This window comes from Acinetobacter sp. NigerLNRRAM0016 (genome assembly GCF_054112845.1).
Map to the genome: position 1 here is coordinate 1 of NZ_JBSYVT010000011.1, position 112,069 is coordinate 112,069.

At 41.8% G+C, this 112,069-nt stretch carries 106 protein-coding genes, 1 tRNA gene and 1 pseudogene; 52 read left to right on the top strand and 56 right to left on the bottom strand.

The features are described from left to right. Window positions 1–656: 656 nt before the first annotated feature. From glnA to cysN, 8 genes are all read left to right on the top strand, one after another. The gene (gene glnA / locus ACWQ4X_RS08855) at window positions 657–2,072 is read left to right on the top strand and encodes a type I glutamate--ammonia ligase (RefSeq protein WP_171334036.1); all 1,416 of its coding nucleotides are present in this window, start codon (window positions 657–659) and stop codon (window positions 2,070–2,072) included. Between the two features lie 90 nt (window positions 2,073–2,162). Then, complete coding sequence (locus ACWQ4X_RS08860) at window positions 2,163–2,438, top strand: hypothetical protein (RefSeq protein WP_100241076.1); 276 nt, start codon at window positions 2,163–2,165, stop codon at window positions 2,436–2,438. A gap of 68 nt (window positions 2,439–2,506) precedes the next feature. Next, window positions 2,507–2,974, top strand: coding sequence for a chorismate--pyruvate lyase family protein (locus ACWQ4X_RS08865; RefSeq protein WP_457903377.1), 468 nt, complete (start codon window positions 2,507–2,509; stop codon window positions 2,972–2,974). An 18-nt stretch (window positions 2,975–2,992) separates the two neighbouring features. Continuing rightward, the gene (gene ubiA / locus ACWQ4X_RS08870) at window positions 2,993–3,874 is read left to right on the top strand and encodes a 4-hydroxybenzoate octaprenyltransferase (protein WP_457903378.1); all 882 of its coding nucleotides are present in this window, start codon (window positions 2,993–2,995) and stop codon (window positions 3,872–3,874) included. Between the two features lie 107 nt (window positions 3,875–3,981). Further along, a complete protein-coding gene (locus tag ACWQ4X_RS08875; RefSeq protein WP_457903379.1) occupies window positions 3,982–5,313 on the top strand; it encodes a lipase family protein in 1,332 nt (443 codons plus the stop codon). Between the two features lie 103 nt (window positions 5,314–5,416). Then, window positions 5,417–5,629, top strand: a complete 213-nt coding sequence (locus ACWQ4X_RS08880) for a hypothetical protein (RefSeq protein ID WP_100241077.1) — start codon at window positions 5,417–5,419, stop codon at window positions 5,627–5,629. 214 nt (window positions 5,630–5,843) lie between these two features. Next, window positions 5,844–6,752 carry a sulfate adenylyltransferase subunit CysD gene (cysD, locus tag ACWQ4X_RS08885; protein ID WP_026441297.1) on the top strand — a complete coding sequence of 303 codons (909 nt, stop codon included), beginning with the start codon at window positions 5,844–5,846 and terminating at the stop codon, window positions 6,750–6,752. Window positions 6,753–6,797: 45 nt separating this feature from the next. Continuing rightward, window positions 6,798–8,408, top strand: coding sequence for a sulfate adenylyltransferase subunit CysN (cysN, locus tag ACWQ4X_RS08890; protein WP_457903380.1), 1,611 nt, complete (start codon window positions 6,798–6,800; stop codon window positions 8,406–8,408). Window positions 8,409–8,473: 65 nt separating this feature from the next. Here the strand turns inward: cysN and tehB are convergent, their stop codons facing one another. The 3 genes from tehB to radA all read right to left on the bottom strand — a co-directional run bounded on the left by tehB (window position 8,474) and on the right by radA (window position 11,951). Then, window positions 8,474–9,337 carry an SAM-dependent methyltransferase TehB gene (gene tehB / locus ACWQ4X_RS08895; protein WP_457903381.1) on the bottom strand — a complete coding sequence of 288 codons (864 nt, stop codon included), beginning with the start codon at window positions 9,335–9,337 and terminating at the stop codon, window positions 8,474–8,476. Window positions 9,338–9,470: 133 nt separating this feature from the next. Then, complete coding sequence (locus ACWQ4X_RS08900) at window positions 9,471–10,445, bottom strand: Tim44 domain-containing protein (RefSeq protein ID WP_457903382.1); 975 nt, start codon at window positions 10,443–10,445, stop codon at window positions 9,471–9,473. Window positions 10,446–10,568: 123 nt separating this feature from the next. After that, window positions 10,569–11,951 (bottom strand): DNA repair protein RadA, encoded by a 1,383-nt coding sequence (gene radA, locus ACWQ4X_RS08905; RefSeq protein WP_161932518.1) that lies wholly within the window; start codon window positions 11,949–11,951, stop codon window positions 10,569–10,571. Window positions 11,952–12,301: 350 nt separating this feature from the next. Between radA and ACWQ4X_RS08910 the strand changes: the two genes are divergently transcribed. The 8 genes from ACWQ4X_RS08910 (at window position 12,302) to ACWQ4X_RS08945 (ending at window position 20,244) form a co-directional block, all read left to right on the top strand. Then, window positions 12,302–13,801: an alanine/glycine:cation symporter family protein gene (locus tag ACWQ4X_RS08910; RefSeq protein ID WP_100240968.1), complete on the top strand. Its 1,500-nt coding sequence runs from the start codon at window positions 12,302–12,304 to the stop codon at window positions 13,799–13,801. Window positions 13,802–14,108: 307 nt separating this feature from the next. Beyond that, window positions 14,109–15,512 carry an amino acid permease gene (locus ACWQ4X_RS08915; RefSeq protein ID WP_457903383.1) on the top strand — a complete coding sequence of 468 codons (1,404 nt, stop codon included), beginning with the start codon at window positions 14,109–14,111 and terminating at the stop codon, window positions 15,510–15,512. Between the two features lie 133 nt (window positions 15,513–15,645). Then, window positions 15,646–15,870: an LPS translocon maturation chaperone LptM gene (gene lptM / locus ACWQ4X_RS08920; protein WP_457903384.1), complete on the top strand. Its 225-nt coding sequence runs from the start codon at window positions 15,646–15,648 to the stop codon at window positions 15,868–15,870. A gap of 23 nt (window positions 15,871–15,893) precedes the next feature. Then, window positions 15,894–17,138, top strand: coding sequence for a diaminopimelate decarboxylase (gene lysA / locus ACWQ4X_RS08925; protein ID WP_457903385.1), 1,245 nt, complete (start codon window positions 15,894–15,896; stop codon window positions 17,136–17,138). Window positions 17,139–17,151: 13 nt separating this feature from the next. Continuing rightward, window positions 17,152–17,997, top strand: a complete 846-nt coding sequence (gene dapF / locus ACWQ4X_RS08930) for a diaminopimelate epimerase (protein ID WP_142769202.1) — start codon at window positions 17,152–17,154, stop codon at window positions 17,995–17,997. A gap of 102 nt (window positions 17,998–18,099) precedes the next feature. After that, a complete protein-coding gene (locus ACWQ4X_RS08935; protein ID WP_457903386.1) occupies window positions 18,100–18,720 on the top strand; it encodes an alpha/beta fold hydrolase in 621 nt (206 codons plus the stop codon). Between the two features lie 10 nt (window positions 18,721–18,730). Further along, entirely contained in the window at window positions 18,731–19,654 is a 924-nt protein-coding gene (gene xerA / locus ACWQ4X_RS08940; protein WP_457903387.1) for a site-specific tyrosine recombinase/integron integrase, read from the top strand. A 221-nt stretch (window positions 19,655–19,875) separates the two neighbouring features. Continuing rightward, window positions 19,876–20,244: a hypothetical protein gene (locus ACWQ4X_RS08945; RefSeq protein ID WP_457903444.1), complete on the top strand. Its 369-nt coding sequence runs from the start codon at window positions 19,876–19,878 to the stop codon at window positions 20,242–20,244. On the opposite strand, the gene ACWQ4X_RS08950 is transcribed toward ACWQ4X_RS08945, so the two are convergent. Together ACWQ4X_RS08950 and ACWQ4X_RS08955 are read right to left on the bottom strand one after the other, a co-directional pair. Beyond that, window positions 20,224–20,784, bottom strand: coding sequence for a GNAT family N-acetyltransferase (locus ACWQ4X_RS08950; protein ID WP_457903388.1), 561 nt, complete (start codon window positions 20,782–20,784; stop codon window positions 20,224–20,226). The two genes, ACWQ4X_RS08945 and ACWQ4X_RS08950, sit on opposite strands and share 21 nt — an antisense overlap. Window positions 20,785–20,791: 7 nt before the next feature. Then, on the bottom strand, window positions 20,792–21,286 hold the full coding sequence (locus ACWQ4X_RS08955; RefSeq protein WP_100240975.1) for an Lrp/AsnC family transcriptional regulator: 495 nt from the start codon (window positions 21,284–21,286) through the stop codon (window positions 20,792–20,794). A 114-nt stretch (window positions 21,287–21,400) separates the two neighbouring features. Here ACWQ4X_RS08955 and ACWQ4X_RS08960 point away from each other — a divergent pair, with 114 nt between their 5' ends. From ACWQ4X_RS08960 to ACWQ4X_RS08980, 5 genes are all read left to right on the top strand, one after another. Further along, window positions 21,401–22,006 carry a LysE family translocator gene (locus ACWQ4X_RS08960; protein WP_100240976.1) on the top strand — a complete coding sequence of 202 codons (606 nt, stop codon included), beginning with the start codon at window positions 21,401–21,403 and terminating at the stop codon, window positions 22,004–22,006. A gap of 506 nt (window positions 22,007–22,512) precedes the next feature. Further along, window positions 22,513–23,265, top strand: a complete 753-nt coding sequence (locus ACWQ4X_RS08965; RefSeq protein ID WP_100240977.1) for an electron transfer flavoprotein subunit beta/FixA family protein — start codon at window positions 22,513–22,515, stop codon at window positions 23,263–23,265. 17 nt (window positions 23,266–23,282) lie between these two features. After that, window positions 23,283–24,218 (top strand): FAD-binding protein, encoded by a 936-nt coding sequence (locus ACWQ4X_RS08970; RefSeq protein WP_457903389.1) that lies wholly within the window; start codon window positions 23,283–23,285, stop codon window positions 24,216–24,218. A gap of 466 nt (window positions 24,219–24,684) precedes the next feature. Continuing rightward, window positions 24,685–27,666, top strand: coding sequence for a DNA gyrase subunit A (gene gyrA, locus ACWQ4X_RS08975; RefSeq protein ID WP_457903390.1), 2,982 nt, complete (start codon window positions 24,685–24,687; stop codon window positions 27,664–27,666). Between the two features lie 182 nt (window positions 27,667–27,848). Next, complete coding sequence (locus tag ACWQ4X_RS08980) at window positions 27,849–28,292, top strand: DUF3887 domain-containing protein (RefSeq protein WP_457903391.1); 444 nt, start codon at window positions 27,849–27,851, stop codon at window positions 28,290–28,292. 88 nt (window positions 28,293–28,380) lie between these two features. Here ACWQ4X_RS08980 and ACWQ4X_RS08985 read toward each other — a convergent pair whose 3' ends face one another. The 4 genes from ACWQ4X_RS08985 to ACWQ4X_RS09000 are packed head-to-tail and all read right to left on the bottom strand — an operon-like array spanning window position 28,381 to window position 33,283. Further along, the gene (locus ACWQ4X_RS08985; RefSeq protein ID WP_457903392.1) at window positions 28,381–29,475 is read right to left on the bottom strand and encodes an ABC transporter permease; all 1,095 of its coding nucleotides are present in this window, start codon (window positions 29,473–29,475) and stop codon (window positions 28,381–28,383) included. Further along, entirely contained in the window at window positions 29,472–30,602 is a 1,131-nt protein-coding gene (locus ACWQ4X_RS08990; RefSeq protein WP_457903393.1) for an ABC transporter permease, read from the bottom strand. Before ACWQ4X_RS08990 ends, ACWQ4X_RS08985 begins: the two co-directional genes overlap by 4 nt. Beyond that, on the bottom strand, window positions 30,602–31,759 hold the full coding sequence (locus ACWQ4X_RS08995; RefSeq protein ID WP_457903394.1) for an HlyD family secretion protein: 1,158 nt from the start codon (window positions 31,757–31,759) through the stop codon (window positions 30,602–30,604). The genes ACWQ4X_RS08990 and ACWQ4X_RS08995 overlap by 1 nt, the downstream gene beginning before the upstream one ends. Before the next feature lie 18 nt (window positions 31,760–31,777). Beyond that, complete coding sequence (locus ACWQ4X_RS09000; protein ID WP_457903395.1) at window positions 31,778–33,283, bottom strand: TolC family protein; 1,506 nt, start codon at window positions 33,281–33,283, stop codon at window positions 31,778–31,780. Window positions 33,284–33,479: 196 nt separating this feature from the next. On the opposite strand from ACWQ4X_RS09000, the gene ACWQ4X_RS09005 reads away from it, so the two are divergent. Together ACWQ4X_RS09005 and serC are read left to right on the top strand one after the other, a co-directional pair. Beyond that, entirely contained in the window at window positions 33,480–34,124 is a 645-nt protein-coding gene (locus ACWQ4X_RS09005; RefSeq protein ID WP_457903396.1) for a hypothetical protein, read from the top strand. 121 nt (window positions 34,125–34,245) lie between these two features. Next, window positions 34,246–35,325, top strand: a complete 1,080-nt coding sequence (gene serC / locus ACWQ4X_RS09010) for a 3-phosphoserine/phosphohydroxythreonine transaminase (RefSeq protein ID WP_457903397.1) — start codon at window positions 34,246–34,248, stop codon at window positions 35,323–35,325. Between the two features lie 56 nt (window positions 35,326–35,381). On the opposite strand, the gene ACWQ4X_RS09015 is transcribed toward serC, so the two are convergent. Next, window positions 35,382–35,522, bottom strand: coding sequence for a hypothetical protein (locus ACWQ4X_RS09015; RefSeq protein WP_171334037.1), 141 nt, complete (start codon window positions 35,520–35,522; stop codon window positions 35,382–35,384). Between the two features lie 420 nt (window positions 35,523–35,942). Beyond that, window positions 35,943–36,872 carry a hypothetical protein gene (locus ACWQ4X_RS09020; RefSeq protein WP_100240986.1) on the bottom strand — a complete coding sequence of 310 codons (930 nt, stop codon included), beginning with the start codon at window positions 36,870–36,872 and terminating at the stop codon, window positions 35,943–35,945. A gap of 295 nt (window positions 36,873–37,167) precedes the next feature. On the opposite strand from ACWQ4X_RS09020, the gene ACWQ4X_RS09025 reads away from it, so the two are divergent. Next, window positions 37,168–37,638, top strand: a complete 471-nt coding sequence (locus ACWQ4X_RS09025) for a YaiI/YqxD family protein (protein ID WP_100241081.1) — start codon at window positions 37,168–37,170, stop codon at window positions 37,636–37,638. Window positions 37,639–37,650: 12 nt separating this feature from the next. Then, window positions 37,651–38,562, top strand: a complete 912-nt coding sequence (locus ACWQ4X_RS09030; RefSeq protein ID WP_457903398.1) for a DMT family transporter — start codon at window positions 37,651–37,653, stop codon at window positions 38,560–38,562. A gap of 9 nt (window positions 38,563–38,571) precedes the next feature. On the opposite strand, the gene ACWQ4X_RS09035 is transcribed toward ACWQ4X_RS09030, so the two are convergent. Next, a complete protein-coding gene (locus ACWQ4X_RS09035) occupies window positions 38,572–39,141 on the bottom strand; it encodes a PilZ domain-containing protein (RefSeq protein WP_457903399.1) in 570 nt (189 codons plus the stop codon). A gap of 25 nt (window positions 39,142–39,166) precedes the next feature. Here ACWQ4X_RS09035 and ACWQ4X_RS09040 point away from each other — a divergent pair, with 25 nt between their 5' ends. The 3 genes from ACWQ4X_RS09040 (at window position 39,167) to ACWQ4X_RS09050 (ending at window position 43,570) form a co-directional block, all read left to right on the top strand. Then, the gene (locus ACWQ4X_RS09040) at window positions 39,167–40,402 is read left to right on the top strand and encodes a lipoprotein-releasing ABC transporter permease subunit (RefSeq protein WP_142769185.1); all 1,236 of its coding nucleotides are present in this window, start codon (window positions 39,167–39,169) and stop codon (window positions 40,400–40,402) included. Continuing rightward, complete coding sequence (gene lolD / locus ACWQ4X_RS09045) at window positions 40,395–41,081, top strand: lipoprotein-releasing ABC transporter ATP-binding protein LolD (RefSeq protein ID WP_457903400.1); 687 nt, start codon at window positions 40,395–40,397, stop codon at window positions 41,079–41,081. Before ACWQ4X_RS09040 ends, lolD begins: the two co-directional genes overlap by 8 nt. Before the next feature lie 83 nt (window positions 41,082–41,164). Next, complete coding sequence (locus tag ACWQ4X_RS09050) at window positions 41,165–43,570, top strand: DNA internalization-related competence protein ComEC/Rec2 (protein WP_457903401.1); 2,406 nt, start codon at window positions 41,165–41,167, stop codon at window positions 43,568–43,570. On the opposite strand, the gene ACWQ4X_RS09055 is transcribed toward ACWQ4X_RS09050, so the two are convergent. Continuing rightward, on the bottom strand, window positions 43,560–44,513 hold the full coding sequence (locus tag ACWQ4X_RS09055) for a lysophospholipid acyltransferase family protein (protein WP_457903402.1): 954 nt from the start codon (window positions 44,511–44,513) through the stop codon (window positions 43,560–43,562). The two genes, ACWQ4X_RS09050 and ACWQ4X_RS09055, sit on opposite strands and share 11 nt — an antisense overlap. 130 nt (window positions 44,514–44,643) lie before the next feature. Between ACWQ4X_RS09055 and sppA the strand changes: the two genes are divergently transcribed. Beyond that, window positions 44,644–45,669, top strand: a complete 1,026-nt coding sequence (gene sppA / locus ACWQ4X_RS09060; protein ID WP_374528218.1) for a signal peptide peptidase SppA — start codon at window positions 44,644–44,646, stop codon at window positions 45,667–45,669. After that, a complete protein-coding gene (locus ACWQ4X_RS09065) occupies window positions 45,666–46,463 on the top strand; it encodes an alpha/beta fold hydrolase (protein WP_457903403.1) in 798 nt (265 codons plus the stop codon). The genes sppA and ACWQ4X_RS09065 overlap by 4 nt, the downstream gene beginning before the upstream one ends. A 48-nt stretch (window positions 46,464–46,511) precedes the next feature. On the opposite strand, the gene purN is transcribed toward ACWQ4X_RS09065, so the two are convergent. Both purN and purM read right to left on the bottom strand, forming a co-directional pair. Further along, on the bottom strand, window positions 46,512–47,144 hold the full coding sequence (purN, locus tag ACWQ4X_RS09070; protein ID WP_457903445.1) for a phosphoribosylglycinamide formyltransferase: 633 nt from the start codon (window positions 47,142–47,144) through the stop codon (window positions 46,512–46,514). Continuing rightward, window positions 47,141–48,211 (bottom strand): phosphoribosylformylglycinamidine cyclo-ligase, encoded by a 1,071-nt coding sequence (gene purM, locus ACWQ4X_RS09075; RefSeq protein ID WP_457903404.1) that lies wholly within the window; start codon window positions 48,209–48,211, stop codon window positions 47,141–47,143. The genes purN and purM overlap by 4 nt, the downstream gene beginning before the upstream one ends. A gap of 134 nt (window positions 48,212–48,345) precedes the next feature. Here purM and cxpE point away from each other — a divergent pair, with 134 nt between their 5' ends. The 4 genes from cxpE to ACWQ4X_RS09095 all read left to right on the top strand — a co-directional run bounded on the left by cxpE (window position 48,346) and on the right by ACWQ4X_RS09095 (window position 54,896). Continuing rightward, on the top strand, window positions 48,346–49,554 hold the full coding sequence (gene cxpE / locus ACWQ4X_RS09080; protein ID WP_457903405.1) for a chloramphenicol efflux transporter CxpE: 1,209 nt from the start codon (window positions 48,346–48,348) through the stop codon (window positions 49,552–49,554). 24 nt (window positions 49,555–49,578) lie between these two features. Beyond that, window positions 49,579–50,283, top strand: a complete 705-nt coding sequence (hda, locus tag ACWQ4X_RS09085) for a DnaA regulatory inactivator Hda (protein ID WP_100240997.1) — start codon at window positions 49,579–49,581, stop codon at window positions 50,281–50,283. A gap of 362 nt (window positions 50,284–50,645) precedes the next feature. Beyond that, on the top strand, window positions 50,646–52,466 hold the full coding sequence (gene rbtA / locus ACWQ4X_RS09090) for a rhombotarget A (protein WP_457903406.1): 1,821 nt from the start codon (window positions 50,646–50,648) through the stop codon (window positions 52,464–52,466). Window positions 52,467–52,481: 15 nt separating this feature from the next. After that, window positions 52,482–54,896 carry a CSLREA domain-containing protein gene (locus ACWQ4X_RS09095; RefSeq protein WP_457903407.1) on the top strand — a complete coding sequence of 805 codons (2,415 nt, stop codon included), beginning with the start codon at window positions 52,482–52,484 and terminating at the stop codon, window positions 54,894–54,896. Window positions 54,897–55,019: 123 nt separating this feature from the next. Here the strand turns inward: ACWQ4X_RS09095 and ACWQ4X_RS09100 are convergent, their stop codons facing one another. The 5 genes from ACWQ4X_RS09100 to ACWQ4X_RS09120 form a co-directional block, all read right to left on the bottom strand. Next, window positions 55,020–55,424, bottom strand: coding sequence for a DUF3106 domain-containing protein (locus ACWQ4X_RS09100; protein ID WP_457903408.1), 405 nt, complete (start codon window positions 55,422–55,424; stop codon window positions 55,020–55,022). Next, a complete protein-coding gene (locus ACWQ4X_RS09105) occupies window positions 55,414–55,734 on the bottom strand; it encodes a hypothetical protein (protein WP_100241001.1) in 321 nt (106 codons plus the stop codon). Before ACWQ4X_RS09105 ends, ACWQ4X_RS09100 begins: the two co-directional genes overlap by 11 nt. Continuing rightward, on the bottom strand, window positions 55,731–56,345 hold the full coding sequence (locus ACWQ4X_RS09110; RefSeq protein WP_374528285.1) for an RNA polymerase sigma factor: 615 nt from the start codon (window positions 56,343–56,345) through the stop codon (window positions 55,731–55,733). The genes ACWQ4X_RS09105 and ACWQ4X_RS09110 overlap by 4 nt, the downstream gene beginning before the upstream one ends. Before the next feature lie 158 nt (window positions 56,346–56,503). After that, complete coding sequence (locus ACWQ4X_RS09115; RefSeq protein WP_457903409.1) at window positions 56,504–57,280, bottom strand: TrmH family RNA methyltransferase; 777 nt, start codon at window positions 57,278–57,280, stop codon at window positions 56,504–56,506. 51 nt (window positions 57,281–57,331) lie between these two features. After that, complete coding sequence (locus ACWQ4X_RS09120) at window positions 57,332–58,306, bottom strand: class 1 fructose-bisphosphatase (protein WP_142769174.1); 975 nt, start codon at window positions 58,304–58,306, stop codon at window positions 57,332–57,334. A gap of 182 nt (window positions 58,307–58,488) precedes the next feature. Here ACWQ4X_RS09120 and ACWQ4X_RS09125 point away from each other — a divergent pair, with 182 nt between their 5' ends. Then, window positions 58,489–58,680, top strand: a complete 192-nt coding sequence (locus ACWQ4X_RS09125) for an NF038105 family protein (protein ID WP_142769173.1) — start codon at window positions 58,489–58,491, stop codon at window positions 58,678–58,680. A 55-nt stretch (window positions 58,681–58,735) separates the two neighbouring features. On the opposite strand, the gene pal is transcribed toward ACWQ4X_RS09125, so the two are convergent. The 6 genes from pal to ybgC form a co-directional block, all read right to left on the bottom strand. Beyond that, a complete protein-coding gene (pal, locus tag ACWQ4X_RS09130) occupies window positions 58,736–59,308 on the bottom strand; it encodes a peptidoglycan-associated lipoprotein Pal (protein WP_142769172.1) in 573 nt (190 codons plus the stop codon). Between the two features lie 32 nt (window positions 59,309–59,340). Beyond that, complete coding sequence (gene tolB, locus ACWQ4X_RS09135) at window positions 59,341–60,624, bottom strand: Tol-Pal system beta propeller repeat protein TolB (protein WP_457903446.1); 1,284 nt, start codon at window positions 60,622–60,624, stop codon at window positions 59,341–59,343. Between the two features lie 159 nt (window positions 60,625–60,783). Beyond that, window positions 60,784–62,157, bottom strand: coding sequence for a cell envelope integrity protein TolA (gene tolA / locus ACWQ4X_RS09140; protein WP_457903410.1), 1,374 nt, complete (start codon window positions 62,155–62,157; stop codon window positions 60,784–60,786). A 1-nt stretch (window position 62,158) separates the two neighbouring features. Continuing rightward, window positions 62,159–62,608 carry a protein TolR gene (tolR, locus tag ACWQ4X_RS09145; protein WP_457903411.1) on the bottom strand — a complete coding sequence of 150 codons (450 nt, stop codon included), beginning with the start codon at window positions 62,606–62,608 and terminating at the stop codon, window positions 62,159–62,161. After that, window positions 62,608–63,306: a protein TolQ gene (gene tolQ, locus ACWQ4X_RS09150; protein WP_457903412.1), complete on the bottom strand. Its 699-nt coding sequence runs from the start codon at window positions 63,304–63,306 to the stop codon at window positions 62,608–62,610. Before tolQ ends, tolR begins: the two co-directional genes overlap by 1 nt. 22 nt (window positions 63,307–63,328) lie before the next feature. Beyond that, window positions 63,329–63,736, bottom strand: coding sequence for a tol-pal system-associated acyl-CoA thioesterase (gene ybgC / locus ACWQ4X_RS09155; RefSeq protein WP_100241011.1), 408 nt, complete (start codon window positions 63,734–63,736; stop codon window positions 63,329–63,331). Window positions 63,737–63,966: 230 nt separating this feature from the next. Here ybgC and ACWQ4X_RS09160 point away from each other — a divergent pair, with 230 nt between their 5' ends. Next, window positions 63,967–64,539, top strand: a complete 573-nt coding sequence (locus ACWQ4X_RS09160; RefSeq protein WP_374528201.1) for a hypothetical protein — start codon at window positions 63,967–63,969, stop codon at window positions 64,537–64,539. Between the two features lie 114 nt (window positions 64,540–64,653). Here ACWQ4X_RS09160 and ACWQ4X_RS09165 read toward each other — a convergent pair whose 3' ends face one another. From ACWQ4X_RS09165 to ACWQ4X_RS09180, 4 genes are all read right to left on the bottom strand, one after another. Continuing rightward, window positions 64,654–66,006, bottom strand: coding sequence for an amidohydrolase (locus tag ACWQ4X_RS09165; protein ID WP_457903413.1), 1,353 nt, complete (start codon window positions 66,004–66,006; stop codon window positions 64,654–64,656). Window positions 66,007–66,202: 196 nt separating this feature from the next. After that, a complete protein-coding gene (gene ruvB, locus ACWQ4X_RS09170) occupies window positions 66,203–67,210 on the bottom strand; it encodes a Holliday junction branch migration DNA helicase RuvB (protein ID WP_457903414.1) in 1,008 nt (335 codons plus the stop codon). Between the two features lie 285 nt (window positions 67,211–67,495). After that, the gene (gene ruvA, locus ACWQ4X_RS09175) at window positions 67,496–68,098 is read right to left on the bottom strand and encodes a Holliday junction branch migration protein RuvA (RefSeq protein ID WP_016167371.1); all 603 of its coding nucleotides are present in this window, start codon (window positions 68,096–68,098) and stop codon (window positions 67,496–67,498) included. A gap of 114 nt (window positions 68,099–68,212) precedes the next feature. Further along, window positions 68,213–69,550, bottom strand: a complete 1,338-nt coding sequence (locus ACWQ4X_RS09180) for a deoxyguanosinetriphosphate triphosphohydrolase (RefSeq protein WP_100241016.1) — start codon at window positions 69,548–69,550, stop codon at window positions 68,213–68,215. Between the two features lie 426 nt (window positions 69,551–69,976). Here ACWQ4X_RS09180 and purL point away from each other — a divergent pair, with 426 nt between their 5' ends. Further along, window positions 69,977–73,810, top strand: coding sequence for a phosphoribosylformylglycinamidine synthase (purL, locus tag ACWQ4X_RS09185; RefSeq protein ID WP_457903415.1), 3,834 nt, complete (start codon window positions 69,977–69,979; stop codon window positions 73,808–73,810). A 50-nt stretch (window positions 73,811–73,860) separates the two neighbouring features. On the opposite strand, the gene ACWQ4X_RS09190 is transcribed toward purL, so the two are convergent. After that, the gene (locus ACWQ4X_RS09190) at window positions 73,861–74,697 is read right to left on the bottom strand and encodes an alpha/beta hydrolase (RefSeq protein WP_457903416.1); all 837 of its coding nucleotides are present in this window, start codon (window positions 74,695–74,697) and stop codon (window positions 73,861–73,863) included. A gap of 245 nt (window positions 74,698–74,942) precedes the next feature. On the opposite strand from ACWQ4X_RS09190, the gene ACWQ4X_RS09195 reads away from it, so the two are divergent. Continuing rightward, window positions 74,943–75,068 (top strand): KGW motif small protein, encoded by a 126-nt coding sequence (locus ACWQ4X_RS09195; protein WP_267285525.1) that lies wholly within the window; start codon window positions 74,943–74,945, stop codon window positions 75,066–75,068. Window positions 75,069–75,122: 54 nt separating this feature from the next. Here ACWQ4X_RS09195 and ACWQ4X_RS09200 read toward each other — a convergent pair whose 3' ends face one another. From ACWQ4X_RS09200 to ACWQ4X_RS09220, 5 genes are all read right to left on the bottom strand, one after another. After that, on the bottom strand, window positions 75,123–75,512 hold the full coding sequence (locus tag ACWQ4X_RS09200) for a carboxymuconolactone decarboxylase family protein (RefSeq protein ID WP_457903417.1): 390 nt from the start codon (window positions 75,510–75,512) through the stop codon (window positions 75,123–75,125). 84 nt (window positions 75,513–75,596) lie between these two features. Then, a complete protein-coding gene (locus ACWQ4X_RS09205; RefSeq protein ID WP_457903418.1) occupies window positions 75,597–76,778 on the bottom strand; it encodes a thiolase family protein in 1,182 nt (393 codons plus the stop codon). Window positions 76,779–76,861: 83 nt separating this feature from the next. Further along, entirely contained in the window at window positions 76,862–77,518 is a 657-nt protein-coding gene (locus ACWQ4X_RS09210; RefSeq protein WP_457903419.1) for a CoA transferase subunit B, read from the bottom strand. Between the two features lie 2 nt (window positions 77,519–77,520). Beyond that, window positions 77,521–78,222, bottom strand: coding sequence for a CoA transferase subunit A (locus ACWQ4X_RS09215; RefSeq protein WP_457903420.1), 702 nt, complete (start codon window positions 78,220–78,222; stop codon window positions 77,521–77,523). 211 nt (window positions 78,223–78,433) lie between these two features. After that, complete coding sequence (locus ACWQ4X_RS09220; RefSeq protein WP_457903421.1) at window positions 78,434–79,327, bottom strand: LysR family transcriptional regulator; 894 nt, start codon at window positions 79,325–79,327, stop codon at window positions 78,434–78,436. Between the two features lie 503 nt (window positions 79,328–79,830). On the opposite strand from ACWQ4X_RS09220, the gene ACWQ4X_RS09225 reads away from it, so the two are divergent. Then, a complete protein-coding gene (locus ACWQ4X_RS09225) occupies window positions 79,831–81,258 on the top strand; it encodes a GntP family permease (RefSeq protein WP_457903422.1) in 1,428 nt (475 codons plus the stop codon). Window positions 81,259–81,316: 58 nt separating this feature from the next. After that, window positions 81,317–82,102 (top strand): 3-hydroxybutyrate dehydrogenase, encoded by a 786-nt coding sequence (locus tag ACWQ4X_RS09230; protein WP_457903423.1) that lies wholly within the window; start codon window positions 81,317–81,319, stop codon window positions 82,100–82,102. A gap of 127 nt (window positions 82,103–82,229) precedes the next feature. Here ACWQ4X_RS09230 and ACWQ4X_RS09235 read toward each other — a convergent pair whose 3' ends face one another. Continuing rightward, window positions 82,230–82,517 (bottom strand): hypothetical protein, encoded by a 288-nt coding sequence (locus tag ACWQ4X_RS09235; protein ID WP_142769160.1) that lies wholly within the window; start codon window positions 82,515–82,517, stop codon window positions 82,230–82,232. A gap of 21 nt (window positions 82,518–82,538) precedes the next feature. Next, the gene (locus tag ACWQ4X_RS09240; RefSeq protein WP_457903424.1) at window positions 82,539–83,225 is read right to left on the bottom strand and encodes a hypothetical protein; all 687 of its coding nucleotides are present in this window, start codon (window positions 83,223–83,225) and stop codon (window positions 82,539–82,541) included. Window positions 83,226–83,533: 308 nt separating this feature from the next. Between ACWQ4X_RS09240 and ACWQ4X_RS09245 the strand changes: the two genes are divergently transcribed. Next, window positions 83,534–83,791: a hypothetical protein gene (locus ACWQ4X_RS09245; RefSeq protein WP_142769159.1), complete on the top strand. Its 258-nt coding sequence runs from the start codon at window positions 83,534–83,536 to the stop codon at window positions 83,789–83,791. A gap of 84 nt (window positions 83,792–83,875) precedes the next feature. Here ACWQ4X_RS09245 and lipA read toward each other — a convergent pair whose 3' ends face one another. Next, complete coding sequence (gene lipA, locus ACWQ4X_RS09250) at window positions 83,876–84,889, bottom strand: lipoyl synthase (protein ID WP_100241027.1); 1,014 nt, start codon at window positions 84,887–84,889, stop codon at window positions 83,876–83,878. 195 nt (window positions 84,890–85,084) lie between these two features. Between lipA and sthA the strand changes: the two genes are divergently transcribed. Further along, window positions 85,085–86,500: a Si-specific NAD(P)(+) transhydrogenase gene (gene sthA, locus ACWQ4X_RS09255; RefSeq protein ID WP_100241028.1), complete on the top strand. Its 1,416-nt coding sequence runs from the start codon at window positions 85,085–85,087 to the stop codon at window positions 86,498–86,500. 71 nt (window positions 86,501–86,571) lie between these two features. Here sthA and ACWQ4X_RS09260 read toward each other — a convergent pair whose 3' ends face one another. The 7 genes from ACWQ4X_RS09260 to map form a co-directional block, all read right to left on the bottom strand. Next, window positions 86,572–87,531, bottom strand: coding sequence for a TauD/TfdA dioxygenase family protein (locus ACWQ4X_RS09260; RefSeq protein ID WP_457903425.1), 960 nt, complete (start codon window positions 87,529–87,531; stop codon window positions 86,572–86,574). 108 nt (window positions 87,532–87,639) lie between these two features. Next, window positions 87,640–87,777 carry a hypothetical protein gene (locus ACWQ4X_RS09265; protein ID WP_457903426.1) on the bottom strand — a complete coding sequence of 46 codons (138 nt, stop codon included), beginning with the start codon at window positions 87,775–87,777 and terminating at the stop codon, window positions 87,640–87,642. Continuing rightward, window positions 87,770–88,981, bottom strand: a complete 1,212-nt coding sequence (locus tag ACWQ4X_RS09270; protein WP_457903427.1) for an MFS transporter — start codon at window positions 88,979–88,981, stop codon at window positions 87,770–87,772. Before ACWQ4X_RS09270 ends, ACWQ4X_RS09265 begins: the two co-directional genes overlap by 8 nt. Window positions 88,982–89,124: 143 nt before the next feature. After that, window positions 89,125–90,339, bottom strand: coding sequence for an alginate export family protein (locus ACWQ4X_RS09275; protein WP_457903428.1), 1,215 nt, complete (start codon window positions 90,337–90,339; stop codon window positions 89,125–89,127). A gap of 92 nt (window positions 90,340–90,431) precedes the next feature. Further along, a complete protein-coding gene (locus ACWQ4X_RS09280) occupies window positions 90,432–91,778 on the bottom strand; it encodes an MFS transporter (protein WP_457903429.1) in 1,347 nt (448 codons plus the stop codon). A 428-nt stretch (window positions 91,779–92,206) separates the two neighbouring features. Beyond that, window positions 92,207–93,277, bottom strand: a complete 1,071-nt coding sequence (locus ACWQ4X_RS09285; protein ID WP_457903430.1) for an OmpW/AlkL family protein — start codon at window positions 93,275–93,277, stop codon at window positions 92,207–92,209. A gap of 307 nt (window positions 93,278–93,584) precedes the next feature. Then, window positions 93,585–94,430: a type I methionyl aminopeptidase gene (gene map, locus ACWQ4X_RS09290; RefSeq protein ID WP_457903431.1), complete on the bottom strand. Its 846-nt coding sequence runs from the start codon at window positions 94,428–94,430 to the stop codon at window positions 93,585–93,587. Between the two features lie 208 nt (window positions 94,431–94,638). On the opposite strand from map, the gene rpsB reads away from it, so the two are divergent. From rpsB to ACWQ4X_RS09320, 6 genes are all read left to right on the top strand, one after another. Continuing rightward, window positions 94,639–95,391: a 30S ribosomal protein S2 gene (rpsB, locus tag ACWQ4X_RS09295; RefSeq protein ID WP_100241034.1), complete on the top strand. Its 753-nt coding sequence runs from the start codon at window positions 94,639–94,641 to the stop codon at window positions 95,389–95,391. A 144-nt stretch (window positions 95,392–95,535) separates the two neighbouring features. Next, complete coding sequence (gene tsf, locus ACWQ4X_RS09300) at window positions 95,536–96,411, top strand: translation elongation factor Ts (protein ID WP_100241035.1); 876 nt, start codon at window positions 95,536–95,538, stop codon at window positions 96,409–96,411. Between the two features lie 65 nt (window positions 96,412–96,476). Continuing rightward, window positions 96,477–96,956 carry a DUF3465 domain-containing protein gene (locus ACWQ4X_RS09305; RefSeq protein WP_457903432.1) on the top strand — a complete coding sequence of 160 codons (480 nt, stop codon included), beginning with the start codon at window positions 96,477–96,479 and terminating at the stop codon, window positions 96,954–96,956. Between the two features lie 95 nt (window positions 96,957–97,051). Then, a complete protein-coding gene (locus ACWQ4X_RS09310) occupies window positions 97,052–97,882 on the top strand; it encodes an AraC family transcriptional regulator (RefSeq protein ID WP_457903433.1) in 831 nt (276 codons plus the stop codon). Between the two features lie 161 nt (window positions 97,883–98,043). Continuing rightward, the gene (locus ACWQ4X_RS09315) at window positions 98,044–98,757 is read left to right on the top strand and encodes an AzlC family ABC transporter permease (protein WP_457903434.1); all 714 of its coding nucleotides are present in this window, start codon (window positions 98,044–98,046) and stop codon (window positions 98,755–98,757) included. Then, window positions 98,754–99,068 carry an AzlD domain-containing protein gene (locus ACWQ4X_RS09320; protein WP_457903435.1) on the top strand — a complete coding sequence of 105 codons (315 nt, stop codon included), beginning with the start codon at window positions 98,754–98,756 and terminating at the stop codon, window positions 99,066–99,068. Before ACWQ4X_RS09315 ends, ACWQ4X_RS09320 begins: the two co-directional genes overlap by 4 nt. 62 nt (window positions 99,069–99,130) lie before the next feature. Here the strand turns inward: ACWQ4X_RS09320 and ACWQ4X_RS09325 are convergent, their stop codons facing one another. From ACWQ4X_RS09325 to ACWQ4X_RS09365, 9 genes are all read right to left on the bottom strand, one after another. Next, a complete protein-coding gene (locus tag ACWQ4X_RS09325) occupies window positions 99,131–99,586 on the bottom strand; it encodes an Mpo1 family 2-hydroxy fatty acid dioxygenase (RefSeq protein ID WP_457903436.1) in 456 nt (151 codons plus the stop codon). Window positions 99,587–99,779: 193 nt separating this feature from the next. Beyond that, window positions 99,780–101,558, bottom strand: coding sequence for an amidohydrolase (locus ACWQ4X_RS09330; RefSeq protein WP_457903437.1), 1,779 nt, complete (start codon window positions 101,556–101,558; stop codon window positions 99,780–99,782). A 126-nt stretch (window positions 101,559–101,684) separates the two neighbouring features. Next, a complete protein-coding gene (locus tag ACWQ4X_RS09335) occupies window positions 101,685–102,296 on the bottom strand; it encodes a septal ring lytic transglycosylase RlpA family protein (protein WP_100241042.1) in 612 nt (203 codons plus the stop codon). Window positions 102,297–102,588: 292 nt separating this feature from the next. After that, window positions 102,589–103,590 carry a lytic murein transglycosylase B gene (gene mltB / locus ACWQ4X_RS09340; RefSeq protein ID WP_457903438.1) on the bottom strand — a complete coding sequence of 334 codons (1,002 nt, stop codon included), beginning with the start codon at window positions 103,588–103,590 and terminating at the stop codon, window positions 102,589–102,591. A 19-nt stretch (window positions 103,591–103,609) separates the two neighbouring features. After that, a complete protein-coding gene (gene rodA / locus ACWQ4X_RS09345; RefSeq protein WP_457903439.1) occupies window positions 103,610–104,752 on the bottom strand; it encodes a rod shape-determining protein RodA in 1,143 nt (380 codons plus the stop codon). Window positions 104,753–104,888: 136 nt separating this feature from the next. Further along, a complete protein-coding gene (locus ACWQ4X_RS09350; RefSeq protein WP_374531760.1) occupies window positions 104,889–105,539 on the bottom strand; it encodes a hypothetical protein in 651 nt (216 codons plus the stop codon). A 28-nt stretch (window positions 105,540–105,567) separates the two neighbouring features. Continuing rightward, window positions 105,568–106,383 carry an NADPH-dependent 7-cyano-7-deazaguanine reductase QueF gene (gene queF, locus ACWQ4X_RS09355; protein ID WP_457903440.1) on the bottom strand — a complete coding sequence of 272 codons (816 nt, stop codon included), beginning with the start codon at window positions 106,381–106,383 and terminating at the stop codon, window positions 105,568–105,570. Next, window positions 106,383–107,156, bottom strand: a complete 774-nt coding sequence (locus ACWQ4X_RS09360) for an ABC transporter permease (RefSeq protein ID WP_457903441.1) — start codon at window positions 107,154–107,156, stop codon at window positions 106,383–106,385. Before ACWQ4X_RS09360 ends, queF begins: the two co-directional genes overlap by 1 nt. Then, complete coding sequence (locus ACWQ4X_RS09365) at window positions 107,153–108,088, bottom strand: ABC transporter ATP-binding protein (RefSeq protein ID WP_457903442.1); 936 nt, start codon at window positions 108,086–108,088, stop codon at window positions 107,153–107,155. Before ACWQ4X_RS09365 ends, ACWQ4X_RS09360 begins: the two co-directional genes overlap by 4 nt. A gap of 179 nt (window positions 108,089–108,267) precedes the next feature. Here ACWQ4X_RS09365 and ACWQ4X_RS09370 point away from each other — a divergent pair. Beyond that, a tRNA-Arg gene (locus ACWQ4X_RS09370) sits at window positions 108,268–108,344 on the top strand. 165 nt (window positions 108,345–108,509) lie between these two features. Next, window positions 108,510–109,736: an integrase arm-type DNA-binding domain-containing protein gene (locus ACWQ4X_RS09375; RefSeq protein ID WP_178928189.1), complete on the top strand. Its 1,227-nt coding sequence runs from the start codon at window positions 108,510–108,512 to the stop codon at window positions 109,734–109,736. Between the two features lie 195 nt (window positions 109,737–109,931). Here the strand turns inward: ACWQ4X_RS09375 and ACWQ4X_RS09380 are convergent, their stop codons facing one another. Next, a complete protein-coding gene (locus ACWQ4X_RS09380; RefSeq protein ID WP_457903443.1) occupies window positions 109,932–111,278 on the bottom strand; it encodes a hypothetical protein in 1,347 nt (448 codons plus the stop codon). A gap of 110 nt (window positions 111,279–111,388) precedes the next feature. Here ACWQ4X_RS09380 and ACWQ4X_RS09385 point away from each other — a divergent pair, with 110 nt between their 5' ends. Both ACWQ4X_RS09385 and ACWQ4X_RS09390 read left to right on the top strand, forming a co-directional pair. Further along, window positions 111,389–111,601 carry an AlpA family phage regulatory protein gene (locus ACWQ4X_RS09385; protein ID WP_178929009.1) on the top strand — a complete coding sequence of 71 codons (213 nt, stop codon included), beginning with the start codon at window positions 111,389–111,391 and terminating at the stop codon, window positions 111,599–111,601. A 204-nt stretch (window positions 111,602–111,805) separates the two neighbouring features. Then, window positions 111,806–112,069: pseudogene (locus ACWQ4X_RS09390) on the top strand (hypothetical protein); the annotation flags it as partial.

Here is a 112,069-nt window from a genome sequence, read left to right on the forward strand (position 1 = left end):
CTGTGTTGTATTTTTATACACCTTGATTGATCAAAGTTTGTTGTAGTATTGGTCAAAATAATCCGCTTGTCTATAAATGTAACGAATTTTTAGGGATTTAAGATTATTGGCTTTATTGGTGATGATGTCTTTCGAGATCACACTTTTACAGTAAATAAATAAGCCATCAGAGAAGTACCAGTGTATAGCAATAAAGTGGTGCAAGTTTTCACGATGGTTACTGCTTTTAAATGGGGATTTTTGCCTAAGACGGTGTGAATTGCATCAAAAGTCTTGAGCAGAAGCAGGAAAAAAATCAAATTTGATATAATGGATAAGTTTTATTGATAAATGATGAAAATGATCATCATAAAACCAATATAAAAAGTTAAAACTTCCCTGAAAAAATGCACTGCATTATATCATTTACCTAAAAATGCACTCTTTTGGATCTTTTTGTGTGATAGTTTTAAACGTGAAAATGAAAATGTTTGAATATGGTGCATTTCAATTTTCTAACAGTATAATAGGTTCAAAGCAAAGTTTATAAATCTTGCATTCTGATAAATAATTCAATGTTTTAGCTTTGCTTTTACAAAGTTGGTATGAGAATTGCTTTATAACTGCCAACTACTAACACGCACTTCACAGGTGCAACAAAAAATCATCGGAGCAAAATGAGCATGGCGAACAAGGTCCTTCAACTCATCCAAGAAAGTGGCGCAAAATGGGTCGATTTCCGCTTTACTGATACTAAAGGTAAGGAACAGCACGTAACTTACCCAGCAGATACAATTGATGAAGATACATTTGAAGACGGTAAAATGTTTGACGGTTCTTCAATTGCTGGTTGGAAAGGTATCGAAGCGTCTGACATGATTTTACGCCCAGATGCTGAAACTGGTTTTCTCGACCCGTTCTTCGCTGAGCCTACAGTAGTTGTTACTTGTGACGTTATTGAGCCATCAACTGGTCAAGGTTATGACCGTGACCCACGTTCTATCGCTCGCCGTGCAGAAGAATACCTAAAATCTACAGGTATTGGTGATACTGCATTCTTTGGTCCAGAACCAGAATTCTTTGTATTTGACGAAGTGAAGTGGGACATCGATATGTCTGGCGCTCGTCATACATTAATCGCTGAAGAAGCTGCTTGGTCTACAGGCAAAGATTACGAAGCTGGTAACTCTGGTCACCGTCCACGTGTTAAAGGCGGTTACTTCCCAGTTCCTCCAGTTGACTCTTCTCAAGACATGCGTGCTGAGATGTGTAACAAGATCGAAGACATCATGGGTCCAGGTCGTGTAGAAGTACATCACCACGAAGTTGCATCTTGCCAATTAGAAATTGGTGTAAGCTTCAACACGATGGTTCGTAAAGCTGACGAAGTACAACAGTTCAAATATGCAGTTTGGAACGTTGCGCACCAATATGCTAAAACTGCAACGTTTATGCCTAAACCAATGGTAGGTGACAACGGTTCAGGTATGCACGTTCACATGTCGATCTCTAAAGATGGCAAGAACTTGTTTGCTGGTGATGAATACGCTGGTCTTTCTGAAATGGCGCTTTACTTCATCGGTGGTGTGATCAAGCACGCTCGTGCATTGAATGCAATTACTAACCCTTCTACAAACTCGTACAAGCGTTTAGTACCACACTTCGAAGCACCAATTATGCTTGCTTACTCAGCACGTAACCGTTCTGCTTCTATCCGTATTCCTTACGTTTCTAGCCCTAAAGGCAAGCGTATCGAAGCTCGTTTCCCAGATCCAATGATGAACCCGTACTTAGGTTTCGCTGCATTATTAATGGCGGGTATCGACGGTATTCAAAACAAGATTCACCCAGGTGAAGCTGCTGACAAGAACTTGTATGACCTTCCTCCTGAAGAAGAAGCAAAAATCCCTACAGTTGCTCATAGCCTAGACATGGCGCTTGAAGCACTTCAAGCGGACCACGAGTTCTTGTTGAAAGGCGGTGTATTCACTAAAGAAATGCTTGATGCCTACATCGAACTTAAAACTGAAGATGTACGTCGTCTTAACACGACTACTCACCCAGTTGAATTTGACATGTACTACAGCTTGTAATTCTTTCGAGAAGAATGACTGTAAAAAAACCCGCCTTGTGCGGGTTTTTTTTGTATCATGGCTGCACATAGAAATTTAGTCTTTAAAATTATGGCACAGCGGAAAAAACAAACAGGCTTTTATCCTTGGGTCGATGCAAAAGATCATAGCAAAGGATTTAAATTAAATTTTTCACCTGTGGTCTATGTCGAAGTCGCAAGGACACCTGAAGGTTATAAGCAGGTTGAGTTTTTAGGTCTTAAAAGTCCTGAAATGGCTTTGGACTATGCTTATCCCCAAAGCTTTTATATCAGTGCGGAAGGATTTATTTTGCAAAAACTGCCCAATGGTCAATTCGAAATTATTGCAAAAACAGATAATGGTTAAAGCATCATTCTTAAAATCAGTTAGATCAATGCTCACAGATTTGACAGAGCGATTGCGTAGGTAAATTTATGCAGCAAATTCCAGCGGAACTGAAAACATGGCTGCATGCATCGGGTTCATTGACCCAACAGTTAACCGGTGTTGCGGATGGGCAGTTTAGCGTTAAGCCAGTTAAAGAACATTTTCAACGATTGAATTTTATCGATGCGACATGGATGCAAGTGCCATTGCATCACACTTCATGGGTGCGTGAAAGCTATCTATATGGATGTGAAAAGCAGCCGTGGGTCAAAGCTAAAAGTATTTTTCCGATTCAAAGTTTGCAGGGGCGTGCCAGAATATTTAAGCATATTGGCACGAAACCAATTGGTTGGTTCTTGTTTGATCGAACCGAGCCAAAATGTGAGCGTCGCGTGATCTGGCTTGATGAGGGGTGGACACGACAAAGTTGTTATACTTGGCATGGTTGCAAATTTATTGTGCAAGAAACATTTTTACCTGCATTTCAGCAGTATCTTCGCAAAACCAAATTGTGAAATTTTTGAAGGATTTTCATGGCTACGGTGCAACAGATTACTTGGCGTGAACGCTTAGAAGCTTATTATTATTTATGTCGCTTTGATAAACCCATTGGTACGGAATTGGTGTTCTGGCCAACCATGTGGGCAATGTGGATTGCCAATAAGGGCATACCGAGTTTGGGGATTTTAATTCCCATGATTTTGGGCACCATATTTATGCGTGCGGCAGGTTGTGCGATTAATGATTTTGCTGACCGTAAAGTCGATGCGCATGTCGAACGTACCAAGACGCGCCCTTTAGCGACTGGTATCATCAGTGCCAAAGAAGCAGTTTATGTGTTTTTGGTCTTGGTTTTAGCCAGTGCTTGTATGTTGTTCTTTTTACCGATTGAGACCTTTTACTGGTCTTTTGGTGCCTTGTTTCTCGCCTTTATTTACCCATTCATGAAACGTTACACTCATTTACCACAGGTATTTTTGGGTGCAGCATTTTCTTGGTCAATTCCAATGGGTTATACCGCAGTTGGGGTAACACCAGATTTAACTTGTTGGTTACTGTATTTTGGTAATTTGGCGTGGACCGTGGCGTATGATACTCAATATGCGATTACTGACCGTGAATATGATTTAAAAATCGGGGTGAAATCCACGGCAATCTTATTCGGACGATATGATATTCAGATCATCGGGTTATTGCAGGTATTAAGCTTGGTGCTAATTGGCGGTGCTTTGTATTTGGAGCAGCTATTGATGCCATTTGGTTTGTTGGCATTGCTACTTGTTGCTGCTGATTTTATTTACCAAGCGATCAAAACCAAAGATCGTAATCCGCAAATTTGTTTTTGGGCATTTCGTCACAATCGCTGGGTGGGAATGCTGATTTTTGCAGGAATCTTTTTAGAATTAATTGTTTAAAATGACTGCAAGGTTAAAGAGTGTCCTATACAGGGCACTTTTTTTATGCCTTAATGAATTGGCATGTAGTTTCGTGCATACAACAACAAACATAAAAAGGACATTTTATGAAGCGCACAAAAATAGCGTTGGCACTGACATTTGCATTTTCTAGTCTATTTTTAACAGCCTGTCATGACGATGATGATACCCCAACAGCTCAGCAGCAAACTTATGTTTCTGAAAGTGTATATTCCAAAGATACTGTAGATGCTGCTGCCTCAATAAAAGTCATGACCTATAACATGCAAAATGTACATGGGCAGACAGCACAAGCAACAGCGATGGTTTTATTTCCTAAAGTTACTCAACCTGCAGATGGTTATCGGATGGTTGTTTGGGAACATGGAACGGTGGGTGTTGGAGATAGTTGTGCCCCAAGTAATAACTTAATTCATCCGCGTTTCAAAATTTTAGCAGAAAGTTTGTTGGCTGCAGGATATGTGATTGTGGCACCAGACTATGAGGGACTAGGAACACCAGGGATTCACCCATATCTCAATTTATCCAGTGCAGCTAAATCAGCTTTATCTGCCGTACAGGCTGCCAAGGACCATTATGGAAAACAACTGAATGGTGATTGGATGTCAGTCGGACAATCACAAGGCGGACATGCTTCTTTGGGGACGGCAGAATATGCAAATACGGATACAAGCTATAAAGGCGCAGTTGCAGGAGCGCCTGCTTCAAGTTTAGGTAAAATTATTTTAGAAGTTGCACCTGCTGCCTTGGCGAACATCGAGGCACAAGAAATTGCTGCAAATGTTCCTTTGGCATACCGTACATCGGTTGATACCTATGCCACCTTGTTGGCATATGCGGCTTTAACTGGCGTTGGTATTAAAGCGTATGAGCCGCGTTTCAATTATCAGGATATTTTCCAATCTCGGGCAAAATCACTTTCTGAATATGCAGAAGGTACAACAGGGGATAATGGACTATGTCTGGATAATGAAAATGATGCCAGCCTTAGCTTAATTGAAAAGTTCAAAGCAGATATCATTCAGTATTTGACTGATAATCCTGATCAAAAAGTCATGGATTATCCAGGTTTAGACAGTACGGTTTTTGCGACAAATGAAACAGTACAAAAGTTCTTGGTTAATAACCAGCCTGCAACGAAACGCATTGATAAACCTGTATATGTCGTGCAAGGTACAGCCGATACCAATGTTCCTTATCCTATTACCAAGGCATTGGTTGAGAATTTACAGGCATTGGGTTCGCCAAGCGTCACTCTCGATCCAGTGATCGGTGCTTCTCATACGCAAGCGATTGTCTGCCGCAATCAAGAAGTATATAGTTTTATTCAAGCGAATATGCCTGCCAAAACCAATGTGACACCAGATTCATCAATATTGGATGCAAGCTCAAACCCTCAATGTACGGGTAATTTTTAAGTTCTTTTAAGAAATTACTTGGTTGAAAAAGAGTCTCATCATTGAGGCTCTTTTTTGTTATATTGTTGCGCGTTTAAAAGATATTAGATTTGAGTTATTGCGTATGAACCAACCTGAAGTGAATAAAAAACCGATGCCTTGGAAACTCATGGCATTTGGGCTGCTCATTCCAGTGTTTATTCTCGGAATGGCACTTTTAGCGGCTAAAAGTGATGCAGAGAATAAAAAGCAATATGATCTCGAGCGTGCAGAAATTCAAAAGCGAGTTGAATTAAGGCAACAGCGCGAAGCTGCCTCGCAAGCAAAAAGTGAATAGGCTAAAATCTTCCCAGATTTTGCAATCCATTTGAACGGGTAGAGATTCACTATAGCTTGAAAACTAATACTTATTATTAGTTATGCTTTATATGATAATTTTGCATATCAATATAATAAAACAAGCAATAACTGTGAATAGTAAATCTCTATAATGAATATCAATTGTTGAATGTGTAATAAGCACGAATTAGTAATCGGTGTTGTCGATGTCAATAAATGAGGAAAGACTTACTCATCTTAAACAGCTTGAAGCTGAGAGTATTCACATTATTCGTGAAGTAGCTGCCGAATTCGAAAATCCGGTAATGTTATATTCTATTGGTAAAGACTCAGCTGTAATGCTGCATCTTGCCTTGAAAGCGTTCTATCCTGCCAAGCTTCCATTCCCGCTACTGCATGTAGATACAGGTTGGAAATTCAAGGAAATGATCCAATTCCGTGACAACATGGCGAAAACCCATGGCTTTGATTTGATCGTACATCAAAACAAAGAAGGTCGAGATGCGGGCATTAATCCATTCGACCACGGTAGCTCAAAATATACGGATATCATGAAAACTCAGGGCTTAAAACAAGCACTGGATAAGTATGGTTTTGATGCTGCTTTTGGTGGCGCACGTCGTGACGAAGAAAAATCTCGTGCCAAAGAGCGTGTGTATTCTTTCCGTGATAATAAACACCGTTGGGATCCTAAAAACCAACGTCCAGAATTATGGAATTTATACAACGGTAAAGTGAACAAAGGCGAAAGTATTCGTGTGTTCCCATTATCAAACTGGACAGAATTGGACATCTGGCAGTACATCTATTTGGAGCAGATTCCAATTGTTCCATTGTACTTTGCTGCTGAACGTCCAGTGGTTGAACGTAGCGGTACACTCATCATGGTTGATGATGAACGTATGCGTTTGCACGAAGGTGAAGTTCCACAAATGAAATCGGTACGTTTCCGTACTTTAGGCTGTTACCCATTAACAGGTGCAGTGGAGTCAGAAGCGAATACCTTACCTGAAATTATTCAAGAAATGTTGCTCGCGACAAGCTCAGAGCGTCAAGGTCGTATGATTGACCATGATGAAGCTGGCTCTATGGAAAAGAAAAAGCAAGAAGGCTATTTCTAAGCGTTACTCAGCATTCGGTTTCAAAGCATTTGTGGAGTTTGAGCAATGTCTCATCAATCAGAATTAATTAGCCAAGATATTTTGGCTTACTTAAAACAGCATGAACAAAAAGACTTATTACGCTTTTTGACGTGCGGTAACGTCGATGATGGTAAAAGTACTTTAATCGGACGTTTACTCTATGATTCAAAATTGATCTATGAAGATCAATTACAAGCGGTAACCCGCGACAGTAAAAAAGTCGGCACAACGGGTGATGCACCTGACCTTGCGTTATTGGTGGATGGTCTGCAAGCAGAACGTGAGCAGGGCATTACCATTGATGTGGCTTACCGTTATTTCTCTACAGAAAAACGTAAGTTCATCATCGCGGATACGCCAGGGCATGAGCAATATACGCGTAACATGGCAACAGGCGCGTCTACCGCTGACCTTGCAATCATCTTGATTGATGCACGTTATGGTGTACAAACTCAAACACGTCGTCATACGTATATCGCGAGCTTGTTGGGCATTAAGAACATTGTTGTTGCGATTAACAAAATGGACTTGGTGGAATTCTCTGAAACTCGTTTTGGCGAAATTCAAGAAGAATACCAGCAGTTTGTGAGCCAGTTAGATCGTAAGCCAAGCAATATTCTGTTTGTGCCAATTTCTGCTTTGAATGGCGATAACGTGGTCAACGCTTCTGCAAATACACCATGGTATCAAGGTCAAACCTTGATGAGCATCTTGGAATCTGTAGAAATTACTCGTGATTCAAGCAAGAGCGAATTCCGTTTCCCTGTGCAATACGTCAACCGTCCAAACCTTGATTTCCGTGGTTTCTGCGGAACAATCGCATTGGGTGAAGTGCACGTTGGCGATGAAATTGTGGCATTACCTTCAGGTAAAAAGTCGACTGTTAAAGAAATCGTGACTTATGACGGTAACTTGGAGCACGCGATTGCTGGTCAGGCAGTTACTTTAACGTTAAACGATGAAATTGATATTTCTCGTGGTAACGTGCTAGTAAAAGCGGGTGAAGAGCCATCTTTATCACGTAGTGTACGTGCAACCGTGGTTTGGATGAATGACCAACCGCTGGTAAAAGGCAAGTTGTACAACGTTAAAATTGGTACGCAAACGGTTCCTGCAAAAGTCACGGCAATTAATTTCCGTGTGAATGTGAATACGCTTGAGCATACCCAAGTTGAACAGTTAGAGTTAAATGCGATTGCAGACTTAACCGTTGAATTTGATGCACCAGTGGTGTTTGACTGCTACCAAGACAGCCGCTATACAGGTTCATTTATCTTTATTGACCGTTTAAGCAATGTGACGGTTGGTGCAGGTATGGTTGAAGCTGCGGTTGAATGGACTGCACATGCAAACCCTGTTTCTGCTGAAGACCGTGCTGCACGTTTAGGTCAAAAACCTGCGACAGTAACGGTAACTGTAAAAGCACTTGAACAAGCACAAGTCCTAGAAAGCTTGTTGATTCAACAAGGTGTGGTTGCAATTGCGAAAGCAGGTTTAACCGCTGAGCAAGTGGCATTGTTGCGTGAAACTGGTGTGGTGGTGATTACTGACCTTGCGGATGCAACGGATGTAAGCTTAACAGCAGAACAAGCTGAAGAGCTTGCAGAACAAATCGTAAAATTGGTTCGTTTATAAGATCCAATATTAAAAAACCCGCCAGATGGCGGGTTTTTTTATGGGCTAAAATTCATATTTAAGCCTCATTTCTTTTGTGCAAACAGCGTGGCAAAGCGTTGTTTAATACGTTGTCCATGTTCATCGGTACGGTGCAGCTCACCGACATTTTCATTATATTTGAGGATCGTCCAGTCTTGATAAAGTGCATTTAACTCGCCCGCTTTGAAGCTGAAAGGGAAGTCGGGCTGGACAGGATAATCTTCACTGTCCATCGCACAGACAATCAAGTTAAATCCGCCTGATTTGGTGGCTTGTTGCATCTGTGCAATCAGCGGTGAGACAGTATTTGCTTGTAAGAACATCATCACGACGGTGCAATAGATGAAATCGTATTGATCTTCAATCTGTTGATTTAGATTCAAATCCCGCAGTTGGGTATGAATATGGGTGATTTGCTCAGCCTGAATAATTTGTTCTAAGCGTTGCAGGCTTTGCGCATTCACATCCCATGCATCCACTTCAAAGCCATGTTGACTTAAGAATAGGGCATTCCGCCCTGAACCACAGCCCACATCCAGTGCATTTCCACCCTGCAAATACGGTTGAGCGGCTAAAATTTCTGAATGGGTCGGAGTGAGTTGATATTTCTGGGTGAACAATTGATCGGCTTGGCAATAGAAGCTGAGCTGGCATTCAATATCATCACTAAATGCCACGATACGATGCCAAGCTTGAGGTTCAATTAAAGGGGGCTGCTCGACCACGTTAAAATGATGATTTGATATGACCTTACCCTGTTCACTTAGCATGGCAAAGTCGAGTTCACCTTTCAAAATATGGAGTTTTGCCCAAGTTCCTTGTTTGGTATTGTGAGCTTGCTGAAAGGTGGTGGGAATGCTGTCGTACTTCCAAACGGGAAGGGTTTTATAACAAACGAGAGATTGCATATAGAGATCCTGTAATTTGTTGCTTTATCTCAGCGAGAAAGAGCTTTTATTCATATTCTTGATTTGATATTAGCCTGATTCGATGACAAATAAAAACAGCGACCGAAGTCGCTGTTTTTATGAAATTTAATGATTAAGCTTGTTGAATACCTGCAACCAACCAGTCTTGGTTAGGACCTGCAGGTTTAACAAAATGCCAAATTTCAGCAAATGGCTGCGGCAAACTGTTCAGGTCTTCACTCACTGTACCTGTAAAGCGCACACTCACCACATATTGACCATTTTCAGTCGCAGAATCTATCACCATGGCATTCAAGTTAGAAAACTCAGCAACATCTTGATCGCGGTTCGCCATAATGTCGTTATACATCGACTGGTATAAGTCTGGGGTTAAATAACGACGAATTTCTTCAATATTGCTCGCAGTATTCATTGATTGAATATGATTAAAGCGTTGACGTGCAATACGTAAGAAAGCGGCTGGCTCAGTACCATCAGGCAGTTGATTGCCACTGTTGGTATAGGCAGCACCGAATGGCGCGTTATTCACAGGTGCTTGAGTTGCGGCACCGCCACCTACAGATTGACCAAAAATATTGGTATTGTCTGTTGATGCACGCGGTGCTGCAGGTGCTTGACCAAATGGCGATGCTGCTTGACCACCATGATTTGGTGCATACGGGTTAGTGGATGTTAGTTTTTTTTTTGCGCCCATCTTGCGGAAAATGAAGAAGGCAACAGCAGCAGCGAGAAGAATCCAGATCCAGCCTGGAATTCCGCCTTTTTCTTCTTGGACGGCTTCAGCTCGGCTCGCTGGGCGGTCATCTGCAAGCGCATTTGCAGCAACTGCACCTACGGCAGCACCTGCAACACCCGCAGCAACCATACTACCTACACCTGGACCAGATTTTTGTGGTGCAGTTGCAGGGGCAACAGGTTGTTGAGCAGGTGTAGCTTGACGAGGTTGTTGATAAGACTGTGTTGGTGTCGCTGAACGGCTCATGCCATGACTTTTACCACCACCTGCACGTTTAGCTTCGGCCAAAGGTGCAACCAATAACATCGCTGCTAAAATACCTGCAACTAAACTACGCTGTCGAACTTCCATTCAATTTTCCTATAAAAATGATAAATAGCCCTGTATTTATGCAGGCATTTGTCACTTTTTTCAATAAGAAAAAGCAATTTTTTTGTTTAATTTTGCACAGTTAAATTTGAACAGCCAGTTAAATTACTCTGCAAGATTCATGGCTTCGGTAAGAGCTTCATGTAATCGGGCAACCGCAATAATTTGTACGCCTGCAATTGCTTTTTGTGGTGCATTGGCACGCGGCACAATAATGTATTTAAAACCATGTTTAATGGCTTCTTTTAAGCGTTCTTGACCATTTGGCACAGGACGAATTTCACCTGACAGACCAACTTCACCAAAAACCGCCAATTGTTGTGGTAAGGCTTTGCCCCTTAAACTGGAAGCACAAGCCAAAAGGACAGCCAAGTCAGAGCCTGTTTCGGTAATTTTTAAACCACCCACCACGTTTACATAGACGTCTTGTCCAGAGGTTTGCACCCCACCATGGCGATGCATCACGGCGAGTAGCATGTTTAAACGATTTTGTTCTAAGCCTAATGCAACGCGGCGCGGTTGTCCATGTGCATCATCCACCAAGGCTTGGACTTCGACTAACAATGGTCGTGTGCCTTCACGGCTAATCATCACGATAGAACCTGGTATGGCTTCATCATAACGACTCAGGAAAATGGCAGAAGGATTCGCTACTTCACGTAAGCCTTTATCGGTCATGCCAAACACACCGAGTTCATTGACTGCACCAAAACGGTTTTTGACTGCACGAATCATGCGATAACGCGAGTCAGATTGACCTTCAAAATACAGTACGCAGTCGACCATGTGTTCAAGCACACGTGGTCCTGCAAGTGCACCTTCTTTAGTGACATGACCTACAATAAACAGTGCAGTCCCGCTGTTTTTTGCAAAACGAGTCAGTAAGGCGGCAGATTCACGAATTTGTGAGACACCGCCTGGGGCAGATTGCAGAGTTTCCGTGTACAGGGTTTGAATGGAGTCGAGAATGGCAACGGCTGGGCGTTCATGTGCCAATACCTCACAAATTCGCTCTACACAGGTTTCAGCCATGACTTTAAGTTGATCGGTTGGCAAATCTAGGCGCTGTGCACGGAGTGCGACCTGAGATAAGGATTCTTCACCGGTTACATAGAGGGCTGAACTTTTGGCAGCCGCCATATAGGTTGCGGTTTGTAAAAGGATGGTCGATTTACCAATCCCAGGGTCACCCCCAATCAAGACGACAGAGCCTGTCACTAAACCGCCACCCAGTACACGGTCAAATTCACCAATACCTGTGGCGAGGCGAGTTTCATGTGAAACAGATACTTGATTTAAGGTGGTTACACTCGCGGCTTGTCCTGCATAACCGCCGCCCATTTTCGGTTGAGCGCGGTGCGTGATGGCAGGTTCCATTCGTACTTCAACCAGACTATTCCATTCTCCGCATTCGGAACATTGTCCAGCCCATTTGGAATGGTCAGCGCCACATTGTTCGCAGCGATATACAGTTTTAATTTTTGCCATAAATAAAATTGAAAATAATCTGTAAATTAGATAAAAATAGTGATTACGAAAACTACTTAATACAGTTGGTGTAATTCTTAAGGAATAAGAAGCAAAGCTGTTTGTCGTAATTTACTGGTTAAAGGGAAGTGCTCAGAAAAATAACATGATCTAAGACTTTTACAAGTAAGAAACAGTGTGTTTTTGAGTCAAGATATTCGTTCAGTTCACTTTTTCCAAGGAAGGTGTTTGAGCATTTGTACATTTCTTGTCATGACACAGATCTTGAATGGCATAGATATTGCTCATGCTCAGACAAATGAAAATAAAGCGGTTGCTACATTTTCAAATTATATAAAAGGTTGATGTCTATGAGTGCAGCAGAAATTGTTGATTGGGTAAATGGTATTATTTGGAGCAAGGCTCTAATTTATCTATGTTTGGGGGCAGGTTTATTCTTCTCTATTTTGACGCGCTTTGTGCAAGTGCGCCAAATGAAAGAGATGGCAAGATTATTATTTAGTGGTTCATCCTCAGAGCAAGGGATTTCATCGTTCCAAGCGTTAGCAGTTTCCCTTTCAGGTCGTGTTGGTGTAGGTAACATTGCGGGTGTTGCTGCTGCAATTGGTTTTGGTGGTCCTGGTGCAGTATTTTGGATGTGGGTAGTGGCATTTTTGGGTGCCAGTACTGCATATGTTGAATCTACCCTAGGTCAAATTTATAAAGTTGAATATCAAGGTCAATACCGCGGTGGACCCGCATTCTATTTCGATAGAGGTTTAGGTCAACGTTGGTTAGGTATTCTATTTGCGATTGCGGCAATTATCTCTTGTGGTTTATTCCTACCGGGGATTCAAGCCAATGCCGTGGGTAATGCATTTACCCAAATCACAGGTGAAGGTACCATTATTTTTGGTAACTTAGGTGCATACAAGTTACTCGCTTTAGTGGTGATTCTGACTTTATTGGCCATCATTATTTTTGGTGGTATTAAGCGTATTGCGCGCTTTGCTGAATTTGTCGTTCCATTTATGGCGGCAGGTTATATCCTCATGTCGATTGTAATCGTTGTGATTAACATTCATGAGCTTCCTGGTGTAATTAAACTGATCTTTGCTGATGCGTTCACGCCAATGGCAGGTATTGGTGCGGCAATTGGTTGGGGGGTAAAACGTGGTGTTTACTCTAACGAAGCGGGTCAGGGTACAGGTCCGCATGCAGCAGCAGCAGCAGAAGTAGAACATCCTGCTCAACAAGGTTTTGTTCAAGCATTCTCGGTTTATGTAGATACCTTATTCGTCTGCTCTGCTACAGCATTCATGATTCTTATCACAGGCATGTATAACGTTCAGGGTACTTTAGAAGCGGGTCAATTTATTGTTCAAAACGTGGCAGCAACGGTTGAAATTGGTTCTCCTGCATTTACTCAAATGGCAGTCAGCACGGTGTTTGGTGGCTTTGGTCAAATCTTCGTGGCTTTAGCGGTCTTCTTCTTCGCTTTCACCACGATTGTTGCCTACTACTACATTGCTGAAACCAATATTGCGTATTTAAGCTATATCACCAAAACACCGTCATTATTGTTCATCACTAAATGTTTCATCATGATTTCAGTAGCATACGGTGTAATCAGTGCAACGGGTTATATCTGGGGCGTGGGTGATATTGGCGTGGGCTTAATGGCTTGGATCAACATTATCGGTATTATCTTGACCTACTTTGTTTGGAAGCCAACCATGAAGGCATTGAAAGATTATGAACGTCAACAAAAAGAAGGTGTTAAGCAGTTTACCTTTGATCCTGTTAAATTGGGCATTCGTAATGCGACTTACTGGGAAGAACGTTTAAAGAAACAACAGAACAAACAATAGAAAGTTTCCATACTAGCATTTAGTAAAACTTAAGAAAGCAGCCGAAATGGCTGCTTTCTTTATTTTAATGCTTGGGATTTATAAGAACTGGTGTGTCAAAAAAGTGCATTGTATTGCTCCAATCTTGTGCGTATTATCGGCGCTAATTGTATGAGGCGTGAATGCTGAACGATACAGATAAAGTTGTTTAGCTTAGATTGACCCAAAAACTTACATAGCGAAGGCATGCTTAAAAATAGTGCAAATGTGTAATTTGGATTAATTTGGTTAAAAAATCTTAAAGGATTAATAGAGAGTTTCTATCACGATGTTAAATCAAAACTCGAATGAGTCAGCCGCACAGGGCGAACTTCATCGTAGTTTGTCGAATCGACATCTACAACTGATTGCCATTGGTGGGGCAATTGGTACAGGTTTATTTATGGGCTCGGGGAAAACCATTAGTTTGGCGGGTCCCTCGATCTTATTCATCTACATGATCATTGGTTTAATGGTGTTCTTCGTCATGCGTGCATTGGGCGAATTACTATTATCCAACCTGAAATATAAGTCATTTATTGATTTTTCCACGGACCTGATTGGTCCTTGGGCGGGCTATTTTGTGGGTTGGACCTACTGGTTGTGTTGGATCACCATTGGTATTGCGGACTTGTCTGCCATTATCTACTACTTACAGTTCTTCAATAATGGACTGCCGTTTAGCCCTATTGAAGGGGCAATGATCAGTGTTGCTGCTATTGTGTTCATCATGGGTTTGAACCTCATGACGGTAAAACTGTTTGGTGAGCTTGAATTCTGGTTTGCGCTGGTCAAAATCATTGCAATTGTGGTGTTGATTGTGGTTGGTCTGTGGATGATTTTCACAGGCTTTACCTCGACATCGGGCGAAGTTGCATCATTTACCCATTTATGGGCAAATGGCGGTATGTTCCCGACGGGCATGGAAGGCTTCTTGGCAGGCTTCCAGATTGCCATTTTTGCCTTTGTTGGGGTGGAATTGGTAGGAACAACGGCTGCTGAAACCAAAGACCCTGAGCGTAACTTACCCAAAGCCGTCAATTCGATTCCAATCCGGATCATCATTTTCTATGTGTTCGCACTCATCATCGTGATGTCAGTTACACCATGGAATAAGATTAATCCAGACGTGAGCCCATTCGTAAACTTGTTCAGCCAAGCGGGTATTGCGGCAGCAGCGATTATCATGAACTTGGTGGTGCTGTCTTCGGTCATGTCTTCCATGAACAGTGGTGTATTCTCGACCAGCCGTATGTTGTTCGGTTTGTCACGTGAGAAACAAGGTCCACAAGCGTTTGGTCATTTGAACAAGCGTGCTGTTCCAGCAAATGCCTTGTATTTCTCAGCAATCTGTTTACTGGCAGGCGCGGCATTACAATATTTTGTACCGAATACGGTAGAAGCTTTTACTTTAGCGACCACGCTTTCCACCATTCTATTTATCTTGGTTTGGTTGATCATTTTGTGGAGCTATTTGGTGTATTACAAAACTCGCCCAGAGTTACATGCCAAATCGACCTTTAAATTACCAGGTGGACCTTTTACCTGTTGGGTCGGGATTATCTTCTTTGTCGGTATGATTTACGTATTGTCATTAGAGCCGGATACCATGAAGGCATTAATGGTCAGCCCAATCTGGTTGATTATTCTTGCGATTGGTTATTTTGGTTTCTACAAGCCGAAATATAAATAATCTTTTGTTGTATGTTAAAACGTCAGTTCAATACTGGCGTTTTTTTATGTCTGGCGATAATCTCTAGCGTTTAATGCTTTGGTCAACGCGTTGATCGGGTTATACTTCGTTAAAATTTGAGATAGGTGGTCAGATGCGTCGCGTCATTTGCTGCATAAGTGTATTGGTATTGGGATCTTCATTAATCGGTTGTGGTCAATCGGGAGCATTACAATTACCAAGCGATCCAAATTATGACAAACGTGCAAAATATTTGTTATATCCAAACGTAGAGTCTGGTCAAAAAACTGAACGAGTCCAAACGACTGAACCAGCCGACCAACAGGCGACTACCGAATCGAAAACCTCTACACCTTAACTTGTCACTGAAAGGACATCTTCATGAGTTTTACCCGCATTAATGGGGTATTGCACGCAGAGCAGTGTTCCCTAGAACAGCTTGCAGAGCAATATGGCACGCCACTGTATGTGTATTCAAAAGCAACTTTTGAAAAGCATTTTTTAGATATGGATCGTGCGTTTGATTTTATCGATCATCAAATTTGTTTTGCGGTAAAGTCGAACTCAAATATCGCGGTACTCAATGTGTTAGCCAAGTTAGGTTGCGGTTTTGATATCGTCAGCGGTGGTGAATTGGCACGTGTTCTGGCTGCTGGCGGTGATGCGTCTAAAGTGGTGTTTTCAGGTTTAGGCAAAACTGAAGCGGATATTCAAAAGTCTTTAGAAGTCGGTATTGCTTGCTTCAATGTTGAATCTCATGCGGAATTAGATCGGATTCAGAAAGTGGCAGCGGCTTTAGATAAAAAAGCGCCGATTTCTTTACGCGTGAATCCAGATGTGGATGCGAAAACACATCCTTATATTTCGACAGGCTTAAAAGAAAACAAATTTGGTATTCCGTCGGACACTGTATTTGAAACTTATCAATATGCAGCGAGTTTGCCGAATTTAGAGATTGTCGGGATAGACTGTCATATCGGTTCACAATTGACCGAAACCAAACCTTTTGTCGATGCTTTAGATCGCGTCATGCTGATGATCGAACAGTTAAAAGATTTAGGTATCCAACTCAAGCACATCGATATTGGTGGCGGTTTGGGAGTGACCTATAAAGATGAAGTCCCACCGACTGTAGAAGAATATGCCAATGCAATGAAACCTGCTTTAGAAAAGTTAGGTTTAAAAGTGTATATGGAACCAGGTCGTAGTATTTCTGCCAATGCAGGTGTACTGGTGACCAAAGTCGATTTATTAAAACCGACCAATCACCGTAACTTTGCCATTATCGATGCGGCAATGAATGATTTGATTCGTCCTGCTTTGTATGAAGCGTGGATGGATATTCAACCTGTGACGCCGCGTACAGATGTAGAAACTTTACAGTGGGATGTGGTCGGTGCCATTTGCGAAACTGGCGATTTCTTAGGTAAAGAACGTGATTTAGCGTTACGTGAAAATGACACCTTGGCCGTCTTGGGTGCGGGTGCCTACGGTTTTGTCATGAGTTCAAACTACAACACGCGTGGACGTGCCGCTGAAGTGATGGTGGATGCTGCTGAGTCACATCTGATTCGTGAGCGTGAAACTGTAGAATCCCTGTGGGAAAAAGAGCGTTTGTTACCTTAAGGAGTCACTCAGAATGTTTTTAGAATTTACTAAAATGCATGGTCTAGGCAATGACTTCATGGTAATTGATTTGATTAGTCAGCGTGCTTATTTAGATGCGCTGACGATTCAACGTCTTGCTGACCGTCATTTTGGTATTGGTTTCGACCAGTTACTGATTGTTGAACCACCTGATGTGCCTGAAGCAGATTTTAAATATCGTATTTTTAATGCCGACGGTTCTGAAGTTGAGCAATGTGGTAATGGAGTGCGTTGTTTTGCACGCTTTGTACATGAGCGCCAACTGACGACTAAAACCAAAATTAAAGTGCAAACCAAAGCGGGTATTGTTGAACCTGAACTGGGTCCGAATGGCTGGGTACGCGTTAATATGGGTTATCCGAAGTTTTTGCCACAAGAAATTCCTTTCTTGGCAGACGAGCCGGAAAACTTGTATGACCTCGAATTAGCCAATCAACAGCAGCTTACAATTGATGTGGTGAATATGGGTAATCCGCATGCGGTGACCATTGTACCTGACGTGATCACTGCGGATGTCGCTACGATAGGACCTCAAGTTGAATCACACGCGCGTTTCCCTGCACGAGTCAATGCGGGTTTCATGCAAATCATTGATGAAAAGCATGCGCGTTTACGCGTGTTTGAGCGTGGTGTGGGTGAAACTTTGGCTTGTGGTACAGGAGCATGTGCTGCTGCTGTGTCAGGTATGCGCCGTGGCTTATTGGCCAATCAGGTTGAAATTGAGCTTGCGGGCGGAAAATTGCAAATTGAATGGCGAGATGGTGATGTGGTGTGGATGACAGGTCCAACGGCCAATGTCTATGAAGGACGCATTGATCTCCGTTATTTCCAAGGCTAAGTCTTCGCTCATATAAAAAAGCACTGTCTGAAAGATGGTGCTTTTTTATGGCTAAAAATCAGCTATGCTGCATAAAAAGATCAAAACCATGAATTGAAATACATGCCAACACTTATTTTTCTGCCTGGTGCTTCGGGCAATACAGCATTCTGGAATCCCTTGATTCAACTTCTGCCTGACTATACAGATAAACACGTGATTGCTTACCCTGATTTTGGCGATGAACCCAGTCAGCCATCGGTTGTCGATTTTGCCAGTATGTCCGATTATGTTTTGCAGCAGATCCAGTTGGAATGTATTTTGATTGCCCAGTCGATGGGTGGAATTTTTGCAGTACAAGCTGCTTTAGCACGTCCAGATTTGGTCAAAGGGTTGGTCTTATTGGCGACTTCAGGTGGAATCGATTTATCTGGGTTTCAGGTACAGGATTGGCGTAGTGCTTATCAACAACAGTATTTACATTATCCAGACTGGTTTGTGAGTGCTCAAATCGATCTAGCTCCGCAACTTGAAAAAATTAACATGCCAGTGATGTTGTTATGGGGAGATCAGGATCCGATTAGCCCTGTTGCAGTCGGTCAAGCTTTGCAGCACAAACTTTCGCAAGCTGAACTACATATCATACAAGGTGGTGATCATGCTTTTGCAGAACAATATGCTAAAGACGTTGCAGTCCACATTCAGCAGTATTTAACCCAGTTCAATGGATTGGTGAAGATTTAGGATGGGTATTATGTCTGCGGAACCCCAACAATTATTGGTCATGTGGCTGAAAGCACGAGAAATACAAAATCAGTCCAAACTCACCTTATTGGCTTATGAGCGTGATGTGGGGGATTTTTTACAGTTTTGCGAACAGAAAAAGTTACTTTTGCAGGATGTAGAAACAGCGGATCTACGTGAATATTTAGCAGTCAAAGTCGAACAGCAGCAACTCAGTTCCAGTAGTTTGCAGCGGCTATTGTCCGCCATACGCCAATTTATGAAATGGGCACAAGAAGGGCAGTATCTTGAATTTAACCCTTCCGATGATTTTCAGTTAAAACGTCAACCACGACCATTGCCTGGTATGGTCGATATTGAAACCATCCAGCAGATTTTAGATCAAGCAGAGCCCGAAAAGGAATCGGATCAGGAATTATGGCTGCGTGATAAAGCCATTCTGGAATTGCTGTATTCCAGTGGCTTGCGACTTGCAGAAGTAAAAAGCCTAAAAATTAAGGACATTGATTTTAATCGTCAATTATTACGCATTACAGGTAAGGGTAATAAAACCCGTGTTGTGCCTTTTGGTTCCAAAGCCAAATTGGCATTAATGCAGTGGCTTAAGTTATATCCGCTATGGAATGGCGATTTTGTGCCTGATGCACAGGTGTTTATTAGCCGTAAAGGTAATCCCCTCGGGGCGCGACAAATTGAAAATCGGGTCAAGTTTCAGGCACAACGTGCAGGTGTCAGTGTAGATTTGCATCCGCACTTGCTCAGACATTGTTTTGCCAGTCATATGCTGTCGAATAGTGGTGATTTAAGAGCGGTGCAGGAGATGTTGGGACATAGCAATTTAACCACGACCCAGATTTATACCCATGTCGATTTTGATCGACTGGCCAATGTCTATGATCAAGCGCATCCACGTGCCCAATTCAAGAAACAGTAACAATTTCCGTGTAGATATAAGCCCATCATTCCGATGAATGTTTTTTATTTGGTACGGAACTTGCTCCACTCAAGGGTAACAGCTATGAAAGGAACATATTTGTACTATTGTAGAATAATAAAAAAGTCAAAGATGCAGTATAAGTGTCGCTTAGTATGTGGTACAGGAAGGTCAGTACCCAATGCGATTTGGACAGCGAAATGGAAAGAGGATTGCAAACCATGATTTTAAACATACAAGAAAAATATGATCAGCTAAATAAAGTGCAAAAGGATATTTTTGCAGGCTATGGTTTGCGCCAGATTAAACATTTTATTGAGTATTGCTTACCTGAGGTGCAACCTTTGTTGCCTGAAAACTCGGTGATTGAAGGCATTAATACTTCTGGTATGGTACAAGCGATGCAGCAGGATACGCGTAAGTGTTATGTCTGGGATGGCACCACGTGGAATGTCTCTGCAAGCTATATTCCAATTATGGATACGACGGATGACTTTCAATCGGTGTGGGAAATTTTTGATTTATCAGATTATGAACTGATTGAATTGAGTCATGTACATCGAGACTTTTTAGGCAATGCGCATATTTGAGAGAAATTCGGCTTGCTGAATGGCATACAGCACATGCTTTTGCAAAATACTGTCCACTGTAAGTGCAGGGTGCAGAAATTCTTGTCGATACAACATACCTAGACGTTGCATGACTGCTACTGAAGCATGGTTAATCGCCGCTGTAAAAGCCACAACTTCTTTAAGCTGCAAAGTTTGAAACGCAAGATTCAAAGCCAATTGTGCTGCTTCTGTCGCATAGCCTTGTCCCCAATAGTTTTTGTCAAAACGCCAACCTATTTCAGTACAAGGTGAAAAGTTAAATTGATCGGGCTGATGATGCAATCCCGTCATACCGATCAAACGCTGTTCATTTTTTAATTCGACCGCCCAAAATCCCCAACCTTGCAGTTCAATCAATGCTTGAAACTTATCCAGCAATTGATCGCTTTCGGTTTGCGACAAACAATTTGGAAAATAGCGCATCACAGCAGGATCAGCATTGAGTTGATAAAAGGGCAAGCGATCCGTTTCTTGCCACGGTCTTAAGATCAAGCGCTTACTTTCGAGTTGTATTGGCATAAAATTTTTATAAATCTTCCAGCGGCAGTTGAAAACTTTGTTTAATAATTTGACTGGGTAAATCGGTTTTGACACTGGTGATACCATTTTTCTTGGTCAAATGCGTTGACTGAAATTTGCGGTAACTTTCTAGGTCGGGCACGACCACTTTTAGCATGGCATCGCATTCACCCAAAATAATATAGCACTCCATCACTTGCGGTAGTTCTTTCATGGCTTCAATGAAACGATCAATGGTTTCGGCATCTTGTCCAACCAACCAAATGCGTGAGAATAAAATCAGTTGGAAACCAATTTTCTGTGGATCAACCACAGTAGTGTAATTCTGAATCACACCCGCTTCTTCCAGCAATTTGACTCGACGTAGGCAGGAAGATGGCGATAGACCAACTTCTTTGGCTAAATCATTATTTTGAATCCGGCCATTCTGTTGCAAAGCACGAATGATACTTTTATCAATACGATCAAGCTTGATTAAAATATTCTTGGAAGATGATTTCATAAAATAGAATTAAATTCGAAAATTAAATCTAATTATAGAATATTTGCAATCCTATTTTGTATAAATTCGCAGATACTAATTTTCACTTTCAGTCTATTCGGAAGGGAAAAGGATATGTCTGTTTATTTATTGTTTGCGCTGACTGTTTTACCTCTGGTGTTTACCCCAGGGCCCGACATGTTGTTTATATTTTCGCAAGTGATGGCGAAAGGCGTAAAAGCAGGCATGATGGCGACGCTTGGTGTATGCATGGGCTATGTGGTGCATTCGGTTTTGGTTGCCGTTGGTATTGCCGCCATTCTTGTTTCTTTTCCCGTGCTGTTTGAAACTATACGTTGGTTGGGGATTGCCTATCTTCTGTATCTGGCGTTTAGCTTGTTAAAGTCGGTATTGAATACCAAAACTTTGCATGTACCTAAAGCAGCTGCGGGTAGTCCAATTACGAAAGGCTTTTTAACGGCTTTACTGAACCCAAAAGGCATGCTGATTTATTTTGCTATTTTGCCTCAATTTATTCGACAGGCCGAAAACACGGTCACTCAAGGTCTGATTTTATCGTCTATTTTTATTGGCTTATGTTTGGTGGTGTATAGTGGATTAAGTATGGTCATTGCTAAAATTACCGCAAATGCACAGCTAGATGCCAAAAAACAAAAATGGATTGATGCTGGTTCGGGTGGTTTACTGATGCTGGCTGCCACTTGGCTGATTGCCAATTAATTGAAATTAAAAAGCATGCTCTTGATTGGCATGCTTTTTTTGTATTCTCTAAAGTAGATATTTACCCTAATGGTGCAATCAGTTGGAATGATCTGCTACTTTGATATAGCAGGGGGATAAAATTTTAATCAGGAATAAGTTTCTGTCAAAACTGACAAGTCATTTGTTTCATTGTGCAGTCCTTCTGGCTGGCTTGAGTCAACAGATCAAGCCGAATTTCCAGCAATTGATCAGAAAAAATTATGTAGTAAATAAAGTAAAAAAATAATAAAAATCAATGTTTAAAATTAATACACTTGTCAGGCTATTTTAGAATTGAAATGTATGCAAATAAAACTTTGAACGCGACGTTCAGCCATTTTTACGCATTTTTACAGCCGATTCGGCAATTGTGACTTGACCGAAATGCCATACGCATTGCAAGATAGGACACCTAAAAAATTTTAAGTGAAGAGTTAATCTAACTTTTCTCAACATTTACTTTTGCTAAAACAGCCGAGGATTACATGAAGGCTCTTGTTGCTGTAAAACGTGTGGTTGATGCCAACGTTAAAGTTCGCGTTAAACCGGACAATAGTGGGGTAGACCTTACTAACGTTAAGATGTCAATTAACCCATTCTGTGAAATCGCAGTGGAAGAAGCGGTTCGCTTAAAAGAAAAAGGAACTGTTTCAGAAATCGTTGTTGTTTCTATTGGTCCTAAAGAAGCTCAAGAACAAATTCGTTCTGCAATGGCACTTGGCGCTGACCGCGGTATCTTGGTTGAAGCTGATGACAGCCAACTTGGTGCTTTGGAAGTTGCTAAAATCCTGAAAGGTGTTGTTGAAGCTGAACAACCACAATTAATCCTTCTTGGTAAACAAGCCATTGATGACGACTCTAACCAAGTTGGTCAAATGCTTGGTGCACTTCTCGGTGCAGGTCAAGGTACTTTCGCATCAGAAGTTAAAGTTGATGGCGACAAAGTACAAGTGACGCGTGAAGTTGATGGCGGTTTACAAACTGTTGAATTGTCACTTCCAGCAATCATCACCACTGACTTACGTTTGAACGAGCCACGTTATGCTGCTCTTCCAAACATCATGAAAGCGCGTAAAAAACCGCTTGATACTAAGTCACCTGCTGATTTCGGTGTTACTGCAGCAACTAAACTTAAAACAGTTAAAGTTGAACCACCTGCTGACCGTAAAGCTGGCGTACAAGTGAAATCTGTTGATGAGCTTGTTGAAAAATTGAAAAACGAAGCGAAAGTGATCTAATACAGAAGGATAAAATCATGAGTATTTTAGTAATCGCTGAGCACGACAACAAGACACTTAACGGTGCAACTTTAAACGTTGTTGCTGCGGCACAAAAAATCGGTGGTGATATCACTGTATTGGTAGCAGGTTCAGGCGCGCAAGCAGTGGCTGACGCTGCGGCTAAAGTTGCTGGTGTAAGCAAAGTATTACTTGCTGACAATGCTGCTTATGCAAACCAATTGGCTGAAAACGTTGCAGCTTTAGTTGCTGACGTTGCTAAAGGTGGCTTCAAGCACGTATTGGCTGCTTCTACAACTACGGGTAAGAACATTCTTCCACGTGTTGCTGCACTTCTTGATGTCAGCATGATCACAGACATCATTGCTGTTGAATCTGCAAACACATTCAAGCGTCCAATCTATGCAGGTAACGCGATTGCTACTGTTCAATCTGAAGAAGCAATTGTCGTAGCTACAGTACGTGGTACAGCGTTTGACCCTGTTGCTGCTGAAGGCGGTGCTGCTGCGGTTGAAGCGGTAAGCGAAGCAAAAGATGCAGGTATCTCTAAGTTTGTTGCTGAAGAGATCGTGAAATCTGAACGTCCTGAATTAACAGCTGCACGTATTGTTGTTTCTGGTGGTCGTGGTGTAGGTTCTGGTGAGAACTATCACAAAGTACTTGATCCATTAGCAGACAAGCTTGGTGCTGCTCAAGGTGCTTCGCGTGCTGCGGTAGATGCTGGCTTCGTTCCTAACGACATGCAAGTTGGTCAAACAGGTAAAATCGTTGCGCCTGACCTTTATATCGCTGTAGGTATCTCTGGTGCGATTCAGCACTTGGCGGGTATGAAAGATTCTAAAGTGATCGTTGCGATCAACAAAGACGAAGAAGCGCCAATCAATGCAGTTGCTGACTACTGGTTAGTGGGTGACTTGAACACTGTTGTTCCTGAATTAGTGTCTAAAATCTAATTTCTGAACAATTGTTCTAAAAACGCCCCGAAAAGGGCGTTTTTTTTGCCTCAATTTTATTGGATACATGTGAATTAGAGGATGAAAGGATGGAAACAGGACGAAAGTTACGCATATGTTTTGTTAACTAGAAAGGCTAAGCTATATCTGTAGAAGCTTGAAATTGTAAATAATATAATAAAAACAAGAGTTTAATTTGAGTTTGGTGTGTGATTGAACGACGTTGGAAAAAGCACATATTTCAACTTAAATATTGTGCAGAAAGTGTTTAAAAAAAAGCCGATAAATAAAGGAAAACAAACGAAATTAACTCATCTAAATCCGCACCTAAAAGGCATAAAATATGCTAAAATTCGCGGCTGTATTTTAGTTTTTTAGCTCAGTTTTCTGGGTTAAATTTTTGCAAGATTTAAGATATATAAATGCGGGCAGAATTCCTGCTTTGCTTGTATAACAAGGAGTATGCATGAGCGTATCGGAAATTAGACCGATTGCCATTGAGGATGAACTCAAGCACTCGTATTTGGATTATGCAATGAGCGTGATTGTATCGCGCGCTTTACCGGATGTACGAGATGGTCTAAAACCTGTTCATCGTCGTGTGCTTTATGCAATGCACGAATTGGGTAATGACTACAACAAAGCATACAAAAAGTCTGCCCGTGTTGTCGGTGACGTAATCGGTAAATATCACCCACATGGTGATTTTGCTGTTTATGAAACGATTGTTCGTATGGCGCAGGATTTTAGTTTGCGTTATATGCTTGTAGATGGTCAAGGTAACTTCGGTTCTGTCGATGGCGATAGCGCGGCAGCAATGCGTTATACCGAAGTCCGTATGCAAAAGCTGACCCATGAAATTTTAGCGGATCTAGAAAAAGATACCGTGGATTGGGAAGACAACTACGACGGTTCTGAACGCATTCCGCAAGTGATGCCGACGCGTATTCCAAACTTGTTGATTAACGGCACCACGGGTATTGCTGTGGGTATGGCGACCAACATGGCGCCGCACAACATGACCGAAGTTGTGAATGCCTGCTTGGCTTATGCTGAAAACCCGAACATCACGATTGAAGGTTTAATGCAGCATATTTCGGGCCCAGACTTCCCGACAGGCGGCATTATTTACGGTAAATCAGGCATTGTAGATGCTTACCGTACCGGTAAAGGTCGTTTACATCTTCGTGGTAAATACCATTTTGAAGAAGATGAAAAAACCGGTCGTACCACGATTGTCTTCACTGAAATTCCATATCAAGTCAACAAAGCGAAAACCATTGAGCGTATCGCTGAATTGGTGAAAGAAAAGAAACTTGAAGGTATTTCTGAACTACGCGACGAATCTGATAAAGAAGGGATGCGTATCGCCATTGATTTAAAACGTGGTGAAAATGCAGAAGTTGTGGTCAACAACCTGTTCTTGAATACACAGCTTGAGAACTCTTTCAGCATTAACATGGTGTGTCTGGACAACGGACAGCCGAAGTTAATGAATCTAAAAGATATCATTGCGGCATTTATTCGTCACCGTCAAGAAGTGGTAACACGCCGTACCATGTTCGAATTGCGCAAAGCACGTGAACGTGGTCATATCTTGGAAGGTTTAACCGTTGCCTTAGCCAATATCGATGCCATCATCGAAACCATCAAAACTTCTGCCAATCCAGCTGAAGCGCGTGAACGTTTACAAGCAGGTGAATGGTCAGCGGGTGGTGTGGTTGCATTGTTGGAAAAAGCAGGCTCAGTTTCTGTACGTCCAGAAGTCATTGAAGGCGAAGATCCAAATCGTCCATTTGGTTTAGATGGTTCAGTTTACCGTTTGTCTCCGACACAAGTGGGTGCGATTTTAGAATTACGTTTGCACCGCTTAACAGGCCTAGAGCAAGACAAGCTTCACGCTGAATATACCGAAATTCTAGGTCAAATTGCTGAGTTAACGGCAATTCTGAATGATTTCAATTTATTGATGAATGTCATTAAAGAAGAGCTGGCTTTAATTCTTCAGCAATATGGCGATGCACGACGTACTGAAATTGTAGAATCACGTATTGATTTCTGCCGTGAAGATTTAATTCCTGAAGAGCAAGTAGTATTAACAGTTTCGCAAACGGGTTATGCAAAAACGCAACCATTGTCTGACTATGCGGCGCAGCGTCGTGGTGGACGTGGTAAATCTGCAACATCGATGAAAGAAGATGACTACATTCAGCATCTGATTGTGACGTCGAACCATGCGACCGTTTTATGCTTTACCAATGTGGGTAAAGTGTATCGCTTAAAAGTGTTTGAAGTACCACAAGCGTCACGTGGTGCGAAAGGTCGCCCAATGGTGAACTTGTTGCCACTCGAAGCAGATGAAACCATCACCGCAATTTTACCTGTGATTGATGCACCGAAGAAATTTAAAGACCGTTTAGCGGACTTTAAAGCTTTTGTACGTGCCAATGTGGTGAAATTGCGTGAAAACAGCGTGATCGAAGCCCACTATGAGCCTTTAAAAGCGTCGTTTGATGGTTTGGCAGAAGATGCTGATGAATTATCAGATGCATTGCGTAAGCAGCTGAAAGAGTTAGGTGTAGAACTTTCTGCAATTGATTTGGACGATGAAATTGTCGCTGAATTTGCAGAAATGACTGAAAACCTACGTAAGAATTTCTTTGTGTTTATGGCAACGGCTTCAGGTACTGTGAAACGTGTCGAACTAGAACAGTTCAGTAATGTCCGTTCTAACGGTTTACGTGCGATTGAGCTGAACGAAGAAGATACCTTGATTGGTGTTGCGATTACCGATGGCGAACAGCAAATTATGTTGTTCTCGAATGAAGGTAAGGCGATTCGTTTTGCTGAAACTGATGTGCGTGCAATGGGTCGTTCAGCCAAAGGTGTGCGTGGTATGCGTGTCACTATGGGCTCGGCTCAAGATGAAGCAGAAGAAGTTGAGTCAGATGAAGACGATGCAACTGATGCAAACTTCATTAGCCGTATAGTCTCTTTAGTTGTTGTACCTGAAACAGGTGAAGTGCTGTGTGCTTCTGCGAATGGTTATGGTAAACGTACTCCAGTAGATGACTTCCCAACCAAGAAACGTGGTGGTAAAGGCGTGATTGCCATTAAGACCTCGGAGCGTAATGGTGAGTTGGTGGGTGCAGTTGCGATTGATGAAACCAAAGAGCTCATGTTGATTTCTGATGGTGGTACTTTAGTGCGCACACGTGCTTCAGAAGTTGCACAAACAGGTCGTAATGCTCAAGGTGTGCGTCTGATCCGTTTAGGTGATGATGAAACATTGGTGGGTGTAGAAGCGATTGATGCTGTCGAAGAAGATGAAATCGAAACTGTTGAGTCTGTTGAATCAGCAATGGAGAATGAAACCTTAGTTGATGAAGAAACGATTGTAGATGACACTGAAAATGAATCAGATTTGAACGAGTCTGAAGAAGAATAAGTGTAAATCCAAATCGAAAAAGGACGCTTAGGCGTCCTTTTCTTTATTTTGAAAATGAAGAGGTGCTGATTACTTGCATATTCGACTATGAAGTGAAGATCTCATTGAGCTTTGTAACGAACTTAATATATTCAGCTTATTTTTTATATACTGTGGCAATGAACTGAGAGTAAAGGTTGAAAATGAAAGTAAAAGCTCTGATTTTAAGCAGTGTGCTTGCTTTAGCGGGTTGCGATAAAATGGGTCAGAATGCACAAGATGCACTACCAAATCCGAGTGCAGCACAGGAGCAAGCGGCAGAACAAGCTTATGCTGCGTTTAAATCTACAGATTTTGAACGGCTTTATACTTATTTTGAACCAGAATTAAAAGCAGATTTTATTGTGCATGAACATGAGATGCGGAAATTTGCTAAATCGATTCCACAGCAAGAAATCACTAACAAGAAAATTGCAGCGAAATACATTGAAAAATCAAGCGACAAACCCAGCCTGTATTTGGTGAGTTATGAATATGCTTATGGTAATAAGAACTTAGTTCAATACGATGTTGGCTTTGATCAGGCTGGAGGCAGCGACAAAATTCGTAAATTTGATGTCAAAGTTTTCGGTGCCTCAACCAATTAAGCAGAGGTATTAGAGTTTACTGATGCCACGTGATGATTTTAAGTTGAATCGCAATTATAGATATAAAATTTGGATTAATTTTATATCTTTAATTTTTTAAGCGTCTATAACCCCACATCAAAAAAACAGAAGCGAAGGTCGTCAAATAAATGAGTTTCGGTACGACCATGGAGGTCGGTACTCCCATTTGATTGAGTTGAATAAACATTTGAATCCCTTGGGTGGAGGGTAACGCTAAACCTAAGTACTGCATCCATTCAGGCATTGCGGCATGTGGCCATGCAGCACCTGAAAGTAAAAACAGCGGAATCGAGGTAAAAACAATCAGATGTCCTGCACGTTCAGGAAGATCCAAATAGGAGGCTAAAACCAGACTAAACCCGATTACACAGCTGATATAGATTGGCACCGCAAGGAGCATTCCAGTGAAGTTTCCTCCACGAGGATAATCATAAAGCCAGAAAGTAAAACCGAATAAATAGAAGCAGCCTAAGCAACCAATGCTCAGCACTGCAGCAAATAAGCCCCAAAATTCAGTTTTTTGCGTTCGCCAACCTGTATTACGATAACCTGCGACCAACATGCACAAGCCCAAAACAATGGTTTGATGAATAATTAATGGTGCAATAGCAGGGAAAATATAACTGCCATAACCTGAAAGGGTATTAAATAAAGGAATTTGATGAATCGAAAGCACAGGTGAAAAATGTGAGACCTGTCCAAATTTCTCAGCACGTTCTGCTAATGTATTTTCGATGGAGGTCGCTAAGCCTAATCCAATCTGCTTGGTTCTTAAAAAATAGGCTGCACTTAAGTATAAGCCAACACCACCCACTTCGCCGCGATGAAGACTATTGGATAGATTTTCAGGCAAGAGCAAAATACCATCAGCGCGTTGTTGTTTGACTAATGCTTCTGCTTCAGCAAAATTTCCCGTGACGGCACGCACTTGAATGTTTGGGCTGTTGCTCGTCGCGTTGATAATACTGGCCGTCAGTGTGCTTTGTTCTTCATCCACAATCACAATCGGGAGTGCTTCGGCATGTTGGGCTTTGTAGGCTGTCGGATAGAAAAAGCTATAAAACAATACCGACAAAATCATCGTGGTTAAAATCGAGCTATTTTTGGCAATGTCACGAAAGGTTTTGGCATAATAGTATAAAAATTCTTGAAATCTTTTCATGCTGGTACCTCTCGGGCACGTCGCTTCAGCATGGCATAAGCAGTCAGCCCATACAGCACACAATAGACGAATAAAATCAGTAGGGGAGTCAGCGATTGTTGTATAGGAGTACCTACCACCCATTGTTCAGTTTGCAGTTTGGCATAAGGCGTGTAGGGAATAATATTTGCCCAGAATTTGGTAAAGACGGGGGCATTATTTAACGGTAAAGTCACTCCTGCAAAACTTAAAGATGAGCCGCCATATACCGCCAAAAAGCCAAATGTTTTGGCTAAACTTTGGGTAGCCAAAACAACAGTGGCACTGAGCAGTGCGTAGGCAAGATAAAAAAGAAATTGCGCGAATAGCAGCAACCACAGTTGACCTGCGACGAACCAGCCTCTCACCTCAATAAGCCAGGACATCCACAGCCATGTCCAGACACTAAAAATCAGGACATAAAGCAAAATTTTACTGAGTAATGCAGCCCAAATTTTTTGCTCACCCAGCCAGTTCTGTACCTGATGAAATTGAAACTCCTGACCGACTGCAAATGCGACGCAACAACACAACAGCAAATGCAAAACTGCGGGAACCACAAAAGGCTCTAAATAAAATTCATAACTTAAACTGGGGTTATAGAGCGGTGAAATTTTCACATTCGGTGTGGGGAGTTCTAAATAAGGCAGATTATTTTCTAAATAATTTTGTCCTAAATAATCTGCCATAGCTTGTAAGGTACTGCTGAGCATTGCAGAGGAAATCGAATTGCCGACACTAAAATAGCTTTGATTATATGAAAGAGCGATTTCAGCATCTTTGGCTTGTACCAGTCGCTGTTCCGCACCTGCTGGAATCAGGACATAGCCCCAAATTTTGGTTTCATTGAGCAGTCGTTCGGCATGATTAACATCAGGTGTGATGGTGTAAATCGACAAGCTTTGATTGTTGGCTAAATATTTCTCGATATTACTACTCAGGCTACTTTGATCCTGATCAATAATCGCAATGGGTAAATGTTCAGGTTTACCTTGAGCAAACATGCAGCTAAACAGCACAATTACGAATAGCGGGGCGAGTGTCACCAAGCACAAGTCCCACTTATGCGTCGTTAAATAGCGCAGCTCACGCCAAAGACCAGCCCTCATCAGGATTGCTCTTTGACTTTAAATAACACGCTCATTCCGACTTTCAGGTCAGCAATTGGCGCGCTTGGAGTCAAATGCAATTTGAAACTACGAATATCATATCCACCTGTTTGACGAGTGGTTTTGATGGTGGCAAATTCACCTTCAGCATCAATGCTTTTAATTTTAAATTGCGCCGTTTTATTTAAGGCAGGAATAAAACCTTCAAGGGTTTTGGCTTGATACACTTGAGCATATTGGTCTTCACGCACATTCAGGCTGACCCACATCTCATCATCTAAAATAATACTCATCACTGGAACGCCCATCGCGACCAGTTCCGAGACTTTGCCGTAGGTTTTAGAAATGGTACCATCGACCGGTGAAAATAATTTGGTTTCGGCCTCTAGAGCATTGGCTTCGGCAACTGCGGCTTTGGCAATTTCAACTTGCGCATCCGCAGTCGATTTTTGTTCGGCGGTGCTGCCACGTTTGCTGCGTGCATATTGTTGGTAAGCCGCTTCCGTCAGTTGAGCAGCGGATTGCGCTGCTGCCTGCATTTCATCGCGGCGCTGGCGAGAAATGACACCCTCTTGAAACAGTTTTGCTCCACGTTGATAGGTGGTTTCAGCCAAAACTTGTTGGGCTTTCATGGCTTGCCAGTTGGCATATAAGGTATCAATGTTCTCTTGCTGTGAGCCCCGATCTGCAGTTGACTGCAAAGCGAGAGCAGATTGTAAACTGGCAAGGGTTTGTTGTTTTTTCGCATCAATTTCTGGGCTATATAGGCGAATCAGCGGCTGACCTTTTTTAACTTTTTGTCCGTCATGCACATACAATTCTTCTATTCGGCTTGGAATTTTGGTACTGACATGAATGGTTTCGGCTTCCACGCGTCCTTGGATTTCGACCAGCTTCGGTTGATAGCTTTTCCATAAGCCAAAAGCAATCAATCCCAGTAGCAGAATGATCAAAATCGTCACCAGTATTTTCACGATTTTAGGCTTTGATGTTTCAGGTTCGGAGGGTGGTAAACCATTTACTGATTCTGTGCTCTCAGTTTCTGGTGCGATTGTACTTCCAACGTCCGAAGTCTCGGGTGTAGCTTGTTCTGTATGTGGCTCCTCTAATGAGGAGGCTTTTGGTTCTTGATCAGGTGGTGTTTGATCTTGAGTCATGTGATTTCCCCATTAAAGTTAACGAATATATTGCGTATTTTTTTGATTGACGTAGCTTTGAAACTCGGCAATGCTGCCGTGACTTTGCAACAAGGTGGCTAAGGACATCACATATTTATAGGCATTCAGTGCCATTTCAGATCTGAGTGCAGTCATGGTATTTTGCGCATCAATCACTTGGGTGGCGGTGCCCATATCCTCTTTAAAGGACAGGGTTTGAATGCGTAAGTTTTCCTGTGCTGCTTGCATGTTTTGTTGCAGTAAAACATGACTTTGCTGCGCAGTTTCAAGTTCGCTATATGATTTATAAATCACATTTTCAATTTCTTGTTTAGTGCGTTGCGTGGTTAATTCTAAGGCGTAGCGCTGTAGTTCCGCAGCTTGCACATTTTTCTGTTTGTCGATGCCAGAAAATAGATTGTACCGTGCAGCAACGCCGACAATCCAATTTTGATGTTCATCTAAACTGTATTCACCAAAGGCAAAGACTGTGGGTTTTTCCGCAGCGGATTCTGCTTTGACTTTGACCTTGGCTAGTTCAGTATCTTTTTGCAGTTTTTGCACTAAAGAGGATTGCTCAGGATAACTGGCTAATAATTGATTAATTGATTGGCTGTGCGCGGTATTCACAAAAAGTGGCGTGCTTAATTCGGTGACTTGGCTGCTTTGCAATAAATTATTCAATTGGAACAAGCTGGCGCGTAAATTGGCTTGAGCATTTTGCATAACGCGATCTGCATTGTTTTTTGCAACCTCAAACTGCATGCGTTGTCCTTTGCTAATAAAACCTTGTTGTTCCAGTTTGAGCGCATTTTGATAATGGTTTTGCATCGCCTGAAAATTAAAACGGCTTGATGCTAATAATTGCTGTTGCAGTTGGGTATTGAAATAGGCTTGAATAATTTCAAAGCGTTGTAGATCTTGTTGTTGTTTATTATTAATGACACTACGTTCCGACTGTATCTGTGCCATTTGTTTGGCACTTGAGGTCAGTCCGCCAGTATAAATTGGCATGAAGACCGAAACGGTAGGACGCACCACCTGATCATCCAAATTTAAAGTCGCTTCATTGGGAATCAGCCCAATCCCACGATCAATGACGTTGCCGACACCATCTTTTAAACTGTCAGTCACACCACTGGGGATGCCACTCGTATTTTGCCATTGATCAATTTGGTTATTTACGCCTTGAGTCAAGGTATTATCCAAATTGTTTTTGAGTGAATTAAGCGGTACATCGATTTCATTATGAAAGGCATAGGCACGCACATTCAAATCCACGCGTGGTAGACCTAGCCCTTTGACGGCCTCGGCTTGCAATTGTGCTGATTGCTGCAAAGCTTGGGCGGCTTGTGTGCTATAAGATTGTGTCAGGATGCTTTGTTCAGCTTCACTGTAGCTGATCGATTGAGCATAACAGGGCAATATCAAGCCCACACTCGAACATAAAGAAATAAGACTCGGGAAAATAGGTTTCATAGTAAGCGTTAATTTTCTTGGTTTTAATTGAAAACGCTGTGACATTCATCAAGCTCGCATTATCGTTGTCATGAATTATACAGATCTTCATTTTATCGGTGTAAACGAGTGCGTTTACATTTCGCATTTTTCCGAGGCTGGACTCGTTTTTCTGTAAAGTTATAATACGATAAATTTATACTTTTAAATAATTACACAGATAAAAATACTGATGACTCAATATGTCCCCCAAATCACATCCATGTCTTCAATTCCATCCGATCAGATGAGTATTCATCAGGCATTAGATTTATTTTATCAACAGAATGGTTTTACACCCATTCAAATCGAGCAAGAGCCATGCACGGTGAATGTTTATAATGGTTGTTTGCTGGTGCCTTTACCGAATATTCAGGTTCGGCATAAGTATCTTAAATATCATGACTTACATCATATTTTAACGGGTTATAGCGTTGGAAGAATTGGTGAAGGCGAAGTCAGTGCTTGGGAGCTAGGTACAGGTTCCATGTTCAATCATCCCATACTGGGCATCATGAACTTAATTGCGCTTTCTACAGGATTTTTCTTAAAACCTAAACGTATGTGGATGGCTTTTCAACGTGGCGTGTATAGTCGTAATTTATATGCGCTGACAACACGACAGTGGATTCAAGCGCATGGCGAGAGCAATCTTAATGATTTGAAGCAGCGACATCTTGGCGATGATTCCATAAAAACAATTCATTTGTACCGTTATCTCGAATTTGTTATTTATGTACTTTTGGCATTATTGATTCATGCCATTGTAGTAATTCCTGCTTTAATTGTACGCATAGTCAGTTACTTAGTCGCAGGTGAATCATTCATTAAAGCCATTCAACCCAAAAAACGAACCGATCTTTATTGATGTTTTGACTTTAAATACCCGATAGCATTGAAATATTTTCAGGATAATTTACTGCAAGCCTGAGCAAGATATGATTAAATGCCATCATTTTATTGTGTTTCACCTCTGAAAGGAAAAAAACATGCGCGCGTACAATTTCTGTGCTGGTCCTGCTGCATTACCTACTGCCGTTTTAGAAAAAGCTCAACAAGAGCTGTTGGATTGGCATGGCAAAGGGCTGTCCATTATGGAAATGAGCCACCGTAGCAAAGACTATGTTGCGGTTGCAGAAAAGGCAGAAGCTGACTTACGTAAGCTCATGAATATTCCTGAAAACTACAAAGTGTTATTTTTACAGGGTGGGGCATCATTACAATTTTCTGCAATTCCGTTAAACCTGTTAGGCAAAAACAACAAAGCAGACTATATCCATACGGGGATTTGGTCTGAAAAAGCGTTGCAAGAAGCGCAGCGCTATGGCGACATTAATGTCATCGAAGCGGGTACTAAAATTGATGGCAAACTCGCGATTACTGCACAAAGCGAGTGGAATTTATCTGCCGATGCAGCGTATGTCCATTATGCAGACAATGAAACCATTGGTGGTTTACAGTTTGCCGGTATTCCTGAAACAGATAAACCTTTGGTCTGTGACTTTTCATCAAGCATTTTATCTGCGCCATTAGATGTTTCTAAATTTGGTTTAATTTATGCGGGTGCGCAAAAGAATATTGGTCCAGCAGGTTTAACCTTGGTCATTATTCGTGATGATTTATTGGATCAAGCGAAACCAGAAATTCCAAGTTTGTTGAAATATTCTGCTCAAGCTAAAAATGATTCGATGGTCAACACGCCGTCAACTTATGCATGGTATTTGTCAGGTTTAGTATTTGAATGGTTACTTGAAAATGGTGGTGTAGATGCCATGCATCAAGTGAACTTGCAAAAAGCCAAGTTGCTTTATGGTTATATTGATTCAAGTGACTTCTATACAAACCCGATTGCTGAAGCGAATCGCTCAATTATGAATGTCCCATTCACTTTGGCAAATCCAGATCTTGAAAAATTGTTCTTGAAAGAAGCTGAAGAGAACCATTTGTTGAATTTAGCGGGTCACCGTTCTGTGGGTGGTATGCGTGCAAGTATTTATAACGCTGTACCATTAGAAGGTGTGCAAGCATTGGTTCACTTTATGGATGACTTTGCTAAACGCAATGGATAATTCCAAAATGCAAAAACCCATCTGAATAAGATGGGTTTTTTCTTTTTAGGGTGAAATTAAAGAATAAACTGGTGCAGGATATACGCTGAGGTCATCATGCCGAATACAAAGAAAAGGCACGACATGACGTCTAATTGAAAGCGCTGTTCAAGTTGAGTTTCAACCCGCTGTAAATTTTCTTCTTGTACGATTTTCATAGATATTTCATTCCGATCTATATTATCGTTAAATCCTATTGCTTGCTCATATTATAAGCATAAAAAATTGACTAAATAAAGTACTAATTGATTTTGATTAAAAAATAATCATAAATCTATTTTTAATCCTCAAAACAGAATATCAATAAGTATTCAATATTCGCGATATTATAATAAAGTTATGTTTATATTCATGTTTTTATAGATTATGGATTTTTGTCTTAAATAAATTTAAAACTGTGGATAAGCTATTTTAATTTGAATTTAAAAATCGTATTAATATAAAAATCTGTGGATAAAATATACACAATAATATGGTCGCATTGATTTTTAAATCCTTCTCAAGCAGAAACGGGATGTAAGACACACCTCTAAAGTGTGCTACATCCCGTTATCAGTGCCGAATAAATCTAGAAGGATTTAATTTTTGGAATGGATACTGGCTTGAACCCAAATGTTGCCGCGAATGTATTGACCAATATTAAAGTGCTTATATTGTTCATCTTTGGTGGCAATGCGAATCAGGGTTGCTTCCTGATTTTCATCATGAATGAGCGTCACATCATAAAGCGTATATTCCTGTCCCATAAATTCTAGGCTGGTTTTGCCGACAATATTGCCTTGGAACCAGGCTTCGTCTTCTTGTCCCATTTTTTCGCCATACAGATAGGCAACCATCTTGGAAAAATCGACGGTGACAGGGGCTTTATCATCTTCACACTTGGGTTCCCAAGCATCAATTTGTTCTTGCAAGTTCGCGGGTGCAATCCCATCATTCGCCGCCAGAATATCATTCAAGGCACGGTGATGTTTGATAGAAGCAGGATCATCTACCACCAATTGTTCGTGTTCTGAAACTGCTTCAAGTTCATATGCCCATGCATTCAATTGAACTAGATAGGTTTGATCTTTTTGATATTGATCATGATTGACGCTATATAAGCTATCAAATGCATAAACAATACTGTTTTCACCCAAATTTAAGCGCAGTACGGCTTGGGTGTTGGATTTACAGGAAATAATCCGTTCAATTGAGGCTTTGACTTTATACGGGCTTTCAAAACTCGGAAAGGCCGTTTTTACGGCTTTGGGCTTATTGTTTTCAACAGCAATTACTTGGCAAAGTTGGACTTTTTCTTTGCTCGGACCTTGAATGAGCCATACAGAGGCATCCATTTCACATTCTTCACGGCAAAGTCCCATTGGCATAATGGGTGCATCAAGTGCCAGACCTAACCATTTGGGAACTTCAGAAGTTGGATTTTCTGTCAGCAGATTCCAATGCTCAATATGGCTGCCGAAATTTTGATCTTCAATCGTGATCATTTCAGGTCTGTTTTGATTTTTCATAAGCACAATTTTGAATGTTCAGTGGCTTTAATCTATTAAATCGAGGGTGATTTTAATATTTCAAGTCTATCTGAATGAAATTAAGGATAAAAATTTAAACTACACTGAGATTGAGGATTCAACTTGCAAGGCGTGTTATAGATTTGTGAGGATAAAAGTGGGGGATTGGGTGCATTCAATGATGATGCTTGAATTGGAATAAAACTATACTTTTCAAGTATATTTCAAATCAACAGCAGAGTAATGCTTGAGTTTTTGCTACACTGCTAGCACTTTTTTCATGCCGTAGGTGCGTGTGCTGCCATTTAAACTTTGGGTAGATGCCGATGCATTACCAAAAATTTTACGTGAAGTGATTTTACGTGCTTCAGATCGTTATCAGTTAGAAGTCACTTTTGTTGCCAATCAAAACGTGGGAATCACACCTTCAGTCCGCATTAATTCAATTCAAGTCATGAGTGGTGCAGATGCTGCCGATCAGGAAATTGTCACGCGTATGCAAGCCAATGACATTGTGGTGACACAGGATATTCCTTTAGCAGCTCAAGTGATTGAGAAAGGTGGGATTGCGATTCATCCGCGCGGTGAAATTTATACCACTGCCAATGTCAAAGCCCGTCTACATTTGCGTGATTTTATGGATACCTTGCGTGGAGCAGGGGTACAGACTGGCGGTCCGCCGCCGATTTCTGAACGTGATAAGCGTGAATTTTCGAGCAGCCTCGATCAGACTATTCAAAAACAGAAACGTAAAACCAGTGTTTAATTGGAATTGACTATGCCTTCCCAAGCCAATTTGATGTCCACCTATGCCTTATTGGTGTTCATTTGGGCAACCACGCCTTTAGCGATTGTGTGGAGTGTTTCAGATATTCATTTAATGTGGGCGTTGGTATTGCGATTTTTTATCGCCTTGCCTTTGGCTTTGGGGCTCGTTTATTTGCTGAAAGTCCGTTTGCCATTTGATCGGATCAGTTTACAAAGTTATCTGGCAGGGGCTGCAAGTTTTATTGGCTCGCAAATCTTTACCTATTTGGCAACGCGATATTTATCTTCAGGCATGATTGCCCTGATGTTTGGTCTAGCACCGATTATGGCGGGATTAATTGGACGTTTTGCTTTTCAGCAGCATTTGCATCGCTTGCAATGGCTTGGCATGTCTATTTCAGTCACGGGGTTAGCGATTATCTGTTTCACAGGCAGTCAACAACACGTACATCCTACGGGCATTCTGTTGATGCTGCTCAGTGTATTTATTTATGCCTTGTCGATGTTTTGGGTGAAAAAAGTCAATGCACCGATTAATCCGATTGCGCAAGCCACGGGTTCGATCATGATTTCAAGTATTGTGGCTGCCTGTCTCATTCCCTTTATTTGGCAGTATGCCCCAACACAGATGCCACAAATGAAATCGATATTGGCATTGCTGTATACCGTGGTAATGGCATCGCTGATCGCCATGTTCTGCTACTTTAAACTGGTGCAAAACTTACAACCGACCACCATCTCTTTAACTACAGTGATGACACCGATTTTAGCCATGTTAATTGGGGCGGTGCTGAATCAGGAAATGCTGTCTTTGATGGTCTTTGTCGGGGCAGGCATTTTATTGTTTGGCTTATTTGTCTATTTTTATCGAGATTTAAAAGCGAGCCGAGCACTCGCTTTAAAATTAAAGTATTCCAAATAGTTTTTAAAATTAGTCCTTCGCTTGTTCGAAGCTGACACACTCTGCCAGTTTGACGCGATCTTGTGGATGCAGGGTGATGAAATAGGCACCTGTACGGAATTTCCCTTTACCTTCAGTGCGGCTATACACCACCTGTGCAGTTGCAGCAATATGGAAGAAGTTCTCAGGATGGCTCAAGGTCACATGAATATAGGTACCTTCTTGAATTTCACGATCGCTGTGAAAACTGAACCCACTCTCAGAAAAATTGACATGTTCAGGTACAGGTAACATGGATTGTACAATTGCGTCGTATAATGAACCGGTAATCAGGTTTAATTTTTGGTTGAATAAGGATAATATTCGAGCAATTTGTTGATCTTTTTCAGTTAATTGTTCTAATTCGTAGTTTAAAGCCAGATCAAATTGATCTAATTCTGCGAGTAGTAGAAAATAGCGGGGCAAGACAAAATTTGGATCGTAAGGATCATTAAGAGCAACATCATCAGAAATAATCTGATAATTAATTCGCAAGGCAGCATCGATACGTGACATAACGCGACGTTCCGCTGAGGCGCTTTGATGCTGTAAATTTTCCATAATGTATTACCTCGGACTAGATGGTATGTTTAAACCAATCTCGCTGTACATCGGGTTAAGATATACTCGCGCACGGCGTAGCAACCACTTTATTTCTTTTATTGCTCTGGTTTCCATGATCGGTCTCACCTTGGGTGTCGCTGTGCTCATTACAGTATTATCTGTGATGAACGGATTCGATCGCGAACTGAAAAACCGAGTTTTGGGCATGATACCTCAAGCCACTGTTTCATCAACACAAATTTTAACAGATTGGCCTGAACTTGCAAAAAAAGTTGAACAGCATGAGCATGTTAAAGGTGTCGCGCCATTTACTCAATTACAAGGCATGATTACTGCGCATGGCCAAGTTTCTGGTGTTATGGTGACAGGTATTGAACCAGAATACGAGAAAAAAGTCTCGATTATTCAAGACCACATGGTCGAAGGTAACATTGATCAGTTAAAGAAAGGTGAATTTGGCATTGTTTTAGGGAAACAGTTAACAGATGCATTGGGCTTAGGTCTAAATGATAATGTGACTTTGGTCTTACCTGAAGCAACACCGTCACCTGCGGGTGTGGTGCCGCGTTTCAAGCGCTTTAAAATTGTCGGTATTTTCAGTATTGGTGCGGAAGTTGACTCCATGATGGGTTATATCGCCCTAAACGATGCTTCGACCTTGCTTCGCTTACCTGATGGTGCACAAGGGATCCGCTTAAAACTGGATAATATTTTTGCTGCACCGCAAGTGAGTAATGATATTGTGCGCGAATTGCCGGGTAACTATTACGCTTCTGACTGGACCTACACGCATGGTAATTTGTTCAGTGCCATTCAGATGGAAAAGGCAATGGTGAGTCTATTACTGTTCCTGATTGTCTTGGTTGCAGCGTTTAATATCGTATCTTCACTGGTGATGGTGGTGACCGATAAAAAGGCAGACATTGCAATTCTAAGAACCTTGGGAGCTTCACCAGCCACAATTACCAAAATTTTTATGGTACAGGGTACCGTGATTGGGGTGATTGGTACGGTTGCGGGTGCGGTATTGGGTATTATTTTCGCGACGGGGATTAGTGGTTTTATTGACTGGGTGAATACGGCCTTAGGTCTGCATTTATTTGATGCCTATTTTATTAACTACTTACCTTCTTATTTAAGATGGCAAGATGTGGTGATTATTGTCAGCTTATCTTTAATCTTAAGTTTCTTGGCGACCATTTACCCAGCATTGCGTGCTGCCAAAATTCAACCTGCGGAGGCTTTGCGTTATGAGTAACGTGGTATTAGAAGCCAAAAATGTGGTGAAATATTTTACTGATGGTAAATCTACGGTTGAAGTGATTAAGGGGTTGTCCTTAAAAGTTCATGCGGGTGAGTTCGTTTCAATTGTCGGTTCGAGTGGTTCAGGTAAAAGTACTTTGTTGCATGTGTTGGGCGGCTTGGATCGTCCAACTGAAGGGCAAGTCTGGCTGAATGGTCAGCGCTTCGATCATATGGGCGAAGCCGAGCGCGGCTATTTACGCAATCAACATTTAGGTTTTGTTTACCAGTTTCATCATCTTCTGCCTGAGTTTACAGCTCTGGAAAATGTAGCAATGCCACTTATGTTACGTGAAGGCACTAACTATAAGGATGTCAAAGCGCAGGCGGAGTATTTGCTGAATCGCGTTGGGTTGTCACATCGTTTAACGCATAAACCAGGTGAATTGTCTGGTGGTGAGCGTCAGCGCGTGGCGCTCGCACGTGCTTTAGTGGCTAAACCTGCCTTAATGATGGCAGATGAGCCGACAGGAAATTTGGATCGTAAAACAGCAGTTAAAATTTTTGAATTACTGAGTGATTTACGTCAAGAATTTAACATGGCGATGTTGATCGTCACGCATGACGAGCAACTGGCTCAAACGGCAGATTCAGTCTTACATATGCAGGATGGTATTTGGGCTGAGTCCGAATAAAAAACGAATTATCTAGTTTCTCTTGAAGCCCACTTCGGTGGGCTTTATGATGTGCGGCACTTATAAAAATAATATGAATCATAATGATGCAATATGTACTACTCGCTTGGATCCTCGGCATGACTGGCATGGGCAAGGTCTGGTCACTCACCACTGTTACGTGTGGCATGTTTGGTATTTTCTGGGTGATGATTCAACTACTGGTGGTTAAATGTCCGAATTTTAAACCTCAGCTTTTTAGATTTTTCAGCATCATTGTTTTATGTTTATTTAGCTTCAATCTGGCTTATTTATATGCCGATGCTGCACTCACTCAGCGTATAGATTTACGAGAATCGACTACAAAGCAAGCTGAAGTCATTGTGCATGTCAAATCAATGAACCAGATTCAGTCGAATCGTATCAAGCAACCTATCACCGTACTGAATTATAAAAAGCAACCCGCGAAATGGTTAGCGTATCTTCAACCCTCTTCTGATCAGTCACTGGAGCTGGGAAAGTACTACCGTTTGCGCGGGCAGATTTTACCTGCACATAGCTATGCAATTGCAGGGGCATTTGATCAGGAAAAATGGTTCTTACAGCAGAACATTATGGCAGCTTTTCAAGTCCAAGCAGTGGAAGAGCTGACAGAACAAGAGCTTTATGCAGCAGGACAAATGCCCTATGTACGGCAACAGCAGGGGCTTATTGCTAAAACGTTATTGGCAATTGAGCAGCAACGGTTGAGTTTACGAAATACACTCCAACAGCAATCACTGCATCATGCAGGTTTACTGTTGGCTTTGTTAACGGGTGATCAAAGCTTATTAAGCCCCGACGTTGAAGATTTGTTTAAACGACTGGGGTTGAGTCATTTATTGGCAATTTCTGGACCACACGTGTTGATCTTTGCGGCATTACTCTGTTGGAGTTTACACCGTCTGATTATCCGTTTCGCACCCACTTGGTATTTGCGTTATCCCAAGCCTTATCTTTTGGTGTTTCCTTTTTGTATGGGCGTACTGCTGTATTCAGCTTTTGTCGGCTTTGAAATTCCTGCATTGCGGACCTTGTTAACCAGTTTGATTATCGCTGTCCTGATTTTATGTAAATTCAAACTGCAACCTGTACAAGTACTGCTGTTTAGTGCTGCAATTTTATTATTTCTCGATCCTTTTAGCATCCTATCGGCTGCATTTTGGTTGTCCTATGGGGCTTGTTTGGTACTTCTGAGAATTTATCAGACGGTACAACAGCAACCTACTCAAATCGCAGACACTCGTCTAGGTCAATTAAAGTTATATGTTGCGCTGTTATTTGAGTCGCAATGGAAAATTTTTATCGCATTACTGCCATTGATGCTGATTTTCTTTCAACAAGTCGTGTGGATTGCGCCATTCAGTAATCTTGTGGCATTACCGTGGCTGAGTATTTTGGTGGTGCCTCTTAGCATTATTGCGACCTTGTGTTTATGGATCTTCCAACCTTTAGGTGTATTGCTGTTTCAACTGAATGATTTATGTGTGTCATGGTTACTGTCAATCCTCAATGGTGCGGATCAAATACTGGGTTCAACCGTACACAATGTTGCGTTGAGCTGGGGGATGCTAGGCGGGCTGATAATAGGGCTTTGTATTTTGTTTTTACCACGCGGTGTGGTTCCAAAAAGTTGGGCGATGGTTTGTATGTTGCCGATTTTTATTGTGGATGAATCCAAGCAGCCGTTTGAATTGCACATTCTCGATGTGGGGCAAGGGCAAGCCATCTTTTTACAAAAGCAAGATCAGCAGATGATGATTGATATGGGCGGTAATTATGATGAACAGAAATTCAGTGTTGGCAAGCAACTCATTCGTCCCTTTCTGAATAGTAAAGGGATTTCCAGTCTGGATCAGCTCATTCTAACCCATTTAGATCAAGATCATAGTGGTGCGTATTTTTCCTTACGCACAACTTTACCTGTTCAAACCATTTACAGTAATGAAAGGGTTGAAGTCATGCCCAGTACTCAATTTCACTATTGCTATGCTGGGCAGGTATGGCAACTGGAGGGTGTCAAGATTCAGGTCTTATCACCACGACAGGAGCAATTAGCTGCAGTTGCGAATCATCAGAATGAATTGTCTTGCGTTCTCTATGTTCAAGTTGAACATGCTCAGCCATATGCCAACTTTTTACTTATGGGAGATGCAGGCTGGGAAGCCGAATATCAGATTCTAAAAGCCTACCCAGATTTAAAAGTAGATGTATTGGTCTTGGGACATCATGGCAGTAAGCATAGTTCGGCTTATGATTTTTTGCAGCGGCTCAAGCCTAAAATTGCGATTGCATCAGCAGGAATCAACAATCGCTATGGGCATCCGAGCATTTTAACTCAACAACGCTTGCAGGCATTAGGGATTCCGCTATATACCACAATCGACAAGGGTAGCATTCAGTTTATTCAGAATGGGAAGCAGATAGAAATGCAGTTTTACTGTGATCAGCAACGTTGGCTTAATCGTTAGGGTCTAATTGTTGTGTTCTAACTTTCGTCACAAGTTGCATTGCTTGTTCATGTGGCAAGTTATACAGATTACGCAGTTCAGGGTTGGCTTTAAAGCGCTTATAGCTCCAATGGTAATGCTCAGGAAAACGATGAATTAGGTTTTCAATTTCCTGATGAATCACATGGGTACCGTCATTGGCTGTACCTTGATAAATGCTTTCAGGCATCGGTTCGATATACATATCAAAACCATGTGTATCATTACGAATTGCATATAAAAAAAGTGCCTTTGCCTTGGTTTTTTGAATCAGCTTGGCACTTAAGTTACTGGATTCTAAAGGTAAACCAAACATTGGTACTAATTCACCCGCAGCATGCGGGGTATGATCTGGCAAAATGACCGTAGTGCCACCTTGTTTCAAGGCTTTAAAAATCTGTCGTACACCAGTTTCATCGGTGGGAACTAAATGTGCTTGTTCACGGCTGCGCGCGCTACGTACAAAATTATCGGCTGCTGGATTTTTTACAGGTTTATACAGAATTGTCATTTCAGTAAATTGAGCAACCCAAGCATTCATCACTTCCCAAGTCCCAAAATGTGGAACAATCAAGACAACGCCTTTTTTCTCGGCAAGCGCATCATGTAAATACTGTTCGCCAGTAATCGAATGAATACGGGAAATATTTTTTTGATTTTCAGAACCCCAAATACTGAAAAATTCAAAATAGGAGGTGAGTTCGTTACGTATCGCGTGTTGAGTAATTTGTTCTCGTTGTTGATTACTTAGTTCAGGTAAGGCAATTTCAAGGTTAAGACGAATGGTTTGAGATGTTTTAGATATTTTTAACAGGTTCACTAAGCCAGCCAGTGAACGGGCAATCATGCGAGAAATTTGAATAGGTTGTCGACTTACAAATTGAAGTACGCGATCAGTCATTGTTTTTGGAGTTTTATCAGTCATTGCCTAATGGGTATGGGGATAAGAAATATAAAACAGCAATTATTATAGGCGAAAATACAGGGTTTAAATAGTTTATTGCGTCTGCATGTATATAATGAGGTTAATTTTCTTCATTATTGGATCATCTTATATGTCCGATTGGCCACCTAAACCACAAAACGAAAGTCATATTACACAACAAAATTTAGAAAAGCAGTCAGGAAAAGAATGGCAGATTCTTGAGAAAGCCGTATTAGCTTCAGTGGAAGAACAGCGCCGTGCTCGTCGTTGGAGTATCTTCTTTAAATTACTGACCTTTGCTTATATTCTTTTTATTTTAGTGATTTTAGGCAAGGGATGTAGTACGGCTACGACTGATGTCAGTTCGACTACAAGTGCTCATATCGCGGTTGTTGATATTATTGGGACGATTGCCGCAGATAAACAAAGCGTGAACAGTGAAGATACCATCAAATCGTTGAAGAAAGCATTTGAGAGTAGCAATAGTAAAGCTGTAGTTTTGAATATCAATTCACCAGGTGGCTCACCTGTACAATCCGATGAAATTTGGCAGGAAATTCAGTATCTGAAGCAACAGCATAAAGATAAAAAACTGTATGCCATTATTGGTGATACAGGGGCATCAGGGGCTTATTATATCGCTTCGGCAGCGGATGAAATTATTGTCAATCCATCCAGTTTGGTTGGCTCGATTGGCGTGATAATGCCGAATTATGGTGTCAATGGACTGATGCAAAAGTTGGGTGTAGAAGATCGCACCATGACTTCGGGCGAAAACAAAGCGATTTTATCGATGACACAACCCGTTGATGCCGCTCAGAAAGCGCATGTACAAGCTTTATTAGACAATGTTCATGATCACTTTATTGAGGCTGTAAAAAAAGGTCGTGGGGCAAAACTAAAATCTCAGGATCCAGCAATCTTCTCAGGATTATTCTGGACCGGTGAGCAAGCAGTTAAACTCGGAATTGCTGACCGTACAGGTAGCCTAAATAGCTTGAAACGTGAACTTAAAATCGATAAAACAGTGGACTATACCGTTCAATATAATCCATTGGATTCTGTTCTCGGGCGTATGGGTAGCTCAATCGGGAAAGGTTTTGCTACTTCACTCGCTGAACAGGTTCAAGCAGAGCAAACGACAAAACTACAATGAAACCACTGATCCACTTTGCGCATGCCAATGGTGTGCCATCCAAAGTTTATGAAAAACTCTTTCATTTACTTCGCGATGATTACGATATTGTCTATGTTCCACTGATTGGAACTGACCAACGTTATCCTGTGACCAATCATTGGCCGCACTTGGTGGATCAGCTGACCGACAGCATTGTGCGTCAAGCACATGGGCGTCCTGTGATTGGATTGGGGCATTCTTTGGGGTCGGTCTTGACCATGATGACGGCTTATAAGCGTCCTGAATTATTTCAGCAGGTGATCATGCTTGATCCGCCATTGATCATGGGTAAAGCCTCTTTGTTGTTCCATACTGCGAAGCTGTTTCAACCAAAACTGGTGGATCGGATGACCCCAGCAGGTCTGAGTAATCGTCGTCGTGATCATTGGGAGTCCCGTGAGCAGGCAGGCGAAATGTTAAGACCGAAAAGCTTGTATCAAAAATTTGATCCTGAGTGTTTTCAGGCTTATCTGAATCACGCCCTGACCGAAGATGCAGAGCGCGGTGGGGTAACCTTGACCATTCCCAAAGCTGCTGAGGTTGCCATTTTTCGTAATACGCCATCTTGGTGGTGGTTGCCCATGTCAAAGCCAAAAGTCCCGATGCATTTGGTGGTGGGCGATCAAAGCGAGTTCTTAAAACATAAGTTTCCCCAAATCGCGCAGAAAAAAGTGGGTATTCCATTTAGTGTGGCAGAAGGGGGGCATATGTTTCCCTTAGAACGTCCTGAAGCGACAGTAGCGTTGATTAAACAGCTGATTCAGAAATCATAGAACATAAAAAATGCATCCGAGGATGCATTTTTTCTTTGAATCATATTTTTACAGTTTGCAAAATTGAATCGGTTCATTCAACGCTTGATTGCGATATATGACGGTATTTGCATTCTGGTATTGCAGGGCACCTGTACAAATCCATTCTACCACTTGAGGATAGATCAGGTGTTCAAGCTCATGTACGCGCTGTGCGAGTTGCTCGACATGGTCATGACGACCAATCTTTAACACCCCTTGTGCCAGTGAATGTCCTGCATCTAGCTCTGCGGTAACATAATGTACGGTACAGCCATGATAGACATCACCTGTATTCAATACCCGGTGATGGGTGTGCATGCCTTTATAATGCGGCAGTAGAGAAGGGTGAATGTTCAGCATTTTACCTTCCCAAGCACGCACAAATTTGGCACTTAGAATACGCATGAAACCCGCCAATACCACTAAATCAACATCCCATGCTAATAACTGTTGATGCATGGTATCATCAAATGATTCGCGTGTTGGATATTGTTTATGTTCAATCACAGCAGTTTGAATACCTGCTTGTTGAGCGCGTGTGAGTGCATACGCTTCAGGTTTATTGCAGATAACTCCAACAATTTCACCTGATAGACGAGCGTCTATCAGGGCTTGTAAGTTACTGCCACTGCCTGAAACAAGGACAGCGATTTTCATTATGCAAAGATTACGCGGATTTTCTCGTCAGCACCTTCAACAGATTCAGCATTGTCTACAATGTGACCCATTGCCCATGCTTTTTCATCTTGTTCAGTTAAAAGTGCAATAGTTTTATCTGCATCTGCTGGATCTACCGCAATCACCATGCCTACGCCACAGTTAAATGTACGGTACATTTCGAACTGTTCAACACCGCCTTCTTTTTGAAGAAGTTTGAACAACTCTGGCCATTCCCAAGAAGATTCATTAATAATTGCTTGAGCGCCATTTGGGAGTACACGTGGTAAGTTACCCGGTAAACCGCCACCCGTGATGTGCGCCATCGCGTGTACATCAACTTGTTTGCAAAGTTCAAGAATTGGTTTTACATAAATACGTGTTGGTTCCATTGCTGTATCTGCAAGTGGGCGACCATCTACGATTTGTGTAAGATCGACGTTTTTCACGTCTAAGATTTTGCGAAGTAAAGAGTAACCATTTGAATGCGCACCGCTTGATGCAACACCAATTAAAACATCGCCTGCTTTAACTTTAGAGCCATCAATGATTTTACTTTGCTCAACGACACCTACGCAGAAACCTGCAAGATCATAATCTTCGCCTTCATACATGCCAGGCATTTCAGCAGTTTCACCACCGACCAATGCACAACCCGCAAGCTCACAGCCTTTACCAATACCTGTAACAACATCAGCAGCAACATCAACATTTAAGTGACCAGTTGCATAGTAGTCAAGGAAGAATAAAGGTTCTGCACCACACACTAAAAGGTCGTTTACACACATGGCAACCAAGTCTTGGCCAATCGTGTCATGACGGTTTAAGTTCAAAGCTAAACGTAATTTTGTGCCGACACCATCTGTGCCAGATACGAGAACAGGCTCTTCATAGCCTTTCGGAATTTTACATAGTGCGCCAAAGCCACCCAATCCGCCCATCACTTCAGGACGAGTTGTACGCTTAGCGACAGATTTGATTCGATCGACAAGTGCGTCGCCCGCTTCAATATCGACACCTGCATCTTTATAGCTTAAACCAGTGTTTGGGGTAGAAGTTGAGTTGCTCATAGTGAAGTCTCCGCATTTGCGCGGGGATTATAACCCGAATATACGAAACTCTTATGTTATTTATGCTCTAAAATGCTATCTTTACTTAAATATTTTACTTTTTATAACGATTAAATCGAAAAAGGCGGGTTTCTATGGTCGATCGAACCTTGCGTCGTATTTTTATCCTTGCGGGAATCGCACTTATTCTTTGGGTTTTATATTTATTAAAGCCTGTAGTATTACCATTTATTGCAGCATTTTTAATCGCTTATTTATTTAATCCTTTGGTCGAAAAATTTCATAATATTGGTTTACCTAGATGGCTTGCCATCAGTATTGTATTTGTCGGGATTGGGGTCATCCTGACTTTAGCCATTTCATATTTGGTGCCGTTAATTTGGCAGCAGTTAATGTATGCCAAGGGAAGTATTCCAGCAGGCATACATTGGTTAAATGATACCTTTTTACCATGGTTGTCGCGTACCTTTAATCTGGTGCAGATGGAAATTGATACGCATCAATTGTCAACGACGGTCATGGACTATATTCAGACCAACTATAGTGCTGACAGTATTCAGGCGATGGCACTTAAAATTGCACAATCAGGTTTAAGTTTTATCCAGATTGGCGGCACGGTGGTTTTAATTCCTGTGATTGCTTTTTACTTCCTATTGGATTGGGATCGTATGCTGGACAGCATGCGTCGACTAATTCCACGTCCTTATGAAGAATCGACACTAAAGATTGTGGGTGAATGTCATAGCGTGCTAGGCGCCTTTGTGAAAGGGCAATTTTTGGTGATGCTGCTGCTTGGTATTGTTTATGCGGTTGGCTTGCAGTTAATTGGACTAGAAGTCGGATTGATCATTGGGATGATTGCTGGTTTGGCCAGTATTATTCCTTATTTGGGTTTTGCTGTCGGGATTATTGCTGCAGTTATTGCTTCTTTATTTCAGTTTGGCTTGGACTGGATGCACTTGGCGTTGGTTGCTGTTGTATTCATGATTGGTCAAGCGGTGGAAGGTTATATTCTGCAGCCATTTTTACTGGGGGATAAGATTGGTTTATCTCCTGTTGCGGTGGTATTTGCGGTATTGGCAGGTGCCCAACTGGCAGGTTTTCTAGGCATGCTGATTGCCTTACCCGTCGCTGCAGTGATTGTGGTGCTGCTTAAACATGCACGAGAATGGTATGAACAGAGCCAGTTGTACGGTACGCAAACAATCTTCACTTCCAATGCAGAAGCAGATTCTATTAGTATAGAAACGTCACAACTGGAAGTAGACATTGAAATTAAAGATCACACTGCAAAAGATCAGCAAGTTGCTGAAAAATCAAGTAACATCGAACCTAAACCATAAAGCGTATAAGGCTTAAACACGAATATGCGTCAACTGCAATTAGATATTGAACCCCAACTTGATGCCCGAATCAGTGATTTCTCTGGTCCGGGATGGGGGCATGTCATTGATGCAATTCGTCAGTTACATGCGGGTCTGATGAATCGTTTTTATGTCTATGGTGGTGCGGGTACAGGTAAAAGTCATTTGCTTTCTGCAATCTGCGACTCCTATCTGGATGTGGGTAAATCAGCGATTAAAGTCTCGTTATTAGAATTGCTTGATGCGCCTACAGAAGCGATTACCTCGCTCGAGCGTTATGATTTGGTGGCGCTGGATGATATTGAGGCTATTTGTGGTGTGCCACATTGGCAAAAAGCGGTATTTCACCTCATTAATTACAATAATGAAGTGGGCGGACAGTTGGTGTTCTCTTCACGTTTTGCCCCGATTGAGCTGAAATTAGAACTGCCTGATTTACAGTCTAGACTGACCCAAGCGGTGAGTGTGAAAGTACCAAATGGCAGTTTATATGCAGATCGGCAGATTCTGGTCAGTTCAGTATTGGCACGACGGGGGATTCATATCGATCAGCAAATTATTGATTATCTTTTAGCGCATGGTCCACATCAGGCTTCGATTTTATTACAAACCTTAGAGCAGTTGATCCAACTCCTTAAAGGAGAGAAAACCAAGCTAAGTCATGCCACTTTAAGACAAATTTATGCACTCATTGATGAATATCAATAACCGATAAAAGCGCTTGAGTAATCAGCATGGCTGTGACAAAGTACAGCTTAAATGCCTATCGCATGGAATTGCGAGCATAGAAAAATAATAGAAAGTAAAGTTAAGGAGAACATAAATGCTGCAAATCAGCATGAAGTTTCAATTCGTCTCATCTCATCGAACTCATCATCTAGACTCAAAATTATTGAGCCTGTCTTTTAATAGTTGCAATTGTGCCTAAAGAATTTGGCAATTTAGTCAATTATATTTCTACGTTCATCTTTTAGGCTGTACAGCAAAGGGATCGCCATTAGCTGTAGATAAATTGCTAGGAAGCAGCAATTTAGAAAAACAAGATCAATAAAATAATTAAGGAGAGACGTATGCTCAAGCAGAGCATTGGTGTGGGAATGTTGTGTCTGGCTGGGCATGCCTATAGTGCGAATATCAGTGTGACCACCACAGAAGATGTCGTTAAAGATGATCAAGAGTGTTCACTACGAGAAGCGGTCAGTTATATTAACCAAGATATGCCTAAAGAAGGGTATTTCGGTTGTGGTGGGGAAGATGCCAGCCCTGTCATTTTGTTGGAAAAACAGAAAGTCTATAAGCTGAATTCACATTTAAATATTCAAAAAGAATTAACCATTAAAACCAACTATGATGTGGATTTTAATGAAACCCCAGTTCTAGGTAAAAATAATGCTGTGCTGCAAATGCAAGCAAAAGATAATATTTTAAGAATTGATGATGGTTCGCAAGAAAAATTACTCAGTGTTGTGTTGTACGAGGTTAGTCTACAAGGTTGCGTTCAAGCGCAATGCGCACAACAAGGTGGATTAATTTATAACAATGAATATCTACAATTAAGTTATGCGGGATTATCGGGTGGTTATGCAGCCCAAGGTGGGGCAATTTATAATGTGGGTAATTCAACGTTCGAAAATACCAGCGATAGTCTAGTCGTCATTCAAAATAGCTTGTTTGAAAAGAATTATGCTGCTGAAGGTGCCGTACTCTATACCCAGCGACCTGCATATAAAATCTTAAATAGTGTCATTCGTCATAATGAGACCACCAGTTCAACTTCTGCAAATATTTACGCCGCTTTATTATTTAATTCAGAACAGTTACCTAGCTCGATTTTGAATGTCGCTAATTATATTAAAAACAGTACTTTTTTACAGAATAAAGGCTATTTGCTGAATTTACGCGACGGTATTGGCTTAAATAATTTGACCATGCTTGGCAATGCGCAAGGCATTCAATTTGTTGCACCACAGGGTAAAGCTTTTCTTGCGAATAGTATCTTGATTGGTAATCCATACCCAATATCTACGCAGAAGGATTGTAAGTTTGAAGCAGGCGATCAGAGTATTTTACAGAACAATCTGGTTTCAGTAGGTTGTGGGCAAGGATTGGCAGAGTATCCCAATGAAATTTGGACGCAAACTGCGTTGATTGCAGGGAGCACACTTGAGGGGAAATGTAGCAGTGCAAATTTAGATCGACAAAGTCTAGTGTGTCCATTTAATCAAAGTAGCCATGATTTTCTCGGTTATTTTAAACCACGATTACTGGTGACTTATCAGCAGTTAAGTGATTCGTTGATTGTGAATAAAGGCAAACAATGGACTGGCTCAGAAACAGCCTTGGTCGAGTGTGAGTCCAGTGATCAGCGTGGACAAGTGCGTGATTCCAATAATGTGCTCTGCGACCGTGGTGCGATTGAACTGGTGTTTCCAACCACGATTTCTTTGATCGGTGACGATATCAATTACGGTGAAGTTGCAAAAATGTCGGTGGCTGAATTATTGGGTGATGGTGAGCTTTTACCGAAAGATCAATGTGAAGCATTATTGGGTAAAAATCCGACAGGTGAGGCTTGGCAAGATGGTTGTTTACAAGTCATTCCAACCACGACTCAGCCGAAGGGAAGTGTCACCATTGATGAAGAAGGCAATATTCAGTACACACCGAATGGTAATTGGCATGGAGCCGATATTTTTAAAATTCGACTGGTTACAACCACGACGCGATTTAACGATTCTCAGAATCCTTATCTAGAGATCAAAGTCCAAGTCACTCAGGCACCTGCTGGACAGATGGAAAGTAGCAAGGTCGAGACTTCGGGGGGGAGTGCGGGAATATTAAGTCTACTGGGCTTATTGGGACTGATTGGATTACGTCGTTACAAGAAATAGGCAAGGGAATTGACCGTGAAAAATTATAAAAAAGGTTTACTTACATTAATGGTGCTGTCAGCCATGTCTCTGATGGCAGCGGAAGATACGTTTATCTATGTCACCACCTTTGATGATGAAGATGGTGAAAACTTAAATCAATGTTCATTACGCGAAGCCATAAAGACGGCCGCAGATAATAAGGCTTATGGTGGCTGTAATGCAGGGGATACACGTTTAGGTCAAAAAGATCGAATTCAGCTAAAAGAAGGAACCTATACACTCAAACGTGAGCTGGTGCCACAATCTGTGCTTGAAATTTATGGTGCCGAGCCGCTGGATTATTCATCCAAGCATGTCTTAACCCATACTTATCCAGCGACGACGGCCTTAAAAACCACTATCAGTGGAGAAAATCAGACCCGAATTTTTAATAGCTCATTGTCGAAGTACGGGACTTCATTTAAGAACATCATTTTGGCAAATGGAAGTAACACAGGCTTGGGTGGTGCAATTTATGCAGGGGCAGATATTAATTTAAATAATGTCGCCATCGTTAACTCGCATGCCACTCAGGGCGGTGCTATTTATTTAGATGGCGATATTTCACTGAATATTGATCATGGCTTAATACAGGCTAACCAAGCAGCACAGGGCAGTGTCTTGGCGATGACCTGTCAGAACAATTTATTATTTACCAAGCCCACAATTACCATTCAGAACAGCAGTATAGTTGGCAATGGAGCCACGAATAATGCAAGCATGTTAGAAATTTGCGGTGAGGCATCGACTGTATTGCAAACCAATACCATTGCTAAAAATCAGGCAAATACTACTACAGGCGCAATTATTAAGAGTATTTCCTCCAATACTGCGCAGCCGAACTTAAGTGAAAACAGTACGTTGGTTTTATTAAGTAATACCATCGTAGAAAACAATGCTGCCAGCACCTTATTGTATGACCAACTGGGCAGTAAAAATATTTCCTTTAATGTGCTGGCATACAATGCGGGGCAATCCTGTCGCTATGCTTTAAATAACGGCAATGTGGCGGATGCAAAACTTGATATTGTTGCAATGAACAATGCCTTGCAGCTAGGTGCGGTGACAGGGCAGTGTAACTTGCCGAAAATTGCTTATGAAAGTAATACTTCTGGAAGCAATACCAATATTGATGTTAGCAACATCTCGATGAGCACGTTGCTATCTGCCTATACAGGACCGAGTGCAAGCACAGAATATTTACCGCTGTACTATCCACGGGATAATCAGACCGCAAATGACTTGGTCAATATAGGGGCGATTGGATGTAGTGATGTCGATCAACGAGGTTTTAGTCGAATTACGGATGCTACGCTCATTTTAAATCCGAGCATGAAAAATACCTGTGATATTGGTTCGGTTGAACTGATGCGTTTGACAGCGGCAGATATCATTAATTTAAAGAATTTATCTTATTCACAAATGATGGATGGTTATCAGCAAGCCATAGATTTGTATCAGGCACGCATTGATGATCAATCAACAGATGCTAAATACTTAACTCAGTACCAAGCGGAGTTAACAGCATTTAATGATTTGAAGCGCAATACTGAAAAATATGCCAAATACCGTGCGATTTATATTGATCCGTTTGCGCTGGCATTACCTGATGAGCAGTGGATGAACAACCAATCACAAGTCCAAGCCTTGAATGCTGAGAACTATAATATCAATACCCAAGTTTTGGGAGTGGGAACTTATTCAGGGGAAGGCAGTAGCTTTCAATTCATTGGTGATCAAGATCCAAACTTAAAATGTGAATGGATACCTGAACTCAAGCGCATCATGTTTTATCGCTTAGATGATAATCTTTCGACGATTGGTGAGAATGCTTTATGTACCTACAGCATTACCTCCAAAACGGATGCGACCAAAACCACAACAGGTTTATTAAGTGCAAGTTTTGCCAATATTGCACCGATTGCCAAAGACGATACTTATCGCTTGGAATATGGTACCAATCAGAACATTAGCTTACATCCACTTGAAAATGACTTTGATGATGATGGTCCGAAAGCAAGTATTGCTGGTTTGAATAAAGCCGATTTCTACCATAATGAGGCAGGTCAGGAGTTGGCTATTCGTTTAGACAGCTTGCCAAGTGCGATGATGGTTGATCCATCAGTACCGAATGGTCCTTGCCCTGGCAGTGCCATGCGCGATACCTGTTATTCCAGTAATTTGGTGGTTCAGGTCAAAAACAACTACAGTCCATTCGATCAAGTTATGGAATATACCGTCTTTGATGCAGAAGGTCTGGCATCGAATCGTGCAAAAATTTATCTAAACAATACTGCAAAAAATACAGTGACTTCTGGCGGTGGAGGCGGTTCTATGGGATGGTTTAGCTTATTGGGTTTGTTGGGATTGGCTGGCTATCGTTATCAACGCCGCAGCAAGAAAGCATAAGGGTTGAAGTATAAGAAGCTCACACAATGTTGATGAGCTTCTTGTTAATAATATTGTGAACCATAAAAAAGCCAATCTTCTCTGGATTGGCTTTTTTTATAAATGTTCAGAATCACATGGAAATTATGGCTGTTCCACCGTGTGATGCAAATATTTGTTCATGTATTCTTGGCGAATATTGATCCGTTCTTCAGGTGTCGCCTTTTGCATGCGCACGCGTAGGTCGTTACGTTCTTGGCTGCTCATTTGTTGCCAAGTTTCACGCATTTTCTGCTTTTCTTGTTCAGGTAATTGGGTAAACCAGTCCATACGCTGTTGCAGACTATCACTTTGCTCATCTGGAATTTCTTTGAGCGACTGATAGCGTTTAATCAGAGCGCGTTGTTCTTGCTCTGACAGTGTTTCCCAAGTTTCAGCCACTTGGGTGTTGGCATCTTTGGAAAAAAGCCAAAAACGTTCAAATCCTGCAAAACTTGTTTGCAAGAAACCGAGTGCACAAAAAGCAAAAGCTAACCTTCTAGCTGCCATGTGGAACTTTGTCCTCACCTAAAACCATTAACATTTCCAAATCTTCCACCATTTGTGGAGAAAGTTTTGGTGTTACCACAACTTGATTCTGCGGCTTTTCTGACAGATCGACGGAATTAGGTAACACCACAATTCCCGCGATGGCTGCAGCTAAAGCGAATCCTGTCATTTTAAAATAGGCAAAACGTGATGATTTCTGTTGCTGGATATGATCCAGTACATGATTCATCACAACAGGTTTTGCTTTGTGCTGTTGCGCAAGACCATCAAGTTTGGAAGTAACTTGTTTTAAGAAATCATCTTGTTTCATTCAGATGACCCTCCCGAATATGGATTCAAATGCGATAACGCAGATCGCAAACCTTGAATCGCGCGATGATAATGTGTTTTTACACTGCCTTCACTACAATTCATAATTTGAGCAGTGGTTTGCGTGTCAAATCCTTCCCATGCCCGCAACATAAACGCTTGTTGCTGGCGAACTGGCAATTGGCGAATCGCGGCTTGAATTTCTTCAACCGTAACTGCCTGATCCAGAAACTCCAACGGACTAGGGGTGGTTTCATCAATAACATCTTGGATTTCTAGATCATCTTCATCTAGGCTGACCTTTTTGAAGAAAGAAAAAGGCTGCGAGCGGCGCGCTTCTTTACGACGCCAATCCTGTAGTTTGTTATTCAAAATGGTGTAAAACAGGGGGTACCATTCTTCAGTAGATTTGTCTGAATAAGATTTATGCAATGAAATAAAAGCCTCTTGGACCAGATCCATCGCAATGCCTTGTTGACCCTGTGTCGCATTTTCCATCATCACTAAGGCACGCCCAGTCACGTCTTGCATAAAATTCTTCAGACGTTGTTCAGCCGTACTTTTTAAAGCACTCAAAGTTTCCGACTGAGACTGTTTCGGCGCTAAATCCATAGAGATGGAAAACCCTGTCATTGGATCATCACCATTATCTCCAATACATATGCTTAATAACGTTGGAAATAATGGTTTGGTTGACAATATCCGTTTTTATTTTTTCAAGTGTAATCTATTTTTAAAATTGGGCGGGGCAATTTAAAATAAAAAATGTATTAGATGCGTTGACGGACCATTTCAAATAAACAGACCGATCCTGCAATTGCAACATTCAGTGACTCTTGTCCACCGGGTTGAGGAATGGTCACGGCTTGCGCATGCGCAAGAGCATAATCCGAAGCACCTTGACCTTCATTACCCATAATCCAGACGCAGGCACGCGTCAAATCTTGCGCATATAAGCTGGTTGAGCGATGTGAACTGGTTACATACACAGGAATTTTAAATTGAGGTAAGACTTGTTCAAGCGCTACATTCTCGTAAATATCTAGAGAGAAATGTGCACCCATACCTGCACGCAGTACGCGTGGTGACCAGAGTGATGCAGTACCTTTAGTGGCAATAATTTGCTGAACACCAGCAGCAGCAGCGGAACGGAGTAAAGTACCGACATTGCCTGGATCTTGGATATTTTCCAGAATTAAAGTGTCTAGATTATATTGCAAGGCTTGAGAGGAAGAGGGTAAATCGATAATTGCAAGACACGGAAGTGTAGTGCCTAAGGTGCTTAAATCCTTGTATAAAGATTCACTTAAAATAAAAATGGCACCATGATACTGACGTTGGATTTCTTCTAGGTCAGGATGTTGTAAGGCAAGCTCTGTAGTAAAAATCGCATTGATTTTCTTTTGCTCTTGCAACCATGCCAAACACAAATGTGTACCTTCAAGCACAGTTTGACCTTGCTTTTTACGATAGGTGTTTTGCTCAATTAAGCCACGTAAGTGTTTAATTTTTGGATTGTCTTTCGATTCTAAAAAAATGGTAGGCATGTTTGCTTGAGTCCACAGAAGTAGGTGTAGCACCTACTTCTGTTTTAAAAATTAGTGGTGGTATTGAGTTACAAGATCAACTTCATTTTTTGAACCGATGATTACAGGGACACGTTGGTGTAATTCTGTTGGTTCAATTTCAAGAATACGCACGCGACCTGTAGTAGAAGCACCACCTGCTTGTTCCATCAACATACTCATTGGGTTTGCTTCGTACATTAAACGTAGACGACCTGCTTTTTTCGGATCTTTCAGATCGTATGGGTACATGAAGATACCGCTACGACAAAGAATACGGTGAATATCACCCACCATGCACGCTACCCAACGCATGTTAAAGTCTTTTTCACGTGGACCCGTTTTACCTGCAAGTAGTTCATCAATATAACGTTTTACGGGTTGTTCCCAGTGACGTTGATTCGATGCATTGATTGCATATTCTTTGGTATCTGCTGCCACTTGAATGTTGTCAGTGGTTAACAAGAATTGTTGTGATTCAGGATCGAAGGTAAAGAACACAACGCCTGCACCCACTGTTAATGCCATCATGGTTGATGGACCATACAGTACATAGCCTGCAGCAACTTGGTGAATACCTGCTTGCATAAAATCAGCCGATTGCGTCACGGCATTTTTTGCTGGAAGAATTGAGAAAATGGTACCAACACACATATTGATGTCGATGTTGCTTGAACCATCGAGTGGATCAAATAACACCAAATATTCACCATTTTCTTGCGCAGGCGTGAATTCATCCAGTTCTTCTGATGCCAAACCACCGACATGTGGGTGAACTTTTAAGGCATCAATTAAATAGTCATTTGAAATCACATCTAATTTTTTTTGTTCTTCACCTTGCACATTTTCATGCTGTGCACTGCCTAATACCCCAGCAAGCGCACCTTTTTGTAAAGCTTGATCAATGGTTTTACACGTGTCTGCAATGGTTGCAATCACTTTTGCAAGTTCAGGTGTAAGGTTCCCAGTTTGTTGTTCTAAGAATTGGGAAAGGGTGAGGTATGCCATGGCAGGAAAACTCCGAGTGTAAACCAATCAAGTTGAGCAAAAAAAATTTAGACGGCTATTTTAGATGAGAATGCCGCAAAAGAAAAATTAAACTCGATTATTTGGCTTGATTTTGCCCTTGCAACTTTTAGGGATAATGCTATGTTGATGTGAAGGATGAAGAAGAATTGAGGAGCAGCAGAATGACTACACAAAAGTTTGATGCCATGCCAACGCAAAATGAAGGTATTAGTTTGGATGATATTAGTCCAGAGAACGTGAAAGCGGCTTGGAAAGATTACGAAGCCAAGCCTGAATATAAGAAGTTTAATAAGCATGACCTCATTGAATCCATGCAGCATGAGCATGAAGAAGATGAGCACAAACCTGCTTAAGCAATAAAAAAAGCGCTTTAACATTAAAGCGCTTTTTTTAGGTCTGTAAACGGCCTTATTTTAATAAAGGTGGTACAGCTTCGTAGTTAAGTTCTACGCGGCGGTTTTCTTTCCATGCGTTTTCATCATGACCCGCATTGATTGGCATTTCTTTACCATAGCTAACCGCTTCGAGTTGAGTTGGGCTGACACCATTAGTAATGAGGAAGCTTTCTACGGCTTTGGCACGACGCTCACCCAGTGCCATATTGTATTCGCGAGTACCACGCTCATCCGTATGACCTGTTAATGCCACTTTAGAGTTTGCATTGGCTACAAGGAATTGCGCGTGTGCTTGGAGTGTTTGATAGTCTTCGTTGGAAAGATCACTGCTGTCGTAGTCAAAATGCACCACGCGTTTTGCTAAAAATGCTTTATTGGCAGCGGTTACGCCTTTAGAAGATGCGCCCGCAAGATTTTGTGCATTTAACGCAGCATCTTCACTTAATCCTTCAGTGCTTACAGTTGTGCCCGCAGTAGTTGGTGTTTGACCTGTTTGAATTTCGGCAGCAGGTTTACGGCTCGCACAGCCTGTCATCACAATAGCGGACGCCAAAACTGGTAAAACCAACAGTTTAATTGCGTTCATCTTCATCTCCATATAGATTGATTTTTAAAAGGTTATTTGGGTGCCCAAGCTGGCTCGCGGACTTCGCCTTGCTCACTTGGTAAATTCATGCGGAAGCGACCATCGACCGACATAATGGAAAGTAAACCACGGTTGCCTTCACGTGTGGCATACACCACCATTTGCCCATTTGGCGAGAAGCTCGGGGATTCATCCAGACTGGTTGGGGTCAGAATATTGGTGATGCCCGTATTGATGTCTTGAATGGCAACTTTGTAACTACTGCCGCTTGGACGATGCACCAATGCCACTTTTTTGCCATCGGCACTTAAAGTTCCGCGAGCATTAAATGCGCCACGGAAAGTAATTCGTTTGCTGCTACCATCTGCGAAGCTATAGCGGTAAATCTGTGGTGAACCGCCGCGGTCAGAGGTGAAAATAAAGGATTTACCATCAGGTGCATAACGTGCTTCAGTGTCAATTGCGCTGTCATTGGTCATACGCTGTAATTGACGGGTACTTAAATCCATTTGATAGATTTCAGGATTGCCATGCATTGAAGCGGTAAACAGCATGGACTTGCCATCTGGAGAGAAACTTGGCGCACCATTTAAGCCACGGAAGCTTGCCAGTTTTTCGCGTTGACCTGTGGCTAAGTCTTGTACATAAATTGCAGGGCGTTTGCTTTCAAACGACACGTAGGCAATTTTCTGCGCATCAGGTGTCCAAGCAGGGGACAAGATTGGATCACGCGAGGTCAGAATGGTTTTAGGCTGTTCACCATCGGTATCGGCAATCTGTAACGTGTAGCGCTGCTCAGGTGTTGCAGGATTACGTAGAACATAGGCAATACGACCACTGAAATCACCTTGAATGCCAGTTAATGCCTGATAAATCGCATCACTGATCATATGTGCCGCTTGACGTACACGTGAAGCAGGAACAGTGAGTAGTTCATTCAACAGGTATTGTTTTTTCTCAACATCATACAATTGATATTGAACTTCAAAGGTGCCCGCAGCAGTCTCTTTTACATTCCCTGTAACCAGATAGGGTACGCCAGCGGCTTGCCATGCTGCTGCATTAGGATTGTCCATGCTGGCAGTTGCAGGCAGGTTTTGCGAGGCGCTACTAAATTTACCCGAACGATTTAAGTCGTTTTCTACAATCGAATAAATGGTTTGATCATTACTGAATGGAATAATCGCAATTTTAGGGGCTTGTTCTGGTGCTTTGGCAATTTCTAAATGAAGTTGTGCATGACTGGTTTGAACAAGTAGTGGCATAAGTGCCGTCATGATTGCTAAACCAAGTAGATGTTTACGCGTATTTTCCATCATTCGCTGTATACTCTGAAACGTCAGTCTTTGTGGGTTGTATGAAATTGCCTATCATAATGGCATGAAATCTCATGATTTAAAGCATTACATTATGGCTAAACTGTTATAACACTGTGAAAAAGCTTAATCGCCATGCATTTGGCATGGCGATTGTGATTATTGAGCAGTAAAAGAAGATGTAAACATGCGTGCTTCACGTCGCGCATCAGGGTCTGAAGGCATTGGATAAGGTGCTGCTGCACGAACTGCTGCTTCAACACTGGCTTTCATGTCAGGGTCACTGGCATTGACCACAACCGATAGAACTGCACCGCTGTCACTTAAGGTGACACGAGCACTGGCTTTCTGACCTGCTGCACTTGTAGGTGGATTCCACGCACGTTTGACTTTGTTCTCAAAGTCGCGTTTCGCCGTAGAGGCAATACGTTTGGCTTCCGCTTTTTTCTCAGCCGCTTCTTCCGCAGCCTTTTTAGCAGATGAGGCTTTCGCTTCTGCTTCAGCACGTTCTTTTGCTTCTGCATCTGCTTTGGCTTTCGCGGCAGCATCCGCCTGTGCTTTAGCTTTTGCAGCAGCATCCGCCTGTGCTTTAGCTTTTGCAGCGGCATCCGATTGCGCTTTGGCTTTCGCAGCAGCATCTGCTTGCGCTTTGGCTTTTGCAGCAGCATCCGCCTGAGCTTTGGCTTTAGCAGCGGCATCTGCCTGCGCTTTAGCTTTTGCAGCGGCATCTGCCTGAGCTTTGGCTTTAGCAGCGGCATCTGCCTGCGCTTTAGCTTTTGCAGCGGCATCTGCCTGCGCTTTGGCTTTTGCAGCAGCATCTGCCTGAGCTTTGGCTTTCGCAGCGGCATCTGCTTTAGCTTTTGCAGCAGCATCCGCCTGTGCTTTAGCTTTTGCAGCGGCATCCGATTGCGCTTTGGCTTTCGCAGCAGCATCTGCTTGCGCTTTGGCTTTTGCAGCGGCATCCGCTTCTGCTTTAGCTTTCGCGGCGGCATCTGCTTGCGCTTTAGCTTTTGCAGCGGCATCCGATTGCGCTTTGGCTTTCGCAGCAGCATCCGCTTGTGCTTTAGCTTTTGCAGAGGCATCTGCTTGCGCTTTGGCTTTCGCAGCAGCATCCGCCTGTGCTTTAGCTTTTTCAGCGGCATCGGCTTGAGCTTTGGCTTTTGCAGCAGCATCTGCTTGCGCTTTATCAGCTTTGGCTTTTTCCTGAGCTAAACGAGCTGCTTGTTGCTCAGCCATATTGGTTTTTGGTGGTGCAACAGGAATGACAGGAGCAGGCTCTACGCTGGGTTCGGCAGTTTGCGTAATTTCAGGAGCAATATTCTCATGCGCAGTTTCTGTAAATTCAGTTTCTTCGCGCGGAGTCGGCTGTAAATCTTGCGGTTTGATCAAGATGGTTTTGATTTGCTCTGGTGGCTTAGGTGGTTTACTCATTCCTAAATAAAGCAAGCCCACAACCGCAAGTACGTGTACACCAAAGGTAAAACCCAGTGCAATTGCGTTTTGTTTAAACGGAGGCTGTTGAAAATTCTTCATATTACTTTAAAGGTTCGGTCAGTAAACCCACTTGGGTTAAGCCAGCATCTTGAAGGCTTGACATTAAAGCCATGACCTCGCCATAAGGGCGAGTTTGATGACCATTGATTACAACATTTAATTTTTTGTTCTCTTGTTGCGCCTGCGCTTGAGACTCGACCAATTTTTGAGTCAGTTCTGTCAGTGCAAGCGGTCCAGTGGTTTGACCTTTTTGCTCCAAGAAGTAGGTGCCATCTGCTTTTAAAGAGACGATAGAAGGCGCATCTTCAGATTGCAGCGGAGTACCATTGGCTTGTGGCAAATCGACTTTAATGCCACTGGTGATCATTGGTGCGGTGACCATAAAGATCACCAGCAGCACCAGCATAACATCAATATAGGGCACGACATTCATGTCGCTTTTCAAGGGTTTTTTGATACGCTCAAAGCGTCCTGTACGTTGAATCGCCATCAGTCATTTTCCTGAACAGAACCTACTGATTGACGTTGTAATAGCGCCACCATTTCTTCAGCAAACAAAGCGCGATCTGAATAAACGGCTTCGCCTTTAGCAGTAAAATGGTTGAAGGCTAGAACAGCTGGAATCGCTGCGAATAAACCAATTGCAGTCGCAATGAGGGCTTCTGCAATACCAGGTGCAACGGTTGCTAAAGTGACTTGGTCGACATCTGCCAGACCAATAAAGGCATTCATAATGCCCCAAACGGTGCCGAACAAGCCGACATAGGGTGCGACAGAACCAATACTGGCTAAAGCGCCTAAACCTTGCTCTAAATGGCCTTGATCGCGGCTTAAACCGACACGCAAAATACGTTCAGTGCCTTCGATGGTTTGTTGCGTTGCGGCTTGGCGTTTTTTAAGTCTGAGGTATTCACCCAAACCTTGATAGAAAATATCTTCCAGTCCGACACGTTTAGAGTTGAGCTGGGCATTGTTATACAGGGTATTCAGCTCGGCACCAGACCAGAAGATTTTTTGGAAATGTTCATCATCTGCCTGAGCTTTTTTATAACTCAGGTGTAACTTGGCAATTAGAAACCAACTGTAGAGTGATGCTAGAAGAAGTAAAAGCATCACCAGTTGTACGACAGGACTTGCTTGTAAAATGAGGTCTGAAACGTGAAGAGTGGTGTCTAATTGATTTGCCATAGTTACACTGGAGTCGAGTTTTTTAAATTTGTTCTAACTCTTTCTGAATTAGACCGCGAATTTCATCTGGCAAACGACGTGGTCGCATTTCAGCACTAATACACGCCAATTCCACTTCGCCAGATGCCAACAAGATTTCACCACGATAAATATTTTGTTGCAATACAAAAGACGTAGCTTTACACGAAACTACACTTGCTGTAACAGTAATTAAGTCATCCATTAAAATTGGACGTTGATATTTGACATTAATTTTATGCACCACGAAGTTGTAGTCTTTTTGGTGCCAGTAATGGTCTACACCAGAGGCACGTAACCATTCGGTACGGGTACGTTCCATAAAGCGAATATGGTTGGCATGATAGACAATACCGCCTGCGTCAGTGTCTTCAATATATACACGAATCTGAAATTCGAACTTATTCGCCATGATAGTGTTCCATGTCTAGATTTAATGTTGTGTTTCGAACCCATGACGGTCTAAAGCTGCTGGGAGGAATTGCAGTAAATAGATTGGTCAGTATTATGGGTTAGGTAATGCCTTGAAGTTTAGCAGTTTGAGATGACCGTCCAATGGCACAAGATTTCAATCTGAAAACTGATGAGGCCGAGTTTGAAGAATAAAAAAGCTGACTTTGCATTGATAATTTTGGGGGAAAGATGAGCCGTCGCGCCTATTTAATTTGGTTGATTGTGATTGTTGCTGGGCTCATCTATTGGTGGAAACCTAGCCCGAATGTAGAAAGTGCTCAGGACTATCAGCGAGTCAGCAGTGAGGTGCAAACCTTTAATGGTTATACCATGACCAATCTAGCGGATTATGAAGGGCAATTTCGAGTGCTTTCACGGGAAAATTACCGTTCGGGACGCGAGGCTGAACTGAGTCCTGTCGATTTTGCACTGGGTTGGGGAGCCATGGCAGATCCATCCGTCTATAAACAGATTTCGATACGGCAAAGTAATCGCTGGTATTACTGGCGTTATGAAAATCAGCCACCGATTCCACACCATGAAATTGAAACACATAGTGCCAATACACATTTGATTCCAGCCAATTCCACAATCGCAAAGCAATTGGCCGATGTGGATCAGGATGACCTGATTTATTTAAAAGGGCATTTGGTGGAAGTGAAAGCAGCGGATGGATGGACATGGCGTAGTTCACTGAGTCGTGAAGATACAGGCAATGGGGCGTGTGAACTGATGCTGGTGGAAGAAGTGCGGGAGCTTTAGTTCACTCTTCATTCGAGAACTGACTGGTTTTGGCGGAAATGATTTGAGGGTCTAGATTGTCGTTGGGATGAAAAGGTGATCCTGCATGATCACCTTTTGCTTATTATATCTTAATTAGAGTTTTTCATTGGGTTGCTTCCATTGGCTTTGGATTTGAGTAGCGAACTTTGGATAGTCCTGAATAAAACGAATATGCAGTTCTACACCTGTTTTTAGGGTGGCATCATCCACGATGAAATAAGGATTATGATTCGGTGCAGCCTGATCTATTTTTTGAGATGGAGGTGTTGCGCCTAAAAAAACAAAGAGGGATGGCATAAGCTGACCATAATATGAAAAGTCTTCACTTGCACTCGCATTGTTATTCATCACATGCAGTTTATCTTCACCTGCCACCTGTTTCAGTGTCGGTTGCATCAGTCGGGTCAAGGTTGGATTGTTTGTGGTGACAGGTGCATAAGCAGCAATTTCAACTTTCGCCTGTACATCATTGGCTAAAGCATTGTGTTCTAACATGATGGGAATATTTTTTAACAAGTTCTGGCGAATGTCTTCATTGTTGGAGCGGATGGTACCCACCATATTGACTTGTTCAGGAATGACATTGCCTGTTGTGCCGCCCTGTATACTGCCAATACTAATTACGCCCATCCCTTGCGTTAGATTGGATCTGCGGCTAATCAGACTTTGTAAATTGTTAATCATTTGCGAAGCGGCATAAATCGGATCTCGACCATCCCATGGCATTGAACCGTGCACTTGTTTTCCATTGACTTGAATGCGGAGGTGATCTGCGCTATTGAGTATCGCACCTTCTTTGTAGAACAGATTGTTACTTGGCATGCCAGCCATCACATGCAAGCCAAAAATCACTTCTGGTTTTGGATTCTTGAGTGCACCATCTGCAATCATTTTACGTGAGCCAATTTCAGCACCTTGCGTGAAATTATCTACATCGGCACCACCTTCTTCGGCGGGCTGGAAAATAAATACGACAGTACCTGCCAATTTATCACGATGCTCTGCTAATACTTTGGCCGCACCAAGCAACATAGCGGTATGTGCGTCATGTCCACAGGCATGCATGACCGAAACCTCTTTGCCTTGATACATGGCTTTCGTTTTGCTGGCAAAAGCAAGCTGCGTTTTTTCTTCTATAGGCAAGGCATCCATATCTGCGCGTAATGCCATGGTTGGACCTGATTTTGCACCTTTTAATATGCCAATCACGCCTGTTTTGGCAAACCCTGTTTTTACTTCGATGCCATAAGATTTAAGCTGCTGTTGCACTAGTTTTGAGGTTTCAAACTCCATGTTTCCCAGTTCTGGATGCTGATGAATGTGATGGCGTAGGTGAATCGTCTGTGCTTCATTTTTTTCGACCGCAGTATTAATCCAGTCGGCAAAACTTAAGGGACTACAGAGCAAAAGAGAAGCAGCAAAACAGGAGAATGGAAATGCTTTCATGTCATACACAGCCTTGTGATAAATAATTATTGAGCTGTAGAACATGCCATTGAGTTTGAGAGAAGGCAAAAACCCTATAGGTATATTTAATTGATTTAAAGGTATGCGTGAAAGTTATAACAATGGAATGGAAGAATTGAATCGGGAAAATGTCTTTTGAAAGGTTTTAAAAAAGGGAGACTTGCTCCCTTTTAAATCATTTTTCTTTCGGTTCAGGTGGTGTCATTCCAAACTGTAAATACGCCATATTGGTGGCAATACGCCCACGCGCGGTACGCATCACATAACCTTGTTGAATTAAGTACGGCTCAATCACGTCTTCCAAAGTGCCTGAATCTTCAGCCATTGCTGCAGCTAAGGCTTCTACACCTGCGGGACCACCATCAAAACGCTCAAGTAGCATAGATAAATAACGACGGTCTAAAGTATCTAAACCATCTTTATCGACATTCAGCATATCCAGTGCACGTTGTGCCATATCTTGTGTCACTTCGCCCGTACCTTTGACTTGTGCATAGTCACGAACGCGACGTAGCAGACGGTTGGCAATACGCGGTGTCCCACGAGAACGACGGGCAATTTCTGCTGAACCTTCGTGAGTAATGGGCACATCCATTAAATTGGCTGAACGCGTCACAATATGCGTCAAATCTTTAACCGAATAAAACTCAAGACGCTGCACAATCCCAAAACGGTCACGCAAAGGAGATGTCAGTAGACCCGCACGCGTAGTCGCTGCGACAAGGGTAAATGGAGGCAAATCCAATTTAATTGAACGGGCTGCAGGTCCTTCACCAATCATGATATCGAGTTGGTAATCTTCCATCGCTGGGTACAGAATTTCTTCAATGACTGGGGAAAGGCGATGAATTTCATCGATAAACAGCACATCGCCTTCTTCAAGATTGGTCAGCATGGCGGCTAAATCACCCGCACGCTCTAAGACTGGTCCTGAAGTGGACTTCAAGTTTCCACCCATTTCACGCGCAATAATATTGGCAAGTGTGGTTTTTCCCAAACCAGGAGGACCAAAAATCAGAGTGTGATCGAGTGCTTCGGCACGACCGCGTGCGGCACCAATAAAGATTTCCATTTGTTCGCGAACTACAGGCTGACCAATATAGTCATCCAGTGAAGTGGGGCGAATGGCACGATCGATATGATCTTCGGGTTTTTCGGAACCACCGATGAGACGGTCTTGCATATATTATTTAAACTTCAAGTGAATATGCTTCGTAGCAAAATGTCAGAAAAGAAAGTGTGTACCTTGGTGTAGTCTTTCCAGCTTCGGGCGAAATTCAGACATAACCTGCGGTTCGCCTTACTTTTGTTTAGGCAAAAGTAAGCAAAACCATTGTCATTCGCAAAACTCATCGAATGAAAGTTCGTATCGACTATATCGTAGAAACATTGATGTGCAAATGTCTCCTGATTCGAACAGTTGCGAATGACGTTTACGTGTATCGAATGACGTCTTAAAGGAAGTACTTTATTTATTCATCGACTTGAGTGCAGCACGGATAATGTCACTGGCTTCAGTAAAATCACCTTTTGCTGCATTTACCAATTTTTGTGCTTCTAATGGTTTATAGCCTAAAGATTGTAATGCGGCTTCAGCTTCGGCAACGGCTGAGTTTCCTGTAAATTGGATTTGCTCCACGGTCGAGTTACTAGGCACTGTCCCTGTCGACATGGCTTTAAAGCGATCACGTAGTTCAATCATCAGGCGCTCAGCGGTTTTCTTGCCGACTCCTGGCACTTTCACCAGCGTATTCACATCTTCATGTTCAACCGTATGAATCAGCATATCTACGCTTAATGTTGAAAGAATGCCGAGTGCCATTTTAGGACCAACACCATTCACTTTTAATAGGGTGCGGAAGATCAGTTTTTCTTGCTGATGTAAAAAGCCATACAGCAATTGCGCATCTTCACGAACCGCCAAGTGGGTCCATAACGTAACTTTTTGTCCTTTTTGTAATTGGCAAAATGTCGACAAGGGTGTGTCTATCTCATAGCCCACGCCATTTACATTCAGCAGGACTGTTGGGGCTTCGAGGGCAAACACTTCGCCAATTAAACATCCAATCATTTTTAACACTTCACTATTTTAGGTGTATACGGTTGCCAATCTGACAAATTAAGTGCGATCTCACTGACGCATCCAGAAATGCTATGGCAGGCATTTCTTGTACAGCGATTTGTGCTACATCAAGCCAGACTTGTTGCCTTGCAATTCTTGTGAAAGATTATAGGCTTGATGATCTGAAAACTTGGAAATAATATCCAGTACTTGCATAATATTTTCATAATGATTGTTGCCAAAACGCGCACCTGAACGCTGCAAAATGGTAAACAGACGTTGCTCTTTAAAACTTAAGGTTTTGTGCGGAGTCGTAAGCGGAATAAAGGCATCTAAAATATTTTGCAAACTTTGATGTGCAATAATTTCCAAACCTGCTTTTTGCGGATGTTCAAAAATTTTATCGCGTGCCAATTCTTTGGCGCGGTTAATGCCGAGTTCAATATCTTCGGAACAATACTGTAAGAGGCTGCCTTTAAGCTGCCCAGTCAGAATTTCATAATGATGTTTGGCAAAAGCGGTGGTGACTTCATCTACTAAACGTTTCATCACCCGACCGCGTAATGCGGCAATTTTTTGTTGCCAAGTCGTATCCATCGAGAGTTCTGAAGGTCTGCCATAATCTGCAATCAAGTCCAGAAAGATCGGTTCGACTTCCTCATAACTGAGCATATTCAGAATAATGCCATCTTCCAAATCAATCAGTGCGTAGCAAATATCGTCTGCGGCTTCTAATAAATAGGTCAGTGGATGGCGGCAATAACGATCGGGTGCCAACTGAATTAAACCGAGTTGTTCGGCAATTTGCCCCAAAATATCTTTTTCCGCCTGATAGCAGCCAAACTTGGCACGCATGCTGGCAGGGGTATTACCCTGTTCGGCAATGGTTTTCGATAACCATGGATATTTCAGGTACGCACCCAAAGTGGCGTATGTGAGGCGCATGCCACCATCGTTGGGATGGTAGTCAATCTTGGTCAGCAGACGTAAACCTTGGGCATTGCCTTCAAATTGACGTACATCGGCTTCTTCTTCTGGAGTGAGCTTTGCCAAGAAATTACCATGTGAGGCATCATCAAACCATTCGCGAATGGCATATTCACCAGCATGACCAAATGGCGGGTTGCCAATATCATGTGCCAAGCAAGCGGCTTGAATAATGGCACCAACATCGGCAGGGGAAATCCAGACGGGGAGTTCGTCCTTAATTTTCTCAGCCGCCAACATGCCGAGTGAACGCCCAATACAGGAAACTTCGAGTGAATGCGTGAGACGGGTATGAATACCGTCATGTTGGGTCAGGGGATGAACTTGGGTTTTACGATTGAGTTGTCTGAAACTTTGCGAAAAGATAATACGATCATAATCTTTATGAAAAGGGCTTCGTGCTTGTTCTGAACTTTGTTTTTTACTGCCAATGCGAACTGTGGAAAGCAGTTCTAACCAACGCATTTGTTCCATTTATTATGTTTCATAGAAGGATTGCCTAAATCATGCCAAAAAACCTGCCGTTGCACTAGAGCAGTGCGACATGATTTGACGGTTGGAATGTAAATAAAGTGGTGTGGCAGTTTAAATTGAAAGCGAGAAGAAGGCAGCGGAATCTTGAGTGAAGTTTTTGCGTATATTTTCAGCAATAATAAATATTTTGAATGAAAAAAATGTGGGCGCTTTCCACTTGAGGAATCAATCTAGTTATTTATTTTTATGTCATTTTCTCTAAAAAAGTGTAAGAAAGCGGTTACATGTGAAATTCTTACAGGAATAGGTCACATAAATAGAGTTATCTATCTAGCTGATTTTACCTTTTCACAGTAGAATATGTGCTCTCTTCAAAGTCACATTGCGGTAAAGTTCAAAAGACTTGCCCGTGGAGCCAAAATCAGCATGTTTATCGTGGCCGGTGCACCAGCACATTCTTCTTTTAAGAAAACTCAACTATTATCACGTCTAGCGTCAATTAGTTCTGTTCAATCAATAGAAAGCCAATGGGTCTATCTGTTTGACCAAGCGCTCAACGAGCAACAGCAGCAATCTGCTTTACAATTGTTAAATGAAGGCAAAAGCTTCCAAGTCCGCCAAGCTGCGAATGATGAAGTCCAAATTTTGGTGACACCTCGCGTGGGTACGATTTCACCGTGGTCTTCTAAAGCAACGGATATCTTCGCCAACTGTAATACCCCGATACACCGCCTTGAACGCGGTGTTTTGTTTACTTTAAAAGGTATTTCTGAAGTATCGAATGAAGTAAAGCAGGCTTTACACGACCGCATGACTGAGAGCGTATTCAGCAGTATTGAAGATGCTACGGCATTATTTCAGGAAACTGCACCAAAACCTTTAAACTCAATTGATATTTTGGGTCAAGGTAAACAGGCATTGGTTCAAGCCAACTCTGAATTTGGTTTTGCGTTGTCTGATGAAGAAATTGATTATTTAACTGAAGCATTCATTAAGCTGGGTCGTAATCCGCATGACATCGAACTGATGATGTTTGCTCAAGCCAACTCTGAACATTGCCGTCACAAAATTTTCGGTTCAGAGTGGACCATTGATGGTGAAGTTCAACCGCTATCATTGTTCCAAATGATTAAAAACACTTATAAAGAATCACCAACTGACGTTTTATCGGCGTATAAAGATAACGCATCGGTGATTGTGGGTTATGACACACAACGTTTCTATCCGAAAAAAGACGAAGATACTGGTCACTATACTTATAAATATAAGAGTCAAGCTGCTCATATCTTGATGAAAGTGGAAACTCACAACCACCCTACAGCGATTGCACCATTTGCGGGTGCTGCAACAGGTTCAGGCGGTGAAATCCGTGATGAAGGTGCGACAGGTCGTGGTGGTAAACCAAAAGCAGGCTTAACCGGCTTTACCGTATCAAACTTAAACATTCCTGGTTTTGAACAACCTTGGGAAGAAAACTACGGTAAACCATCTCGTATGGCATCTCCTCTTCAAATTATGATTGAAGGTCCATTGGGTGGTGCTGCGTTTAACAACGAATTTGGTCGTCCTGCGTTAAATGGTTATTTCCGTACCTTTGAACAAAACGTGAATGGCGAAGTAAAAGGCTTCCACAAGCCAATCATGATTGCAGGTGGTTACGGTAACATTCGTCCTGATCATGTCGAAAAAGATGCGATCCAACCAGGCGATTTACTGATCGTTCTTGGTGGTCCAGCGATGTTGATCGGTCTTGGTGGTGGTGCTGCATCATCTGTAGACAGCGGTACCATGGGTGAAAGCCTGGACTTCGCTTCTGTACAGCGTGAAAACCCAGAAATGGAACGCCGTTGCCAAGAAGTGATTGATACTTGCTGGCGCATGGAAAATGAAAACCCAATCGTATCTGTACATGACGTCGGTGCGGGGGGTATCTCGAATGCGATGCCTGAATTGGTGAATGACCATGAACTCGGTGCAATTTTAGATCTTCGTAAGATTCCTTCACTTGAATCAGGTATGTCTCCAATGGAGATCTGGTCAAACGAAGCACAAGAACGTTATGTCCTTGCGATCAAACCAGAATCTTTAGCATTATTTGAATCGATTTGTGCGCGTGAACGCTGCCCATTTGCTGTATTGGGTGAAGCGACTGAAGCACGTCAATTGACTGTAAACGATCCATTGTTTGACAACAAAGCGGTGGATATGCCAATGCAAGTGATGCTTGGCGGTACACCACGTATGAGCCGTTCATACGAAACCATCGAACGCAAAGGCGACGATTTTGATGCATCACAAGTGGACTTGAAAGACGCGATTTTCCGTGTATTAAAGAACCCAACTGTTGCGTCTAAATCATTCCTAATCACCATTGGTGACCGTTCAATTACAGGTATGGTTGCGCGTGATCAGTTGGTGGGTCGTTGGCAAGTTCCTGTTGCAGATGCAGCAGTGACCACCACAAGCTTACAAGGTTACACCGGTGAAGCGATGGCAATGGGTGAACGTCCACCAGTGGCATTGTTAAACCCAGCAGCATCTGCACGTTTGGCTGTGGCTGAATCCATTTCAAACATCATGTGTGCCAACATCGAACAGATCAGCGACATTAAATTGTCTGCAAACTGGATGGCAGCAGCAGGGCAAAAAGGTGAAGACCAAGCCCTGTTCGAAGGTGTAAAAGCGATTGGTATGGAAATGTGTCCTGCTTTAGGGATTGCAATTCCAGTCGGTAAAGACTCACTTTCAATGCGTACCACTTGGAATGATGAAGGTCAGGACAAGTCAGTGACTTCGCCAATGAGTGGGGTCATTACTGCATTTGCTCCTGTAAATGATGTACGTAAAACGCTAACTCCAGAATTGAAAAATACCGATTCTGTATTGGTACGTATCGACTTGTCTAAAGGTCAGTTCCGTTTAGGTGGTTCGATCCTTGCGCAAGTGTATAAAGCGATTGGTTCGGTGACGCCAGATGTCGACAGTTTTGCTGACTTCAAAGCCTTCTTTGATGTGGTTCAAGACTGGAACAACCGTGGCTTAATTCAAGCCTACCATGACATTGGTGATGGCGGTTTATTGGCAACTGTTGCGGAAATGATGTTTGCTTCACGTTTAGGTGTGGCATTAGAAAATCAAACTACGGCAGCGTTATTTGCTGAAGAAATTGGTGCGGTTTTACAAATTAAAGCTGAAGATTGGGAAGCGTTACAACTTGAAGTCACCACTTCGAGCTTAAAAGATGCGATTTCAGTCGTGGGTTATGTGAATACCACAGACCAATTGACAATCAATGGTTTGACTTTGCCACGTGTTGACTTACAGCATGCTTGGGCTGAAGTATCGCATCAAATTCAACGTTTACGTGATAACTCTGAAACGGCTGACCAAGAATTTGCCTTAATTGCAGACAACTCACATCAGGGCATCATTGCACAGCCAACTTTCGATTTGAATGAGCCAGTTGAAGCGCCGTTTATTAATTTACGTCGCCCAAGCATGGTGATTTTGCGTGAGCAAGGCGTGAATGGTCAAACTGAGATGGCTGCTGCATTTGACAAAGTTGGCTTCAACACTGTTGACGTGCACATGAGCGATTTACTTGCAGGTCGTGTTGATTTGGACGACTTTGAAGGTCTCGTGGCGTGTGGCGGCTTCTCTTATGGTGACGTTTTAGGTGCTGGTGGCGGCTGGGCAAAATCAGTCTTGTTCAACCCACGTTTACGTGATCAGTTTGAAAAATTCTTTAACCGTCAAGAAACCTTCACTTTAGGTGTGTGTAACGGCTGTCAAATGATGTCACAACTTGCACCGTTAATTCCGGGTGCAGATGCTTGGCCACGTTTCCACCGTAACACGTCTGAAGTATTTGAAGCGCGTAGCGTGAATGTTCGTATTGAAAAATCACATTCAGTCTTGCTTGAAGGGATGGAAGGTTCGATTCTTCCAATTGCAGTAGCCCATGGTGAAGGTCGTGTGGTGGCAACTGCGGATCAATTGGCTGCGTTAAATGCGGGCAACCAAGTGACTTTACGTTATGTCGACAGTCACGGTAACCCAACGCAACACTACCCATTGAACCCGAACGGTTCTCCAGAAGCGATTACAGGTGTAACCTCTAAAGATGGTCGTGCAACCATTATGATGCCCCACCCAGAGCGTAATTTCCGTGCTGTTCAGCATTCTTGGAAACCTGAAGAGTGGACTGAAGATGGTGCATGGTTACGTATGTTCCGTAACGCACGTAAGTTTATTGGTTAATCCATAACTCATTCAAAAGCCACCTTCGGGTGGCTTTTTTTGCTTGAAGATTATTGTTGTAGATGCTGCTGCATAAATTGATCCACTTGACGGGTATAGTCATTATTTTGCCCCAAGTTTCGATTAATCTCTGCATGCGATAAGGGCAGAGGTAAATAGGCTGTCGAAGTACCTAAATCTTTGGCTTGTTGTATAAATGAATGTGCTTGTACACATGGTTGATCAGGACGAATGGTAGAACAGACTGCCAGAAAAGCAGGCAGTGGATGTCTTAATTGTACTTTGGGTGAAACTAAACGCCAGTCTTCGAGAGAGGAGCCAAAGACATGGTCATAAAATTGTGCATGTTGATTCGACATGATGGCTTCTACGTCATAGGCAGCACTATCTAAAGCTATGGTGGCTTTCCACGGTTGTGGAAAATTACTGATCCATTTGGGACGGGTAGACAGTAAGGTGACCAAGTGTGCCCCAGCCGAGTGCCCCATAATCATGATTTTCTGAGGATCTGCCTGCCAATTTGAGGCATTCTTCTGTACAAAATTCAGTGCATCGGCAATATCTTGCGTCTGCTGTTGCACTGTGACACTTGGCACTAAGCGATAATTCAATGAAATGACTACCCAACCTTGTTTGTTCCAATAATCTGCTTTATGTTGAATTAAACCCTGATGGGCTTTATCACCAATACTCCATGCTCCACCATGAACAACCAATAAAATAGGCGCTAATGTCTGATTCGATGATTTTTGTGCGCGAGATTTAGGTAAATAGACATCAAGTTTTTGTAAGGCGTCCGAGCCATACGCAATATTGCTGGTCGTATTTTTTCTTTGAAAAATCTCAAGATTTTGAAAGAAATCGGCATAACAAAGTTGAGTGCCCATCAGCATAAGCAGAAATAAAGCGAAAAAAGATTTGTGCTTCATAATGATCACAAAGTTTATTGTTATGGATTAAATTTTATCATTTCTAAATATTCTATTTAGCTATTATTTTAAATTTGGAAAATATAGTTTGAAACACTCTTGTGCAAGCACGAAGTGAAAAAGTTGGTGTAGAATTTGCTTAATAAATAATCGAAATAGATGTTTCTTTCTTTTTAGCAATAAAAATGTATTGGAGATAGAGAATGATAAAAACAGCAACATATCCGAATAAGATCGTGCTAAAGCAAAAAGGCTGGAAGTGGTTTGCGATTGTCGTTGCGCTGCAATTGAGTTTAATCCTTGGCTATGCAATGACACAAAATATGTAGGATTTAAAATCAATGCTTTAGCGTCTTAATAGAGGTCGCTAAAGCATCTGTCATTTATGTATTGTTATTTTGGTATTCAGTAATGACTTCTAAAGCAGCACGGAAAGCTTCTTGCGTAGCAGGAGCGCCACAATAAGGTAAGCTGTGGAGCAGCACTTCCTGAATTTCTTCTACCGTTGCACCATTATTCAGTGCACCACGAACATGCCCTTTCAGTTCAGTCGGGCTTTTTTGTGCAGTTAAAAAAGCAATGGTAATCAGTGAGCGGTATTTACGCGGCAACACACCTTCACGTTGCCAAGTCGAGCCCCAAGCATGTTCATTAATCCAATCTTGTAGTGGCTGAGTAAAAGGTACGGTGTTGTCTTGGGCGCGTCTAACAAAACTTTCACCCATCACTTCTGTGCGTACTTTTAATCCATTTTCATAATCTTGCTGAGACATCTGTGTCACTCTTCTTCATTAAAAAAGTGATAAAAGTTTAACCTTTTATCACTTTGATCTGTATCGTTTTTCAGAAATATTGCCTTAAGCGACAATTTCCACTGCAATTGCAGTCGCCTCACCACCACCAATACACAGTGCAGCGATGCCTTTACTTTTACCTAAACGCTTTAATGCATAGATTAAGGTTAAGATAATGCGTGAGCCAGATGAACCCAATGGGTGACCCAGTGCACATGCACCACCGTTGACATTCACTTTTTCAGGGTCAAGATGGAAAGCATCAATAGCAGCCATGGTGACCATGGCAAAGGCTTCATTAATTTCCCATACATCCACATCTTCCACAGACCAGCCTGCTTTTTTCAGCACTTTTTCAATGGCAGCTACAGGCGCAATGGTAAATTCAGAAGGATGTTGAGAGTTGGTTGCCGTAGCGCGAATATGTGCCAGTGGAGTTAAACCACGATCTGCAGCCTGTTCAGCCGACATCACCAACATTGCAGATGCACCATCTGAAATAGAGCTTGAGTTGGCAGCGGTGATGGTACCATCTTTGGCAAAGGCAGGACGTAGGTTTGGAATTTTATCAATATTGGCATTAAACGGATTTTCATCCTGCGCCACAACCACATCACCTTTACGGCTAGATACAGTAACAGGTGCAATTTCGGCTTGCAAAAAACCATTTTGAATTGCGGTTTGCGCACGAGTTAAAGAACGAATGGCAAACTGGTCTTGTTGCTCACGGGTATAGCCTTTTTTATCGGCCATTTTTTGCGCCAACACACCCATGGAAAGACCTGTTTCTGCATCTTCCAAACCTTCTTGGAACATGTGGTCTATCACGTTGCCATGACCCATACGGTAGCCCGAACGTGCCTTTGGCAGTAAGTAAGGCGCATTACTCATAGATTCCATGCCACCCGCCATTACAATTTCTGCATTGCCTGCACAAATGGCATCGGCAGCTTGCATCACGGCTTTCATACCAGAACCACAGATTTTGTTGATGGTGGTTGCACCGACATGATCAGGCACACCAGCAAGACGCATGGCTTGGCGAGCTGGACCTTGCTTTAAACCTGCTGGCAATACACAACCCATAATCACTTCATCAATATCTTGAGCGGCGAGGTTTGCGCGCTTTAATGTATCCTGAATAACGGCTGCGCCAAGTTCTGGGGCTGAAAGACTTGATAATGCACCTTGAAAACTTCCCATCGCGGTACGGCTACCAGCAACAATGACGATGTCTTTATTCATATTTATCTCCGTGTATTTATATCTGTGTTCCATTCTTGTTGAGTCAAAATTAAAGCAGCCGAAGCTGCTTTAAACAATCTAATTTATGCACTTACAGTTTCTTGAATGTCATCGACAATCAATTGTACGCCTGTAACTGCTTGAATTTGTTCTAAGCTGACATCTTTCGCCAGTTCAATCAGTTTTATACCTTGTGGGGTAATGTCCATCACGCCCAAATCACTAATAATCCGATTGACCACACCTTGACCTGTGAGTGGCAGGGCACATTGCGCTACAATTTTAGGGCTACCATCTTTGGCACAGTGCTCCATCAGAACAACCACTTTTTGTACCCCAGCAACCAAGTCCATTGCACCGCCCATGCCTTTAACTTTCTTGCCTGGAATCATCCAGTTGGCTAGGTCGCCCTGTTCAGACACTTCCATGGCACCCAAGATGGCAATGTTGACATGTCCACCACGAATCATGGCAAAAGACTCTGAACTTGAGAAAAAGGCAGCACCTTTACGTGCAGTAACGGTTTGTTTACCTGCATTGATTAGGTCTGCATCCACTGTTGTTTCAGTTGGGAATTCACCAATGCCCAATAAACCATTTTCAGACTGTAACCAAACATTGATTTTTTCTGGAATGTAGTTGGCAACCAACGTCGGTAAACCAATACCAAGATTCACGTAAAATCCATCTTCAAGTTCTAGCGCAGCACGTGCAGCCATTTCATTGCGTGTCCAAGCCATGATTAAGCCTCCTGCTTAATGGTTAATTGTTCGATGCGTTTTTCTGGGGTGGCATTCAAGATAATGCGATTGACATAGATACCTGGTAAATGGATGTCATCTGGATCGAGTTCACCAATTTCAACCACCTGTTCCACTTCAACCACGGTAAATTTACCTGCCATTGCACATTCAGGATTAAAGTTACGTGCCGTTTTACGGAAGATTAAATTGCCTGCTTTATCCGCTTTGTAAGCTTTAACCAAGGCGACATCTGCCGTTAATGCGTTTTCAAGAATATAGGGTTTACCATCAAATTCGCGTTGTTCTTTACCTTCGGCAATTAGCGTACCCACACCTGTTTGCGTGAAGAAAGCAGGGATGCCTGCACCACCAGCACGTAATTTTTCTGCCAGTGTGCCTTGCGGGGTGAGTTCAACTTCGAGTTCACCATTTAAATATTGGCGTTCAAATTCTTTATTTTCACCCACATAAGATGAAATCATTTTTTTAATTTGTTTGGTTTGTAGTAATTTGCCTAAACCGAAATCATCCACGCCAGCATTGTTGGAAATACACGTAAGCTCATTTACCCCAGTTTGTTTGAGCGCTTCAATCAAGGCTTCAGGAATACCACATAAGCCAAAACCACCGACTGCAATCGTTTGTCCATTTTTAACGACATCTTGCAAAGCAAGTGTGGCATTTGAATATAACTTATTCATATCAACTTCTCTAAATCCCTTAGGTTTGTATGAACTCATTATTAGCACCGTACTGGCGTAGAATGAAGTTGAAAATTTCAAACAGTTAATCAGAAAAACTCAATAATGGAGTAAAAACAGCCAAGATTCAGCATAAAAGACGGCTGAATCTTGTAATTCAAGAATGAGTATGTGCAGGGGATAATCTATTTATCCAATCTAAAGCATTAATCTATATATGATTATTGTAATTATACTGTTTTAAGGTTTCGATAAACTGTGCCGTAATATTGGAAATCTCAAAATTCTTTTTATAGATAATTCCAACAGGCTTAATCAAGTCCTGATCTTGTAATTCAATCAACACATTTTTATCCGTATCAATAAATTGCTGGAAATGCCGCGGAATGACGCTGACTCCGATGCCGAGCGCCACAAAGCTGGATAAGGAACTGATTTGGTGACACTCCAGTTTTAAGTCCAGTTGGATATTGTTTTTGTTGCAGTTTTCCTCAATCAAGTGACGCACAATCGAGGGTTGTTGCAGGGTGACAAAAGGATTGGCACAAAGCGCTTTCCATGTCAGTGACTTGGCATCGGCTAAAGGGTGGTTTTTGGGTAACAGTGCAAGAAAGTCTTCATTGAACAAGGGCAGAAATTCTAAGGTGTCGACCTGTTGTGGTTCAAAACAGATGCCAAGTTCAAAAATGCCATCCAATACATTTTCAATAATTTTTTCATTGGTAATGTCATGAATTGAAAAATTGATGTTCGGGTGTAAGGTCAAAAAATTTTGAATTACATTGGGCATGATGGCATGCGTGACAAAGGGCATAGAGGCAATACTGAGCGTGCCGCGTTGTAGCTTAAAACGTTGTTTGACGTCTTTCTCCATATCCTCCCAATTCGCCAGTAATTTTTTGGCATAGGGAATCAGTGATTTTCCTTCAAAGGTAAGCTCGACCCGACGTGTATTACGCTTAAATAATTTCCCGCCCAATTCTTCCTCTAGGGTTTTGATGGTTAGGCTCAAGGCAGACTGACTCAGATGCAGTTCATTCGATGCATTGGCATAGTTCAAACTACGTGCGAGGGCAAGAAAGGCTTTTAATTGTTTTAAGGTCATGAGCAGAAATGTACCAAGGGGTTTAGGCGAAGAAAGCGAGCTGGCTTAATTTTGATCCTTTTTCACATGAAAAGCAAAAAAACAATGCAGTTACAGGAGATTAAATTTATTTATGCTTTAATGTTTATAATAAATTTTAATATTAACTGGGGTTGTTTTTATATTATAAAAATATGATTAATGAGTTTTTTAAAACAATTAATCATATTTTTAAATATATTATAATTGTGATTTATTTTTATCTTTAAGTGGTTGATATAGATAATTATACTAATTAATTTTTATTATATGCTCTATTTAAATGTTGTTTTTTTATTTTTTGATGATATTTTTTTAAATACTATAAGTGGTAGTAAAAAATATTTCTGCTTGTTGTTTTTATAAAGGGTTTAGGATAACTCTTAATAAAATTAAGCATATTTTTCGGTCAAAAAATAAAGGTCTATCACATTGTTTGCGCAATGTGTGCACCCTTATGTATTCTTTATCAGGGAGAAAAGAATATGTGGGATTTATTTGTCATCCTGCTGTCGTTAGGCTTGTTGATGTACACAGCCTATAAAGGATTCTCGGTCATTCTCATGGCACCCCTCTGTGCCTTGCTTGCTGTATTTTTAATTGCACCCAACCATGTATTGCCATTCTATTCAGGCGTGTTCATGCCAAAGATGGTGAACTTCATTAAAGATTACTTCTTGGTGTTCTTATTGGGTGCGATTTTCGGAAAAGTGGTGGAAATGTCGGGGATTGCCTCCTCGATTGCGAAAACCATTGTTAGTTTAATTGGGGCTAAACGTGCAATCTTAACGGTTGTATTGTTAGGCGCAATTTTGACTTATAGTGGTGTGAGCTTGTTTGTGGTGGTGTTTGCCGTATATCCATTTGCAAATCAATTGTTCCACGAGGCGAATATTCCGAAACGTCTCATTCCGGGAACCATTGCACTTGGTGCGTTTACTTTTACCATGGATGCCTTACCGGGTACGCCACAAATTCAAAACGTGATTCCGACCACGTTCTTTGGAACCAATATTTATGCAGCGCCTTTCTTAGGGATTATTGGTGCCATTTTTGTTCTATGTATGGGTTTGTTGTACCTACAATGGCGTTGTCGTGTAGCTGCACAAGCAGGTGAGGGCTATGCAGGATTTGCCAGTGCACAGCTACCATCTGAATCTACTGCAACAACATCGAATATTTTAGATACACCGAATGGTTCTAAAGCGCGTCAAGCTCTGGCTTTTGTTCCGCTCATTTTAGTTGCTGTGATGAACAAATTTTTATCCACGGCTATTCCAAAATGGTATCCAAATGGCTTTGATTTCAATGCCATTGGTTTGGCGAACTACACTGTAGATGTTGCCAAAACAGGTGCAATTTGGGCGGTTGGCTTGGCATTAATTGTCGGCATTATCAGTGCATTTTTATATGACTACAAACGTGTTATTGAGCAATTCAAAGATGGGGTAAACACCAGTATCAGCGGTGCTTTACTTGCGGTGATGAACACGGCTTCTGAATATGGTTTCGGCGCGATTATTGCGGCATTACCAGGCTTTGCATTGATCAGTCACGGTTTAAGCTCAACCTTTACCAATCCATTGGTGAATGGTGCAGTGACCACGACGGTCTTGGCGGGGATTACCGGTTCTGCTTCTGGCGGTATGAGTATTGCCTTGAGTGCGATGGCGGATACATACAACGCAGCGATTTTAGCGGCAGGCATTCCACCAGAAGTGATGCACCGTGTGGTGTCTATGGCATCAGGCGGTATGGACACTTTACCGCATAATGGTGCAGTCATTACCTTGCTTGCGGTGACAGGCTTAACGCACAAGCAATCGTATAAAGATATCTTTGCTGTCACCATCATCAAAACCACAGCAGTATTTGTGGTGATTGCAGCATTTACCATTTTCGGCATTGTTTAAGATCAGATTGATAGCGCCTGTACCTAATCATTTAGCTCAGGCCTAAAAGGAGTAAGTAATGAGTTTGCAGTTAGAAAATAAAGTTGCATTTATTACAGGTTCAGCCAGCGGGATTGGTTTAGAAATTGCCAAAAAATTTGCCCAAGAAGGGGCAAAAGTGGTGATTTCAGACATGAATGCAGAAAAATGTCAGGAAACAGCAGACGCACTAAATGCACAAGGTTTTCAGGTACTTTCTGCACCTTGTGATGTAACCGATGAAGCACAGTATCAAGCTGCAATTGAGTTAACTCAAGCGACTTTCGGGACTTTGGATATTCTGATTAATAATGCAGGTTTCCAGCACGTTGCCCCAATTGAGGAATTTCCAACCGCAGTCTATCAAAAACTGATTCAGGTGATGTTGACGGGTTCTTTTATTGGGATTAAGCATGCCTTTCCCATTATGAAAGCGCAGAAATCGGGTCGTATTATTAACATGGCTTCGATTAATGGCTTGATTGGATTTGCTGGCAAAGCGGGTTACAACAGCGCGAAACATGGTGTGATTGGTTTAACCAAAGTTGCGGCTTTAGAATGTGCCCGTGATGGCATTACCGTGAATGCACTTTGCCCAGGCTATGTGGATACACCGTTGGTACGCGGTCAAATTGCTGATTTGGCTAAAACACGTAATGTAAGTTTGGACTCTGCACTTGAAGATGTGATTTTGGCGATGGTTCCACAAAAACGTTTATTGAGCGTAGAGGAAATTGCTGACTATGCCATTTTCCTAGCCAGTGACAAAGGTGCAGGCATTACAGGCCAAGCTGTGGTAATGGATGGTGGATACACCGCACAATAATCAAAATATTCATTCGCAATGACTTCATACAGCCATTTAAGGATTGATCTTTCTTAAGATGGAGTCGTTGTTTTTCCTTGACCAGTCAGCAACGACTGGTTCTTTTTTATGTTTATGGATATCGGTTTTATTTTTCACATTTAAAAAACAACAGAATAATTGAAAATAGAGACAGAACAAAAATCACAGGCCAAATCACCAGTAGATCGACACGGATATCGGCATCTGGTGTTTTGATTTTAATTAGTAATTCCCATGCAGCATAGAGTAGCCAGAAGATGGTCGTGATGCCTAAATATTTGGCACGACGTCTGTGGCTAAAATTACGAACAATCAAATAAGCAATAAAAAATGCAACCGCAATTAAGAAAATAGAAAGAGGTTTCCCCACCAGTAGGCTTGCTAGAAAATGCATGGAAACCTCCTCAATCCTAAGTTATCCACCATAAACCACGGCATCAGGAATTTCATAGCGTTCCGAGCCAATTTTAATGATATTTAGGTCGGAATCTTTACTGCTGCTAAATTTTGGATGGTCAGCCTGACTTTGATCATATCCAGTAGCTCGTCCATTTTGGAAAATGATGACGCGTTTTTTGCCATTGTTATGTGTCACTGTAACGAAAGCATTACCGTTGCCTTGGCGTTTTACCCCAAATTGGCAAGTTCCCATCGGTTGTCCAGACATTGCAGTACAAGGAATTTTACCAGTCGCATGGTAGGGGGTGCCTGCCACTTTGGCATCATGTGAGGTGGTTTGCGTCGCCTTGCCACTAATTATAATTTCTAAACGATATGAGGCAACTTCATTTCTACGAGCTGCTGAGCGCATCATATAAACCCGAATCTTATATATGCCAGTTTTAGGTAAGACGCCTTCAAATTGTTTACCACTTGAAGAGCCTACAAACATGGCAGTTTCATTTTCCCCAGGTGCCAAAATATTGAAATAGGTGGCGCCATGCTTGGTGGCTAAACTGGTATTCATGACTTGTCCTGCATTCGCACGGAGTTCATAGTCCACAATTTCATAGCCTTTGATGGAGGAAGAAATAACAGCACTGGAGGTGCCTTTCTTAAATTGGACTTGTTCAGTGCGCATATCACTTGCCGCCATAAGCATGGGTGTTTGCAGTAAGCAAACCTACATGAATAAACTGGTCAGGAGTTGTTTCTTGCGAAGGATCATTCTTGAGCTCCATTTTTTTGTTATATGATTAGTTTATTTTTTAATCACAATTTAAGCAATTTTATGCTGTTTATAATGCGTTAGGAGATGTAAGGAATGGTGAATTTTAAGGTCGTATGTTGTTCAGTCTTGCACAGGAAATGAACTTGATGATTTAGGGAAAATGTCATTCGAAATCTCTCGTTTCTCTATTTTTCATTTGCTATGATTAAAAATTACGCATCACTATAATGAGAACAACGATGAGTTTTATTACAGCAGATCAGGCAAAAATTCTTTCAGCAACTGCCAAGTTAGATATCAATTTATATAAAGAGCGGCTTGCCAAATTAATAGAAGAAAGCGCCCAGCAAGGAAATACGGCCGTGTTTGCGGTTTTACCGAAACATTTGCCCTTAAATGAGATTCGGGAACTTTCGGCTGAATTGACTCAATTGGGGTACCAAGTACGTTTTGAAGTGAATGAATTTTTCTACAGCTTTAATGTTTATTGGATTTAGGATCAGGCATCTATGTATTAGTTTTAGGCAATAAAAAACCCTTTAAACCTTAAATTTAAAGGGTTTTTCCAATTCAAGCTTTAATTAAGCTTCAATGGTTTGTACTGCAATTTTTTTGGCAGGATCAACTTTACGACGTACTTCAGGTACAGGTTCGCCATAGTATTGACGGTCTGCAAAATAGCTTGAACGTACCATAGGCGCAGACCAGATATTTCTGAAGCCAAGTTTACGACCATGTTCTGCATAGCGTTCAAACTCTTCTGGGCTGACAAAACGGTCAATTGGTGCATGTTCTTTAGAAGGCTGTAAATATTGACCGATGGTCACGTAGTCCACATCATGGGCACGTAAGTCATCTAATAAAGCAATCACTTCTTCTTCAGTTTCACCAATACCCACCATCAAACCACATTTGGTTGGCACATCAGGGCAGTATTCTTTAAACATTTTCAGCAGGGTTAAAGAGTGCTGATAATCTGAACCTGGGCGCATGGCTTTATATAAGCGTGGCACAGTTTCAATATTGTGGTTAAACACATCAGGCGGACATTCCGTCATGATGCGTAAAGCAATATCCATACGACCACGGAAGTCAGGCACCAAAATTTCCAACAAGGTTTTCGGGCTTAAGCTGCGTGCTTCTTTAATACAATCCACAAAGTGCTGAGCACCACCATCCAGTAGATCATCACGGTCTACGGAAGTAATTACGGCATATTTTAAACCTAAGTTTGCAATGGTTTCAGCCATATGGCGTGGTTCATCTGGGTCTAACGCATTTGGACGACCATGTGCTACATCACAGAACGGGCAACGACGGGTACAAATGTCGCCCATAATCATGAAGGTTGCTGTACCACCACCGAAACATTCAGGTAAATTCGGGCAAGCTGCTTCTTCACAAACGGTATGTAATTTTTGCGCACGGAGTGTTGTTTTAATGCGTTGAACTTCCTCAGGCGCTGTCATCTTGACACGAATCCAGTCTGGCTTGCGAGGCACTTCAACCGTAGGAACAACTTTGACAGGAATACGTGAGACTTTTTCTGCACCACGAAGTTTAACACCCTGTTCAGGTTTACGGCTTTCAGACATATTCAACTATTCCACTGTTTACACGGAGAGATATGACCACATTATAACGGAATTGCACATTGATAGGGCGAAAACACTATTCATTTTCTAAATGTCGTTATCACTCAATATATGACTATGAAATACAGCAAAGTCACCTATTTTCAGTCATAATAGAGCGAAAATAGACACAGATTTATAGAAAAGGAGCGTTGAATGCCACGTAAGAAAGAGGTCGTTAGTGGAACTTTCGTAAAATACGATGCGGTTGTTCTCGGTTCGGGCCCTGCTGGTGAAGGCGCGGCAATGAAACTTGCCAAATCGGGCAAGCGTGTTGCAATTATTGATATGCGTGAGCAATTAGGGGGGAACTGTACCCACGTTGGGACAATTCCAAGTAAAGCTTTACGTCAAACGGTATCGAGCATTATTCGTTACCAACGTGATCCAATGTTCCAAAAAGTTGGGGATTGGAAACAGTTCACCATGAAGCAAGTGTTGCGTAATGCGCACAAAGTGATTCAACAACAAGTCGATACCCACTCACGCTTTTATGACCGTAATAGAATTGATATTTTCCACGGTCGTGCGTATATCCAAGATGCAAATACAGTATTGGTGTTTACCTCTGAAGGGGTAAAAGAAACCATCATGTTTAAACAGTTGGTGATTGCGACGGGTAGTCGTCCATACCGTCCAGCAATGTTGGATTTCAATCACCCACGTGTATTTGATTCAGACAAAATTTTGGATTTGGATTTCTCAATTCAGAAAATCATTATTTATGGCGCTGGTGTCATTGGCTGTGAATATGCGTCTATCTTCATTGGTTTAGATCACAAAGTTGATTTGATCAACACTCAAATGAAATTGCTCAGCTATTTAGATGATGAAATTTCTGATGCCTTGTCATATCACTTACGTGAGCAGGGTGTGTTGATTCGCCATAACGAACAGATTGATCACCTTGAAACTTTTGATGATCACGTGGTGATGCATTTGCTCAGTGGTAAGAAAATTAAAGCCGATGCGATTTTGTGGTGTAACGGTCGTTCAGGCAATACCGATGGTCTTGGGCTGGAAAATGTTGGGATTACCCCAAACAGCCGCGGTCAAATTATGGTCAATGATCAGTACCAAACCGAAGTTGAAAACATCTATGCCGCGGGTGATGTGATTGGCTGGCCTTCATTGGCATCTGCTGCCTATGACCAAGGTCGTTGCGCGGGTGCAAACATGAGTGGTGAAGAGGGTGTTCAGCCTGTGGTAGATATTCCAACAGGGATTTATACCATTCCAGAAATTTCTTCAATTGGTAAGAACGAACAGCAGTTAACTGAAGAAAAAATCCCGTACGAAGTGGGGCAGGCGTCTTTCCGCCATTTGGCACGTGCACAAATTACAGGCGATACCGTGGGCGAATTAAAGATTCTGTTCCACCGCGATACTTTGGAAATTTTAGGTGTACATTGCTTTGGTAATAACGCTGCGGAAATTATTCACATTGGTCAGGCTGTGATGAATAGTCCAAACAATACCATCAAGTATTTTGTGGAAACCACATTTAACTATCCGACCATGGCGGAAGCTTACCGTGTAGCGACCTTAAATGGTATGAACCGTCTGTTCTAAGTAATTAGGTTTCTGTAAAAAGCCCATCATCATGATGGGCTTTTTTATTTCAAGAACACATATCCAAAGCTCTAAAAAGGGCGAGCACCTGACAGACTGATGCGTTTTAACAGGCGACGCTGCTCAGAGGGGAAGGGCGTTCGAGAATGCAAGGTCACTTGGTTATCCCAAAACACAATGTCGCCAGTTTCCCAAGCATGATCATAACGAAACTCAGGTTTTAAGATGTGTTTGCGCAGTTGTGCGATCAGTGCACTGCCTGCGGCATCATCATAATTAAGCAATTCCACTTCTGAGCGCGTGTTTAACCACAAGGCCTTACGTCCAGTTTCAGGATGCGTGCGGACGAGAGGATGCGGATAGGCATGTCCTAAAATGGGTTGATCCTTAAAGCGATAATAGGGACTATTATTGGCATAGTTGTCTGAGCCTTTATTGCTGTTGGCTCGGACAAAAGGGTTATAAGTGATGAGTTGAAGCTGATCGATATGGGTTTTGAGTTCAGGCATCAGTGCATCATACGCTTGAATAGTATTATACCAGCTGGTTTCACCGCCAGATTGAGGTAATTCAATCGCATACAGTAATGAACCAAATGAAGGCAAAGGAGTCCATTGATGATCGGCATGTGGGCTGAGTTCACCATGACCTGTGTAGTCGCCTTGTCCCACTGCATTTGAAACAGGAACTACATCGGGCGGTGTGCCTGTATCGGATTGGCTTGCCAGAACAGGATTGTCAGCACTTGGGCGGAAAATTGCGCCAAAATAACTGGCAAAAGCCAAATATTGCAGATCATCCAGACTTTGTTGTTTAAAGATTAAAATGAGGTGTTCTGCTAAAGCTTGCTTGAGCCGATAAATGGTTTCACCAGATTGGGCTTTGCGTGCATCTAAGCCTGTCACCACCGCACCTAAAGCTTGGTCTTTCAATGGGGTAATTTGAATTTCATTACTCGCTTGAAAGGCATCGGGAATATGCCATTGCGGTGCATCATGAATGGCTTGAGAGAGTTGAGTCAGGCTGGTCATTATTGTAGCTCTAAATTTATTGTTGTTTTAAATTATGAAAAACTCAGCATTTTTTGAAATAACAATAAATGCTGAGTTTATGAAAAATCGAGTGAGCGATTTAAGAGATTAATGCGGGCAAAAGGCTTGGTTAAAGTATTCAAACAGCTGTGGAGTTTGTAGCCAGAGTGCAATGGCCGTAATGATCAGTCCTAGTATGACTAGGCTGATAGAAGTCTTTAGCCAAAATAGAGATGGATTATTCATGAACCACCGCCTTTTCATCGACAAAGAAATGCACCAAGACACCTAAGACGCTGAGCGCAATTGAAATCATCCAGACCGCTTGATAATTGCCTGTCATGTCATGATTGACACCGCCAAGCCATCCGCCAAAGAATGAGCCAACTTGATGAGTGAAAAATACAATACCACTCAGCATCGACAAATAGCGAATGCCAAACATATTCGCAACAATACCATTAGTCAGCGGCACGGTAGATAACCATAATAGCCCCATAATGATGCCGAAGCTATACACGGTCCAAGTGCTGAGTGGTAAAGCTAAAAAGGCAATCATGGCAACACCACGCAGTGCATATAAGCCCATGAGTAGTTTCGGTTTGGAAAATCTTCCGCCTAACCAGCCCGCGCCGTAAGTCCCGAAGATATTAAATAATCCCACCAAGGCAAGGAAGATGGTGCCAGTGGTGGCGTCAAAGCCGTGATCTATTAAATAGCCTGGTAAGTGAATGCCAATAAATACCACCTGAAAGCCGCAGACCAAAAAGCCTAAAGCCAAGAACCAAAACGGCTTATGTGCTTTGGCTATGTTGAGAATCTGTTTAAATGTCAGCGCAGGAGCAGCAGATGTTTGGGCATTTGGCGCAACATACATCGGTGCTTTAAGCATCCACGCCAGTGGCACAATGAGCGCAATTAAAATGGCACTCACGACCAATGCCGCGGACCAACCAATACTTTGTAAGAGTAACAAGGTCGACGGCAACATAATGAATTGCCCAAAGGAGCCAGCCGCACTGGCAATTCCCATGGCAAGACTGCGTTTTTCGGGGGGGGCTGCACGTCCAACGGCAGAAAGCAACACAGGGAAAGAGGTTGCAGATAATGCCAAACCTAAAATCAATCCCACACTGATATTTAGCATTAAGCCTGTTGAACTGACTGACATCAACAGCAACCCGATGGCATAGAGCACACCGCCCACTGTTACCACGATTTTACTGCCATATTTATCCGCAAAAGCACCCGTGACAGGCTGTACCGCACCCCAAATCAGGTTTTGTAGGGCAATGGCCAAACTGAAAACATTATGCCCCCAGCCAAACTCGTGGCTCATGGGAACCAAATACAGACCAAAAGCATGTCTTACACCCAATGAAAGTGCCAAAATAATTGCACTTCCCATGAGCATATAAATCAATGGCTTGGAAAATTGACTATCAGACATAGCAGCTTTTGCACGACAATAATGAGGATTGCTCGATATTGTACGCAATAGATCGATAAAATTCGATATTTGAATGAAATATTTGAAAAGTGTAATAAAGCAGGCTCCGTCCGTTATTAGCGTAGAACGGACGGAGCATTCAATCAGTATTTATAATCTAGTTGTAGCCAGAATTTATCGGTATTTACCCCATAATCTTCAGCTTGATAGCTTGAAAATTTAGCCAGTGCAGAGAGACCTTTTAGAGGGAGTGGATGGGTAAATGACACGGCATATTCTTGTCCATAATCCAGACTGTATTCATCACTACGATAATGATGGTATTCCGTAGCCAATTTCACTTGGCGCAGAATATTTAGGCTTGAACTGAGATAAAGATCGGTTAAACCGTTGGCAGGGGTATTCAGAAAAACATCTGTCCAGCCATTAAATTTGTGTTTGGTTGCCAATGGCGTCTGAAAACCAATTTGACCATGATCACTGCCAAGAACTTCGTAACCCAGTGCGACTTCACCCAAAGGATTGCTAGCCGCGAGACTATATCCTAGTTCTACGGTGTAATAGTTAGCATCATAATTAATCGGCTGATCGGCATATTCAGATTGTTTGGCATACTCAGCAACATAACGCAGATTTTTGATTTTTCCTGTCACACGCAGTCCATAAGTCTGATTGGACCAAGCGGGTAAATCATTAAAATCCATAAGATAACCGTAAGTGGTCATATTTAAGGCAGGCGAGTAATTCCATTTGGCTTGAATCAAATGAATATCACTGTCTTGCTCGCCATCCTGTGCCCGCACATATTTCGGTTCAGGATTTTCACTCCCAAAAATCGTATTCACTTGATTGATATAAGCATAATACAACCCAATGTTGGTCAGTGGTTTTAGATTCAGCGCCACAGCATCAAAAGTCTGATCATTTTGACGCCATGCAACCGAACCGACAAAACGTTGATTGTCCAAATTGATGAGTTGACGACCTAGGGTTAAATCTAGTTTTGGATTGCTGGCATATTTTAAATAGAGCTGATTCAGTTGCAGGTTTTCAGGATCAGGCACACTGTTATAGGTTGTTTCCGCATTTCGTGTGCTGTTGAACTGATCATTTAATTCAATTGTGCCTTCACCTTGCACAAAGCCGCTGAAACCATGCCAACTGCCGGTTTGAATGGAGGGGCGAATACGAAGCGTAACAGCATCAGCATTTTCTAATTGATTGTCTTGATCGACCATTTCATAACGTAAGCGTGTGTCCAAGCCAAATTTGGTTTGGGAAAAGAAATCATCAGCAGCGGACGCCGAATTTAAGGAAATGAGGGCGAGCGAAAGCACAGAGAGCATACGTAATTTCATTGAAATTCCCTGAAGTATAAAGGTCTAAGATTTTGAGCAAGGAAGATGGGGGAAGGAGACGAGTGCTCTACCATTCCCCAAATTTGGAAGATTTAAGCCATGCTGTTGCGTTCGAGAACAGCCTGTTCAAAGAGTTGTTTTTCTTTTGCTTTATGTTCGACAGTGAAGCGAATCAAAATGACACTAAAGGCAGCCAAAGTGACCAAACCACCTAAGATAAACAAGCAGGATTGTACATCTAACAGTCCTTTGAGGAGGAAGCCTGCTGCCACTGCGCCGACATTACCGCCCGCACCAATAATTCCAGCGACACCGCCTAAGGCATCACGGTCAATAAACGGAACCAGTGCATAAGTTGCGCCACACGCCATATGGGTGAACAGTGCAAATACTGTCATGCTGATAATCGCCAATACTGCAGTGTTCATTTGAGAGAACAGGATTAAGAATAAGCCTTCAAGCAAGACAAAGGTAAAGAGCACTTTGGTGCGTCCATCCAAACCTTTTGCAATTGCGACTTTGTCTGAAACGATGCCGCCTAAGGCACGCGCAAACAGTGCCAATAAACCGAAGATCCCCGCAGCAAGTCCTGCTTCTTTTAGCCCCATGTTGAAGTGTTCGGTGTAATACATGGCTGCAATGTTATGGATAAAGATCTCAATCCCAAAACAAGCAGCATATGAGACAAACAGAATCCAAACGCGATAGTTACGTGCAGCTTGTAAAAGAATAGCGGTGCTGCCTTTTTTACCGCTGCCTACTTCAATACCTTGTGCACGGAGTTCTTTAAAGTTCCCTTGTGGGCAGTCTTGGGTAAATTTCCAGTATAAGATCCCGACAATCACCATCATCACGCCTGGTACCAAGAGGGCAATGCGCCAGCCCATGGTTTGCTCAACGCCAAACATTAAGATTGCACCCAAAATTAGAGGCATTAAGGCTTGAGTCGCACCACCACCTGCGTTGCCCCAACCTGCGGTAGCTGCATTGGCTGTACCCACCACATTCGGTGCAAACATTACGCTGGTGTGATATTGCGTAATCACAAAACTTGCGCCAATCGCACCAATCAGCAAACGGAAAAATAAAAAGGATTCATAAGTATTGGCTGCAGCAACACCAAACACAGGAATACTGCCTAAGAGTAACAGCGCGGTGTAGGTTTTACGGGGGCCATATTTATCACACAAGGGTCCAACGATTAGTCGAATTAAAATCGTGATGGCAACAGCCGCAATATTAATATTGGCAATTTGATCTTTGGTTAAATTGAATTCGCCTTTAATCACAGGCATCAATGGTGCACAGGCGAACCATGCAAAGAAGCAGACAAAAAATGCTAACCATGACATATGGAAAGCACGCATCGCAGGTGTAGAGAAACTGAAAAGTTTAATTTGAGTCGCTTTTTTAGCGTCGCTGTTTATTGTTGAAGACATAACCATCCCCTGAACTGAGCGTCATTTTGTTTACAAGCTTTTCAAGTGGCTTGTAATCCGATCAGAACGGACATCGTTGGCCGTCTATTTACTGTGTGAATCTGCGTTGATTCATCTTGTAGATTAAAATGCAAGCAATATGCCAAAATTGCTAATGGAACCTTTATTCAGCCCATACTGCGATTAAATGCTTGAGTCTGCTCATGAAAATGAGTTGGTATCAGGCTAAACAGTGAGATGAAATTTTTAAATATAGATGAATGAAATTTGATCAAAAATAATTCATTCTTTAACGTATTCAGTTAAAGTGCATCATAACAATGCACTTTAGAGAATGAGTGCGCTGGGTAAAACCGCATAGATATTTCACTACATTTATAATATTTTAATAAATATCATATAGATGTGGAATCTCAGCGGTTTAAGTTTTAAAAACGATAACCAATCCCTGCATAGGCCAGAATCGGATTGATTTCTATATCGGCTTTGGAACGGATCAGTTCACCGAGTTTTGCATCGGTCACTGTAATGGTGGTGTCATTGCTGAGCTGTGCATAACTGACTGAGCCGACAGCAAACCAATTGGCATTAAAATCATAGGTGAATCCAACAGTGGCAATCGGTGCAAAGGCATCGGAGGCTTCAAGGTCAACTTGAGGATTGGCTGAACTGGTTTTAGCTTCTAAAGATGCGCCCGCATGACCTTCTTTAATATTGGCAATCATATGACCAGCGGCAATTAAGTCTTGTTCAATACGTGGATTCATTTCAAGTTCATTGAAATAGGCATACATCACGCCCAAACCAATATAGGGACGAAATTTATTCACCCCAGTTTTGCCAAAGTGATATTGCAATTCAAATGCAGGGGTCCATGCCCGAGCCGAAGCGGCAGCCCCATGTGCAGCCAAATCGGTAATTAAAATATCATTTTCCAATTCGAGTTGTCCCAAAGCACCCCCCAATGGACTGGCAATCGCAGAAAAGGGCGCATAGATTTTTCCTTGACCTTGTAAATCAACTTTGGGGGGAATGCCCGCTTTCACCTCTAAGGAAACATGGTCCGTAAAGAAATAATTACTCATAATACCCAAAGTGGTGACATCGTCAGCTTCAAGTCCAGTACCTGCATTATCCCATTGACTCAAACCGTGTATTTCAGCGGTGCCACTTAGACTTGAAGGTACAGGCGCATCAATTGCTGCCAAACCTTCAAGTGTTGCTTTGAGTAGGGGATTCACTTCGCTGTCTGGGCGAATATTGTCTAAAACGGTTTGTGCTTGAATGCTACCGACATCTGCTGTTTCACCTTCTGCAACAGCAGTATTGACTCGAAAGGGTTGTGCCTGTCCTTGAGGCATAACGTGCAGTGCACCCACGGAAATAGAGAAGCGCTTGAAACCATCTCCATCTTGCAGGCTAAAATATGGAGATTTTGCTTGGCTAATTGTAGGCATAAGGGCAATAGCGACTGAAAACGCCAATCCTGATTTTTGCATAGGGGACTCCATGTCCATTTTTCATCATTTTTATTCAGGGGCATTATTCAATATTGAAGCAAAAGAAAACTGTTGTTTTCGAACAGGAATAGTTTTAAAAAATTGTGAAAATTACCGTGATTTTTTTATGATTCTGTTACCTGTCAATCAATTGTGTTATTTCAAAAAGTTGTATAGTGATTTAAAGTGGTCGATCTGAATATTTTATAAGTAATTAAAGATAAAGAATAAAATGGTTTTGATTTGTTGGTTTTGAATATAAAAAAAGATCACCCGAAGGTGACCTTTTTGACCACTGACTTAGTTTTTAAGCCAATGACACGTTTTCGGACTGAAAACGAGATAAATCTTCTTCAGGACGCGCAGTTAAAATTTCAACGCCGTCTTTGGTCACTAAAATTGTGTGTTCATATTGTGCAGAAAGTTTGTGATCTTTGGTCACAACCGTCCATTTGTCACCCAGCAATTTAGTTTGCCATACACCTGCATTGACCATTGGCTCAATGGTAAAGGTCATGCCTTCTTCAAGGATCATACCGCTGTTGCCTTGACCATAATGCAAGACTTGTGGCTCATCATGGAATACAGTGCCAATACCGTGACCACAATATTCACGAACAACGCTAAAACGCTCTGACTCAACGTATTTCTGAATGGCTAAACCAATATCACCAATGGTTGAACCCGGCTTAACCGTTGCAATACCACGATACATCGCTTCTTGTGCGACTTTACATAAACGGTCTGCAAGAATAGAAGTTTCTTCACCCACCACGTACATCATGTTGGTATCGCCGTGGAAACCGTCTTTAATCACAGTCACGTCAATATTTAAGATATCGCCTTTCTTCAAGATTTTGCTTTCAGATGGTATACCGTGACACACCACGTGGTTGACTGAAGTACAGATGGTATGTTGAAACGCTGGACGACCCGGTGCCGCGCCATAACCTAAACATGCAGGGATCGCATTTTGCACGTTCACAATATAATCGTGACAAATCGTGTCTAATTCGAGAGTCGTTACCCCTGGTTTGATATGCGGTTTGATCATATCCAACACTTCCGCCGCCAGTCGTCCTGCCACGCGCATTTTTTCAATTTCATCGGCAGTTTTAATTAATCGACGGGGAGCTTGATAAGTTGTGTTCATGATCTCTAAAAACTTTTGGAAATTTGTATGTGACTATGGTATAAATAGCCGCCCATTTTATCAAATGCTTTTTCGTGAATATCTTCACGAGTCATTTGATTCAAATGGGTAAAAATCCGCACATATATCGACACATTACTCTGGGTGCCCTTTAAGGGTGGAGAATGCGGATATATGGAGGCCTAACCCAAACTTTAAGGTAAAGAAAATGGCAGATTACAACGTAAGCATGCGCGACCTTCTTCAAGCAGGCGCTCACTTCGGTCACCAAACTCGTTTCTGGAACCCAAAGATGCGTCAATACATCTTTGGTGCTCGTAACAAAATTCACATCATCAACCTTGAGCACACTGTTCCTGCGTTAAATGATGCTTTGAACTTTGTTAACAATCTTGCAAGCAAAAAGAACAAAGTATTGTTCGTTGGTACTAAACGTGCTGCTTCAAACATCATCCGTGAACAAGCTCAACGCGCTGGTCAACCATATGTAGATCACCGTTGGTTAGGTGGTATGTTGACGAACTGGAAAACACTTCGCCAATCTATCAACCGTTTAAAAGACCTTCAAACTCAATCTCAAGACGGTACTTTCGCTAAGCTTACTAAACGTGAAGCTTTAGAACGCGCTCGTGAGATGGAAAAACTTGAACGTGCTTTAGGCGGCGTTAAAAACATGGGTGGTTTACCTGACGCATTATTCGTAATCGACGTTGACCACGAATCAATCGCGATTAAAGAAGCTAAAAACCTTGGTATTCCTGTAATCGGTATCGTTGATACAAACTCTAACCCAGACAACGTTGATTTCGTTATCCCGGGTAATGACGATGCGATCCGTGCAGTAACACTTTACGCTTCTGCTATGGCTGATGCGATCCTTGCTGGTAAAGAGTACGCTCAAACTCAAGCAAATGCACAAGCAAAAGGCGACGAAGCTGCTAAAGAAGCTCCTGAGGCTTAATGCGTTTTGACGCAAGCTTGTCATTTTTGCGACATGTGATGGTGGCAAAGTAAGCGTCATGTATGCAGACGGCCCATGAGCATCCCTCTGGGCCGTTTCTGTTCTAAAAAGAATTCATTTTCTACCGATTTTTAGGAGATTCACATGACTGCTATTACTGCAAGCATGGTTAAAGAATTGCGTGACCGTACTGGTTTAGCAATGATGGAATGTAAAAAAGCATTAACAGAAGCGAACGGTGACATCGAATTAGCGATTGATAACCTTCGTAAATCTGGTCAAGCTAAAGCTGCTAAAAAAGCGGGTAACATCGCTGCTGACGGCGCGATCACTATCGCTCAAGAAGGCAACAAAGCAATTCTTTTAGAAGTAAACTGCCAAACTGACTTCGTTGCTAAAGACGAAAACTTTGCTGGTTTCTCTGCTAAAGTTGCTGCTGCTGCACTTGCTGCTGGCGAAACTGATGCTGCTAAAATTGCTGAACTTAAACTTGAAGATGGTGCTACTGTTGAAGAAGCGCGTATCGCTCTTGTTCAAAAAATCGGTGAAAACATCCAAGTACGTCGTGCTAAAATTGTTGAAGGTGAAAACCTTGCAGTTTACAAACACGGTTTAAAAATTGGTGTTGTAGTTGCTTACACAGGTTCTGCTGAAACTGGTAAAGGCGTTGCAATGCACGTTGCTGCGTTCAACCCAGTTGCTGTAACTGCTGAAGGCGTTTCTGCTGATCTTATCGCGAAAGAGAAAGAAATTGCAGAAGCGAAAGCGATTGAATCTGGTAAGCCAGCAAACATCGTTGAGAAAATGGTAACTGGTTCAGTTGAGAAATACTTGAACGAAGTTGTTCTTGAGCGTCAAATGTACGTAATCGACAACGACAAGAAAGTTGCTGAAGTATTGAAAGCGACTGGTACAACTGTAGCTCAATTCGTTCGTTTCGAAGTGGGTGAAGGTATTGAGAAAAAAGCGGAACTTTCTTTTGCTGAAGAAGTTGCTGCTGCTCAAGCTGCTGCAAAATAATCTAATTTTGCAAAAAAAGCCCCATTTGGGGCTTTTTTTATATCGAATAAAAAGGATAACAAGACATGAATAAAACAAATTTAAGAATCGGTATCGTCGTTCTGGTGCTGATTGGCGCGTATTTAGGCTTTGATCGAGAACAAAAAGAAAACCCGCAGCTGAATAATACACAATCAGCAGTGGTTCAGTCAGAAACACAATCAACAACTGATGATAGTGGAAAAATCCAACAGGCATTTCAACAGCAGCAAAGCAATGTTCAAGTACAGGCCAGTGGTCGAGTCAATGTAGTTTTAGCGGATGACAATGACGGTTCACGGCATCAAAAATTTATTCTTGAGCTTAGCAATGGTTTAACTGTGTTGGTGGCACATAATATTGATTTAGCACCGCGAATTGAAAATTTAAAGAAAGGGGATGTGGTTGAATTTTATGGGGAATATGAATACAACCCTAAAGGTGGGGTGATTCACTGGACGCATCATGATCCGCAGCAACGTCATATTGCTGGCTGGTTAAAATATCAGGGAAAAACCTACCAATAGTGAAAATTGTAGACAGCAATTTTGTTCTATACAGCCAAAATAATCATGTTATGTTGCAATTGGTCAGCACTTAGTGGGTATGCATGAACAATTGTATGAATGAAACGCAGCATGAATTTGTGAAATTTAAGCATGTACAAGAATTGGGTGGCTTAGAGTTGCTGAATGCTTCATATGTACAAAAGCAATTTTCCAAACATGTTCATGAGGGTTATTGCATTGGGGTGATTGAAGAAGGGGCACAGTCTTTTTATCGGACAGGTGCGCTGCATGTTGCGCCGAAAGGTGACATTATTTTGGTCAATGCGGACGAAGTGCATACGGGCTCCTCTGCGGTAGCGACAGGATGGCGTTATCGTGCGATTTATCCAACCCCTGAAATGCTGAAGGATGTCAGTCAGGACTTTTTTCACTCCTCAGGCACAATGCCGTGGTTTCCGAATGCTGTCATTCATGATGAAGGTCTGGCACAACAACTAAGCTTATTATTTGATTTATTAGAAAATAAAGATAATCAATTGTTTAAGCAAACCTTATATCTTTCAACTTTGGCATATTTGATGTCGCATCATAGCCGTATTAAAGTGGGTGAGTTGCCTTTACCTGAAGCGCAAAATCGAATCTTGATGATCAAGGAATTATTGGCAAGTACGCCTGAAAAAGATTTCTCATTGAATGAACTTGCAGAAACTGCGGGTTTAAGTCCTTGGCATTTTTTACGTCAATTTAAAAAATATACAGGCTTACCGCCGCATGCGTGGTTAATTCAGTTTCGTTTGCATCGTGCCAAACAGCTTTTAAAACGGGGTGAAAACATTGCCTTGGTGGCTGACTTATGTGGTTTTTCAGATCAGAGTCATTTCAATCGGCATTTTAAAAAAGCTATGGGGGTAACACCTTTGCAGTATGTAACCAGTCTGCGTTAATTCAAAAGTGGGTGTATTTGAAATCTAAGATTCGAATTCTTTATCTCTATCCTTTTATTATTTTTTTAAATATAAAAACGAAAGCAATCAGCAATTTCGTACAAGAAAATTCAGTGAGAGAACCCTTATTTTATTTGGGTGTTCTTGAAGATGTGTAATTTATGGATCTCTCTCAACAGCAACTGAATACTACAACGAATCAAAAATCCCAAGATTTTATACAAGGGGCTTTAGATATTTTACCGTTATCAATTGCAGTCCTACCATGGGGTATTTTGGCGGGTTCAGTGGCAATTGATGCGGGACTAACAATCCCTCAAGCGGTCGCGATGTCGGCAGTAGTATTTGCTGGTGCAGCGCAGCTGGTCAGTTTGGGAATGTGGTCAGCCGATGCCACAGCAATCACCATTGCAATTACGGTTTTTTTCTTGACCAGTCAGCATTTTATTTATGCACTTACGCTGCGTAAGGATATTTCTGTTTTGGCGAGTTATTACCGTATTCCTTTGGGTTTTTTATTAACCGATGAGTTGTTTGCGGTTGCCATGCAAAAATCACAGCGTCGACCATATTATCTCTTGGGTGCAGGGCTAAGTTTCTATTTGGCATGGGGGCTGTTTAGCGTGTTGGGAATCTATTTGGCATCGACCATCCCCAATTTATCCAGTCTACATCTGGATTTTTCAATTGTTGCGGTGCTGGTGGCGATTATTGTGTCTTTTATTAAAAATTGGATCAGTTTGCTGGGGGTGCTCACGACAATCATCAGTTCCCTTTGCCTCACCGCCTTACATATTGAGGCTGCCATCTTAATTTCAGGCATGCTGGGAATGGGAGTGGCAGTCTATATGGAACGCTGGGAGAGAAAGGCATGAGTTGGGCATTTATTCTCTTGTTGGCTGGGATTGTATTTTTTAATCGCTATGTGTTTTTAGAGCCTAAAGTTGCCATTCGGTTTCCCGTTTTTTTTGAGCGTATGTTGAAGTATTCGGCACCTTGTTTGCTCACCGCCATTTGTATTCCGATTATTTTTTATGATGCAGGTGAGTGGCGATCCTTAGCTAGCAATAGCTATTTTTATGCGACGATTTTTTGCGTACTGGTGTCCTTATTTCTGCGTCGGGTTTTATTGAGTTTGGCTTTAAGTTTGCTGTTTTTTTATGCATTAGAGATGCTGATCTTTTGAATCAATTCACTGTGGAAAAGCTAAAGAAAGGGCTCTTCCACAGTGAAAATTGGACATGAGTGCTAAATTGCGTTCATTTGTGCTCTAGCGTGGGTTTTGAATTTAGGTACCAGTTTGCTTAGATATGCATCCATACACCAAATTGGGCCAATCAGGAGGAATTGGAAGTCTTTAAAGAAAGAAGGTTTCTTTCCTTCAATTTTATGCCCATAAAATTGTCCAATCCATGCAAAAACAAACAGAGCAATATAAAAACCAACGCCGACAGGTAATATGTAAATCAGCCATGCCATCACGACAATGAGTGCAGCCATTGCAACGGCCAAAACAATATCCAAACGGCTATAAAAGAGCAGGGTTAAGATCACAATCAGTGCGGTGAGTAAAGCGCTAAAATGCGCCAAGATGCCAATAATTGAAAATAGAATCGTGGGTACGCAAAACCAGTGAATGAGTTTGTTGGTTTTATTTTGGTGGCTTTCGCTATATTCATCGAACCATTCTGTCACGGTTTTCATAAGTCGCTCCTGCGAAGTGTGATTTGTTGTCGTTTTTATTTCCTTCATCTCACTGAAAATATAAAACAGAATTGCAGTGAGGTCAAAATTACAGTTTGGATCTTAGGATGGATATTTGGCTGGGCAGATAGGGTTCACAGCAATTCAAAGAGACCTTGAAACTGCTGTGAACATTTAAGTGATTTATGCTGGCTTAGTTGGCAGCATGAAAGACTTCTTTTCCTTCTTTAAAAGTGGCGAGCACTTTAATATTTTTGATTTGATTGCTGGGTACGGTCATTGGGTTTTGATCAAGAATGACAAAGTCAGCCAATTTCCCAGCACTCAGGGTTCCTTTACTGTCTTCTTCAAAATATTGATAGGCAGCCCAGCTGGTCATGCTCTTGAGTGCGAGATAAGGACTGACTCGCTGATCGGCACCCAACACGACGCCACTACGTGTGACTCGATTGACCGTCGTATCTAAGGTCATCATGCTATTTGGTGGAATAACAGGGGCATCATGATGCTCGGTAAATAAAATACCTTTACGCAGCGCTAAACCTGTTGGTGAAATATTCTGGGCACGTTGTAGTCCCAAAGTTTGATGAATATGCCAATCCCCCCAGTAGTAGGTGTGTAGCGAAAAGAATGATGGAATCAGTTTTAGTTCTTTGGCTTTATCAAGTTGATCTTCGCGCATGGTTTGCGCATGAATAATCACATTACGTCGATCTTGGGCGGGGAATTTGGCGGTGGCATTCTCAATGGTCGTTAAATACTGGTCAATTGCAGCATCGCCATTGGCATGCGCCAGAATTTGCCAATTATTTTGGAAAGCTAAATCAATCAGATTTTGAACCGTACTTTGTTGTGGGAATGCGGCATAACCCCGATAAGATTTTTTCTGACCTTCAGGCGGAACCAAATACGGTTTAGTCAGCCAAGCCGTTTTGCCCTGAGGCGATCCATCCAGGCTGATTTTAACCCCACCAATGCGATAGTGGTGTTTATAGTCACGCGAAGTACCATGTTGCAGCATGTAGTATTTTTCTGTACTGATATCTGGGTAGACCACCAAATCTACAGGTAATTTGCCTTTTTGCGCGATATTACGCCATAACTCTGAAGTACCCGCATCCGCACGACCTTCTTGAATAGTGGTATAGCCATTTTTCACATAAGTTTGCACAGCCGTCAGTGCCATTTTCTCCATTACCTCAGGCGGCATATGCTGGAAAATCTGGATCATGGCGTGAAACACGATACTTTCTTCCAGTACACCATTTGGTTCTTTCGAGTTTGCTTTGCGACGGATGACGCCACCAACAGGATTTGGTGTTTTAGCATCAATTTTAAGCAGTTCAAGCGCTTTGTGGTTGACTGTGGCTAAATGTCCTGACTGATGCAAAATAATGACAGGTTGCTCTGTGGAAATTGCATCCAGTTCGGTCGCTGTAGGATGACGCTGTTCTGCAAGTTGTGCATCATCATAGCCATTACCAATAATCCATCCTGAGGATTGTTGAATAAATTCAGGATTCTTGTTTTTCCATTCCTGCATGGTTTGAATGAGAGAAGGGATATCCGTCACTTTACCATCTGGAGGAGAATATAAATTTGCTACAGTTTGTTGTAGCCCAACACTGTTCGCATGACTATGTGCATCAATCAGCCCAGGGATCACCGTATTGTTCTTTAGATTAAAACGTTGTGCACGCTGATTCAGGCGTTTGGCTTCATCAAAAGACCCTGTAAATTTAATCATGCCATTTTCAACCAACATGGCTTCCACATAAGTGGGGGTGTCACCTTGCATGGTGAGAATGGGCCCCCCATGCAGAATAAAAGTTGCATCCTGTTTGGGATCTGATTTTTCACCGCGATGGATGTGTTTGGAAATTGAATAGCTGCATGCAGACAATAAAACCGTGCTCATCAGAGCTAAAACTTTTAAATGTGAAGTATTAAGACATTGGATTGATTTGGTCATTGGATCGTTTTCCCCCTGAGGTCGTCGATTTCTTGTCTTTTTTTTAAAATAACATATTAAATAAACGAGAAAATAAAAAAAGCCACTTTTAGTGGCTTTTATGTCAAATGTTTTGCAGCAGTGAAATTAAGAGTTGGGACCTGCAACGCGTTCAATACTTACTTTTGCTGTCCCTGCATTGGTGATGCCAAGCTGTTTCGCTGCACCATAAGAAAGATCGAGTACACGGTTGCCATGGAATGGACCACGGTCATTCACTTTTACTACAACGCTTTTGCCGTTGTTCTTGTTGGTTACACGAATGTAGCAGTTCAATGGTAGGCTGCGGTGTGCTGCAGTGAGCGCATTCATATCGAATGTTTCACCATTGGCAGTTTTACGACCATGGAACTGGCGTCCGTACCATGAAGCAACACCTGTTTGGCTGAATTGACGAACTGTGTTTGACGCAACATCATTTAACTTGTCAATGACTGAAGGCTCGTCTGCTGGGATCTCAATTTTCGCTGCGATTGTTTCGCGACGGATTTTATCTCCAGAACTCTCAGTAATTGAAAGGCTATTTAAATTTGAAAAGTGAGAGTTAAAACTCTGAGCATCTTTGTTTAACACACGCGCTGCTAAACGTGAGTTGTCATTGTCATTGTTTAACGACGATGACTGGACCAATTCTGCCTGAGACTGACTCAGGGCGAACGTGGTCGCGATAGCTAAAATATATTTCATTGAAGAATGCATAAAATCTCCTAAAGACCGATTTGCAGAGCAGTAATTCAGGAATAAAACCTTGAAATACAAGCAAACAAGTCAATTTATCCACTTGTGCAACTACATTTGACGAGATGGATAATATTCATGCCACCAATAAAGTGTCTAGTCTTTATACCGAAATAGTTACAAAAAGTAGGTAATTAAATTGTTTTAAGGTTAAAAAATATACAATATTGTAACATTGTATAAAAAAAGCTTAAAATATGTACTTTAAGCTTTAAAAAAAGATTGACTTTTGTGGTTTTGTTTAATTTATTGGTTAACGACTGGCAATTTCAGTGCCCAATTGCCACACGGCGGTGGCATACATTCGGCTCTTGTTATAGGTCGTAATCACTTGGAAATTTGGGTAGGTAATGTAGTAACTTGGGCCATAATTTTCTTCAAGTTGGATGACATTAACCAGATCTAAATCATCAATATGCACCACAGGATTAATCGGTGAAATGCCGCGTGGTTTCAGCACACCATACGGTGTTGGTTGCTCTAGATTTTTAGCAATCGCGGTTTCAGGAGTTGAACCTGTGTAACGCGCAGCAAAACCAATCGGTTGATTACGTTGCCAGCCATGTTGAGCTAGATAATTTGCGATTGATCCAATGGCATCCACAGCTGAATTTCTCAAGTCAATATGTCCATTGCCATCATAGTCCACACCATATTTGGGAATGTTGCTAGGCATGAATTGGGGATAGCCAATAGCACCTGCATAAGAACCGACGACAGAATTAGCTGGAATGCCATCTTTATAGGTCCAAGCAATTAAAGCAGACAGTTCATCTTGGAAATAAGCTGCGCGGCGTTCATAGCGAAATGCGAGCGTTGCCAAAGCATCTCGGGTAATGAAATTGCCTTTATTGGCACCAAAACCTGTTTCTACGCCTAAAATGCCCAGAATCACCGATTGCGGAACACCAAATTGTTGCTCTGCGCGATTTAAGGTGTCTGCATATTGGCTTTTAAAGCGCACGCCACGTTGAATGGTGCTTTCCGACATGAAATTGGTTTTATAGTCATACCATGGCTTACTTTCACCAGGTCGGTTCATAATATTGATAATGTTTGGAAGATTACGTGAACCATTCATTGCCCAGTCCACTTGTTCAGCTGTTAAACCATAGCTCTGCATGGTTTTTTGTTTAAAACTGGAATATTGAGGGTCTGTTGCAAAATCGTTGGCCTGGCAAAAGCTGGTCACTGAAAATGTACCAATAAGTAAAGATAAACGCTTCAGTTTTTTATAAATAGACAAATGTGTCATATAGGTTAAATCCTAAAAATTATCGATGTGTATGAATGGACATCACAACGCCAAAAGTGGCCATTAAAGTAATAATTGCAGTACCGCCATAACTCATAAAAGGTAAAGGCACACCCACTACAGGTAAAATACCACTGACCATGCCTGCATTGACAAAGACATATACAAAAAATGACAAAGCAAAGCTGCTGGCCACTAAACGCCCAAAATTATGAAAACTGTTTAACCCAATTTGAAATGTTCGGCTAATGATCGCAAAGTACAACACAATCAATATGATAATACCAATTAGCCCGAATTCCTCAGAAAATGCAGCAATAATAAAGTCAGTATGACCTTCTGGTAAAAAATGTAGGTGAGATTGGGTTCCTAAAAGATAACCTTTGCCTGAAATACCACCAGAACCAATCGCGGTTTCGGATTGAATAATATTCCAGCCTGTCCCCAATGCATCGGCTTCGGGATGGATTAGGGTAAAAACGCGTTGCCGTTGATAATCATGCAGTAAAAATTGCCATGCAATTGGAATGATGAGTGCCGTAAGTCCGATTGCAGCTGCAATTAAACGCCAAGACAAGCCACTTAAGAATAAAACAAAGATCCCGCTTGAGAATACCAGTAATGACGTACCAAGATCGGGCTGTTCCGCAATTAAAATAAAGGGGATGCCAATAAAGATCAGACATATGCCAATCTGGCTGATTTTTGGGGGCAGGGGACGTCTTGCTAAAAACCACGCAATCATTAATGGCATGGCAATTTTCATAAATTCACTGGGCTGCACACTGCCGAGTCCCGGAATATCAATCCAGCGCTGCGCACCTAAACGCACTTCCCCAAACAGTTTGACCCCGATCAGGGAGAACAGTGCCACTATATATAGAAAAGGTGCGAAAGATTGATATACCTTCGGCGGAACTTGTGCCAAACCTAACATGGTAAAAAAACCAATGGTAAAACTCATGGCCTGTTTGGAGACCAAACTCCAATCTTGCTCTGATGCGCTATACAGCACGGTTGAACCTAATATTGCAGTTAACAATAAATAGAGGCATAACCAAGGATCGAGATGTAATTTGTGCCACTTTGATGGCAATGAAGCTGTACTCAAACCGTCACGTGGGGCTTGGCGTAAGAATTTGGACTGTGGAGGAGTAGTCATGGAAGATATTGGTAGAATAAAGTCTTAGGCAGTATTTTGCGCCTGCTACCATATACCTGTGTATAGATGCTGTATATCAATATTTAGCAATAAAAAAACCTAGCAAAAGCTAGGTTTCCGATAGTTCAATTTTCTATCAATGATGGAACAGCGTATCGTGATACTCTGCCAAAATGGTGAGTTCATCTTTGGTCAAATGCGGGAAGATTTTATCAATCGCAATATGCACCGCTTTAATGACTGCCGCAGAGCCGATATCCGCTGCTTTACGCTTAATCATGCCCAAATCGAGGGTTTTGTTAAAATCATTCATAAAATGGCGTACAGTCGCTTCTGCGAACTGTTTGTACAATTCGACCAAAACGGCTTTATTGGTGTCGCCACCTGCACGAATGTCAGCAAACGCGGTCTTTAAATTGGTGACCAAGCTCGCATCTAGACTTTCACCCACGCGATATTGACCTTGTGCATCTTTAAACAAGCTTTTTTCAGAAAACTCGATCGATTGTTTGACCACATCATTTGAGGCTTTGCTTAAAAGTTGTTTTAACAACACGGCAACAGTTGATTTGACATATCCTGCCAGTTTTTCGGCAGTGTCGCGCTTATCGCTCGGCGGGAAACGACGCACCAATTCCGTTAAAATGGCATCAATAATTTCATCATTGATCAATAACGCAGTTTGATCACGTAAAGGGTAGAGTGCTTCACTCGAGTTTTTCTTTTGCTGACCAGTTTGAATACTATTTAATAGTGTTTCAGAAGGGACGAAACCAAAAAAAGGCATTTGCTATTTAACCTCAATATTATTTATTTTATTGTCGCGCCAAACGAATGGGGCGAGGCATCCATGTTAAATCCGATACACGGCAAGGGTTGATATCTAAACCACCTCGACGAGTATACGCTGCATAAACCATCAGCTTTTCAGGTTGCAGATTTTGCCAGATATCGGCATACATCTGTTCCACACATTGCTCATGAAAGCCATTATGCTGACGGTAGGAGATAATATAGGCTAAAAGTGAACGATAACAAGGCTTTTTACCCTGATAGCGGATAAATACCGTACCCCAATCAGGTTGACCCGTGACAGGACAATTACTGCGGAGCAGATGTGAATAGAGTTGAATCTCAACTTGTTCGCTATTTTCACTGTCAAAGCCAAGTAGTGAAGCGTCTGGATGATTTTCCAGACGTTCAGGGACGAAGTCATCAATACAGATGCCTTCAGGCTGATGAATCTCCAGTGCATCGACTTGGAACAATTGAATCGTGACCATTGCACCAGCGGCAGCCGACAAATCTTTTTCTACGGTTGCAATAAATGCAGATTCGGATTCAAACTGGGTAAAGTTCAGACTATTAAAGTACAGCTTGAGTGATTTGGACTCAATCAAATTGGGCGATGTTGCAGGCAGCGTTAACCGACCAATCGCAACTTGCGGAATACCTTGCGCATTGAGCCAAGAAATTTCAAACACATGCCACCAATCTTGACCTTGTTGAATGCCTTCGATATGGGCATAGCTTGAACGCGCTTGCGCACGCTCAATAGGGAAAAGGATGTCTGGTTGATATGTTGATGGATATTGGGTGTCTTTACCAAGTAAAGAATGTTCTACACTCATTATTCACGCATTCCTGAGCCACGAGAAAGTAAATAATACGCTATACCATAAAGGACAGCACAACATAAAGTAATCACGGTGAGCGAAATCGAAACATTCACATCACTATGACCCAAAATTCCGAAACGGAAGGCATTCACCATATACACAATTGGGTTAACTAAAGACAGGTTTTGCCAAAATGGGCTAAGTGCACTGATGGCATAAAACACACCGCCTAAATAGGTTAGCGGAGTCAGGACGAAGGTTGGAATAATAGAAATATCGTCAAATGACTTGGCATAAACGGCATTAATAAAGCCACCGAGTGAGAACAATAAAGACGTCACAATGACGGTATATATAGTCACAAACCAGTTGGTAATATATAAGTCAGTAAAAAACAGACTCATGGCAGTTACAATAATGCCGACCAGTACGCCACGGCATAAACCGCCCAAGACATAGCCCCAGAGTACCAAATGCAAAGGGACTGGACTCATGATCAGCTCTTCAATGCTTTTTTGGAATTTAGCACTAAAGAAACTGGAGGAAACATTGGCATAACTGTTGGTAATCACCGCCATCATGATTAAGCCAGGCACAATGAATTGCATATAGCTAAAGCCACCCATTGAGCCAATCCGTGAACCGACCAAATTACCAAAAATCACGAAATACAGACTCATGGTAATTGCAGGTGGTAACAGGGTTTGTGGCCAGATGCGCATAAAGCGGCGCACTTCTTTATGTACTAAAGTGTAAAGAGCAACACGCATTTGAGTCATATTCATGGTGTAGCTCCTTCCAAATTTTTCTCCACAAGTTTGACAAATAGTTCTTCAAGTCGGTTGGATTTATTACGCATACTACGAACTTGAATGCCTTGTGCTTCGAGTAATTGGAAGAGCTCGTTTAAAGTATGGGCTTTATCCATAGTCACTTCTAAGGTCACAGGATCAATTAAATTAAATCGAACCCCAATAATATCGAGTTGCAGTGGCTGAATTGGTTCGACCAAGTCGAAAATGAAAGATTCTTCATGTAATTGATTGAGGAAGGCTTTCATGGTGGTGTCTTCTTTAATGACACCGCGGTCAATAATCGCAATGCGACGACACAACATTTCCGCTTCTTCTAAATAGTGAGTCGTCAAAATGATTGAAGTACCATTTTCATTCATTTCAGTCAGGAAATCCCACATTGAACGACGCAGCTCAATGTCGACACCCGCGGTAGGTTCATCCAGAATCAGCAGTTTGGGTTCGTGCATCATGGCGCGAGCAATCATTAAACGACGCTTCATCCCACCTGAAAGCATACGACCTTGAGTATTACGTTTTTCCCATAGCCCTAATTTTTCTAAATAATGTTCGGCACGTTGTTCTGCAATTTTACGGGGAATACCGTAATAACCTGCTTGGGTCACTAAAATGTCGAAGGTTTTTTCAAATTGACCAAAGTTAAATTCTTGCGGTACAACGCCTAGACATTGTTTAGCCAATGATGGATGAGTATCGAGATTATGACCAAAAATTTCGACTGTCCCTGAGGTCTTTTTGGTTAAAGAACTGATAATCCCGATGGTCGTCGATTTGCCTGCACCGTTGGGTCCAAGAAGGGCATAAAACTCGCCTTCAGGTACGGTTAAATTAATTCCCTTAAGGGCTTGAAAGCCATTACGATAAGTTTTGGACAAATCTCTGATCAGTAATGCATCGGTCATGAAGTTCTCACAGCATAAAGAGTGAGGCTATTGTGAGCGATCTTGAACAATAAACCAAGTAAATTACCGGGAATACTGCGTTGCAAGTTCGGAACATTGATTAAACTCTAAGCATAAAAATGAATGATTTCTAAAGAGTTGCTTTCACTTTATTATTTTTTTGCTATGATGTGCCACGCGCGCTCATAGCTCAGTTGGATAGAGTACAAGTTTCCGAAGCTTGGGGTCGTGGGTTCGATTCCCGCTGAGCGCACCAAATTTATGTTTTACCCCATCCTAAGATATCCTGTATATATTGAAAATAAAGGGATTTAAGCTTATTCTTGTTTCATGGTGTCCCATGACTTCCACAACTTACCGCAACCTATAACGGTAAGAGTTGCGGTAAGTTTGAATTTAACTCATTTAGTTACCGTGAAACATGGCAAAACTCGTTATAAGTTTGACAGATAAACAGCTTAAAGCTGCGATTACTAATCACAGAAAAGAAGAAAATAAATCATTGATTAAGCTAGCCGATGGTAATGGACTTTTTTTTATTATTGATAAAAAGGGATATATTTATTGGCGTTTTGACTATACAAGGCCAATCAGTAAAAAACGTAACAGCATTTCCTTTGGAACATATCCAGAGGTGTCTTTAGCAGAAGCACGTGAAAAAAGAGCTGAATATAGAAAATTAATTGCTCAGGAAATCGATCCAGCTATTGAAAAGCAGAAAGTTGAGGAAAAAGCTCAATTTGCTTTGAATAATACATTTAAGGCGGTAGCGGAAGAATATCGTAAAACAGAAGAGCTTGAGCCCAGCACACAACGACGTAATGAATTTGTTTGGACTAAATTATATATGGCGATAGGTAATTATCCTATCTCAGATATTACTGCTATACAGATTTTAGATGCTTGTCGATTATACGAAAAACAAGGCAAAACAGATTCAGCCAAACGGATGCGTAGTAAGGCTTCGCAAGTTTATCGTTATGCGATTGCATTGGGATTGTGTCAATTTAATGTAGCTGATCAGATCAGTGGGATTTTAAAAACAGGAAAGGTGCAACATAGATCAGCTATTACTGATACTGAAATGTTGGGCCAATTGTTGAAAAATATAGACCAAAACTTTGGGCGTGGTGAAATTGTAGTTGATTATGCTATTAAAATTTTACCGCATGTTTTTGTCCGCCCAGGCGAGTTACGTGCTGCAAAATGGGCTGATATAGATTTTGAAAATAGATTATGGAAATACACACCACCTAAAACAAAAAATCAAACAGCACTAGAGCATATTGTTCCTTTGTCAGATCAAGTATTTTCATTTTTTAAAGATCTGTATGTGATTACAGGACAAACTGAATACTGCTTTACTTCAATGCGTAATTCACAAATTGTTATTAGTGACTCGACTATTAATAAGCGCCTTAAACAGTATGGGTTTGAAAATGGTGAAACGACAGGGCATGGTTTTCGTGCAACAGCACGGACGTTACTTGATGAAGTTTTAAAATTTCCAATTGAGCGTATAGAGCAGCAGCTGGCACATCAAGTCCGAGATATGCATGGACGAGCTTATAACCGTACTCGATATCTCGATGAACGTAAGGTGATGATGCAAGCTTGGTCAGATTATCTAGACTCACTGAAGGTGTAAATATTCTGCGAATATTTAGCTTACATTGTATTAGGTTTTTATCTATTTTTACTATTTGTTCTTAGCTTTGCTCACAATAATTGGTAGCCTGTAAAAAAATAAAGCCCTCCATATATTTTAGAAGTCAGCAAGTCATTTTAATCATCAACCTGCTGAATTGAGGCGTTTCCACTGAGTGTTAAGATGTCTGCAGCCCTAGAGGGATAAGATCTCAGCAAGTTTTGGCGATAATTTGCCTACCATAGCATCTAGCCCCTTGCTTAGACTCGCTTTACTAAATTTATGCTCATACAGTATATCCCTCATACCGCAAGTGATGAATGTTGTTGCTTTTTTAGGCTTTATGATTTTTATATCTTTGTCACTTTCAAGTAATTCATAAAGATTGTGGAATAAATCGGAAAAATAGTCGTCGCCTGTATAGTTGATTGAATGGCGACGATCTTGATTGATAGCATTCTCAACTATAGTTTGGTTTGCAGGATCGTGAATTTCACTTAGCATAAATTTAGAATAATTCGCTGATTCAAACTTCTGAATGTTGCCTTTGATGATTTTTGTTTCAAAAATTTTATCATAGTAAATCAGGCTGATTAGCGCAGTAAGAATTGCATCAGCTCTTTTGAGTACTTCAAGTGAATTTATACAATCATCTAAAATGATGCTCAAGTTATGTATTTTTTCAGCAACTTTGTTGTCGATTTTAGGTTGCGTATCTGTCCCGTTTCGCTGTTTATCTAATCTTGCAGCCATAAATTGATGTATGAACTTACTTAAAAGTACAGGGAGATTGCTAACATCCTCTTCTAGACTCAGATGAAGATTTATAAACTTTGAAGGCGGTGAATTGCCATCTATCTGAGAGTGTTCGATAAATGATCTTGTAGAGTTCTGTAGTGGGATGCCATAAATCTGTAACCGCTTAATTACATCCCAAACTTCGTTATCTGTAGGTCCCAGAGTGATATTTGTACCTTTTATGTCTTTATCGTTCTTAAAATTATGATATTCAATAAAAATTTTAAGATAGTCCAAAAATAGAGATTTAATATTCCAGAATGGAAGCAAATCAGGTAAGAAATACTCTTTGTTGAGGATTTCTTTGAGCCCTGTAGAAAAATTTGGGAGTTGTGTCAATTCTTCATATCTGTTGATGTTTTCCCAAAATATCCAATAAAGTTCTTCAAATATATACGTTAGTTCATTTGGTTGAAGTAAGTGTTTTAGCAAGAAAATGTCTTCAGCAAACAATTTTTTCGTTTGGCAATATCCCATTACATGGTTGAGTAACTGTCTGCCAATGACAATTGTTTCTACTTCAATCTTGATTTGCATAGCATCTAGTGACGTTCTATCTTTATATTTTTCGGTTAACAGATTGATCAGCTGTCGCAATATTACAGCCTTAATACGTATTAACTCGCTATACAGATTTGGGTAAGTTGCTTGAAATTCTCTTGCTTTCACAGCTTGTTTTACTAATTTTTGCATTACAGGGTGAGCTATTCTGTAAATTTCATGATCGAAGACGGGATTACTCATTTAAATACGCTACTTAACAATTGGGAATCTTGTTTTACTGATGTTTCTGGCGATTCTAGATCATATTTACATCCGAAGACATCCACACATGTTTTAAATCGGAGTAAGTAATGCAAACCACAGAAACCAAAACAAACCAGATCCTTCGTCTTAAGCAAGTACGTGAGCTATGCGGGATAGGCAGAACAACCTTATATGACAAAATGAATCCAAAATCGAAACGTTACGATGAGTCGTTCCCGCGACCTATAAAGCTAAGTTTGAACGCTATCGGCTGGTTTGAGCAGGACATAATTGATTGGCTCAATTCTAAAAAAAGCTGATCAGATTAGCGCGATATCTTTACAGCACGAACTGATTCTATTAACCCCTAAACACCGTATTGCCTTGATTTTGAGTTCATGGGATTACGGTGTTTTTTATGCCTGACCATTTGTGGTACTTATATTATTTATATATCTAATAATATATTTAATTAATAATTAACAATTGGTTAGGTTTGATCTATTACAGCAGAGTAAATTATCATGACACAATCAACCTATGTTATGAATGACAATAAAACACACAAAATTGAATACATACCACCAATACAAGATCCTACTTTATCTAAGAATCCTACAACCAATACGTTGTATCGTTCTATGCAAGAAATAACACATGATCCTGATCAACACTTTCAGTTACTGGAAAGTGAGTATGAATCATGTTTTAAAGTGAATGATAGCCAACACTCCAGTTCATTGGTCTTGGATCATCAACTTGAGTTTAGTGAAGTACATCAGGCATAT

Coding starts and splice junctions, on each gene's coding strand:
- ACWQ4X_RS09210 (WP_457903419.1), bottom strand. CDS start 77,518: ATGGCTTGGACACGCAATGAAATGGCTGCACGTGCTGCGCTAGAACTT.
- sthA (WP_100241028.1), top strand. CDS start 85,085: ATGCCACGTAAGAAAGAGGTCGTTAGTGGAACTTTCGTAAAATACGAT.
- ACWQ4X_RS09000 (WP_457903395.1), bottom strand. CDS start 33,283: ATGTCACAGCGTTTTCAATTAAAACCAAGAAAATTAACGCTTACTATG.
- ACWQ4X_RS09055 (WP_457903402.1), bottom strand. CDS start 44,513: ATGACTGATAAAACTCCAAAAACAATGACTGATCGCGTACTTCAATTT.
- ACWQ4X_RS09195 (WP_267285525.1), top strand. CDS start 74,943: ATGATAAAAACAGCAACATATCCGAATAAGATCGTGCTAAAGCAAAAA.
- ACWQ4X_RS08880 (WP_100241077.1), top strand. CDS start 5,417: ATGAACCAACCTGAAGTGAATAAAAAACCGATGCCTTGGAAACTCATG.
- ACWQ4X_RS09245 (WP_142769159.1), top strand. CDS start 83,534: ATGAGTTTTATTACAGCAGATCAGGCAAAAATTCTTTCAGCAACTGCC.
- ACWQ4X_RS09200 (WP_457903417.1), bottom strand. CDS start 75,512: ATGTCTCAGCAAGATTATGAAAATGGATTAAAAGTACGCACAGAAGTG.
- ACWQ4X_RS09120 (WP_142769174.1), bottom strand. CDS start 58,306: ATGGCATACCTCACCCTTTCCCAATTCTTAGAACAACAAACTGGGAAC.
- ACWQ4X_RS09230 (WP_457903423.1), top strand. CDS start 81,317: ATGAGTTTGCAGTTAGAAAATAAAGTTGCATTTATTACAGGTTCAGCC.
- ACWQ4X_RS09020 (WP_100240986.1), bottom strand. CDS start 36,872: ATGAAAAATCAAAACAGACCTGAAATGATCACGATTGAAGATCAAAAT.
- ACWQ4X_RS09280 (WP_457903429.1), bottom strand. CDS start 91,778: ATGTCTTCAACAATAAACAGCGACGCTAAAAAAGCGACTCAAATTAAA.
- ACWQ4X_RS08935 (WP_457903386.1), top strand. CDS start 18,100: ATGCCAACACTTATTTTTCTGCCTGGTGCTTCGGGCAATACAGCATTC.
- purM (WP_457903404.1), bottom strand. CDS start 48,211: ATGAGCAACTCAACTTCTACCCCAAACACTGGTTTAAGCTATAAAGAT.
- dapF (WP_142769202.1), top strand. CDS start 17,152: ATGTTTTTAGAATTTACTAAAATGCATGGTCTAGGCAATGACTTCATG.
- tolQ (WP_457903412.1), bottom strand. CDS start 63,306: ATGGCAAATCAATTAGACACCACTCTTCACGTTTCAGACCTCATTTTA.
- ACWQ4X_RS09180 (WP_100241016.1), bottom strand. CDS start 69,550: ATGGAACAAATGCGTTGGTTAGAACTGCTTTCCACAGTTCGCATTGGC.
- ACWQ4X_RS09105 (WP_100241001.1), bottom strand. CDS start 55,734: ATGAAACAAGATGATTTCTTAAAACAAGTTACTTCCAAACTTGATGGT.
- ACWQ4X_RS09260 (WP_457903425.1), bottom strand. CDS start 87,531: ATGACCAGCCTGACTCAACTCTCTCAAGCCATTCATGATGCACCGCAA.
- ubiA (WP_457903378.1), top strand. CDS start 2,993: ATGGCTACGGTGCAACAGATTACTTGGCGTGAACGCTTAGAAGCTTAT.
- ACWQ4X_RS09040 (WP_142769185.1), top strand. CDS start 39,167: ATGTTTAAACCAATCTCGCTGTACATCGGGTTAAGATATACTCGCGCA.
- ACWQ4X_RS09035 (WP_457903399.1), bottom strand. CDS start 39,141: ATGGAAAATTTACAGCATCAAAGCGCCTCAGCGGAACGTCGCGTTATG.
- ACWQ4X_RS09335 (WP_100241042.1), bottom strand. CDS start 102,296: ATGCATTCTTCAATGAAATATATTTTAGCTATCGCGACCACGTTCGCC.
- ACWQ4X_RS09125 (WP_142769173.1), top strand. CDS start 58,489: ATGACTACACAAAAGTTTGATGCCATGCCAACGCAAAATGAAGGTATT.
- ACWQ4X_RS08980 (WP_457903391.1), top strand. CDS start 27,849: ATGAAAGTAAAAGCTCTGATTTTAAGCAGTGTGCTTGCTTTAGCGGGT.
- ACWQ4X_RS08950 (WP_457903388.1), bottom strand. CDS start 20,784: ATGCCAATACAACTCGAAAGTAAGCGCTTGATCTTAAGACCGTGGCAA.
- sppA (WP_374528218.1), top strand. CDS start 44,644: ATGTCCGATTGGCCACCTAAACCACAAAACGAAAGTCATATTACACAA.
- ACWQ4X_RS09275 (WP_457903428.1), bottom strand. CDS start 90,339: ATGAAATTACGTATGCTCTCTGTGCTTTCGCTCGCCCTCATTTCCTTA.
- tsf (WP_100241035.1), top strand. CDS start 95,536: ATGACTGCTATTACTGCAAGCATGGTTAAAGAATTGCGTGACCGTACT.
- ACWQ4X_RS09310 (WP_457903433.1), top strand. CDS start 97,052: ATGAATGAAACGCAGCATGAATTTGTGAAATTTAAGCATGTACAAGAA.
- lolD (WP_457903400.1), top strand. CDS start 40,395: ATGAGTAACGTGGTATTAGAAGCCAAAAATGTGGTGAAATATTTTACT.
- ACWQ4X_RS09115 (WP_457903409.1), bottom strand. CDS start 57,280: ATGCCTACCATTTTTTTAGAATCGAAAGACAATCCAAAAATTAAACAC.
- purL (WP_457903415.1), top strand. CDS start 69,977: ATGTTTATCGTGGCCGGTGCACCAGCACATTCTTCTTTTAAGAAAACT.
- ACWQ4X_RS09220 (WP_457903421.1), bottom strand. CDS start 79,327: ATGACCTTAAAACAATTAAAAGCCTTTCTTGCCCTCGCACGTAGTTTG.
- ACWQ4X_RS08960 (WP_100240976.1), top strand. CDS start 21,401: ATGTCTGTTTATTTATTGTTTGCGCTGACTGTTTTACCTCTGGTGTTT.
- ACWQ4X_RS09380 (WP_457903443.1), bottom strand. CDS start 111,278: ATGAGTAATCCCGTCTTCGATCATGAAATTTACAGAATAGCTCACCCT.
- ACWQ4X_RS09165 (WP_457903413.1), bottom strand. CDS start 66,006: ATGAAAGCATTTCCATTCTCCTGTTTTGCTGCTTCTCTTTTGCTCTGT.
- radA (WP_161932518.1), bottom strand. CDS start 11,951: ATGGCAAAAATTAAAACTGTATATCGCTGCGAACAATGTGGCGCTGAC.
- pal (WP_142769172.1), bottom strand. CDS start 59,308: ATGAACGCAATTAAACTGTTGGTTTTACCAGTTTTGGCGTCCGCTATT.
- ACWQ4X_RS08955 (WP_100240975.1), bottom strand. CDS start 21,286: ATGAAATCATCTTCCAAGAATATTTTAATCAAGCTTGATCGTATTGAT.
- ACWQ4X_RS09160 (WP_374528201.1), top strand. CDS start 63,967: ATGAGCCGTCGCGCCTATTTAATTTGGTTGATTGTGATTGTTGCTGGG.
- ACWQ4X_RS08900 (WP_457903382.1), bottom strand. CDS start 10,445: ATGGAAGTTCGACAGCGTAGTTTAGTTGCAGGTATTTTAGCAGCGATG.
- ACWQ4X_RS09240 (WP_457903424.1), bottom strand. CDS start 83,225: ATGCTTATGGCGGCAAGTGATATGCGCACTGAACAAGTCCAATTTAAG.
- ACWQ4X_RS09225 (WP_457903422.1), top strand. CDS start 79,831: ATGTGGGATTTATTTGTCATCCTGCTGTCGTTAGGCTTGTTGATGTAC.
- ACWQ4X_RS09190 (WP_457903416.1), bottom strand. CDS start 74,697: ATGGGCACTCAACTTTGTTATGCCGATTTCTTTCAAAATCTTGAGATT.
- ACWQ4X_RS08945 (WP_457903444.1), top strand. CDS start 19,876: ATGATTTTAAACATACAAGAAAAATATGATCAGCTAAATAAAGTGCAA.
- ACWQ4X_RS09305 (WP_457903432.1), top strand. CDS start 96,477: ATGAATAAAACAAATTTAAGAATCGGTATCGTCGTTCTGGTGCTGATT.
- ACWQ4X_RS09270 (WP_457903427.1), bottom strand. CDS start 88,981: ATGTCTGATAGTCAATTTTCCAAGCCATTGATTTATATGCTCATGGGA.
- ACWQ4X_RS09005 (WP_457903396.1), top strand. CDS start 33,480: ATGTCTTCAATTCCATCCGATCAGATGAGTATTCATCAGGCATTAGAT.
- ACWQ4X_RS09110 (WP_374528285.1), bottom strand. CDS start 56,345: ATGGATTTAGCGCCGAAACAGTCTCAGTCGGAAACTTTGAGTGCTTTA.
- ACWQ4X_RS09285 (WP_457903430.1), bottom strand. CDS start 93,277: ATGCAAAAATCAGGATTGGCGTTTTCAGTCGCTATTGCCCTTATGCCT.
- ACWQ4X_RS08910 (WP_100240968.1), top strand. CDS start 12,302: ATGAGTGCAGCAGAAATTGTTGATTGGGTAAATGGTATTATTTGGAGC.
- ACWQ4X_RS09205 (WP_457903418.1), bottom strand. CDS start 76,778: ATGAATAAAGACATCGTCATTGTTGCTGGTAGCCGTACCGCGATGGGA.
- cxpE (WP_457903405.1), top strand. CDS start 48,346: ATGGTCGATCGAACCTTGCGTCGTATTTTTATCCTTGCGGGAATCGCA.
- ACWQ4X_RS08860 (WP_100241076.1), top strand. CDS start 2,163: ATGGCACAGCGGAAAAAACAAACAGGCTTTTATCCTTGGGTCGATGCA.
- ACWQ4X_RS09325 (WP_457903436.1), bottom strand. CDS start 99,586: ATGAAAACCGTGACAGAATGGTTCGATGAATATAGCGAAAGCCACCAA.
- glnA (WP_171334036.1), top strand. CDS start 657: ATGAGCATGGCGAACAAGGTCCTTCAACTCATCCAAGAAAGTGGCGCA.
- lysA (WP_457903385.1), top strand. CDS start 15,894: ATGAGTTTTACCCGCATTAATGGGGTATTGCACGCAGAGCAGTGTTCC.
- ACWQ4X_RS08990 (WP_457903393.1), bottom strand. CDS start 30,602: ATGAGGGCTGGTCTTTGGCGTGAGCTGCGCTATTTAACGACGCATAAG.
- ACWQ4X_RS08865 (WP_457903377.1), top strand. CDS start 2,507: ATGCAGCAAATTCCAGCGGAACTGAAAACATGGCTGCATGCATCGGGT.
- ACWQ4X_RS08970 (WP_457903389.1), top strand. CDS start 23,283: ATGAGTATTTTAGTAATCGCTGAGCACGACAACAAGACACTTAACGGT.
- ACWQ4X_RS09360 (WP_457903441.1), bottom strand. CDS start 107,156: ATGAATATGACTCAAATGCGTGTTGCTCTTTACACTTTAGTACATAAA.
- ACWQ4X_RS09100 (WP_457903408.1), bottom strand. CDS start 55,424: ATGGCAGCTAGAAGGTTAGCTTTTGCTTTTTGTGCACTCGGTTTCTTG.
- ybgC (WP_100241011.1), bottom strand. CDS start 63,736: ATGGCGAATAAGTTCGAATTTCAGATTCGTGTATATATTGAAGACACT.
- rpsB (WP_100241034.1), top strand. CDS start 94,639: ATGGCAGATTACAACGTAAGCATGCGCGACCTTCTTCAAGCAGGCGCT.
- rodA (WP_457903439.1), bottom strand. CDS start 104,752: ATGACTACTCCTCCACAGTCCAAATTCTTACGCCAAGCCCCACGTGAC.
- tolA (WP_457903410.1), bottom strand. CDS start 62,157: ATGAAGAATTTTCAACAGCCTCCGTTTAAACAAAACGCAATTGCACTG.
- ACWQ4X_RS09315 (WP_457903434.1), top strand. CDS start 98,044: ATGGATCTCTCTCAACAGCAACTGAATACTACAACGAATCAAAAATCC.
- serC (WP_457903397.1), top strand. CDS start 34,246: ATGCGCGCGTACAATTTCTGTGCTGGTCCTGCTGCATTACCTACTGCC.
- ruvB (WP_457903414.1), bottom strand. CDS start 67,210: ATGCAAGACCGTCTCATCGGTGGTTCCGAAAAACCCGAAGATCATATC.
- cysN (WP_457903380.1), top strand. CDS start 6,798: ATGTCTCATCAATCAGAATTAATTAGCCAAGATATTTTGGCTTACTTA.
- ACWQ4X_RS08965 (WP_100240977.1), top strand. CDS start 22,513: ATGAAGGCTCTTGTTGCTGTAAAACGTGTGGTTGATGCCAACGTTAAA.
- lptM (WP_457903384.1), top strand. CDS start 15,646: ATGCGTCGCGTCATTTGCTGCATAAGTGTATTGGTATTGGGATCTTCA.
- ruvA (WP_016167371.1), bottom strand. CDS start 68,098: ATGATTGGATGTTTAATTGGCGAAGTGTTTGCCCTCGAAGCCCCAACA.
- ACWQ4X_RS09365 (WP_457903442.1), bottom strand. CDS start 108,088: ATGACCGATGCATTACTGATCAGAGATTTGTCCAAAACTTATCGTAAT.
- ACWQ4X_RS09265 (WP_457903426.1), bottom strand. CDS start 87,777: ATGAATAATCCATCTCTATTTTGGCTAAAGACTTCTATCAGCCTAGTC.
- queF (WP_457903440.1), bottom strand. CDS start 106,383: ATGAGTGTAGAACATTCTTTACTTGGTAAAGACACCCAATATCCATCA.
- ACWQ4X_RS08915 (WP_457903383.1), top strand. CDS start 14,109: ATGTTAAATCAAAACTCGAATGAGTCAGCCGCACAGGGCGAACTTCAT.
- ACWQ4X_RS09375 (WP_178928189.1), top strand. CDS start 108,510: ATGGCAAAACTCGTTATAAGTTTGACAGATAAACAGCTTAAAGCTGCG.
- ACWQ4X_RS08875 (WP_457903379.1), top strand. CDS start 3,982: ATGAAGCGCACAAAAATAGCGTTGGCACTGACATTTGCATTTTCTAGT.
- ACWQ4X_RS09065 (WP_457903403.1), top strand. CDS start 45,666: ATGAAACCACTGATCCACTTTGCGCATGCCAATGGTGTGCCATCCAAA.
- mltB (WP_457903438.1), bottom strand. CDS start 103,590: ATGACACATTTGTCTATTTATAAAAAACTGAAGCGTTTATCTTTACTT.
- lipA (WP_100241027.1), bottom strand. CDS start 84,889: ATGTCTGAAAGCCGTAAACCTGAACAGGGTGTTAAACTTCGTGGTGCA.
- ACWQ4X_RS09215 (WP_457903420.1), bottom strand. CDS start 78,222: ATGAATAAGTTATATTCAAATGCCACACTTGCTTTGCAAGATGTCGTT.
- ACWQ4X_RS08985 (WP_457903392.1), bottom strand. CDS start 29,475: ATGAAAAGATTTCAAGAATTTTTATACTATTATGCCAAAACCTTTCGT.
- ACWQ4X_RS09320 (WP_457903435.1), top strand. CDS start 98,754: ATGAGTTGGGCATTTATTCTCTTGTTGGCTGGGATTGTATTTTTTAAT.
- ACWQ4X_RS09050 (WP_457903401.1), top strand. CDS start 41,165: ATGATGCAATATGTACTACTCGCTTGGATCCTCGGCATGACTGGCATG.
- hda (WP_100240997.1), top strand. CDS start 49,579: ATGCGTCAACTGCAATTAGATATTGAACCCCAACTTGATGCCCGAATC.
- ACWQ4X_RS09385 (WP_178929009.1), top strand. CDS start 111,389: ATGCAAACCACAGAAACCAAAACAAACCAGATCCTTCGTCTTAAGCAA.
- tolR (WP_457903411.1), bottom strand. CDS start 62,608: ATGGCGATTCAACGTACAGGACGCTTTGAGCGTATCAAAAAACCCTTG.
- ACWQ4X_RS09350 (WP_374531760.1), bottom strand. CDS start 105,539: ATGCCTTTTTTTGGTTTCGTCCCTTCTGAAACACTATTAAATAGTATT.
- ACWQ4X_RS09330 (WP_457903437.1), bottom strand. CDS start 101,558: ATGACCAAATCAATCCAATGTCTTAATACTTCACATTTAAAAGTTTTA.
- map (WP_457903431.1), bottom strand. CDS start 94,430: ATGAACACAACTTATCAAGCTCCCCGTCGATTAATTAAAACTGCCGAT.
- xerA (WP_457903387.1), top strand. CDS start 18,731: ATGTCTGCGGAACCCCAACAATTATTGGTCATGTGGCTGAAAGCACGA.
- ACWQ4X_RS09030 (WP_457903398.1), top strand. CDS start 37,651: ATGCCTTCCCAAGCCAATTTGATGTCCACCTATGCCTTATTGGTGTTC.
- tolB (WP_457903446.1), bottom strand. CDS start 60,624: ATGGAAAATACGCGTAAACATCTACTTGGTTTAGCAATCATGACGGCA.
- rbtA (WP_457903406.1), top strand. CDS start 50,646: ATGCTCAAGCAGAGCATTGGTGTGGGAATGTTGTGTCTGGCTGGGCAT.
- ACWQ4X_RS09235 (WP_142769160.1), bottom strand. CDS start 82,517: ATGCATTTTCTAGCAAGCCTACTGGTGGGGAAACCTCTTTCTATTTTC.
- tehB (WP_457903381.1), bottom strand. CDS start 9,337: ATGCAATCTCTCGTTTGTTATAAAACCCTTCCCGTTTGGAAGTACGAC.
- ACWQ4X_RS09015 (WP_171334037.1), bottom strand. CDS start 35,522: ATGAAAATCGTACAAGAAGAAAATTTACAGCGGGTTGAAACTCAACTT.
- ACWQ4X_RS08995 (WP_457903394.1), bottom strand. CDS start 31,759: ATGACTCAAGATCAAACACCACCTGATCAAGAACCAAAAGCCTCCTCA.
- gyrA (WP_457903390.1), top strand. CDS start 24,685: ATGAGCGTATCGGAAATTAGACCGATTGCCATTGAGGATGAACTCAAG.